Annotated in this window: 84 protein-coding genes and 1 tRNA gene (2 of these 85 cut by a window edge); 47 read left to right on the top strand and 38 right to left on the bottom strand. The window is 46.8% G+C overall.

Features of this window, described 5'->3' with window-relative positions:
• The 5 genes from ACLIIY_RS26960 to ACLIIY_RS26940 form a co-directional block, all read left to right on the top strand.
• Positions 1-419: the final stretch of an ABC transporter permease gene (locus tag ACLIIY_RS26960; protein ID WP_434528901.1), read on the top strand. 811 nt of this gene lie to the left of the window's left edge; the window shows 419 of its 1230 coding nt (coding positions 812-1230); the start codon falls outside the window, past its left edge; the stop codon is at positions 417-419.
• Complete coding sequence (locus ACLIIY_RS26955) at positions 409-1644, top strand: ABC transporter permease (protein ID WP_434528900.1); 1236 nt, start codon at positions 409-411, stop codon at positions 1642-1644. Before ACLIIY_RS26960 ends, ACLIIY_RS26955 begins: the two co-directional genes overlap by 11 nt.
• Entirely contained in the window at positions 1644-2357 is a 714-nt protein-coding gene (locus ACLIIY_RS26950; RefSeq protein ID WP_434528899.1) for an ABC transporter ATP-binding protein, read from the top strand. The genes ACLIIY_RS26955 and ACLIIY_RS26950 overlap by 1 nt, the downstream gene beginning before the upstream one ends.
• On the top strand, positions 2350-3609 hold the full coding sequence (locus ACLIIY_RS26945; protein WP_434528898.1) for a hypothetical protein: 1260 nt from the start codon (positions 2350-2352) through the stop codon (positions 3607-3609). The genes ACLIIY_RS26950 and ACLIIY_RS26945 overlap by 8 nt, the downstream gene beginning before the upstream one ends.
• Positions 3610-3899: 290 nt before the next feature.
• Complete coding sequence (locus ACLIIY_RS26940; RefSeq protein WP_222325153.1) at positions 3900-4790, top strand: sigma-70 family RNA polymerase sigma factor; 891 nt, start codon at positions 3900-3902, stop codon at positions 4788-4790.
• 62 nt (positions 4791-4852) lie between these two features.
• Here the strand turns inward: ACLIIY_RS26940 and ACLIIY_RS26935 are convergent, their stop codons facing one another.
• The 7 genes from ACLIIY_RS26935 to ACLIIY_RS26905 form a co-directional block, all read right to left on the bottom strand.
• Positions 4853-5221 carry a hypothetical protein gene (locus ACLIIY_RS26935; RefSeq protein WP_434528897.1) on the bottom strand — a complete coding sequence of 123 codons (369 nt, stop codon included), beginning with the start codon at positions 5219-5221 and terminating at the stop codon, positions 4853-4855.
• A 108-nt stretch (positions 5222-5329) separates the two neighbouring features.
• Positions 5330-7468: an ATP-binding cassette domain-containing protein gene (locus ACLIIY_RS26930; protein ID WP_005442632.1), complete on the bottom strand. Its 2139-nt coding sequence runs from the start codon at positions 7466-7468 to the stop codon at positions 5330-5332.
• Positions 7465-9051 (bottom strand): ATP-binding cassette domain-containing protein, encoded by a 1587-nt coding sequence (locus ACLIIY_RS26925; RefSeq protein ID WP_434528896.1) that lies wholly within the window; start codon positions 9049-9051, stop codon positions 7465-7467. The genes ACLIIY_RS26930 and ACLIIY_RS26925 overlap by 4 nt, the downstream gene beginning before the upstream one ends.
• On the bottom strand, positions 9041-10465 hold the full coding sequence (locus ACLIIY_RS26920) for a TolC family protein (RefSeq protein ID WP_434528895.1): 1425 nt from the start codon (positions 10463-10465) through the stop codon (positions 9041-9043). Before ACLIIY_RS26920 ends, ACLIIY_RS26925 begins: the two co-directional genes overlap by 11 nt.
• The gene (locus ACLIIY_RS26915; RefSeq protein WP_434528894.1) at positions 10440-12671 is read right to left on the bottom strand and encodes a response regulator; all 2232 of its coding nucleotides are present in this window, start codon (positions 12669-12671) and stop codon (positions 10440-10442) included. Before ACLIIY_RS26915 ends, ACLIIY_RS26920 begins: the two co-directional genes overlap by 26 nt.
• A 3-nt stretch (positions 12672-12674) precedes the next feature.
• The gene (locus ACLIIY_RS26910; RefSeq protein WP_009704725.1) at positions 12675-14024 is read right to left on the bottom strand and encodes an HlyD family type I secretion periplasmic adaptor subunit; all 1350 of its coding nucleotides are present in this window, start codon (positions 14022-14024) and stop codon (positions 12675-12677) included.
• Between the two features lie 12 nt (positions 14025-14036).
• Positions 14037-14390 (bottom strand): hypothetical protein, encoded by a 354-nt coding sequence (locus ACLIIY_RS26905; protein ID WP_029790234.1) that lies wholly within the window; start codon positions 14388-14390, stop codon positions 14037-14039.
• A 200-nt stretch (positions 14391-14590) separates the two neighbouring features.
• Between ACLIIY_RS26905 and ACLIIY_RS26900 the strand changes: the two genes are divergently transcribed.
• The 4 genes from ACLIIY_RS26900 to ACLIIY_RS26885 all read left to right on the top strand — a co-directional run bounded on the left by ACLIIY_RS26900 (position 14591) and on the right by ACLIIY_RS26885 (position 41011).
• Positions 14591-37588 carry a tandem-95 repeat protein gene (locus tag ACLIIY_RS26900; protein ID WP_434528893.1) on the top strand — a complete coding sequence of 7666 codons (22998 nt, stop codon included), beginning with the start codon at positions 14591-14593 and terminating at the stop codon, positions 37586-37588.
• Positions 37589-37755: 167 nt separating this feature from the next.
• Positions 37756-38109 carry a hypothetical protein gene (locus tag ACLIIY_RS26895; RefSeq protein ID WP_434528892.1) on the top strand — a complete coding sequence of 118 codons (354 nt, stop codon included), beginning with the start codon at positions 37756-37758 and terminating at the stop codon, positions 38107-38109.
• Positions 38110-38230: 121 nt separating this feature from the next.
• Complete coding sequence (locus ACLIIY_RS26890) at positions 38231-40231, top strand: HAMP domain-containing methyl-accepting chemotaxis protein (RefSeq protein WP_434528891.1); 2001 nt, start codon at positions 38231-38233, stop codon at positions 40229-40231.
• A 300-nt stretch (positions 40232-40531) separates the two neighbouring features.
• Positions 40532-41011 (top strand): Dps family protein, encoded by a 480-nt coding sequence (locus tag ACLIIY_RS26885; RefSeq protein WP_005388254.1) that lies wholly within the window; start codon positions 40532-40534, stop codon positions 41009-41011.
• A gap of 108 nt (positions 41012-41119) precedes the next feature.
• Here the strand turns inward: ACLIIY_RS26885 and ACLIIY_RS26880 are convergent, their stop codons facing one another.
• The gene (locus ACLIIY_RS26880) at positions 41120-41734 is read right to left on the bottom strand and encodes an HAD family hydrolase (protein ID WP_434528890.1); all 615 of its coding nucleotides are present in this window, start codon (positions 41732-41734) and stop codon (positions 41120-41122) included.
• Between the two features lie 124 nt (positions 41735-41858).
• Between ACLIIY_RS26880 and ACLIIY_RS26875 the strand changes: the two genes are divergently transcribed.
• Positions 41859-42854 (top strand): S66 family peptidase, encoded by a 996-nt coding sequence (locus tag ACLIIY_RS26875; RefSeq protein WP_434528889.1) that lies wholly within the window; start codon positions 41859-41861, stop codon positions 42852-42854.
• A gap of 28 nt (positions 42855-42882) precedes the next feature.
• On the opposite strand, the gene ACLIIY_RS26870 is transcribed toward ACLIIY_RS26875, so the two are convergent.
• From ACLIIY_RS26870 to ACLIIY_RS26855, 4 genes are all read right to left on the bottom strand, one after another.
• Positions 42883-43959 carry a PQQ-dependent sugar dehydrogenase gene (locus tag ACLIIY_RS26870; protein ID WP_434528888.1) on the bottom strand — a complete coding sequence of 359 codons (1077 nt, stop codon included), beginning with the start codon at positions 43957-43959 and terminating at the stop codon, positions 42883-42885.
• A gap of 149 nt (positions 43960-44108) precedes the next feature.
• Positions 44109-45257 carry an L-threonine dehydrogenase gene (yiaY, locus tag ACLIIY_RS26865; protein WP_005442614.1) on the bottom strand — a complete coding sequence of 383 codons (1149 nt, stop codon included), beginning with the start codon at positions 45255-45257 and terminating at the stop codon, positions 44109-44111.
• Positions 45258-45591: 334 nt separating this feature from the next.
• Entirely contained in the window at positions 45592-46242 is a 651-nt protein-coding gene (gene elbB, locus ACLIIY_RS26860; RefSeq protein WP_434528887.1) for an isoprenoid biosynthesis glyoxalase ElbB, read from the bottom strand.
• Positions 46243-46254: 12 nt separating this feature from the next.
• Complete coding sequence (locus tag ACLIIY_RS26855) at positions 46255-46401, bottom strand: hypothetical protein (RefSeq protein ID WP_181136946.1); 147 nt, start codon at positions 46399-46401, stop codon at positions 46255-46257.
• Between the two features lie 129 nt (positions 46402-46530).
• Here ACLIIY_RS26855 and yddG point away from each other — a divergent pair, with 129 nt between their 5' ends.
• Positions 46531-47433, top strand: a complete 903-nt coding sequence (yddG, locus tag ACLIIY_RS26850) for an aromatic amino acid DMT transporter YddG (RefSeq protein WP_038897274.1) — start codon at positions 46531-46533, stop codon at positions 47431-47433.
• A 120-nt stretch (positions 47434-47553) separates the two neighbouring features.
• Here yddG and ACLIIY_RS26845 read toward each other — a convergent pair whose 3' ends face one another.
• Positions 47554-48447, bottom strand: a complete 894-nt coding sequence (locus ACLIIY_RS26845) for a cation diffusion facilitator family transporter (RefSeq protein ID WP_038882288.1) — start codon at positions 48445-48447, stop codon at positions 47554-47556.
• A gap of 175 nt (positions 48448-48622) precedes the next feature.
• Positions 48623-49501, bottom strand: a complete 879-nt coding sequence (locus tag ACLIIY_RS26840) for a LysR family transcriptional regulator (RefSeq protein ID WP_009704717.1) — start codon at positions 49499-49501, stop codon at positions 48623-48625.
• A gap of 49 nt (positions 49502-49550) precedes the next feature.
• Between ACLIIY_RS26840 and ACLIIY_RS26835 the strand changes: the two genes are divergently transcribed.
• Positions 49551-50249: a class I SAM-dependent DNA methyltransferase gene (locus ACLIIY_RS26835; protein WP_434528886.1), complete on the top strand. Its 699-nt coding sequence runs from the start codon at positions 49551-49553 to the stop codon at positions 50247-50249.
• 63 nt (positions 50250-50312) lie between these two features.
• Here ACLIIY_RS26835 and ACLIIY_RS26830 read toward each other — a convergent pair whose 3' ends face one another.
• Positions 50313-52283 carry an acetoacetate--CoA ligase gene (locus tag ACLIIY_RS26830; protein WP_434528885.1) on the bottom strand — a complete coding sequence of 657 codons (1971 nt, stop codon included), beginning with the start codon at positions 52281-52283 and terminating at the stop codon, positions 50313-50315.
• A gap of 221 nt (positions 52284-52504) precedes the next feature.
• Here ACLIIY_RS26830 and phhA point away from each other — a divergent pair, with 221 nt between their 5' ends.
• Together phhA and ACLIIY_RS26820 are read left to right on the top strand one after the other, a co-directional pair.
• Complete coding sequence (gene phhA / locus ACLIIY_RS26825) at positions 52505-53299, top strand: phenylalanine 4-monooxygenase (RefSeq protein WP_132699392.1); 795 nt, start codon at positions 52505-52507, stop codon at positions 53297-53299.
• Entirely contained in the window at positions 53289-53627 is a 339-nt protein-coding gene (locus ACLIIY_RS26820; protein WP_005433587.1) for a 4a-hydroxytetrahydrobiopterin dehydratase, read from the top strand. The genes phhA and ACLIIY_RS26820 overlap by 11 nt, the downstream gene beginning before the upstream one ends.
• 311 nt (positions 53628-53938) lie before the next feature.
• On the opposite strand, the gene ACLIIY_RS26815 is transcribed toward ACLIIY_RS26820, so the two are convergent.
• On the bottom strand, positions 53939-55708 hold the full coding sequence (locus ACLIIY_RS26815; protein WP_434528884.1) for a choice-of-anchor I family protein: 1770 nt from the start codon (positions 55706-55708) through the stop codon (positions 53939-53941).
• Positions 55709-55940: 232 nt separating this feature from the next.
• On the opposite strand from ACLIIY_RS26815, the gene ACLIIY_RS26810 reads away from it, so the two are divergent.
• Positions 55941-56285: a HopJ type III effector protein gene (locus ACLIIY_RS26810; protein WP_053049367.1), complete on the top strand. Its 345-nt coding sequence runs from the start codon at positions 55941-55943 to the stop codon at positions 56283-56285.
• 59 nt (positions 56286-56344) lie between these two features.
• Here the strand turns inward: ACLIIY_RS26810 and ACLIIY_RS26805 are convergent, their stop codons facing one another.
• On the bottom strand, positions 56345-56653 hold the full coding sequence (locus tag ACLIIY_RS26805; RefSeq protein ID WP_434528883.1) for a cysteine-rich CWC family protein: 309 nt from the start codon (positions 56651-56653) through the stop codon (positions 56345-56347).
• Positions 56654-56812: 159 nt separating this feature from the next.
• Here ACLIIY_RS26805 and ACLIIY_RS26800 point away from each other — a divergent pair, with 159 nt between their 5' ends.
• Genes ACLIIY_RS26800 through ACLIIY_RS26790 form a run of 3 tightly spaced genes read left to right on the top strand, consistent with a single transcriptional unit; the run spans position 56813 to position 58011 of the window.
• Complete coding sequence (locus tag ACLIIY_RS26800; protein ID WP_434528882.1) at positions 56813-57493, top strand: DUF3313 domain-containing protein; 681 nt, start codon at positions 56813-56815, stop codon at positions 57491-57493.
• Positions 57494-57511: 18 nt separating this feature from the next.
• On the top strand, positions 57512-57727 hold the full coding sequence (locus tag ACLIIY_RS26795) for a DUF3820 family protein (RefSeq protein ID WP_005433583.1): 216 nt from the start codon (positions 57512-57514) through the stop codon (positions 57725-57727).
• Between the two features lie 41 nt (positions 57728-57768).
• Positions 57769-58011 (top strand): hypothetical protein, encoded by a 243-nt coding sequence (locus tag ACLIIY_RS26790; protein WP_020195304.1) that lies wholly within the window; start codon positions 57769-57771, stop codon positions 58009-58011.
• Between the two features lie 162 nt (positions 58012-58173).
• Here ACLIIY_RS26790 and ACLIIY_RS26785 read toward each other — a convergent pair whose 3' ends face one another.
• Together ACLIIY_RS26785 and ACLIIY_RS26780 are read right to left on the bottom strand one after the other, a co-directional pair.
• Positions 58174-58512, bottom strand: coding sequence for a cytosolic protein (locus ACLIIY_RS26785; RefSeq protein ID WP_264408361.1), 339 nt, complete (start codon positions 58510-58512; stop codon positions 58174-58176).
• A 508-nt stretch (positions 58513-59020) separates the two neighbouring features.
• Positions 59021-59269, bottom strand: coding sequence for a hypothetical protein (locus ACLIIY_RS26780; RefSeq protein ID WP_005442576.1), 249 nt, complete (start codon positions 59267-59269; stop codon positions 59021-59023).
• A gap of 172 nt (positions 59270-59441) precedes the next feature.
• Between ACLIIY_RS26780 and pcp the strand changes: the two genes are divergently transcribed.
• The 5 genes from pcp to ACLIIY_RS26755 all read left to right on the top strand — a co-directional run bounded on the left by pcp (position 59442) and on the right by ACLIIY_RS26755 (position 64813).
• Positions 59442-60080 (top strand): pyroglutamyl-peptidase I, encoded by a 639-nt coding sequence (gene pcp / locus ACLIIY_RS26775; RefSeq protein ID WP_434528881.1) that lies wholly within the window; start codon positions 59442-59444, stop codon positions 60078-60080.
• Between the two features lie 176 nt (positions 60081-60256).
• Positions 60257-60520: a hypothetical protein gene (locus ACLIIY_RS26770; protein WP_434528880.1), complete on the top strand. Its 264-nt coding sequence runs from the start codon at positions 60257-60259 to the stop codon at positions 60518-60520.
• Between the two features lie 64 nt (positions 60521-60584).
• Positions 60585-61571: a CobW family GTP-binding protein gene (locus ACLIIY_RS26765; RefSeq protein WP_009704689.1), complete on the top strand. Its 987-nt coding sequence runs from the start codon at positions 60585-60587 to the stop codon at positions 61569-61571.
• Positions 61572-61736: 165 nt separating this feature from the next.
• A complete protein-coding gene (locus ACLIIY_RS26760; RefSeq protein WP_041053383.1) occupies positions 61737-63356 on the top strand; it encodes a sensor domain-containing diguanylate cyclase in 1620 nt (539 codons plus the stop codon).
• Positions 63357-63520: 164 nt separating this feature from the next.
• Positions 63521-64813 carry a DEAD/DEAH box helicase gene (locus ACLIIY_RS26755; RefSeq protein ID WP_009704686.1) on the top strand — a complete coding sequence of 431 codons (1293 nt, stop codon included), beginning with the start codon at positions 63521-63523 and terminating at the stop codon, positions 64811-64813.
• 59 nt (positions 64814-64872) lie between these two features.
• On the opposite strand, the gene ACLIIY_RS26750 is transcribed toward ACLIIY_RS26755, so the two are convergent.
• From ACLIIY_RS26750 to ACLIIY_RS26740, 3 genes are all read right to left on the bottom strand, one after another.
• On the bottom strand, positions 64873-67845 hold the full coding sequence (locus ACLIIY_RS26750; RefSeq protein ID WP_434528879.1) for a DUF6701 domain-containing protein: 2973 nt from the start codon (positions 67843-67845) through the stop codon (positions 64873-64875).
• A gap of 327 nt (positions 67846-68172) precedes the next feature.
• Entirely contained in the window at positions 68173-69012 is an 840-nt protein-coding gene (locus ACLIIY_RS26745; RefSeq protein ID WP_434528878.1) for an arginase, read from the bottom strand.
• Positions 69013-69018: 6 nt separating this feature from the next.
• Positions 69019-69753, bottom strand: a complete 735-nt coding sequence (locus ACLIIY_RS26740) for an IclR family transcriptional regulator (RefSeq protein ID WP_005442559.1) — start codon at positions 69751-69753, stop codon at positions 69019-69021.
• A 448-nt stretch (positions 69754-70201) separates the two neighbouring features.
• Between ACLIIY_RS26740 and ACLIIY_RS26735 the strand changes: the two genes are divergently transcribed.
• A complete protein-coding gene (locus ACLIIY_RS26735; protein ID WP_334421758.1) occupies positions 70202-71668 on the top strand; it encodes an EAL domain-containing protein in 1467 nt (488 codons plus the stop codon).
• A 4-nt stretch (positions 71669-71672) separates the two neighbouring features.
• On the opposite strand, the gene modF is transcribed toward ACLIIY_RS26735, so the two are convergent.
• Positions 71673-73121, bottom strand: a complete 1449-nt coding sequence (modF, locus tag ACLIIY_RS26730; protein WP_434528877.1) for a molybdate ABC transporter ATP-binding protein ModF — start codon at positions 73119-73121, stop codon at positions 71673-71675.
• Between the two features lie 252 nt (positions 73122-73373).
• Positions 73374-73464 (bottom strand) — tRNA-Ser (locus ACLIIY_RS26725).
• A 330-nt stretch (positions 73465-73794) separates the two neighbouring features.
• Here ACLIIY_RS26725 and ACLIIY_RS26720 point away from each other — a divergent pair.
• Positions 73795-74475, top strand: a complete 681-nt coding sequence (locus ACLIIY_RS26720; protein ID WP_434528876.1) for a MaoC family dehydratase — start codon at positions 73795-73797, stop codon at positions 74473-74475.
• Between the two features lie 63 nt (positions 74476-74538).
• Here the strand turns inward: ACLIIY_RS26720 and ACLIIY_RS26715 are convergent, their stop codons facing one another.
• The gene (locus ACLIIY_RS26715; RefSeq protein ID WP_009704673.1) at positions 74539-75366 is read right to left on the bottom strand and encodes a phosphate ABC transporter substrate-binding protein; all 828 of its coding nucleotides are present in this window, start codon (positions 75364-75366) and stop codon (positions 74539-74541) included.
• Positions 75367-75665: 299 nt separating this feature from the next.
• On the opposite strand from ACLIIY_RS26715, the gene ACLIIY_RS26710 reads away from it, so the two are divergent.
• Positions 75666-76022 carry a DUF3024 domain-containing protein gene (locus tag ACLIIY_RS26710; protein WP_009704672.1) on the top strand — a complete coding sequence of 119 codons (357 nt, stop codon included), beginning with the start codon at positions 75666-75668 and terminating at the stop codon, positions 76020-76022.
• Positions 76023-76060: 38 nt separating this feature from the next.
• On the opposite strand, the gene ACLIIY_RS26705 is transcribed toward ACLIIY_RS26710, so the two are convergent.
• Positions 76061-76855, bottom strand: a complete 795-nt coding sequence (locus tag ACLIIY_RS26705) for an AraC family transcriptional regulator (protein WP_009704671.1) — start codon at positions 76853-76855, stop codon at positions 76061-76063.
• A gap of 72 nt (positions 76856-76927) precedes the next feature.
• Positions 76928-78931, bottom strand: a complete 2004-nt coding sequence (rnb, locus tag ACLIIY_RS26700; protein ID WP_434528875.1) for an exoribonuclease II — start codon at positions 78929-78931, stop codon at positions 76928-76930.
• A gap of 380 nt (positions 78932-79311) precedes the next feature.
• Here rnb and ACLIIY_RS26695 point away from each other — a divergent pair, with 380 nt between their 5' ends.
• Together ACLIIY_RS26695 and ACLIIY_RS26690 are read left to right on the top strand one after the other, a co-directional pair.
• Complete coding sequence (locus ACLIIY_RS26695) at positions 79312-81243, top strand: DEAD/DEAH box helicase (RefSeq protein WP_041053367.1); 1932 nt, start codon at positions 79312-79314, stop codon at positions 81241-81243.
• A 362-nt stretch (positions 81244-81605) separates the two neighbouring features.
• Complete coding sequence (locus ACLIIY_RS26690) at positions 81606-82799, top strand: acetate/propionate family kinase (protein WP_434528874.1); 1194 nt, start codon at positions 81606-81608, stop codon at positions 82797-82799.
• A 95-nt stretch (positions 82800-82894) separates the two neighbouring features.
• On the opposite strand, the gene ACLIIY_RS26685 is transcribed toward ACLIIY_RS26690, so the two are convergent.
• The 5 genes from ACLIIY_RS26685 to ACLIIY_RS26665 form a co-directional block, all read right to left on the bottom strand.
• Positions 82895-85051, bottom strand: a complete 2157-nt coding sequence (locus ACLIIY_RS26685) for a c-type cytochrome (protein ID WP_434528873.1) — start codon at positions 85049-85051, stop codon at positions 82895-82897.
• Entirely contained in the window at positions 85048-85659 is a 612-nt protein-coding gene (locus ACLIIY_RS26680) for a cbb3-type cytochrome c oxidase subunit II (protein ID WP_009704666.1), read from the bottom strand. The genes ACLIIY_RS26685 and ACLIIY_RS26680 overlap by 4 nt, the downstream gene beginning before the upstream one ends.
• A 1-nt stretch (position 85660) precedes the next feature.
• Positions 85661-87070, bottom strand: coding sequence for a cytochrome-c oxidase, cbb3-type subunit I (ccoN, locus tag ACLIIY_RS26675; RefSeq protein ID WP_434528872.1), 1410 nt, complete (start codon positions 87068-87070; stop codon positions 85661-85663).
• A gap of 15 nt (positions 87071-87085) precedes the next feature.
• Positions 87086-87448, bottom strand: a complete 363-nt coding sequence (locus ACLIIY_RS26670) for a c-type cytochrome (RefSeq protein WP_434528871.1) — start codon at positions 87446-87448, stop codon at positions 87086-87088.
• Between the two features lie 386 nt (positions 87449-87834).
• Positions 87835-88005, bottom strand: coding sequence for a hypothetical protein (locus tag ACLIIY_RS26665; RefSeq protein ID WP_171370298.1), 171 nt, complete (start codon positions 88003-88005; stop codon positions 87835-87837).
• A 344-nt stretch (positions 88006-88349) separates the two neighbouring features.
• On the opposite strand from ACLIIY_RS26665, the gene ACLIIY_RS26660 reads away from it, so the two are divergent.
• Together ACLIIY_RS26660 and ACLIIY_RS26655 are read left to right on the top strand one after the other, a co-directional pair.
• Positions 88350-89228: a DMT family transporter gene (locus ACLIIY_RS26660; RefSeq protein WP_039975185.1), complete on the top strand. Its 879-nt coding sequence runs from the start codon at positions 88350-88352 to the stop codon at positions 89226-89228.
• A 74-nt stretch (positions 89229-89302) separates the two neighbouring features.
• Positions 89303-89854, top strand: coding sequence for a DUF2301 domain-containing membrane protein (locus ACLIIY_RS26655; protein WP_039839618.1), 552 nt, complete (start codon positions 89303-89305; stop codon positions 89852-89854).
• Here the strand turns inward: ACLIIY_RS26655 and ACLIIY_RS26650 are convergent.
• The 5 genes from ACLIIY_RS26650 to ACLIIY_RS26630 all read right to left on the bottom strand — a co-directional run bounded on the left by ACLIIY_RS26650 (position 89851) and on the right by ACLIIY_RS26630 (position 94905).
• The gene (locus ACLIIY_RS26650) at positions 89851-90747 is read right to left on the bottom strand and encodes a hydroxymethylglutaryl-CoA lyase (RefSeq protein WP_239912563.1); all 897 of its coding nucleotides are present in this window, start codon (positions 90745-90747) and stop codon (positions 89851-89853) included. The genes ACLIIY_RS26655 and ACLIIY_RS26650 overlap by 4 nt on opposite strands.
• Entirely contained in the window at positions 90744-91589 is an 846-nt protein-coding gene (locus tag ACLIIY_RS26645; protein ID WP_017188970.1) for an enoyl-CoA hydratase-related protein, read from the bottom strand. The genes ACLIIY_RS26650 and ACLIIY_RS26645 overlap by 4 nt, the downstream gene beginning before the upstream one ends.
• Positions 91590-91614: 25 nt before the next feature.
• Complete coding sequence (locus ACLIIY_RS26640; protein WP_434528870.1) at positions 91615-93219, bottom strand: carboxyl transferase domain-containing protein; 1605 nt, start codon at positions 93217-93219, stop codon at positions 91615-91617.
• A 21-nt stretch (positions 93220-93240) separates the two neighbouring features.
• The gene (locus ACLIIY_RS26635) at positions 93241-94410 is read right to left on the bottom strand and encodes an isovaleryl-CoA dehydrogenase (protein ID WP_434528869.1); all 1170 of its coding nucleotides are present in this window, start codon (positions 94408-94410) and stop codon (positions 93241-93243) included.
• Between the two features lie 111 nt (positions 94411-94521).
• Complete coding sequence (locus ACLIIY_RS26630; RefSeq protein ID WP_005440681.1) at positions 94522-94905, bottom strand: MerR family transcriptional regulator; 384 nt, start codon at positions 94903-94905, stop codon at positions 94522-94524.
• 290 nt (positions 94906-95195) lie between these two features.
• Between ACLIIY_RS26630 and ACLIIY_RS26625 the strand changes: the two genes are divergently transcribed.
• The 13 genes from ACLIIY_RS26625 to ACLIIY_RS26565 all read left to right on the top strand — a co-directional run bounded on the left by ACLIIY_RS26625 (position 95196) and on the right by ACLIIY_RS26565 (position 109531).
• Complete coding sequence (locus ACLIIY_RS26625; RefSeq protein ID WP_434528868.1) at positions 95196-96407, top strand: thiolase family protein; 1212 nt, start codon at positions 95196-95198, stop codon at positions 96405-96407.
• Between the two features lie 36 nt (positions 96408-96443).
• On the top strand, positions 96444-97937 hold the full coding sequence (locus ACLIIY_RS26620) for a CoA-acylating methylmalonate-semialdehyde dehydrogenase (protein WP_408739170.1): 1494 nt from the start codon (positions 96444-96446) through the stop codon (positions 97935-97937).
• 17 nt (positions 97938-97954) lie between these two features.
• On the top strand, positions 97955-99109 hold the full coding sequence (locus ACLIIY_RS26615; protein WP_434528867.1) for an acyl-CoA dehydrogenase family protein: 1155 nt from the start codon (positions 97955-97957) through the stop codon (positions 99107-99109).
• Between the two features lie 68 nt (positions 99110-99177).
• Complete coding sequence (locus ACLIIY_RS26610; protein WP_434528866.1) at positions 99178-99966, top strand: enoyl-CoA hydratase; 789 nt, start codon at positions 99178-99180, stop codon at positions 99964-99966.
• Between the two features lie 8 nt (positions 99967-99974).
• The gene (locus ACLIIY_RS26605; RefSeq protein WP_434528865.1) at positions 99975-101099 is read left to right on the top strand and encodes an enoyl-CoA hydratase/isomerase family protein; all 1125 of its coding nucleotides are present in this window, start codon (positions 99975-99977) and stop codon (positions 101097-101099) included.
• A gap of 11 nt (positions 101100-101110) precedes the next feature.
• Complete coding sequence (gene mmsB, locus ACLIIY_RS26600; protein WP_005451602.1) at positions 101111-102016, top strand: 3-hydroxyisobutyrate dehydrogenase; 906 nt, start codon at positions 101111-101113, stop codon at positions 102014-102016.
• A gap of 59 nt (positions 102017-102075) precedes the next feature.
• Positions 102076-102834, top strand: coding sequence for an SDR family oxidoreductase (locus ACLIIY_RS26595; protein WP_005443821.1), 759 nt, complete (start codon positions 102076-102078; stop codon positions 102832-102834).
• A 629-nt stretch (positions 102835-103463) separates the two neighbouring features.
• Positions 103464-104345 (top strand): ubiquinol oxidase subunit II, encoded by an 882-nt coding sequence (cyoA, locus tag ACLIIY_RS26590; protein WP_078609229.1) that lies wholly within the window; start codon positions 103464-103466, stop codon positions 104343-104345.
• A 5-nt stretch (positions 104346-104350) separates the two neighbouring features.
• Complete coding sequence (gene cyoB / locus ACLIIY_RS26585; RefSeq protein WP_434528864.1) at positions 104351-106387, top strand: cytochrome o ubiquinol oxidase subunit I; 2037 nt, start codon at positions 104351-104353, stop codon at positions 106385-106387.
• Complete coding sequence (cyoC, locus tag ACLIIY_RS26580) at positions 106377-106976, top strand: cytochrome o ubiquinol oxidase subunit III (RefSeq protein WP_005451611.1); 600 nt, start codon at positions 106377-106379, stop codon at positions 106974-106976. Before cyoB ends, cyoC begins: the two co-directional genes overlap by 11 nt.
• Positions 106976-107287: a cytochrome o ubiquinol oxidase subunit IV gene (cyoD, locus tag ACLIIY_RS26575; RefSeq protein ID WP_434528863.1), complete on the top strand. Its 312-nt coding sequence runs from the start codon at positions 106976-106978 to the stop codon at positions 107285-107287. Before cyoC ends, cyoD begins: the two co-directional genes overlap by 1 nt.
• Before the next feature lie 8 nt (positions 107288-107295).
• Positions 107296-108168, top strand: a complete 873-nt coding sequence (gene cyoE / locus ACLIIY_RS26570) for a heme o synthase (RefSeq protein WP_434528862.1) — start codon at positions 107296-107298, stop codon at positions 108166-108168.
• Between the two features lie 268 nt (positions 108169-108436).
• Positions 108437-109531 carry an NADH:flavin oxidoreductase gene (locus ACLIIY_RS26565; RefSeq protein WP_208444700.1) on the top strand — a complete coding sequence of 365 codons (1095 nt, stop codon included), beginning with the start codon at positions 108437-108439 and terminating at the stop codon, positions 109529-109531.
• Between the two features lie 75 nt (positions 109532-109606).
• On the opposite strand, the gene ACLIIY_RS26560 is transcribed toward ACLIIY_RS26565, so the two are convergent.
• Positions 109607-110503 carry a LysR family transcriptional regulator gene (locus ACLIIY_RS26560; protein ID WP_009704647.1) on the bottom strand — a complete coding sequence of 299 codons (897 nt, stop codon included), beginning with the start codon at positions 110501-110503 and terminating at the stop codon, positions 109607-109609.
• Between the two features lie 155 nt (positions 110504-110658).
• Here ACLIIY_RS26560 and ACLIIY_RS26555 point away from each other — a divergent pair, with 155 nt between their 5' ends.
• The 4 genes from ACLIIY_RS26555 to ACLIIY_RS26540 all read left to right on the top strand — a co-directional run.
• Positions 110659-111057, top strand: a complete 399-nt coding sequence (locus tag ACLIIY_RS26555; protein WP_009704646.1) for a RidA family protein — start codon at positions 110659-110661, stop codon at positions 111055-111057.
• Positions 111058-111151: 94 nt separating this feature from the next.
• Positions 111152-112612, top strand: coding sequence for an aldehyde dehydrogenase family protein (locus ACLIIY_RS26550; protein WP_434528861.1), 1461 nt, complete (start codon positions 111152-111154; stop codon positions 112610-112612).
• Positions 112613-112679: 67 nt separating this feature from the next.
• Positions 112680-113666, top strand: coding sequence for a membrane dipeptidase (locus ACLIIY_RS26545; protein ID WP_054823830.1), 987 nt, complete (start codon positions 112680-112682; stop codon positions 113664-113666).
• A 150-nt stretch (positions 113667-113816) separates the two neighbouring features.
• A protein-coding gene (locus tag ACLIIY_RS26540; protein WP_434529529.1) for a BCCT family transporter crosses the window boundary here: on the top strand, positions 113817-115343 show its 5' portion. The gene runs 42 nt beyond the window's last position; the window shows 1527 of its 1569 coding nt (coding positions 1-1527); its start codon is at positions 113817-113819; its stop codon lies off the right edge, out of view.

Genomic DNA, 115343 nt, shown 5'->3' with positions numbered 1-115343 from the left:
TTCTCTACGGTATTGTTGGTTTTGGTTTGTTCGCGACAATCTTGATGACGACATTGGAACGCCAGCGCGAGTTCGCCGTCATGCTGGCAACCGGAATGCTGCGTTCCAAGCTCGTCCTTTTGCTCACGATAGAGTCTCTGTTTATGTCCGTCATTGGCATCTTTATTGGGCTTATTGTGAGTGCCCCTGTGTTGGGGTATTTCTACTTTAATCCAATCGAAATTACCGGCGATGCTGCCAAGCTCATGCGCGAAAGTGGTTTTGAACCTATTGTGCCTGTTTCGCTCGACCCACACTTACTGCTCAATCAAATCGCCGTCGTGCTGTTCATTCTTTTATTATGTCTGCTTTACCCAATGGTTCGCATGCTTCGAATGCCCATTGCGGCAGGGTTAAAAGGAGGTGCTCATGCTGGTTAAGTTGGCTTGGCGTAACTTGTGGCGCAACAAGTTGAGAACCTCAATCATGCTCGGAGCTATGGTATTTGGCTTGATGGGCGTGGTTGCCATGATGGGATTCATGAATGGCTTGGTCGATAGCATGATTAAGAACGCCATCTCTTGGCAAACCAGTCATTTGCAGATCCAGCAAAAGTCCTACTTAGTCAATCCAGAGCTAAAAGATGTGATTCCCGATGCGGAAAAGATAAGCAAAGTGTTGGCGAGTAACCGAGAAGTGAAAGCCATTTCTGAGCGATTTCTAGCAGATGGCATGATAGCGTCGGCGCGCAGCACTCGTGGTATTCGCATCAACGGCGTTAATATCGAGCAAGAGCAAAACATCACGCCACTCTCGAAACATATTGTTGACGGAGAATGGCTGAGCGAAGAAGGCAGAAATCCGATTTTAGTATCGAGCAAGATAGCTGAGCGATTAAAGCTACGTGTCGGCTCCAAAGTGGTACTTACTCTGTCTGATGTGAACGGAGAGGTTGCAGGGGCGGCGTTTCGTGTTCGAGGTATATTCAAAACACCATCGACAGGGTTTGATGACGGGAATGTTTACGTCCGAAAAGCGGATCTTGAAAAGGTAGCGGGGCTGAGTGGCACGCACGAAATTGCGATACTCCTTACTTCTAATAACGATGCTGAGCTCAAGCAGTTACTGGCGTTCACTCACTCTATTTTGCCGCCGGAAAGTAAAGGCTTGCTCAGTGTGAGACCTTGGCAGGAGATCCAGCCTTTGCTCTCTACCATGATGAGCACGATGGATGTTTCCAACCAAGTGACGCTCGTGGTGTTTGTGCTGGCGATGACCCTTGGCATCATCAATATCATGCTGATGTCGGTGTTTGAACGCACACGAGAGTTCGGTGTGTTAATGGCTGTCGGCATGCAAAAACACAAGATACGCTTGTTGATTGTTTTTGAAACCTTGTTCCTCGGATTAAGCGGTTGTGCGCTTGGGTTGCTCGGGAGTGCAATTATGCTCAAGGTGCTGAGTATTACCGGATTGTCGCTGGCTGGCATGGCAGAGGGGCTAGGGGCTTATGGCGTGGATACCTTGCTTTATCCACGGGTATCGATAGCGGAATATCAAATGATCATTGTCGCGATTTTTGTTGCCAGCTTTATCGCAGCCCTGTATCCCGCACGACAAATTTTGAAGCATCGACCTGTGGATGCCATGGCGGAGAAAAGCTAATGACCATCAAACTACAAAACCTAACTAAGATTTACAACGCCGATGGTGATTACCCTGTGCACGCAGTGCAGTCGGTAGACTTGGAGATTAAGCAGGGTGAATTTGTTGCGATCATGGGACCATCTGGTTCGGGAAAAACGACGTTGCTGAACATGATTGGCGGTATTGACTCCCCAAGCTCTGGCAAAGTGGAAATCGACGGCTGCATGATTTCATCAATGTCAGAAAAAGAGCTGATTGCCTATCGTCGCGATAATATAGGCTTCATCTTCCAAGACTACAGTTTGTTACCTGTGTTAACCGCGCTTGAGAATGTGGAATTCGTCATGCAGCTGCAAGGTAAAACCGAGCGAGAGTGTCGTGAACGTGCGACGTCCTTACTTGAACAAGTGGGATTGGCGGAACAGATGAATAAGGTGCCAGGTAAGATGTCCGGCGGACAGCAGCAGCGTGTTGCGGTTGCTCGTGCTTTAGCGCCGAAGCCTCGTTTTGTCATGGCCGACGAACCTACTGCCAATCTGGACGCCAAAAGCACCGGGGAGTTGCTCGACATTATGGAGCAACTTAGCGAACAAGAGGGAACGACGTTTATCTTCTCGACCCATGATCCGCGAGTGATAAAACGTGCACACCGAATTATCGTGTTTGAAGACGGTCGTTTAGCGCGTGATTTCAGTAATATTGATAATCGTGCAGAGAGGTCGCATGCATAGAGCTGTTTCCTATTTGTCTGCGACTTGCACTAAAGCTCTCCGATTACATACTTGCTCGCCAAGAACGAACATAAATTCAGTGTTTATTAAGGCGTTAAGTCTTTCATTGCTTAGTCTTCAGGCAGGTTCTGCCTTGTCTGCTATTCCCGGGTTAGAGCCGCAAAAGTCATGGGATTTGGATGGCTATATCAAATACATGGCAACCTACAGTATTCCTGATGGAACTGATAATACGTTCGATAACCTGATACACAATCGACTTAACTTTGAATACCGTTTTTCCTCTAGCTGGCGTGTGAATGTTGGGCTACGAAATCGAGCACTTTGGGGCGATTCTACCGACTTTCCTGGCTATGCCGATTTGGTTGCGTTGGATTCTGGTTACATGGATTTAAGCAAAAACTGGCATGAAGATGATGTGGTCATTAACAGTCAGCTTGATCGTCTATATCTCACTTGGCAGCAAGATGACTGGGGAGCGCAACTAGGGCGCTTTCGTATCAATTGGTCGATGAATACGATATGGAATCCAAACGATATCTACAATGCGTATTCGATTTACGACTTTGACTATGAAGAGCGAGCAGGCACGGATGCGGTCATGCTGAGCAGAAAGCTGGGCTTTGCCGATGGGGTAGATTTGGTGTTTTCACCAGCTCGTCAGTCAGGACAAGACAGTGCCTCACTGCGTTACTTCGCCAATCAATCGGGATGGGATTATCAGTTTATTGCAGGGCGAGCTCGGATGGATTACGTACTCGGCGCTGGTTTTGCAACGGATGTGTTTGATGCGGGTTTTCGTGGAGAGCTCACGTGGTTTGATCCCATTGATCCAGAATTTAAGGGTGAACCGACCAAAAAGACCACGGTTGCCAGTATCGAATCGGATTACAGCTTTGGCGGCAAACGCAGCTGGATGGGGCGTGCAGCGTGGTTATTTATCTCTGAACCTCAAGATGCATCAAGCGCATTGGCGTATTTGAATCTTCCTCTCGATGCAAAAACGTTGAGCTTTACACGAAATACATGGTATGCCGATGTGAGCTTTGACTTAACGCCTTTAAACCGCGTCACGCTCTCAACAAGTTACTACGACGATCATTCCTATTTCCTTGGGATATCGAGTAACTACTCCCTTGCTAATGACTGGCAATTGCTCACGGTAATCCAAAGCTTTAACGGTAGCAGTGGCAGCTTGTTTGGCGAAGTACCTGCGACTTTGTTGTTTGCTAATATTAAATACAGTTTTTAAATATATGTTTTAAAAGTGAATTTATTTAACTGTTAGTAAGTGAAACTCTTCTATCAACTCTGATGTAAATACGATACTGAATGTTGCTCCATAAATACCAACCCGCTCACGCTTTGACAGTTGAGTGCAGGGTTGATATGAAATTAAATGCAATTTCTTGGTAAAGCTAAAAAGCCTTGTCTACACTCAACGTAAAACGAATGTTATTCGTTGGGTGGCATATTGATTGAGCCACGGAGAAAAGTAGCCAAAGAGCTACACCAGTAAAGTTGGCTGATAAGGACGGGGAAATGAACAACGAGTGTTTTGCTAGGTCCCGAGGTGTCACGGATGAGATGCCAATGAAAGAAACGTTTTCTACAGGTAAAGATCCTTATGCACATTACCTAAAAGACATCGTGGGGATTGATTTACTCTCTCGAGAAGATGAACGGCATTATGCCAAACTCAATCGAGCGGGGGATAAAGAAGCGCGCGAGGTGATGATCGAATCTAATTTGCGTTTAGTGGTGAAGATTGCCAAAAGCTACTTAAAGCGTACTGGCAACAACTTCACGCTGCTTGATTTGATTGAAGAGGGCAACATTGGCTTGATCAAAGCCATCGACAAGTATGATCCTGAGCCGGGTTATCGCTTTTCAACTTACGCAGTGTGGTGGATTCGCGAAAACATTGAAGCGGCATTAATGAACAACGGTCGCACGGTGCGTTTGCCTGCTCACGTTTGTAAAGAGATAAATAGCCTTGCGTCGAAAAAGCATGATGCGAGCAAAACCATGAGCAAAGACATTTCGATTTCAGAGTTGTCCCATTGTTCAGGTGTAAAGGTAGAGCGTGTTGATGAGTTAGTCGCGTTGAGTGGCTTTATCGATGTTTCAACAACTGTTGACCTTAATCATGCGCCATTTGTGCTCGAACAGTGCGAAAGCGAATACACAACAGATCCACAGCAAGATTGCGAAGACCATTGCTTTACTCAAGCACTGGAGCACGTCGTTAACACATTGCCTGTGAAGTTACAGCAAGTGCTGATTCATCGCTTCGGCTTGTTTGAACATAATGTGAAAACATTAGCTGAAGTCGGTGACTTACTGAATGTCTCTAACGAACGCGTGAGACAAATGCAGAAAGAGGCGGTAGAACGAATACAAAAACGTCTTCAGTTTGATGGATGGGTTTGAGACCGATAAATAGCTTCTAAAAAGCCAGCGTCATTGCTGGCTTTTTTCTATTTGCGTATTGTTCAGTTGGTCTTTGCTTGCTCTTCGGCAAACAGCAGTAACTCAAGTTGTGCTTTCGCGGAGGGTTCGAGTGTCCAGATGCTCAACATGCGGTTAAGGGCAGCTCGATACACTTTGCTCTTGAGTAAGAAAGCGAGGGTGCTCGTGTAGTTGTTCACCACTTGAGTTTGTGTTGCCACTAGCTCCGCTTTGTTTGCGATGTCGATTTGCTCGAGATTGAAATTAGGCAAAAATGCACACTCGTACCACACTTTGACAATCTCGCGGATTTCGAGTTCTTCTTCAGGCACATCAAAGTCCTGTAATGCGTGGTTTTCCGGTATCGCTGATAAATAAACCACATCCAATTTGTCAGCAACAAATGTATACATCTGAATCCTAAATACCTCTAAATCTCGGTCGAATCATCTCTCTGGTTTATATCTTTGTCAATTGTATCTGTCTGATTAAAGAGTTAATTGTGAATAAGCGCCACAGTATTAACTTAAGCTGTTTAAGTATTTGTCTGTTAAGCCAAAATATTTCAAGTTGCCGTCTGGCTCTAATACCAAACTCATGTTCGAAGTGGCGATCAAGCCCGGATCGTTGGTAGAGAACACCACGGTTTTGTTTAGCAATTTATCGGTGAACAAGCGGTTGAAGTACTGGGCATTTTCTTGCTCAGCGCCATTAAATGGCTCATCGATGATGATCAGTGATTGCTCACAGCTTCCAAGCCCCAGCGCGAGGCGCAATTTCTGTTGAATACCGTTAGGTAAATTCTTGCATTTATCTACGCTTAGCTGAGTGTTCAATCCTTCTGGCAACCACGCATCGAGTTCGAAAAAGCTCACCATCTCTTGCATCTTTTCTGTAGGGATGAGTCCATTATGCAAGATGAAGTTAGTCTCCAGAGAGCCTTCAAAAATATGCAAATTAAACGGGATGTAGTTAATCGAGGTCCGGTAGCGATAACTGTTGAACTGTTTGATGTTGTAGCCGTCTACCGACACTGCGCCTTGGTATCTATCCTCTAAACCCGCAAGAATGGAGATTAGCGTGGTTTTGCCGCAACCAGTCGGTCCACAAATCACCACCTTCGCCCCTGGGGCAATTTTAAACCCGAGATTGGTTAAGCCCGTTGCCGCGCCAGTGTAGCGATGGCTTACACCGCTGCCGACAATGCTGCCTTGGAACAGGCGAATAGGGGGGCTTTTCTCTAACGTTAGCTTGTCGTCATTCATTGCCATAAGGTTGTTGATTTGCGCAGAGGACGCCTTGATGGATTGGAATTTGGATATGGAGTTGTAGATACCCATTATCGGACCTAACGCCTTCCAGACTAAAATTACGGTTGCAAGCATGGCACCAGCGTCAGACGTTCCATCCATTACACCAATAACCGCGGTCACGATACTTGCGGTACCTATCACCTGAATCAAACTGCCACCTGCGGCTTGAACCTTGCTGTTGGTCACCGCAACGTTCTCTGCGTCGTTGGTGCTTTGCATGTGTGAAGCACTGAAGCGAGATTGAATAACGCGCAACAGTGGTAAGCCTTGGATGGTTTTGATGCCGCGAAGAATCTCATTCCATTGGTAAGAAACCATGGCGTTAGCACGTGAGCTCTTAGACGTGGCTTGTGAATAGATGTAACGAGAATAAACACAGAACACCAACATCAGAATCAAACCCGCCATGACGACCAATGCAGCGGTTCCTGACATGATGGCAATCGCGACAATGAACACGATAACAAACGGCATGTCGAAGTAGCTCAAGGTTGACTCTGCCGTTACTAATCGGCGGAATGTGTCGATGTCTTTTAAACGCGCCAACTGAGAAGACACGCCGGCGGTGGATGTCATCGCATACGGGAGCCATAGCAGTTTGGATATAACCGCTTGAGAAATGTGCACCGCCAAATCCTTACCTGACGTGGCAATGATGTTGACCCGCATTTTCTTAAAAAAGTATTCCGAGAACCCCACAATCACCGCAAACAACGTGAGCCAATAGAGCGTGGCTTGGGAGCTAGACGTCAAGGCGAAGTTGTACACACTCATAATAAAGAAGGGTTGGAGCGCGCCCAAGATACTGATCACGAAGCTCAGAATAATCAGGCTTTTGAGTTCATTGTTGTAGCGATAAAACGCGTATTTAATCCAGTTACTGCGGTCTTGAGATTCTGGTGGCGGCTCTCGGAACAAGCGCGAGTATTCGCTGATCGAGACCAACAAACACGGCTTTTTGCAGAGCGGGTATTCAATGGTATTGTTATTGGTGTAATCAAACAGGATCAGTTTGCCGTCTTTAGTGCCCAAGAAAATCGCAGTGAGGTTTTCGATCTCGATAAAACAAGGATGAGGGTGCCCCTCGATGTGTTCCAATGTTTTTAATTTGGTGACGTCACAACGGTAACCAAGGCGTTCAATGGTGGCGATAAAACTGTCGCTGTCTTTTGGTTTAGGGATAAAAGCGTCACTGAGGATAGAAGGCGTGCCTTCCCATTCAAGCGCAATGAGGGTGTAAGCTAAACCACGAATCAAAGGTGACTGATTGTATCGCTCGTCATAACTGCGAGCCTCAAAGTCCAACAAGCGCTGAGGGACATTATTAAAATCAACCAAAATGCTCATTGGTCACCTCCGGTAAGTTTGACGCGTTTGAGGCGATGATTGAGTTTGTCCATCTTATTGCTGACGATGATGAGGATTTTGTCGTTGGCGCGATAGGCGGTACTGGTCAAAACCAATCGAGCAAAGTCGTCATCATAAACACAGTCGATGTCGTCGAAGATCAACACACGTTTGTTCGCAAGTAAGGCACGCACCAGCAACAAGGTATAAGCGACTTGGCGTGAGAATGGGTTGCGTAAATGTCCTTTAAGCTCGGTGTAAAAACCAGCGGGCAGGGCATCGATTTGTGCTTTTATGTTCATGGTTTCGCAAAGCGCAAATGCGGTGTTGTTTAAGCTCGGGCGGAAACAAGTCAAGTTGTCGATGATGGTGCCTTCGACGAACGAACTGGTTTTGTCGACCATGAGCACGCTATTACGCCAGACGTTGTAGTTGACATCATCGAGCGGTGTCTCGTTGATTTGGATATCGAGCTTGCTGTCGGTGTTTTGCCGCGTAATGCAGTTGGCGAGGTGGGTTTTGCCTGCGCCGCTTTTCCCTGTTAGCAAGTAAGCCTGACCGCGTTCAAACTCGATGCGTTGTTTTTCCGAATACTTCACCGAGATGCGCTCGACTTCTGTCGTGTCATTTTGTTGTTCTACAGACGCAGCAAGCTCAAGCAGTTCGGCGATACGTTGAATATGAAGCTTGTTCAACTCCCAGCGGCTCACCGTGCGCATCACTTGTTGGTAAGGGGCGAAGTAGCGGTTGGTAAGCATGATGATGGCTGCCATGATGCCTTGGCTAGATTGCATGTTGATAACTGCCGTTGCCAAAACCACCACCACACAAGCGATGGAGAGCTGTTGTATGAGCGAAAGGATAAGGCTGAAGTTTGATTCGATTTGCTCGTATTTGATGTTCTCGACTTCACGTTCTTCCACCATTTGTGTCATCAAGCTCTCAACGCGATATTCCATATTGCGTGCTTTGATATCGAGTGGGCTAGAGATGATCTCGATGATTTTTGAGGTGGTTAAGCCTTCGATATCGGATTTGTTTTCTAGGCTGTTGATCTTTTGCTTGGAAAGGCTGAGTGCGAACATTGCTAAAACGATGGAGGCGAGCAAGATGGTCACCCCTGCCCAGATGTTGATCAGACCGATAATCAGAATGGTCAGTATGCTGACGGCAAGGTTGATCAATGCCCGTACAGATTCTCCGCCAAAGAAGGATTTAATCTCTGGAATGGTAGCAATTCGCTCTAGGTATTCACCGGGTTCTAGGCGACGAAACTTCGATATCTCAGCCAAACAGATGGATTGAAACACCTTGTTGGTTAAGTTGGTTTCGAACTGCTTCATGATCACCGACGAAATCTTCTCTTCCTGATTCTTTAAGTGATAGTCGAGGAAGATGGTGATCAAGATAATGGCAAACAGAAGAAACAGCGTGTCTTTCGCTTGGTTAGGTAAAACACGGTCAAAGATAATCAGAATCGAAAAGGGCAACACTAAACCAAACAGTGTTGAGATGACCGTTGAGAAAGTCAGGTAACACTTGTCAGCAAAGTTAATCCTTTGGGAAAAATGCTCAGTTTGCATTGCGACCTCCTTTCTTAATCGATGGTTTGGAGAGAAGGTGTTTTGGAACTAAGTCTTGATTGCTTCTGCCTTCGATATCACTCATCAACTGCATGATGCTTTCGATGGATTGCAACGACAGCATGCCTTTGATTTGCTCAAGTTTGATCGATTCAATGATGTAGTCATAGCGCGCGCTCTCGTAATCACGTAGTGCGCTAAACAGTTTACTTTCCGCTGCCAGTAAGTCGGTAATGGTTCGCGTACCAAGTTGATAGGCGCGTTGAATTCCTTTGTAGGAAGCGTAGTTGGCTCGGATAATGTTCTCGTAACTGCTAATAGCTCGGGAGAAGTCATTAATGTTGAGTACCGAGGTGTTAACGCTATTGCGCGTCGTGAACAACGAATCTTGGTACAGCAGCTCGGTTCGCTCGATGGCAGTTGATGATTTTTGATAACCGTAGTAATCCGAACCGCCGGAGAAAATCGGCACATTCAAGTTCAAACCGACGCTGGTGGAATTACTGTCCCCTGTTGCGGTGGGGTCGGTTCGGTCATAGTTGTTCGCGTCGTCGTAACGGTAACTGGCAGAAAGCGATACGGTCGGCACAAAGTTTGAACCGCTTTCTTTCAAGCCTCTTCGGCTGCGTTCTACGGTTTTCTTCGCAACCAATAAATCGTTATTGAGCTTCAAAGCTTGTTCAAGAATCGCGCGTTGTTCGGATTCGCTGATTTCCGCCAAGGGCACGCTTTCGTAGATGTCCTGCGATGGGGTGACTGGATATTGAACTTGAATCTCTAAACCGTTCAATATCACACGTCGATCTTTCTCTAAGGTTCTTAAGCGGTTGGCAATGCCTTCTTTCTGAGCAATTACCTCATACAACTCGCTCGCCGCAGTGTTGCCGAGCTCCACGTTGCGACGCATTTGGCGCTCACGTGTTTCAGACGATTTAAGCTCGACTTTGGTAGCTTTGATTTGCGCGTTATTTTTCAGGTACTCGAAATATTGCGTCGCGATTTCAGAAATGGTGCTCTGGATTTTGTTCTCGTGCTTAATTTCTTCAATGTTGAAATCAAGCTTTGCGGTGCCGTATTTGAAGATGTCGCCAAGGTTAAACACCGATTGCGATAAAGACACGCTGTAGCTGTTTGAGTTGTAGCTAGAACGCGTATCCGGTGTTCCAGCTAATATGGTCTCATTTTCATTCCATGTGGTATCAGCAGCACCGTTTAAAGAGGGCAGAAACTTAGAGCGGCTAATGTCGATGTTGTATTCGTTTTCTTCCACGCCTTTATCACTAGCGCGTAGAGATAAATTGTTTTTCAAGCCGAGTTTGACCGCCTCAAGCAAGGTGGTCGCCATTGCTGAAGGAGCATTGCTCAATGTAAGCGCTGCCAATACGCAGCTAGTTAAGTTTCTGTACCGCCACATACTTGTTGATCACCTTGATGATTTCGTCGTTTTTATAAGGTTTGCTGATCACGTAATCCATTCCAGCTTCGATACAAGCTTGGTGTTCATTACTGCTGGTCAATGCTGTCGCACCTATGATGGTGCAAGGGTTTTGTCCGCTTTCTTGTTCATATTGTCGAATGCGTTTGGTTGCTTCAATACCGCCCATGCCTGGCATGATGCAGTCCATAAAAATGATGTCGGAGCGCTGATTCATGAAGTGCTGAACAGCGTCTGCGCCATCGCCAACGGTGTCGGCTTCGTATTCTTGCTTGCTCAAAATACGTTTGAGTAGAATCTGTTGAACACGGTCATCTTCCACAATTAGGAATGAGCTGTTCTCCATCTGATCTTCAGAGGCTTCCGCTTCCATGATTGCCAATAGGTTAGGGATGAACTCATACGGAATCGCAGGAGAGTTCAGAATCTTGTCGACAAAGGTATGGCTCTCTTGTGCTTGTTGAGTGCTAGTGACAGAAAGCAGCAATTTAGTATTCGGGTGATTGCGCAGTTGCGACTTCACCGTTTTGCTCAGTGAGGGCAGCTTGTTTGGCTCGAATGTGTCGGTCAGCATAATGGCATCGTATTCGCCAAAGGTTTTTGCAGCAGAGAAGAGCTCGTTCGGGGTGCGAACTGGTGTGATCTCTAATCCTAAGTTGACCAACATTTTGTTCATTACATCAATGCGCAACTGAGAATTGGCACACAGCAACAAACGTTTATTGTCGAAGCGAGTTTTCTCGGTGTGGAAGCTCTTGGCTTTCAAATCGAGCTGAATTTGAAAACGTTCCTGATTGCCCGATTGATACCAATGGCTCTCGTAATAGCCGTAATCTTTCAGTACGCTTTTCGCCAAATCGTCTTTGGTTGCGGTGTGCTGTTTATGGTCGCTCCAGTGTAGGGTATTGAGCTTGGCAAACGGCACATCCAGTGTGGTTAAGAAGTTTAGATTGATGGTTAAGCGAGTGTTTTCAATGTCTGACGCCGCACCTGATTCAATGGTGACAAACAGTTTCTTATCGGCTTTGAGTTGAATGGCATTCGATAGCTGTAGGAACAACACCCAGAATAAGCTGGTGGATTGCCCTTCAACACGATTTGGTAAGTTATCCGAGATAAAGCAGTCTAGTTCACCTTCATTTCGCTGCACTTTGGAACTGATGTGAATCATCAATTCAGACAGCACATTAAGCAGTGAAAACTCTTTCGATTTGCTCTCGGTCCCTTGTGAAATGAGTCGGTTGTAGTTCTCTGCCAATTCAGACAGGGTATTGGCAGCCGAGGTTATATCTTGCGCCATCAACACGCCGCTCTCATCGGTCTCTTGTACGAGATATTGCACGCCGCCGTTAATGGTGTTGGTGATGCCTCGAATCTCGTAACCAATCAGAGCATAGAGCTGCTTGTAGAGATCGTTATTGCGTTTTTGCTCTTCGAGTTTGCTGAAAATCAGTTTGAGGTGAGAGTAGATCTGACGCTGCTTCGGATTGATGCTCACTTCATTCAGCAACTCTTCCAACCTTTGTAAATCCAGTTGTTTGAGTTCTTGATAAAGCCCATCGAATTCTTGGTCAATGTCTCGCTCATTCGAACTGGATTTTTTCAGTTTTAGAATTGCCACTAAATTCGATAGGACGGCGATACCAACCAACACAACAACGACCATAAACAACCAAATGAAGAACTCGTTTTTCTCCATCATTAGGTCGCTCGCATGGTTGTTAAACATGGTGCGATAGTTGTCGTCCATTTGTAGGTAGTTATTGGTGAGCGAGAGATACAGTGCCAACACATCGTCACGTGTTTTTGAGCTGTCCGAGAAGCGATTAATCGCCAATTCAAGTTGCGTATATTCGGTCGCGCCCACCAAGCTAAACTCGGTTTTGTTGAGTGACGCGAGAGATTTAAACTGGTCAATTTCGTTCTTCAGAACCTCAAAATCGAGCTCTGTTGTACTGCAATAACGCGCGGCTAAACAGCGTTGAAGCGTTTGGATATCAAGTTCGATGGTTTGGTTGAGTTGTTGAGCTTGAACTAACAGAGGCGCGTTTTGCACTTGCTCCACTGAATCCACTTTTTCCCAAGATACATACAAATAAAAGGCGAGGGCAGCCAGCACCAAGCTGAAAGCAATGCTTAGGCGCATAACAGGAACGGAAATATTGTAGGAAGGTTTGTTACTCATCCATTACCTCTCATCGAACGCGTCTTCGATAGCCGACATAACCGGCTTCGCAGCGTATTCGATAACCCGACGCGACCCTGTTTTCACGTCGGCGGTAAACTCCATGTAAGGGGACAGTTTGTATTGTGTGCCTCCACGCTCTAGATAGTTTTGGCTGATTTGGATTTCAGCGAGGTAGAATTCAGCGTCCTCTTCTTCATAGGACGAACGGCTGATCGACGCGATTCGACCTTCCAAAAATCCGTATTTGGCAAAGTTGTAGGTGTCCATCTTCACTTTGACTGCCTGTCCGATTTCAACAAAGCCCATGTCTTTACGTGGAATCTTCGCTTCGCCATGAAGGGAGTTATTGATCGGCGCAATGTCCGCGATACTTTCCCCCGGCGGTATCACGGCAGAGCGGAAGTTGAAGTGCACTTTATCCACCACACCATCAATAGGGGCGTAGACCACGAGGCGATCCACTTTGTCAGAGTGTTGAGGACGAAGAATGCGTTTTAGCTTGAGATCTTTCTTCGCTTGAATGATTTGCGCTTGGTATTCGGAGTTGCGATTTTCCACCAAGTCTCGGTACTGCTTTTCTAGTTTGTCGAGTTGGAAGCGCTCATTCATGACCGACTCATCGAGATTTTCAATCTCACGCACCATGTTTGATTCTTGAACCTGCATATTCAGAACATCGACATAAGATGCCATCTCTTCTTTATAGAGGGTGTTCTTGATATTGAGCTGCTTGCGAATCAACGAAAGCTGGTTCTCGGAACTTTTGCGGCGCTTAAGCATAGAATCAATCAAAGAATTCTTATGATTGATGTCGTGAGTGATCAACTCTTCATTAGATCGGTTTTTGGAAAACTCTTGCTGCCAGGTATTCATATTTACCTGAACGAGTTCTGGGTATTTTTCGATGTAGGCAGAGAAATCGGGCTCTACCATATCACGCAGGCTTTCATAACGGAGTTTGTCTAACTCGAGCTGAATGATTTCTGTGTTCACCGTATCGAGTTGAGTGTTTCTATCCAAAGAGCGAATGCGCGCAATGGGTTGACCTTCGTAAACCACTTCGCCTTTGCGCACTAACATTTCTTCGAGAATACCGCCTTCGAGGTGTTGCACTTTTTCTACGTCAGATTCCAGCAATAGCTCACCGCGCACCGACACCACAATGTCGATACGAGCTTGAGACGCCACGGCGATCGCCACCATTGAAAGCAAAAAGATAACCAGCAATGTTTTGTGTACGCTGGTCATCGCACTGGCTAGCACGATCGTATCGTCTGCGGTCACCTTCGAAGACTCGTTGTTGGACACGAGTGCTTTTCTGAGGTGGTGCTCGATCTGCTTGTTACTCATGATCCACCTCGGTTATTCATCATCTGCGCTGTCATCGATAGAGTTCTCGATATCTAACAGCTGGCTTATTTGTTTGTTCACGTTGTTGAGCTCAGTTTTGATGTCCTCAATCAATTCATTAGGTGCGGGAAAGTGGTGCTTACTTAAATGTTCTAGCTTTGCCATCTTGGGTGGTAAATCATCATCACAAAGCAGGACCAGAATGGTTTTCAGCTTTTTTGAGTAGCCGCTCAGCTCTTCAAAACGGTTTTGTTTATGCAGCATTTCGATGTTGATAGCCGCGCTGCTGAAATCCTTATAAAAATCTCCCAATAGCAATTGCAGCCCTTTGTGGCTGTTGTCGACTGAGCGCAACAGATTCGTCATGTTTATCATTGTTCCACCGCCCTAATTGCTTTAATGACAATAACTAAGGATCTTTAAATTGCGTTTTCAAATTTTTTTTACCTCTTTCTGGTTAAACAACATGAGTATGAAAAAAGTTGGATAAAAAAGTTGGTTTTCCAGAATGGTGTCCTTTACTGCCTCTAAACACGATCAGTTAGCTAATGGCAACGGAGGCTGTAATGGCAGGTGACAACAACCAAAATAACCAAAACAAAGACCTAAATGACGCGGTAGAACAAACGGAAACCAATGACGCGGGTACGCCCTCCCAGCAGCAGAATCAGCAAAATCAACAGAATACGATTGCTTCGACCGTAGCAACGGGTGCTGAAAATACCGATGCAGCAGACGAAGCCAATCAGGCGATGGAAGACAACCCAAGTAGTGCTGGATCTGAAGAAGAAGCCTCGGCGTCCGGTGGTGCGGTACAAGAAGACACGCCAGAGAGTAGCGGTGGTTCGGATGCCGCTCAATCGAACGTGGTAGACAGCGTGGCATCAGACGGTGGGTCTGGTGAAGAAGCGGCGGGCAGCGGCGGTGCTGCTTCAGGTACGGGTGCACAAGCTGTTGGTGGCGGTGATGCCTCTGGCTCTGAAGGTGGTTCGGACGCAGAAGGCAATGAGGCACAAGGACAAGCTGTACAAACTTCGGCTGCGCCAAGTGCCTCTTCATCCGATTCTGAAGGTTCACAAGGTGGTGATAACCTAGATTCAGAAACCACAGAAGAAACCTTTGCGGTGGACGTTCAAGACTCTAGCGAAGAGACCACAACGCAAGTAGAAGATGATTTCGACTCAGAAACCACGAGCGAAACGTTCCAAATTAAAGTCGAAGGTGAAAACGATGCGCCAGAGGTAGAACAAGATCTGGCTTACATCATGGATGAAGACGGCACCATTACCTTCACGCAAGAACAATTACTCGAATACGCAAGTGATGTTGATGGCGACGACCTTGTTGCGTCTAACGTCCAAGTAGGTGCGAATGCATCGGTTCAAGACAATGGTGACGGCACGTTCACCGTGGTTCCGGACGCTGATTTCAATGGTGAACTCGACTTAACGTTTGATATCAGTGATGGTCAAGAAACCGTTTCAAGCTCTATCGATTTAACTGTTCGTCCAATCAATGATGCACCAGTGCCTGAAGATAAAACCTTTGAGGTGGAAGAAGACGGAACTCTGATCTTCACCGATGCTGACCTGCTTGCTGGCGCAACGGATATTGAAGGCGATAACCTAACCGTTGAAGGTGTGAGTTACGATGGTGGCGACGGCATCCTGACCGACAACGGCAATGGGACTTACACTTTTGCGCCAAATGAAAACTTCAACGGCGATGTGAACTTCAGCTTTGATGTGTCCGACGGCGCAGATACGGTTTCTGCCAACATTGATGTCAGTGTTACGCCTGTCGATGACGCGCCAGTATCTGGCAATCTTGCTTACTCGGTGGATGAAGATGGCTCGATTCGTTTGAGCCAAGAGCAGTTGTTGTCGCAAGCTTCCGATGTGGAAGGCGATGCACTGACGGCATCTAATCTTTCGGTAGATGGCAACGCGACGGTGACTCAAAATGACGATGGTAGCTTCACCATCACACCAGACGCAGACTTCAATGGTGATATCGACATCAGCTTTGATATCTCAGATGGCACGAATACCGTTCAAGCAACCGCTGACCTAACGGTTAATCCAATCAACGATTTGCCTGTCCCTCAAGACCAGCAGTTCAGCGTGGAAGAAGATGGCACGCTGATCTTTACGGACGCAGACCTGCTTACTGGCGCAACGGATATTGAAGGCGATAACCTAACAGTTGAGGGCGTAAGCTACGACGGTGGTGACGGCATCCTGACCGACAACGGTAATGGGACTTACACTTTTGCGCCAAATGAAAACTTCAATGGTGACGTAAACTTCAGCTTTGATGTGTCCGACGGCACAGATACGGTTTCTGCCAACATTGATGTAAGCGTCACACCAGTCGATGATGCGCCAGTGTCTGGCAATCTTGCTTACTCAGTGGATGAAGATGGCTCGATTCGTTTGAGCCAAGAGCAGTTGTTGTCGCAAGCTTCCGATGTGGAAGGCGATGCACTGACGGCGTCTAACCTTTCGGTAGATGGCAACGCGACGGTGACTCAAAATGACGATGGTAGTTTCACTATCACGCCAGACGCAGATTTCAATGGTGATATCGACATCAGCTTCGATATTTCAGATGGCACGAATACCGTTCAAGCAACCGCTGACCTAACCGTTAATCCAATCAACGATCTGCCTGTTCCTCAAGACCAACAATTCAGTGTGGAAGAGGACGGCACGCTGCAATTTACTGATGCAGATCTGCTTGCAGGTGCTACCGACATTGAAGGCGATGACCTTTCTGTAACGGGAATCAGCTATGAAGGCACCGACGGCGTTCTAACTGACAATGGCGATGGCACATATAGCTTTGCGCCAAATGAGAACTTCAACGGCGATGTGAACTTCAGCTTCGACGTATCTGATGGCACAGATACGGTTTCAGCGAATGTAGATGTGAGCGTCACGCCGGTGAATGATCCTCCGGTGGCTGGTTCAACGTCTTACACGGTTCACGAAGACAACTCTATTACCATTTCTGACGCGCAACTGTTGGCAAATTCTTCGGATTTAGAAGGGGATGTCTCGATTGATAGCGTGAGCTACTCTGGCAGCGATGGTGTGTTGCAAATCAATGGTGACGGTACGTACACCTTCTCTCCAAATGAAAACTTTAATGGTGAAGTGACGCTTGATGTCGTCGTCGCTGATGAAGAAGGCGCAACGGATGCCACCACTGCTGGTATTACGGTGCTGGAAGTGAACGATCCACCAGTCGCTGGACCAACTTCTTACACTATTGATGAAGATTCAGTTCTGACGTTTAGTGAGTCGCAAGTGCTGTTGAATGCCTCTGATGTGGAAGGCGATGTAGAGCTTGTTGGCATTAGCTATGATGGTCCGGATGGCATTTTCACCGTTAACGATGATGGCACGTGCAGCTTCGCGCCAAACGAGAACTTTAACGGACAAGTTCAACTTGATGTGACCATTCGAGATGAAGATGGAGCAGAAGTTGATACCGTCATTAATGTGAATGTATTGCCAATCAATGATGCGCCAGTATCGGGTGATTTGGCTTACAGCGTTGATGAAGATGGAGCGATTACACTCAGCCAAGAGCAGCTTCTTTCTCAAGCGTCTGATATTGAGGGCGATGACCTGACTGCTAGCGATTTGACGGTCGATGGAAACGCAACCGTTACAGCGAACGATGATGGCAGCTTCACGATTACACCAGATGCGGACTTTAATGGTGACATTGATATCCAATTCAACATTACAGATGGCACAGACACAATCCAAGCAACGGCGGATCTAACGGTTAATCCAGTTAACGATCTTCCTGTTCCTCAAGACCAGCAGTTCAGTGTTGAAGAAGATGGCACGCTTCAGTTTACCGATGCAGACTTGCTTGCTGGCGCGACCGATATCGATGGCGACAACTTAACGGTTGATGGCATTAGCTACACAGGCAGCGATGGTGTGCTAACTGACCACGGTGATGGTACTTACACCTTTGCACCAAACGAAAACTTCAACGGTGATGTCAGCTTTAGCTTTGGTGTTTCTGACGGTACTGAAACCGTACCTGCAAATGTGGACGTGAGCGTCACTCCAGTGAACGATCCTCCGGTTGCGGGTTCAACGTCTTACACGGTTGATGAAGATAATGCGATTACCATTTCTGACGAGCAGCTTCTGGCTAACTCTTCGGATGTGGAAGGCGCAGTGTCCATCGATAGCGTGACCTATTCAGGCACCGATGGCGTATTCCAAGACAACGGTGACGGTACTTACACCTTCATGCCGAATGAGAACTTCAGTGGTGATATCAGCCTTGATGTGATTGTGGCGGATGAGCAAGGTGCGATTGACGAAACGACCGCAGGCATTACGGTCATTGAAGTGAATGATCCTCCAGTTGCCGGTCCAACGTCTTACACGGTTGACGAAGATTCAGTACTGACATTTAGTGAGTCACAAATTCTTGCCAACGCATCTGATATCGAGGGTGATGTAGAGCTTGTTGGCATCAGTTATGAAGGCTCGGATGGTATCTTTACCGTCAATGGCGATGGTACTTGCAGCTTTGCACCAAACGAGAACTTCAATGGTCAAGTTCAGTTGGATGTGACCATTCAAGATGAAAATGGGGCAACCGTTGATACGCACATCAATGTCGACGTATTGCCAATCAACGATCCACCAGTATCGGGCGATTTGGCTTACACCATCAACGAAGACAGCTCAATCACGCTAAGCCAAGAGCAGCTGCTTGCCAAAGCGGGCGATATTGATAGCGAGAACCTTGAAGCCATCAATCTATCGACAGATGACAACGCGACAATTCAATACAACGATGATGGCAGTTACACCATCACACCGGATGAAAACTACAACGGCGACCTAGATCTGACCTTCGATATCATTGATAACGATGGCGGCTCGGTACAAGTTGGTCTGGATATTACTGTTAATCCTGTGAATGACTTGCCACAAGCGCAAGATCAACAGTTCACGGTAGAAGAAGATGGCACCTTGCTGTTCACGGATGCAGACCTATTGGAAGGCGCATCGGATATTGATGGCGATGATCTGTCTATCGAAAACGTTCTCTACACAGGTGCGGACGGCGTGCTTACCGATAATGGTGATGGCACTTACAGCTTCGCGCCGAATGAGAACTTCAACGGTGATGTTCAGTTCACATTCGATGTGTCTGACGGCACAGGTTCAACACCTGCATTCATTGATGTCAGCGTGACTCCAGTGAACGATCCGCCGGTGGCAGGTTCTACGTCTTACACGGTTCAAGAAGACGGTCAAATCACCATTAGTGACGAGCAATTGTTAGCCAACTCTTCTGATGTGGAAGGCGACGTAGCCTTGGCGAATGTTAGCTACTCTGGTAACGACGGTAGCTTCGTGGACAATGGCGACGGCACATATACCTTTACGCCAAATGAGAACTTTGACGGTAACATTTCGCTCGACGTTATGGTTATCGACCAAGATGGTGCAACAGATACGACAACCGCAGGCATCGATGTTATCGCGGTGAACGACGCACCTGAAACGTCAGGCATTCAAGCTGAAGTGGATGAAGATAACGCCATCACCATCACGCAAGAACAATTGCTTGCGAATGCGACAGACATTGAAGGTGATGACCTTGTTGCCAGCAATCTACAAACCAATGACCCAGATGCGACGATCGTAGCCAATGACGATGGTTCTTTCACCATTACGCACACCGAAAACTTTAACGGTGAGTTGGACTTCACTTACAACATCAGCGATGGCGAAAATGATGTTCTGACCACGTTGGATCTGACCGTTAACCCTGTCAACGATGCGCCAGAAGCGGGCGACGAGATCTTTATTCAAGCGGAAGAAGACCAAACAGTGGGTGTTTCTCTGCGTGAAGAGCCTGCTTTACGTCTCGACCAAGCCCCTGAAAACGGCATCATTGAAGCGAATCTAAATGACGAATGGGTACAGCTAGAAGTCGGGCAGGAGGTTCCTGCAGACACGGAAGTGCGCTTCATTCCAAATGATGATGCATTGGCGAACGGTACGCATACGAGTCAAATTGGTACCTTTGACGACAACGCTAGCCTCGATGATTGGGGTACTGCTGTTGACCCTTACACACGTGAGTTTGTTGATGGTGATTTGAAAGTTACCGTTCAAAGTAATGATGACCCACTCGGTGCGTGGAATGGTAAAACACACATCGGTCACGGTATTGGTGATACTGACCGTCAAGGCTTGAGCGGTGATGAAAAACTAACTGTGACCGTTGAAGGTCAAGATATCAACGAAATCAGATTCCACCTAGATGGTCTAGGCGGCTGGTTTATGGAAGAGTCTCGCCACTTTACCGAAGTCGAAATTCGCGCCTTCAACTCTGATGGTGACTTGATCGACTCGATGACTTACCACAAAGAAGATCGTGGTAGCTATGAGACGGATTACACCCTAACGGTGAACGAGCCTGTATCTTACTTTGAGTTAGGTACGATTCAAGGTAACGGTACATACGTGGTTCAAAACATGACGGTTTCGCAAACTTGTCATGATGAAGCGGTGTTCACATCTATTGGCGTGGACGGCACGGAAATCACGGAAACGGTAGAACTGAATATCCGTGAAGGTGACAGTGAAATCGAACTGACGGCTGATCTGCCAAATGTGACCATTGATACCGAAGGTTCTACGCAGTTTGCATCTGTGGTTATCACAGAAGAGCAGCTTTTAGCACAAGCGAGTGATATCGATAGCGATGTTCTTGATATTCAAAACCTAGAGCTGGTGGGGGATAACGCGGAGCACGCTACGTTAACCGACAACGGCGATGGTACGTGGACAGTCACACCAGATGAGAACTTCTACGGTGAAATTGAGCTTGGTTACCAAGTTACAGATGGTGAACTCACTGACGACAACATCATCAACATCAACTTTGAAGCAGTAAACGATGCGCCAATTGTTTCTGGTCCGATTGTGTTGTCGACTGATGAGGATGTGGGCATTACGTTTAGCGCGGACGATCTGCTTGCCAATGCAAGTGACGTGGAAGGCGATGCGCTGTCTATCTCTGATATCTCTTACAGCGGTGATAACGGTGAGCTTGTCGACAATGGCGACGGCACTTACACCTTTATGCCGAATGAAAACTTCAATGGTGAAGTCGACATTGATTACAAAGTCTTCGATGGCACCGATGAAGTCGACACCCATCTAGATCTGACCGTTATTCCAGTCAATGATGTGCCAGTTCCTGGTGCGCCGCTGCATACTCAAATGCTAGAAAACGGCACCATCATCATCGAAGCAAAAGACCTACTATCAGGTGCGACCGATGTGGATGGCGACATTCTGCATATCGAGAATCTACTGCTTGTTGACCAGTCACAAGGTACGTTGACAGACAACGGCGACAACACCTTTACCTTCGAGCCAACTTCGAACTTCTATGGTGAAGTGAACCTGACCTTCGACATCAGCGACGGTCAAGCAAGTGCACCAAGCACTGCGAAGATCGATGTTGAGATCGTCAACGAAGGTCCAGAGGTCAGCGGTCCGGTTGATGCGGTCGTCGATGAAGATGGCTCAATTACCATCACTCAAGAAGACTTGTTGGCGAACGCGACGGACGTGGATGGTGACAACCTTGAAGCGGTGAACCTGTCGACCAACGATCCTAATGCAACCATCGTTGAGAACGCTGATGGTAGCTTCACGATTACACCGAGCGAAAACTTCTTTGGTGAAATCGAATTTACTTATGACGTAACTGACGCGATCGAAACCGTCGCTGCGGATCTAAACCTCACCGTTAACCCAGTGAACGACCTGCCAGATGTACCTGATTTGTCCTTCACTACAGAAGATGGCGAAGCGATCACGATTACTGAAGCAGAGCTGCTGGCTCAAGCGACGGACATCGAAGGCGATGACTTATCTGTTGTGAACGTGACGAGCTTAAGCGATACGGTTCAAGTAACAGACAATGGCGATGGCACTTACACGTTAACGCCAGAGCAAGGCTTCTTTGGTAATGTTGACCTCACGTTTGATGTGAGCGATGGCACCGATGTGGTGGCGGCAAACATCGACTTGAAAGTTGAGTTCGTCAACGACGCACCAGAAGCAGCACCAATCGTGGCAGACGTGGACGAGGATGGTTCTATTCTCGTGACACAAGAAATGCTGCTTGAAAATGCCAGCGATCAAGATGGTGATGACCTATACGCAACGGCACTAGAAACCAATGATCCTAACGCAACGATTGTAGACAATGGTGACGGTACCTATACCGTGACGCCATCTGAGAACTTTAATGGTGAAATTGCGTTTACCTATGAAGTGAACGACGGCGAGCTAAGCACTTCAACTGATATGACACTGACGGTTAATCCCGTAAATGATATCCCAATTGTCGCACCAGCCATGTATAGCATCGAAGAGGATGGCAGCATCCTGTTCACGCAAGAAGATCTTCTAAGCGGTGCGATTGATATCGATGGTGATGACCTCACTGTTACGAGCATTAACTACTCGGGTGATGAAGGTACTGTAACGGACAACGGTGACGGTACATTTAGCTTCGTACCAGAAGAGCACTTCAGTGGTGACTTGCAGTTCAGCTTTACGGTTTCTGACGGCACTGATGAAGTTGAGCAAGACATTAATGTCCATATCGAAGCCGTGGCTGATGCGCCAGACCTAGTCATCACTGATGGCGATGGTCGAAACGTGGATGACCAAGCGATCTTGGTTGAGCCAGGCGGTATTGTTGAAGTGAACATCGCCGCAGCATTGGTTGACCAAGACTTGTCAGAAACGCTGACTGTGACCGTTGATGGTGTTCCAGAAGGTTCGGTGATCAGCTACGACAACGAAGGGGTACTTAACGATCAAGACAACGGTATCACCAGTTTCAACGATACTGAAATCACGGTTACGTTTGAAGGTGAAACCGCGGGTTACCAAAACACAGCGGGTTACTACAAAGTCGATGAAGATGGCAACATCACGGGCGTTGAAGTGGTATACGAAAACGCCTCTCAAGTTGGCGGCGGCGGTGACCTCGTTCCGGGACAAGATCAGTTCAGCTTCCAAATCTCGGAAGGGGAAAGCTTCAACCTATTCTTGATTCCTAACGGTCATAACTTCAATGACTTTGCATCCATGCAAGATGGTCAGTACGAGTTCCGTGCGGCAGATGGCTCTCCTGCGAACATGGATACAGTTGACCCACAACTCGTGTTTGTTGGCGCTGATGGTTCTGAAACCGTGATTCAAAGCCAATTCGGTGATGCAGTCTTCCATGGTGGTTCAAGCTCAGAGCTCAACCAAGATGGCATTGAACATACCCGAACTACCGTGAACGAAGACGGTGAACTGGTTTACGGCTTTGAAGATCTTTACGGTGGCGGCGATGCCGATTACACCGACTTCAACTTCACCATTGATGTGGGTGAAGTGAACAGCCAAATCTACAGCGGTGAAGTTACAGTCGGTCCAGATGGTTCTGTAACGCTTCCAACCACAGCAATTGAACAAGAGCTACAGATTCAATTGCCAGAAGACTTTAACCAACAGCTAGAAATCAATGTAACGGCAACGGCAACAGAGCTATCAAATAATGATTCTGAAACCGTTTCTCAAACCATCTATGTCAATGCAACAGGTGCCCACATTGAACATGCGCCTGAAGCATTGCCTGTTTCAGCGATGGTTGAAGAAGATGGTTCAATCCTAATTACGCAAGAAGATTTGCTTGCTAATGCCCGTGACTTGGATGGAGACCAACTGACAGCGCTGAATTTGGCAACGGATGATGAAAACATCACCATCACAGACAATGGCGACGGTACTTACACCTTAACGCCAGATGCGGACTTTAATGGTGATATCACCTTTACGTTCGATGTGTCGGACGGCGATGATGTTGTCTCTACCAACCTTGAGTTATTGGTGTCACCAGTTAACGATGCGCCAGAACCACAAGATCAAGCGTTCACTGTTGGTGAAGATGGTGTGCTGACCTTTACTGATGCGGATCTGCTAACAGGCGCTACCGACATTGAAGGGGATGACCTCTCTGTTGAGGGCGTCACTTACACAGGCGCAGACGGTGTTCTTACTGACAATGGCGATGGCACATACAGCTTTGCACCGAACGAAAACTTCAATGGCGACGTAAACTTTACCTTCGATGTTTCTGATGGCACGGATACTGTGACCGCGAATATCGATGTAACAGTGACGCCAGAGAACGATCCACCGGTTGCAGGCAGCACGGCTTACACCGTTCATGAAGACAATTCGATTACCATCAGTGACGAACAGCTATTAGCGAACTCATCGGATATTGAAGGCGATGTGTTGATTGATAGCGTGAGCTACAGCGGTAACGATGGTGTGTTAGAAATCAACGGTGATGGTACTTACACCTTCTCACCAAACGAGAACTTCAGTGGCGAGGTGAGCCTAGATGTTGTCGTTGTCGATGAAGAAGGTGCAACGGACTCTACTACTGCTGGCATTACTGTGATTGAGGTAAATGACCCACCAATCGCAGGTCCTACCGCATACACTATCGATGAAGACCAAGTTCTAACCTTCAGTGAATCGCAAGTGCTACTGAATGCTTCGGATGTTGAAGGGGATGTTGAGCTAGTTGGCATCAGCTACGACGGTCCAGATGGTATCTTCTCAGTAAACGGCGATGGCACTTGTAGCTTTGCTCCGAATGAAAACTTCAACGGCCAAGTACAGTTGGATGTGACCATTCGCGATGAAGATGGTGCAGAGGTCGATACTTACATCACAGTCGATGTCTTACCAATCAATGATGCACCAGTATCGGGTAACTTGGCGTACAGCGTTGACGAAGACAACTCAATCACACTGAGCCAAGAGCAGCTTCTTGCTCAAGCATCGGATGTAGAAGGTGACGCATTAACCGCATCTAATCTAGTGGTTGATGGCGATGCAACGGTTACGGCAAACGACGATGGTAGCTTCACTATCACGCCAGATGCGAACTTCAATGGCGACATTGATATCATGTTCGATATCAACGACGGCAGCGATACTATTGTTGCAACGGCGGACCTTACTGTTAACCCAGTTAATGATTTGCCGCAGCCAGAAGATCAAGCGTTCACCATTGGTGAAGATGGCGTGTTGACCTTCACGGATCAAGACCTGTTGGATGGTGCAACGGACATCGATGGTGATGACCTATCGGTAGAAGGTGTGAGCTACACTGGCGCAGATGGTGTCCTAACCGACAACGGTGACGGTACTTACAGCTTCGCGCCAAACGAGAATTTCAATGGCGACGTGAACTTCACCTTCGATGTTTCTGATGGCACGGATACTGTCACCGCGAATATCGATGTGACAGTCACACCAGAGAACGATCCACCGGTAGCAGGCAGCACGTCTTACACAGTGCATGAAGATAATTCGATCACCATCAGTGACGAGCAGTTATTGGCAAATTCATCAGACGTCGAAGGAGATGTCTCGGTTGATAGCGTCAGCTACAGCGGCACAGATGGTGTGTTCCAAGACAATGGTGATGGTACGTACACCTTCTCGCCAAACGAGAACTTCAATGGCGAAGTGAGCCTAGATGTTGTCGTAGTCGATGAAGACGGTGCAACGGATTCAACTACCGCAGGTATTACAGTACTTGAGGTGAACGATCCACCAATTGCAGGCGCGACCAGCTACTCAGTGAACGAAGACGAAGTCATCACCATTAGCTCTGAGCAGTTATTGGCGAACGCTTCTGACGTTGAAGGTGAAGTTGCGATTGATAGCGTAAGCTACAGCGGCTCTGACGGTATCTTTACTGATAACGGTGACGGCACATTCAGCTTCGCACCAAACGCCAACTTTGATGGCGATGTTAGCCTAGATGTTGTGGTTGTTGATGAAGACGGTGCAACTGCGGCAACTAACGCAAACATCGATGTATTGCCAATCAACGATGCGCCAGTATCGGGCAACTTGGCTTACAGTGTCGATGAAGACAATTCAATTACGCTAAGCCAAGAGCAGCTTCTTGCTCAAGCATCGGATGTAGAAGGCGACGCGCTAACCGCGACTAACCTAGTGGTTGACGGTGATGCAACGGTTACGGCAAATGATGATGGCAGCTTTACCATTACGCCTGATGTGAACTTCAATGGTGACATTGATATCACGTTCGACATCAACGACGGTACCGACACTATTGTTGCAACGGCTGACCTAACGGTTAATCCAGTTAACGACCTACCACAGCCAGAAGATCAAGCGTTCACCATTGGTGAAGATGGCGTCTTGCTGTTCACTGATGAAGATCTGCTTGATGGCGCAACGGATATCGATGGCGATGACCTATCGGTTGAAGGCGTGAGCTACACTGGTGCAGATGGTGTCCTAACCGACAACGGTGACGGTACTTACAGCTTCGCGCCAAACGAAAACTTCAATGGCGATGTGAACTTTACCTTCGATGTCTCTGACGGCACGGATACCGTGACCGCAAATATCGATGTAAGCGTGACGCCAGAGAACGATCCACCAGTGGCAGGCAGCACGTCTTACACGGTGCATGAAGATAATTCGATCACCATCAGTAACGAACAACTATTGGCTAACTCATCTGACGTCGAAGGCGAAGTCGCGATTGATAGTGTCAGCTACAGTGGCGCAGATGGTGTGTTCCAAGACAATGGTGACGGCACTTACACCTTCTCGCCAAACGAGAACTTCAATGGTGAAGTGAGCCTTGACGTTGTGGTTGTCGATGAAGACGGTGCGACGGATTCAACCACCGCAGGTATTACGGTACTTGAGGTGAACGATCCGCCAATTGCCGGCGCGACCAGCTACTCAGTGAACGAAGACGAAGTCATCACCATTAGCTCTGAGCAGCTATTGGCGAATGCTTCTGACGTTGAAGGTGACGTCGCGATTGATAGCGTCAGCTACAGTGGCTCCGACGGTATCTTTACTGACAACGGCGATGGCACATTCAGCTTCGCACCAAATGAAAACTTCAACGGTGACGTCAGTCTTGATGTTGTCGTTGTTGATGAAGACGGTGCAACTGCGTCAACCAATGCAAGCATCGATGTATTGCCAATCAATGATGCTCCGGTATCAGGTGATTTGGCTTACAGCGTGGATGAAGATGGTTCTATCACTCTCAGCCAAGAGCAACTTCTTGCACAAGCAGGCGACGTGGATGGCGATGACCTAACGGCATCTAACCTGACTGTCGATGGCAATGCGACCGTTGTTGCGAATGACGATGGTAGCTTCACTATCACGCCGGATGCAGACTTCAATGGCGGCATTGATCTGAGCTTCGACATTACGGACGGCGATGCGACCATTCAAGCCACTGCCGATCTGACTGTGAACCCAGTGAATGACTTGCCAACGGTTGGTCAGCCACAGTTTGTTACGCAAGAAGACACCAGCTTCACCTTCACCGAAGAGCAACTGCTGCAAAATGCAGGTGATATCGATGGTGATAACCTAACGGTTGAAAACGTTGCTTCTGACAGCGGTACTTTAGTCGACAACGGTGACGGCACGTACACCTTTGCGCCGAATGAAAACTTCGATGGCAACGTGAACGTGACGTTTGATGTCAACGATGGCACCGCAACCGTACCAGCAGAAGCGAACATTGATGTTCAATCTGTGGTTGATATGCCAGAGCTGTCGATTGCTTCGGACTTGGTGATTGCGTCTGATAACTTCGAGTCTGGCTCGAACGGTTGGAACGCAAACACCGAAAGTTCACAAGGCTTCGAAACGGGCGACATGCTGGGTCGTATTGGTGGCACTGGCGGTGATGAAGCGGTCAGCAAAACTTATGATATTCCAAGTGATATCAACGAAGTGAATATCTCGTTTAGCTTCTACGAAATCGACTCTTGGGATGGCGAGTCGTTCCAAATCTTTGTCGGCGGCGAACAGCTAACCACCTTGGAGAACTCCGCGTTCCGCACTCAAGATGGTACGACAACGCTTTACGACTCAGATGGTAATGAAGTGGGTGAAGTGATCCACGGAGCCTCTCAACGTGAAGGCTTCAGTGGTTGGAATGACCAAGCACACCAAATCAATCTGACGGTTCCTGTCGAGGATGGCGAACTACAACTCGGCTTCGGTTCAACCTTGAATCAAGACGTTTGGGATGAGTCGTTTGGTATCGACAACATCGAAATCACGGTAGCGGATGCGGATTACCAAATCATTGGTACCGAAGATACACCAGTGCCGCTTGATATCGATGCAGCGTTAACCGATACCGATGGCTCAGAAAACCTCTCTATCTTGATTGAAGATGTGCCAGAAGGCAGCTCACTATCAGCAGGTGTTGATAATGGCGACGGCACTTGGTCACTACAACCTGGCGAGCTAGAAGGGCTAGAGTTTATTCCTTCTGCGGACTTCAATGGCGATGTGACGCTAACCGTAAATGCAACCTCTACGGATGTGGATACAGGTACAACGGCGACAGCGACGCAAGATGTGACGATTCATATCTCGCCAACCAATGATGCACCAGAAGTGACGGGGGATATCACGGCGGTCACTGCCGAAGACAACAGCATCACGTTGACTCAAGAGCAGTTACTGGAGCACGCTGTTGATATCGATGGCGATGACCTAAGTGCAATCAACCTGAGCACCAATGATGAAAATGCAACGGTTGAAATGAACGAGGATGGCAGTTTCACCATTACTCCGAGCGAGAACTTCTATGGTGACATTGAGTTTAGTTACGATGTCACGGATGGCGAAGAGGTGGTTGCGGCTGGTCTTGACCTAACCGTTACACCAGTCAATGACGCTCCAGAGCCACAAGATCAAGCGTTCACCGTGGGTGAGGACGGTCTTCTTACCTTCACTGATGCGGACTTGTTAACAGGCGCGACGGATGTAGAAGGTGACAACCTAACAGTTGAAGGCGTGACTTACACAGGTGCAGACGGTGTTCTCACCGACAATGGTGACGGCACTTACAGCTTCGCACCGAATGAGAACTTCAATGGCGATGTGAACTTCACTTTCGATGTGTCAGACGGTACGGATACGACCTCTGCCAACATTGATGTGAGTGTGACGCCAGAGAACGATCCTCCGGTGGCGGGCAGCACGTCTTACACAGTACATGAAGACAACTCGATCACCATCAGTGACGAGCAACTACTGGCTAATTCGTCTGATATCGAGGGTGATGTTGCGATCAGCAGCGTGAGTTACAGCGGTAACGACGGTGTGCTCGAAATTAATGGCGATGGTACTTACACCTTCTCACCAAACGAAAACTTTACAGGCGATGTTAGCCTAGATGTTGTCGTGGTTGACGAGGACGGCGCGGTTGATACAACAACAGCGGGTATTACCGTTCTTGAGGTGAACGATCCACCAATCGCAGGCGTAACCAGTTACACCATTGATGAAGATGAAGTCATCACCATCAGTGCAGAACAGTTGTTGGCAAACTCTTCCGATATTGAAGGTGAGGTAGCATTAGATAGCGTGAGCTACAGTGGCAGCGAAGGTATCTTTACCGACAATGGTGATGGTACGTTCAGTTTTGCACCAAACCAAAATTTCAATGGTGAAGTGAATCTTGATGTTGTAGTCGTGGACGAAGATGGTGCGACCGCTTCGACGACGGCAAACATTGATGTTCTGCCAATCAATGATGCTCCAGTATCGGGCGACTTGGCTTACAGCGTCGATGAAGACAACTCGATCACGCTAAGCCAAGAACAATTGTTGGCACAAGCAACGGATGTAGAAGGTGATGCACTAACCGCTTCTAACCTAGTGGTTGACGGTGATGCGACGGTTACGGCTAATGACGATGGTAGCTTTACCATTACGCCTGACGCGAACTTCAATGGCGACATTGATATCACGTTCGATATCAACGATGGCAGCGATACTATCGTTGCAACGGCTGACCTAACGGTTAACCCAGTTAATGACTTGCCGCAGCCTGAGGATCAAGCGTTCACCATTGGTGAAGATGGCGTGTTGACCTTCACTGACCAAGATCTGCTTGATGGCGCAACGGATATCGATGGCGATGACCTATCGGTAGAAGGTGTCACATACACTGGCGCGGACGGTGTCCTAACTGACAATGGCGATGGCACATACAGCTTCGCTCCAAACGAAAACTTCAATGGAGAGGTGAACTTTACCTTCGATGTTTCTGATGGCACGGATACCGTGACGGCGAATATCGATGTGACAGTCACACCTGAGAACGATCCACCGGTTGCGGGCAGCACCTCTTACACAGTGCATGAAGACAACTCGATCACCATTAGTGACGAGCAGTTACTGGCGAATTCATCAGACGTCGAAGGAGATGTCGCGGTTGATAGCGTTAGCTACAGCGGAACAGATGGTGTGTTCCAAGACAATGGTGACGGTACGTACACCTTCTCGCCAAACGAGAACTTCAATGGCGAAGTGAGCCTAGATGTTGTCGTGGTCGATGAAGACGGTGCGACGGATTCGACTACAGCAGGTATTACAGTACTTGAGGTGAACGATCCACCAATTGCAGGCGTGACTAGCTACTCAGTGAACGAAGACGAAGTCATCACCATTAGCTCTGAGCAGTTATTGGCGAACGCTTCTGACGTTGAAGGTGAAGTTGCGATTGATAGCGTAAGCTACAGCGGCTCTGACGGTATCTTTACTGATAACGGTGACGGCACATTCAGCTTCGCACCAAACGCAAACTTCGATGGCGATGTGAGCCTAAATGTTGTGGTTGTTGATGAAGACGGTGCAACTGCGTCAACTAATGCAAACATCGATGTATTGCCAATCAATGATGCGCCAGTATCGGGCAACTTGGCTTACAGTGTTGATGAAGACAATTCAATTACGCTTAGCCAAGAGCAGCTTCTTGCTCAAGCATCGGATGTAGAAGGGGACGCGCTAACCGCCACTAACCTAGTGGTTGACGGTGATGCAACGGTTACGGCAAACGATGATGGCAGCTTTACCATTACACCTGATGCGAACTTCAATGGTGACATTGATATCACGTTCGATATCAACGATGGCAGCGACACTATTGTTGCAACGGCTGACCTAACGGTTAATCCAGTTAACGACCTTCCACAGCCAGAAGATCAAGCGTTTACCATTGGTGAAGATGGCGTCTTGCTCTTCACTGATGAAGATCTGCTTGATGGCGCAACGGATATCGATGGCGATAATCTATCGGTTGAAGGTGTCACTTACACAGGTGCAGACGGTGTCCTAACCGACAATGGTGATGGCACTTACAGCTTCGCGCCAAACGAAAACTTCAATGGCGACGTGAACTTTACCTTCGATGTTTCCGATGGCACGGATACCGTGACGGCGAATATCGACGTAAGCGTGACGCCAGAGAACGATCCTCCGGTTGCAGGCAGCACGTCTTACACGGTGCATGAAGACAATTCGATCACCATCAGTAACGAACAACTATTGGCTAACTCATCTGACGTCGAAGGCGAAGTAGCAATCGACAGCGTCAGCTACAGCGGCGCAGATGGCGTGTTCCAAGACAATGGTGATGGTACTTACACCTTCTCGCCAAACGAGAACTTCAATGGTGAAGTGAGCCTAGATGTTGTTGTGGTAGACGAAGACGGTGCTACGGATTCAACCACCGCAGGTATTACAGTACTTGAGGTAAACGATCCACCAATTGCCGGTGCAACTAGCTACTCAGTCAACGAAGACGAAGTCATCACCATTAGCTCTGAGCAGTTATTGGCGAATGCTTCTGATGTTGAAGGTGACGTCGCGATTGATAGCGTCAGCTACAGCGGCTCCGACGGTATCTTTACTGACAACGGCGACGGTACATTCAGCTTCGCACCAAACGAAAACTTCAACGGTGACGTCAGTCTTGATGTTGTTGTGACTGATGAAGATGGCGCAACGGTAGCAACCAATGCAAACATCGATGTATTGCCAATCAATGATGCTCCGGTATCAGGTGATTTAGCTTACAGCGTGGATGAAGACGGCTCTATCACCCTCAGCCAAGAGCAGCTTCTTGCTCAAGCCGGCGACGTGGATGGTGATGACCTAACCGCATCCAACCTGACTGTTGACGGTAATGCGACCGTTGTTGCGAACGATGATGGTAGCTTCACTATCACACCGGATGCGGACTTCAATGGCGACATTGATCTGAGCTTCGACATTACGGACGGTGATGCAACCATTCAAGCGACTGCCGATCTGACTGTGAACCCAGTAAACGACTTGCCAACGGTTGGTCAGCCACAGTTTGTTACGCAAGAAGACACAAGCTTCACCTTCACCGAAGAGCAACTGCTGCAAAATGCAGGTGATATCGATGGTGATAACCTAACGGTTGAAAACGTTGCTTCTGACAGCGGTACTTTAGTCGACAACGGTGACGGCACGTACACCTTTGCGCCGAATGAAAACTTCGATGGCAACGTTAACGTGACGTTTGATGTCAACGATGGCACCGCAACCGTGCCAGCAGAAGCGAACATTGATGTTCAATCTGTGGTTGATATGCCAGAGCTTTCGATTGCTTCGGACTTGGTGATTGCTTCAGACAACTTCGAGTCTGGCTCGAACGGTTGGAATGCGAACACTGAGAGCTCACAAGGCTTCGAAACGGGCGATATGCTGGGTCGTATTGGTGGCACTGGCGGTGATGAAGCGGTCAGCAAAACCTACGAGATCCCAAGTGATGTTAATGAAGTGAATATATCGTTTAGCTTCTACGAAATCGATTCATGGGATGGCGAGTCGTTCCAAATCTTTGTCGGCGGTGAACAGCTAACCACCTTGGAAAACTCCGCGTTCCGTACTCAAGATGGTACGACAACGCTTTACGACTCAGATGGTAACGAAGTAGGTGAAGTGATCCACGGAGCTTCTCAACGTGAAGGCTTCAGTGGTTGGAATGACCAAGCTCACCAAATCAACCTGACGGTTCCTGTCGAGGATGGCGAACTGCAACTCGGCTTCGGTTCAACCTTGAATCAAGACGTTTGGGATGAATCGTTTGGTATCGACAACATCGAAATCACGGTAGCGGACGCGGATTACCAAATCATTGGTACCGAAGATACGCCAGTGCCGCTTGATATCGATGCAGCGTTAACCGATACCGATGGCTCAGAAAACCTCTCTATCTTGATTGAAGATGTGCCAGAAGGTAGCGCACTATCAGCAGGTGTTGATAATGGCGACGGCACTTGGTCACTACAACCAGGCGAGCTAGAAGGGCTAGAGTTTATTCCTTCTGCAGACTTCAATGGCGATGTGACGCTAACCGTGAACGCAACCTCTACGGATGTAGATACAGGTACAACAGCGACAGCGACGCAAGATGTGACGATTCATATCTCGCCAACCAATGATGCACCAGAAGTGACGGGTGATATCAGCGCAGTCACTGCCGAAGACAACAGCATCACGCTGACTCAAGAACAGTTACTTGAGCATGCCGTTGATATCGATGGTGACGATCTGAGCGCAATCAACTTAAGCACCAATGATGAAAATGCAACGGTTGAAATGAACGAGGATGGCAGCTTCACCATTACTCCAAGCGAAAACTTCTACGGCGACATTGAGTTTAGTTACGATGTCACGGATGGTGAAGAAGTGGTTGCGGCTGGTCTCGACTTATCAGTAACACCAGTTAATGATGCGCCTGAACCACAAGATCAAGCGTTCACCGTGGGTGAGGACGGTCTTCTTACCTTTACAGATGCAGACCTATTAACAGGCGCGACGGATGTAGAAGGTGACAACCTAACAGTTGAAGGAGTGACTTACACAGGTGCAGACGGTGTTCTCACCGACAATGGCGATGGCACGTACAGCTTCGCACCGAATGAGAACTTCAATGGCGATGTGAACTTCACTTTCGATGTGTCAGACGGTACGGATACGACCTCTGCCAACATTGATGTGAGTGTGACGCCAGAGAACGATCCTCCTGTGGCGGGCAGCACGTCTTACACAGTACATGAAGACAACTCGATCACCATCAGTAACGAGCAACTACTGGCTAATTCGTCGGATATTGAAGGCGACGTAGACATCAGTAGTGTGACTTACAGTGGCAACGATGGCGTCTTCCAAGACAATGGCGATGGTACGTACACCTTCTCTCCAAACGAGAACTTCAATGGCGAGGTCAGCCTAGACGTTGTAGTTGTCGATGAAGAGGGTGCGACAGACTCAACCACTGCGGGTATCACAGTACTTGAGGTGAACGATCCACCAATCGCAGGTGCGACAAGTTACTCTGTTAATGAAGACGAAGTCATTATCTTCACGGAAGAGCAACTGCTAGCGCAATCAAGTGACGTGGAAGGCGACGTGAGCCTAGAAAGCGTCTCTTACAGTGGTAGCGACGGCATTCTAACGGCGAATGACGATGGCACTTACAGCTTCGCACCAAATGAAAACTTCAACGGTGGCGTAAGCCTAGACGTAGTCGTCGTTGATGAAGACGGTGCAACTGCGACAACCAACGCGAACATTGATGTATTGCCAGTCAACGATGCTCCGGTATCTGGCGACTTGGCTTACAGCGTCGATGAAGACGGTTCAATCACATTGAGTCAAGAGCAGTTATTGGCTCAAGCGGGTGACGTAGACAGCGATAATCTAGAAGCAGTGAACTTAACCGCGGTAGCCAATGCAACCGTTGTTGAGAACCAAGATGGTAGCTTTACGATTACGCCTGATGCGAACTTCAATGGCGATATCGACCTAAGCTTCGACTTGATTGATAACGATGGTGCGAGCGTGGAAGTGGGCGTCGACCTAACGGTGAACCCAATTAACGATGCGCCGCAATCAACGCCAGTGAATATTGCTGGCACCGAAGATACCACCATTCTTATCACGCAGGACATGTTGCTTGCTAACGCGACAGACATCGACAACACCTACGACGAACTGTCTGCTGTCGACCTAGTGATTGATGAGCAATACGGTGACTTGCTAGACAACGGTGATGGCACTTGGTCATTCACTCCGGCTGAGAACTTCAATGGTGATGTGCCAATGTCGTTCGGTGTCAGCGATGGTGATTTAGTTACGCCAGTTGAAGGCAATCTAAACATCGAAGCGGTTAACGATGCACCAGAAGCGCCAACCATCCAGATGCAAGGCGAAGAAGATGTGGTCATGGTAATTGACCCAGCTTACATCGCTGATCAGGTCACGGATCTTGATGGTGACGAAATCAGCGTAGAAAGCATCACGGTTCGTGCGCCTGCAAACGCGACATTAACCCAGCAACCAGATGGTATGTACCACTTGGTAACCACCCAAGACTTCAATGGTTTGGTGGAACTGGGCTACACCGCGACGGATGGTGAAGAAGTGGTTGAAGGCTCGTTGAATGTGGATGTTATCCCAGTCAACGATGCTCCATTCAATGTGGGTAATGCCTTTATGGCAACCGACGAGGATGGCGCATTCACCTTCGACGCTGGCGACCTGATGAACTTGTTCGGTGATATCGACACTGAAAACCTAGTCGTATCACGCATTATCACCGCAGAAGGTGAAGATGGTGGTGAGGTAACAGACAACGGTGACGGTACTTGGACATTCACACCGACTGGCGATTTTGCAGGGGTTTCTGACTTGCAAGTTGTGGTAAGTGACGGTGAGTTTGAGACGGTACTTGATGTACCAGTGTTTGTTCGCCCTGTTGCGGATGGCGCGGTCATCACAACCGACCATGATGGTCCGTTAGTCTTCGGTGAGGACGAAACGGGTCACCTAGGCTTGAATGTCGGTCTGATCGACGATTCAGAAACGCTAAGTAACCTAGTGATGACTGGTTTCCCTGTTGGCTTCGAAGTTACGGATGGTGTGAACACCATTACCATCACGGAACCGGGTCAATACATTGACTTGAACGAGTGGGATATTTCAGACCTGCAAATGACGCCTCCGGCTGACTTTAATGGCGAGTTCTTCGTAACCGTGACCGCAACAACGGTGGATTATGGTGACGAGCCAGAAGAGTTCGAAGATGGCATCGATTCAGGTGACTTCGAAACCCTAGCGGGTGAGCCAGTTATTCTAACCGCTGATGACCTAATCGGATTGGCAGAAAACGTGGACGCTGACGCGGGTGATGAAGTGAAATTCGTTCACCTAGCTGATCGCAGCCAAGGTGAGATTGTCGATAACGGTGATGGCACATGGACATTCAATCCAGCACCGGGCTTTACTGGTGAAGCGGATATCGCTTACGTGATTGATAAAGACGGTGTGCTTCATGATGAGCAAACAGGCGTGGTCGTGAAAGAAGACGCACCACAAGAGAATGCTTCACCAGAAATCGACAGCATTTCTACCACAGAAATGGCAGCGGATGGCACCTTGTCGTTCACCAATGACGACATGCTATCGACCTTGAGCGATGCAGAAGGCGACAGCTTGAGCATTGAGTCAGTGAGCCTAATGGAAGGTCAAGGTGTGATAGAGACCGATAACCAAGGTAACTACCAATTCACACCAGCAGAAGGCTACACCGGAGATGTTCAAGTTGGCTTCATTGCAACTGACGGTGAAAACCGCATTGAGAGCTTCTTTAATGTCGACATCCAAGGTGAAGGTGAAACCACAACCAGCGAAGGCTACGCACTGGCTGATGATGGTTCACTAACACTAACGGAAGCGCAGTTGATTGATGAGCTTGGCATTAGCCCTTCTGCAGAAGTGTTGGATGTCGCCGATGCAAACGATGCTGGTTTCTTTGCGAAGTCAGGTGATGAAGAGTGGACATACTGGCCGAACGATGACTTCGATGGCAATTTGGCTATGGATGTTCAGGTCAACGACAATGGTGAAGTATCGACTCAGAATCTGAGCATCCAAGTTGCAGACGATTCAGCGCAAAGCGACGAGCCACAGATCCAAACTGCTCAAGCATCATCAGAGCAGCAAGTCGGCGAAGCGCAACAGCCTGAAGAGCAAGCAGCAAACGGTGCAGACAGTGAAGAGGAGAGCGCAGCTGATGTGACTGCAGCACCAGGCGATACCATTTCTATCTCGGTTCCAGATGAGGTCAGTGGTAACGAATCGGTGGATTATGCAGAAATGTCCGGTCTACCTGATGGTGCATCAGTAAGCAACGCACTGGATAACGGCGATGGCAGCTTCACATTAAGTGGCAACCTGAACCAACCAGTATCGGTTGACCTACCAGAAGGTTACGAAGGTACGAGCGAAATCCAATTCCAAGGTTACGACGAATTGGGCAGCGCGGTAGAAGGTGCGAGTGGCACAGTTGAAGTTGAAGTCGATGATCAATACACCATGCAAGGTTCTGCTCAAGATCAGCAACCAGACATGGCGGGTATGGAATCTGGCGGCAGCGACTGGACAAGTGCGGGAGGTCAAGACCAAGGTGTTGACTTCACGGATGACTCTGGCAGCTTCGACTCAGATACTCAAACGGGTACTGATCAAGGCAACGATTTCGATCAAAGCTCAATGTAACCAGTCCTAGACAATGGCAGTGTCATTGCTGCCCGAACCAAAGCCATGCAGAGCCTACTTTGCATGGCTTTTTTGTTGGGCTTCTTTCTATGAGCTGTAGAAAAAAACTTGGAAATTGAAAAAAGTATTCTTATCTAATTAAAGAGTGAATTATAAGGAGGAGCGACATGTACCGTTATGTCAGTTCGCCAAAAGCATCGAAGTACATAGTGCCACCACCACAGCATCGTGAGTTGTCGAGTATCGATGTGCCGGAGTCAGAACTTGAGATGCGTGAAATTCTGAACAATTGGTTTGCCGATGGATTGGCGCCCATCATTCAGAATGAAGACAATTACATCTCTGCTAATGAGCAACAGCGCTTTGAGCAGCTCAGCCGTACGGTGGGCGCGCTACTGCGTAACAAAGATTACTACTTCGCCACCAAGCGGATTCTTTCGTTGTGGGAGCAAGACTGTTTAGAAACCACTTACGTTAATTATCTGATTTTACGTAGTGAGCGCATACCATACTTCGAATAAGTCCCATTTCTTGGCTTGAAATAGTGGTTTACATGGTTTTCTTAGTAACTTTTGATACCTGTATTTAACATTTTTGTAAACGTCGTTATATTTAAGGCTCATCGTTGTCAGGAGTTTATGGATGAACCTTACGATATCAGGGAAGTTGCAGCTCAGTTTTGTGCTGCTAGCCGTACTTTTTATGGCATCAGCGGTATTCACGTATCGCAACGTCACCACCGTAGAGCAATACGCCTCTTCGTTACTTAAATCTGATCTACCGACCGTCGACACCAGTCGCGGTATCCAACAGTCCGTTCAAGCGTCGCTGTCTTCTATTCGAGCCTACATGTTGCTAGGGGGTGATGAAGAGGCGAGTGCACGTCTAAGTGAGGACGTACGCAATATCATGGCATCTACAGACGAGTCGCTTCCAACGTTACAGGCTTTGATCTCTGAACAGGATTTTCAAGCGATTCAAAGTCAGTGGGATGCGGTAAAAGTCTCTCTAAACAAGTTGATTGAGCTCAGTCACAGTGATGAGAACTTACCCGCGCATAACCTCTTTATTAACGAAGCGGCACCCATTGCAGAAGTGGCACTTGATCAGCTTCAAAGCTTAATCAACGAAGAGTCAGGAAACCCATTTGGTGGGGACAGAAAGCGTTTGTTTAAAGTCTACGCCGACAGTTATACCTCGCTCGCCAATGCCCTGTCTGCTCTGCGAGATTTCCTGTTGTACGGGCAGCAAGATCATCTGGACAAATACCACGACTTGATTAAGTACCACAATCAGTCTGTGGCGGAAATCGACAGTAAACTCGACAGACTGACTGATAACGACCAATCATTGTGGTCACTGTTTAAGGAAATGCAGCAACTGTACTTTCCTTTAGCAGAGCAGGTAATTGCATTGCGTCAATCGCCAGAGTGGAACGAATCAAACTTGTTAATGGCGAATGAACTGTTGCCAGCAGCGGATGCACTAGACCTAAGCTTAGAAACGATCGTATTGGCTCAGCAAAGTCGTGCAGATCAAAGTGGACAGGGTATTAATCAGTCGATCAAGAACGTACTCACCACTATGTTGATTGCTGCGGCATTGGTTTTGTTTGCCGCAGTAGCGATTTCAAAATACATGGGCAATACCATTGGTCGCCGAGTGAAAAACTTATCGGAGCGAGCCAAGACGATCGCTTCAGGGGATGTTTCTCAACCGCCGCTCACTGTTACTGGGAAAGATGAATTGGCAGACCTTACCGATTCGATTAACCGCATGAACCAATCGTTAGCGAGCATCGTGGCAGGGGTGAGTGAGAAAGCGCACCAAGTGGATACCAGTATGGGGGCTTTGTTGGAATCGGCGCAAGTCACCTCATCGAATGTGGAACAGCAACAGACCAGCATTGTTGAAATGGGAAGCCAATTGGATGAAATCGCTTTAGCCGCGCGTAACACCCTAGCTCAAGCCAATCAATCGGTGCAGAAGCTTTCTGATTCAAAAGGCGAGATTGAACAAGGTCGTGATGCTTTAGAGCAAAACAAAGTCACCATGGAAAGCTTACATGGCAGCATTGAAACCGCGAGTACGCAAGTCACACAGCTAAGCAAAGAGAGCGAAGCCATTGGTCGAGTGACGGAAGTGATTGAAGGTTTGGCAGAGCAAACTAACTTACTGGCCTTGAATGCCGCGATAGAAGCAGCGCGCGCAGGTGACCAAGGGCGAGGCTTTGCGGTTGTGGCGGACGAAGTACGCATGTTAGCGACGCGCACCACTCAATCGACGACAGAAATCAACGGCATGATTAATGCGATTCAACGCTCGACCCATTCGGTGGTTGAGGAGATTGAACACAGTCAATCACTTGCGGAGCAGGGCGCTGAGCACATTGAAAAAGCGGTAACTCGTTTGCTCGTCACTACTGAACAAATTGGTTCTTTGAATGAACAAATGGCAGAACTTGCAGCAGCGGCAGAGCAGCAATCTCATGCGACCAATTCGATCACTGGATTGATGTCCGGTATTACTCAATCAGTGGATGAGGTTTCTAATAATAGCCAACGTGCATCAGAGACATCATTGCAAGTAAAAGAGCAAGTTACTGAGTTGAATCAACAGATGGCAACTTTCAAAACGGCATAGATAAGGTTTACGTCTGTTCATCTACTTTTGAACGTTAACCAAATAGTAAAAAAGCCCCAATTCTTTTTACACAAAAAGGATTGGGGCTTTTTGTTGGATGATACGCCGATATTCGTCTACTTGCTCATTGGATTTGGCTATTTAAATCATAGCTAAAACCAAATTTTCTTCACCGAGCCGGAGTCGTAATATGACTCCATCGGCAGCAAATACTGCAAAAGAATTTTTAAACTTTATACCAATCCCGGTAAGAGAATCGTTCGTTACTACGATTGGTATCATCCTTCTAGGAGCAAGATTATGAACAAACAAGTAAGCCTAATTGGTCTAGACAGCGAACAATCAGCACAACTAGCTCAACAGCTAAATCAACTGCTAGCGCATTACCAAGTGTTGTACATGAACTCTCGCGGTTACCACTGGAACATTAAAGGTGCGCAATTCTTCGAACTGCACGTAAAATTTGAAGAGATTTACACTGATCTACAAACAAAAATCGATGAGCTTGCAGAGCGTATTCTAACTTTGGGTCATACGCCAGCGCACGCATTCAGCAACTACTTGGAAGCAAGTGAAATTAAAGAACATCAAAACGCGACTTCTGGTGAGGAGTGTGTACAAGGTCTGGTTCAAGGCTTTAGCGTTCTACTTCTAAAACAGCGTGAGATTCTACAAAACGCGGGTGAAGCAGATGACGAAGGTACAGCGGCATTGATGGGTGACTACATCCGTGAGCAAGAAAAATTAATGTGGATGCTTAACGCTTACCTACAAGGCTAAGCAGCGCATCACCCAAGCAATCCTTGGGAACGCATGAAACAATCGGGAATAAGTCATAAGGGGCACGTTGGTGCCCCTTTTTTTGTTTGCGTATTTTATATGTGTGCTTTATTTGCGTGGTAAGGACTCGAAACGGCTCAATAAATCACTGAGTTCATTAAGCGCCAACGAGGCTGAATCATTAAAGGTTTCTTGATTACCGTGATGAACAAGGCAAGAGGGCATCTGCGCGTTATACGCTGCCTGCAAGTCGTAAAGGTAATCGCCGACATAAAGCACTTCATTAGGCATCAAACGCCACTCTTTCGCCAACACCTGCAAAGACAATGGGTCTGGTTTGGGCGGGAAGCATTCACGAGTGATGACTCGTTCCACTGAGATTTGGTTGTGATCTAGTTTACGCTGCGTGGCGATTTGGCAGTTGCGCGTCACGATAGCGGTTTTGATTTCATTTTGATGCAGGTGGGCGAGCAATTCATGGCAGCCAATCATTGGAGCAGACTGCTCAGCATCAGAAATCTCGTAATCAAATATCACGTTATGAGCGTGCTCTCGATGATGAGGATGCTCAAGTGCGTCGACAAAATCCAATAGATCTTCACTCTGCGGACAACCTAGCTGTTGTCGCAATTCGCCGAAGTTCATATCAGAACTCACCAAGGTGTTGTCTAAATCAAACACCACGGCTTTAATTTTATCGAGCTGTAAAGGGAATGGAATCATAATGACCTCGTACAACTTAACCGAACTATCGTTTTAAAAAACAAAAGGTTATTGTTAAGTTTAAATTCTTCTGCTTAGATTGTACGAAAATAAATCAACCATGTATCACAAAACAAGGACGCGCATGATCATTCCTAAACCATTACAAAAAGGCGACACCATCGGCTTTTTCTCGCCATCCTCTCCAGCCACGGTATTTGCGCCAGCGCGTTTTGAACGTGCCAAAGCGTATGTGGAATCCCATGGTTACCAGCTAAAAGCAGGTAGCTTAACGGGCAAAACTGACCAATATCGCTCGGGTTCGATTCAAGAGCGAGTAGAAGAATTGAATGCGCTGATTCGTGATCCTGAAGTGCGCTGTATTATGTCGACCATTGGCGGTTACAACAGTAACTCATTGCTGCCTTACATTGATTACGAGGCATTGAAGAAAGATCCCAAGATCATTGTTGGCTATTCGGATGTGACGGCTCTACTCATGGGCATTTATGCACAAACCGGCATCGTTACTTTCTATGGTCCCGCTTTAGTGGCATCTCTGGGTGAATTCCCGCCACTGGTGGACGAGACCTTCGCTTCGTTTGAGTCGATTGTGAATACGTTAGATGGATTGGCGCATCAATACACAATGCCTCAAGGGTGGACAGATGAATGGATAGAGTGGGGCGAACAAGACCGCGCAAAGCACACGCTAGCGAACCAGTGGCACTTTAAAGGCGAAGGCAAGATCACCGGACGCTTGATTGGCGGCAACCTCAATACCATGACAGGCATCTGGGCAAGCAAGTTTATGCCGAGTATCGAACAAGGCGATATTTTGCTGGTGGAAGATTGCTTGCAGGGTATTGAAACGGTCGAACGCTCTTTTGCGCTGCTCAAGCTTTCTGGCGTGTTTGAAAAAGTCAGTGCAGTTGTTCTTGGCAAGCATGAAAAGTTCAACGATAAAGGCACAGGACGAGCACCTATAGATGTGTTGCTAGAAGTGCTTAACGGTCAACCGCTGCCGATTTTGTATGACTTTGACAGCTGTCATACCCACCCAATGCTCACCGTTCCATTGGGCTCGACCATGACGCTCGATTTTGACAATGAAACGGTGGCAGTGAGTTTAAAGAGCTAGCTTTGTCTGACTAGCTCTTAAGAGGAAACTATTTCTCCTCAAGACGAAAGATTTTGCCGCTGTCGGTAGAAAAGTAGATATAACCATCGGGGCTGATGGTTATATCTCTTACTCGCTCACCAAGATTCTCCATCAATCTTTTTGATTCGGTGAGCTTGCCATTCTCAATAGAAACCACGTTGATGTGCGCCAGTTTCAATGCACCGGCGAGGATTTTTCCGTCCAACTCTGGGTATTTATCGCCACGGTACAAGATCATATTGCTGGGTGCGATAGAAGGGATGTATACCAACTTTGGATCTTCCATTCCCGGTAACGACTTAGCTTCCCCGACGTCCAACGGACCCCAATATTCTTTACCATGAGAGACTTTTGCCCAGCCGTAGTTCGCACCTTTCTTGATTAGATTAATTTCATCGCCGCCGCGCGGCCCATGTTCAATCGACCACAGCTGTTTTGTTGCTTCGTCGTAAAACATACCTTGTGGGTTGCGGTGCCCGTAACTCCATATCTCAGGACGAGCTTCGGAAGGTTTGAATGGGTTGTCTTGTGGAACCGAACCATCAAGGTTGAGACGAAGAATACTGCCAGCATGGGTTTGAGTGTCTTGCCCATTATCACGTTCGCCACGGTCACCGATTGAGAAGTAAACTTTATCGTCAATAAATGAAAGTCGACTGCCGTAGTGGCGACCCGTGTCGGTGATTGCATCAGCAACAAAGAGATCTTTCCAACCTACAAGCTGATTGTTTTGCAATTGCGCCGTCGCTAACGCCACCGTATTGCCTTTGCTCGTGCGCTTGCTGTAGGTAAAGAAGAGTTGCGGGTTTTGCGTATCGGCATTCGGTGCGAGCGCGACATCCAATAAGCCAGCTTGCCCACTAGTGTTCACATCGGGGACGTTAAACAGCTTTTGAGGTTTGCCTGATGTGATATCCAGCAACGAAACCGTACCGTTCTTTTCATTAACGATAACGCGTTGGTTATCTAAGAACTCGATCCCCCAAGGGATCTGAAATCCATTCGCCACTTCGTTAGCGCGGTATTCGGCAGCGTTGGCAGAAAAGGATAAACAAGCGAGTAGGGCAGCAGCAATCGTTCTCATGGTTCCTTCCAATATGAATCGTATTAATGCTTAAAAGCTAACACTAAAAGAGAACGTTTTGCAGAGCATGGATTGTATAAGAATGTAAAAAATCCCCGATACGAGATCGGGGATTGAATTAAGGCTAGAGAATTGTTTATGTAGCGAGATTACATCGCTTCTTCGAAGATCTTAGAGATTTCTTCGTGAGTTGCTTGTTTAGGGTTAGTGAAACCACAAGCATCTTTCAGTGCGTTGTCTGCTAGTGTTGGGATGTCTTCTAGTTTCGCACCAAGCTCTTTAATACCTGCTGGGATACCCACATCTTTCGCTAGAGTAACGATAGCGTCGATTGCTGCCGCTGCACCTGCTTCAGCAGACATGCCTTCTACGTTTACGCCCATTGCTTTCGCTACATCACGTAGACGCTCAGGACATACTTGCGCGTTGTAGCGCTGTACGTGAGGTAGAAGAATCGCGTTACAAACACCGTGTGGAAGGTCGTAGAAACCACCTAGTTGGTGTGCCATTGCGTGTACGTAACCTAGAGACGCGTTGTTGAACGCCATACCCGCCATGAACTGTGCATATGCCATTTGTTCACGAGCTTCTAGATCTTCACCGTTTTTCACGGCTGTGCGTAGGTAAGCTTGGATAAGCTCAATCGCTTTGATTGCTACCGCATCAGTGATTGGTGTTGCCGCGATAGATACGTAAGCTTCAATCGCGTGAGTTAGGGCATCCATACCTGTTGCCGCAGTTAGCGAAGCAGGTTTAGCTAGCATTAGCTCTGGATCGTTTACAGAGATAAGCGGTGTTGTGTGCTTATCAACGATAGCCATCTTGATGTGACGCTCTTCGTCAGTGATGATGCAGAAACGCGTCATTTCAGATGCCGTACCCGCAGTCGTGTTGATTGCGATAAGTGGCATCATTGGTTTTGCAGATTGGTCTACGCCTTCGTAATCTGCGATTTTGCCGCCGTTAGAAGCAACAAGCGCGATACCTTTCGCACAGTCGTGTGGTGAACCGCCACCTAGAGAGATAACGAAGTCACATTCGTTATCTGTAAGAAGTGCCAAGCCGTCGTTAACGTTGCTGATAGTAGGGTTTGGTTGAGTGCCATCGAACACAACAGTTGCTACGTCGCGTTCTGTTAGTAGATCTTGAACCTGCTTTACTACACCGATTTGGTTAAGAATCTTATCCGTAACAATCAAACCTTTTTTAAAGCCTTGAGATTGGATGCTGTCTGCTGCGTCTTTCAGACAACCAGCGCCCATTAGGTTTACGGTAGGGATAAAAAATGCACTTGTCATATTGGATTGCTCCGTCGTTATTTTTAATAATCTTTCTTAATCTGTCATTTACTCTTGCATACCCCGTTCTTGATTTAGATTGATCTAGGACAAGTTTAACCCCTAAGGGGTATCTTGAGGGCTGAAAGTGTGATGACAGTCTTGTTGCACAGTGAGATGGTGCAACACCTACTTAACGTAGCTGAAATATCTCATTTATCACGCAAACGATTGGCAAAAATAACAAGATTCGTACGGTTTATCTCTCAATTCGACTAAAGTATAAAAAATCCCCATTAATATGTAGTCTATCAATGGGGATTCGTATGGTGTGTTTTAAGCAAACGTTTTCGATTTAGGCGATTTTAACTAACTTATCTACTAGTTTTTCAATGCCTGACGCGGCTTGGGAGATATTCTCCGCTAACATATAAGCTGGTGTTGAAAGCACGTTGTGTTTTTCATCGAAATGGATTTCATCCACCTGACAATTGACATGGTCGCCCCCCATATGACCGAATGCTGCAGCAGTGGCTTCATCGTTACCAATGGTGCCTTTTACACCTTGATCGTAAATCATAGGGATAATAGTTGGTGCGATGCATAAATAACCTGCAGGTTTGCCCGCTTGAGCGAACGCACGACACGCTTGGGCGACGTGAGTATTAATCGAACATTCTGCGCCAGAGACGGCGAAGTCGGTTAAGTTTTTCGCGGCACCAAATCCACCTGGAAGCAGTAGGGCATCGTATTCATCCACGTTAAGTTTGGCGACATCGTCAATGTTACCGCGAGCGATACGAGCTGATTCGATCAAGACGTTGCGTGTTTCATCCATTTCGTCACCAGTTAGGTGATTGATGACGTGGAGTTGGTCAATGTTAGGTGCAAAGCAGTGCCAAGTTGCACCTGCTTTCTCGATGGCGTAGAGCGCCAATACGGCTTCGTGGATCTCAGAACCGTCGTAAACGCCTGAACCACTTAAAATGACTGCGACTTTTTTCATGATTGGATTCCTTTACTGTGAACGTTCCTTAGATTGTTCTTCACTATCTAGACCATGCGTTTCCGAATGTGTTTCAACGTTTTCACTTTCGTCGTCTTCCTCATAGTAGCGCACAACAAACGGTGTCAGCATGACACTCGAAGGCAGAAAATGTTTCATATCGACTCCAACCGCTTAATAGAGTGGTTTTTATACCGATTTTGGAAAAAGAGTACGTTGAAGCGGATCATTTTTGAGTTAAGCTGCAGTTTCCTTTGGCATTCATGAGCAGTAGGTCACATAGATAACATGCAATCCTATCAGTTTCGTTTCACCCTTTATGGTTGTATCGCCATTCTCTCTTGGAGCTGTTTGCTAGGCATCGCTAGATTGGTGACAGAAAGTTTAGGGCCCGTGGGCGGATCAGCCATGCTGTATTCTCTGAGCTCCATTTTTCTGTTGATTGTGGTTGGCATCCCAAAACTGTCGTATTTCTCACCCAAGTATTTGATTCTCGGTGGGGCGATGTTTGTCTGCTACGAGATCTTCCTTGCGCTGGCGTTGGGCTACTCCAATTCTCGTTCTCAGGCGATTGAAGTTTCGATCGTCAATTATCTATGGCCTGCACTAACCGTGTTGTTTGCGGTATTGGGCAGTAACAAAAAGCCGAACTGGTTACTGTACCCGGCAGTTATGTTGGCATTCATTGGTGTCGCTTGGACGGTCAGTGGTGATAGCGGCTTATCACCGACGCAGTTAATGGCGAACATCAGCAGCAATCCGATTGTTTACTTCATGGCATTTGCAGGCGCAGTCATCTGGGCGGTGTATTGCAATCTGACTCAAAGACAACAATCGAAGCACAACGCGATTACTTTGTTCTTTATCGCGACAGCCATTTCTTTGTGGATCAAATACGCCTTTACTGATGAGCCGCCAATGGCATTCAGTTGGGAAGCGATGGGGTACTTAGTGGCTTCTGCAGCTTTAATGGCTGGTGGTTACGGGTTGTGGAATATCGCGATTGTTGGCGGCAATATGGTGTTTCTCGCAACCTTGTCTTACTTTACGCCGATTTTCTCTGCTCTGTTTTCTTCTATTATTCTAGGCGTCACTCTAAGTCACAGCTTCTGGCAAGGGGTCGTAATGGTAACGGTTGGCTCGCTGATGTGTTGGCTGGTCACTAAAGAGAAGCGCGAGGCGGCTGGATGAAAGTTGGTATAGAAATATTTAGAGCACGCTTGAGTATCTTTCAGGTTCAAATCAAAGCAAGAAAAAAGCTCCCGAGATTGGGAGCTTTTCTTTTGAGTTCTAATGATTCTTGGTGGCGCTCTAATACGCGACGTTCAATTGTAATTGAAGCTTGAATCTGTGCTTCGATAGTCGCTTAGTAAGTTGCTTACGAGTGTGTTCTAGCGTATCAAGCTCTAGTGTATCGTCATCCACATGTACGTCCACATTCACTCGCAATTCTTGACCAACTTTAGTTACGCCAGCCAGTTTCAATTGGTGCTCAGTTACCTTTTCAATCTCAAGAACGTCTTTACCAACGCTCTGACATAGTTCTTTGCTAGGTGTCATCATTAACAGTTCACGTAGGGCACCAACTAGCATATCAAATGGTACTTTAAGGAAGTAGAAGCCCATCAACACCATCATCATAGGGTCTGCATAGACCGCGTAGTGCGCGTATGGTGTTAGTGATACTAACCATGCAGCGATAAAACCAAGGGTTACTGCAACACTAAGTAGCGTATCCATTTGCCATTGTTTTTTCTCGGCTTCGATTAAACCTGATGAAAAACGACGGCTTTTCTTCGCCATAAACCACCAAGCGTAACCACAACCAATCACGTTAACGACACCGAAGATGGTTGCGATGGAAGCGTCTACCTCGCGACCGCCTGTCATTAACGCCGTTACCGCAGAGAATAATGAGAAAGCAACTACAACTAAAATAACGGCTGCTTTGATAGCGATAACGATAGGTTCAAGTACAGCTTTGCCGAAAGGAAAAATAGATTTTGATGGCTTGCTGATGTAGTAAGAAGCTGCCAGTGACAATAAAGTTAACAGCAGACTGACTAGAGAATATACACCGTCAAATACGATGACGATCGACCCAACAAGCAAGCCAAGTACCATCCCTCCGACCGCAAACCCAGATGCTAAAAGGGCTGAGAAGGTTAAGATACGGTTTTCGTTTTTGCTTGTCCTGTCACACATAAAAGATGCCTTAAATTATTACACCCTTACATTCTTCTCCTTGGGGTAAATTTAAGCAAATGAAAACTGTGTGACATTTAAACGATGAAATGAAGGTTTTGATATATTTTATTATATATCAATAGTTTGCGTGAAAACCTTGCTGTCAATTTAATTGACGCTCACTGCAATATGTTTAGAAGTCGAATAAATACTCGCTTAACTTATCGGCCAACCAACTCATTGCTGGGTGTTCTGTTTGTCCATTTGGAACGAACATACAGTAGTCTTCTTGCGTCAAACCATAAGTGTGTTTGATCACTGCAAGTTTCTGATGTCGCAAGTAATGTCGGATCAGTGGCTCTGGCAATACGCCCCATGCATCTTCTTCCAAAATGGTGTTCAGCATGTAGTCAAAACTGGAGAAGCCAATGTATCGAGTAGAAAAGGGTTGCAGCTCTGGGTTGTCTTTTTCGTTCAAATACACCATCAACGCTTGCATCTGGTTACGCAAATCTTCGTCTGTGACACGGCGCATCTTACTTAAGCGATGTTCGAAGCTGCATACTGACATCATGCGAATTTTGCCTAGAGGATTGTAGACAATATGCGGATCGTCGACACGTTCGTAGTCCACGCCAAATGCAAAGTCGACTTGTTGTGTACTGACTAAATTTGAAAGGTCACCACTGGACGCCAATATTAAGTTGAAGGTTGTCGACGGGAAGCGATTGTTTAGCGTATGAGATAGCTCTTGCCACAGTTCGTCTGGCAGCGAGTCGTCACGTGCCACCCAAACCTCGGCGTTGAAGCCGTCAGAAACTTGAGCGCAGGTCTTTTTGATTCGTTGTGCGGTTACAAGCAGGTTTTCACAGTCTTTAAAGATCGCTTTCCCTGCTTCCGAGAGTGTTAGCTGATTGCCAGTTCGAGTGAACAACTCGACGTCTAGGTCTTTCTCAAGCGCCTTAATTGCCATACTCAGCTTAGTACGATTGCAATCGAGTTGACGCGCAGCCTCCGAGACGGAGCCATACTCGGCAATGGTACAAAAGGCTTCAACTTGCGATAAGTTCATGATTAAAAAAGACCTAAACTGAAATGATGAGAATCGATAGCGCAGACGAATGAACGTACTGACGCTTAGAAAGATTATCGAAAAAAACACGGATTCGCCAGATAAGTCTATGGTGTTTTGGCGTTTTTGCGGTAATCTATGGGGGTTACAAGAAGTGAACATGGAGGCCACGATGGCACAAGATTGGGACGGCTTAGCAAAGAATTGGGAATCTAACCCAGCAACAGATCAATTTGCTCAGTCGGTGTTTGCACAGTTACAACAGCTTACTCAGCTTGATGGCATTAAAGTATTGGATTTTGGATGTGGGACAGGGCAGTTAAGCCAACTATTGTCGCCATCCGCAAAAGAGATTGTGGCGCTGGATGCATCTGAAGCCATGATTGAAGAGCTTGATAAGAAAGAGCTAGAGAATGTAGAACCGGTTGTTGATGCATTGACGCGTGGTCTAGTCGCTCAGCACCCAGCATTCCGTGGTCAGTTTGACCTAGTCGTTGCTTCTTCAGTGCTGGCTTTTATCGAAGACTACGAAACGTCTCTAGAGATTGCTCACTCGTTACTCAACGCTGGTGGTCACTTCGTTCATTTTGATTGGATTGCAGATTCAGCAAAAGAAGGCTTCACGCTAGTGAAATCAGAGAACGCACTTATCAAAGCCGGCTTTACTGAGGTAGAAACGAAAAAGGTCTTCGAAATCACATCAGATGGTCACACAATGTCAGTATTAATGGGCGTAGGTCGCCGTTAATCCCCGACAAAGAACATAAGAAAAGCGAGCTATTTAGCTCGCTTTTTTGTTTCCTTTGATTTGCTAGGCAAAGGTGAGTTGTCGAATTTCTTCTAAAACATCCGGGTTCGCAATCGCACCTAAGTTCTCAACTTCCTTACCATTTATGACTTGTTTGACTGCAAGTTCCACCAACTTTCCTGAGCGTGTTTTAGGAATGTCGCTGATGGCGAAAATTTGGCTTGGCACATGCCTTGGCGAACAGGACGTTTTGAGGCGCGACTTAATCTCTGCTACTAACCTGTCATCTAAAGTGACGCCAGAAACGATCTGAACAAACAGCCAAATTTGTTCGTTTCGCTCGATCTCTTTACCAACGGCAATGGAATCGACGATACCTTCTATGACGTTTACCTGCTGATAAATCTCCGCTGTGCCGATGCGCACACCGCCAGGATTCAACAATGCATCGCTACGACCGTAGAAAACAAATCCACCTTTGGCGCTGCGTTCGACATCATCACCGTGATGCCAGATATCATCGAACTTGTCCCAGTAAGCGTTGTGGTAGCGTTCCCCGGTATCGTTCCAAAAGCCGACAGGGAAGTTAGGCATAGAGTTGGTGCAGACGAGCTCACCACGTTGTTCACTCACGCTTTGACCTTGCGAGTCGAACACTTGAACATCAATACCCAAACCAGCGTACTGACATTCACCACGATAAACAGACGAGATAGGGTTGCCTAATACAAAGCAGCCACAGATGTCTGTTCCGCCTGAAATAGAAGCCAAGTGCAGATCTTGCTTGATGTGTTGAAACACGTAATCAAACTGCTCTGGATAAAGCACTGAGCCCGTAGAGCACAAAGTTCTTAAAGCAGGGAGAGAGTAATCTTGGATTGGCGACAGTCCGGCTTTTTCTATCGCCTCTAGGTACTTGGCAGCAGTACCAAAGAGACTCACCTCGGCGCGCTGAGCTAAATCCCATAATACGTGAGGTGCTGGGTAAACCGGGCTCCCATCGAAAATCACCAAGCACGCACCACTCGCCAGAGCAGATACGTGCCAGTTCCACATCATCCAACCACAAGTAGTGTAATAAAAGACGCGATCTTGAGGCTGAATGTCTGAATGAAGCTGGTGCTCTTTAAGGTGATTGAGAATAGTACCGCCAACAGAATGCACGATGCACTTAGGTTTGCCAGTTGTGCCGGAGGAATAAAGCACAAACAGCGGGCTATTGAATTCCACGCGAGTGTAATGCAACGGAGCAGGGGAATACTGATTAATGATGTTTTGCCAATCGTGAGTACAAACATCGCATTCGAACACATGCGGTTTGAGGTAACCGATCTGACATACTTGTTTCAGTCCATCAAGATGATCCGCGATGTGATGGTTCTTCTCCAACATATCGAAAGTTTTGCCGTTGAAGGTATAACCATCGCAGGTGAAGAGAACCCTTGGCTTCACTTGCCCGAAGCGCTCAATAACGCTTTCTACCCCAAAATCAGGGGAGGTGGACGTCCAAGTTGCGCCTAAGCTGGTGGTGGCTAGCATTGCAATAACGGTTTGTGGCATATGTGGTAAATAACCTGCAACCACATCGCCTTGCTTGATGCCACATTCGACTAACCATTGCTGAATGCTCGAGACTTCGTCACGAAGCTGTTTCCATGTGTAAGTCTGTTTGTCGCCGCGTTCGTTTTCAAACCAAATCGCCAGATCATCCGCTTGTTGCTCTGCCAAACTGAGCAGGTTCTCTGCGTAGTTAACTTGAGCTTGAGGGAACCACACGGTATCTCGATTTTGCATTGGTGATTGCCAACGGCTTTCACCTTGTGCTTTTACTGTATCGCCTTGCGTGCCAATTAGGTCGCAAAATTGCCAAACCTCTTTCCAGAAATGCTCGTTATGCTCCAAAGACCATTGGTGCAAATCAGAGTAGTTTTTGAGCTCGAAACCCTGCCGATTAATGTGCTCGATAAACTGCGTGATGTTGGCTTGCTCGATTCGATCTTCCGTCGGCTGCCAGACTTTGTTGCTCTCGCGCATAGCTCCCTCTATAACAAAGTTTTAACGTTTTCAGTCTGAGGTGAACCAGAAATAAAGTCAAACTCGTTGGAGAAACTAGCTCCTTATGTATATCAATGTCTTAGGTGTTAATGTAAAGAAAATGTTACACCTAGGTTTTGAGTGGAAAATGGCCAGGGGATTGGAAGGACAAAAGAGTGTAGATAGGCTTAATGTAAGGGATTTGTTAACGGAGATGTGCAATGACTCAGTATCATTCAAAACCCGTCGATCAGGATGGAAGGGTAGAATGGAGCCATGAAGAGGATGCCATTTGGCGCGACTTGGTAACAAGACAAATGAGCGTGATTCAAGACCGTGCATGCGACGCCTATCTGCATGGACTCAAGCTACTCGATTTACCTCATGACCGCGTGCCACAACTGCCCGAAATCAATCGTGTTTTGATGGAAACAACGGGCTGGCAAGTGGAGCCAGTACCCGCGTTGATCGACTTTGATCGTTTCTTCAATTTGCTTGGCAATAAACGCTTCCCAGTCGCGACGTTTTTGAGAACGCGAGAAGAGTTTGATTACCTACAAGAGCCAGATTTCTTCCATGAGATCTTCGGTCATTGCGCCATGCTCACCAACTCTGATTTTGCCGCCTTTACCGAGCATTACGGACAGCTTGGCCAAGCCGCGACACCAAAGCAGCGAGGGTACCTTGCGCGTCTATATTGGTTTACAGTCGAGTTCGGCTTGGTTCAAGAGGGTAACAAAACCAAGATCTATGGTGGCGGCATCCTTTCATCTCCGGGAGAAACCATCTATTCATTGGAAAGCGACATCGCGATTAGAGACGAATTCGACCTACAAACTGTGCTAAGGACCCCTTACCGCATCGACATCATGCAGCCGAAATACTACGTGATTGAAGATTTGTCCCAGCTTTTCCAAATTAGCCAACTGAATCTATTGAAACAAGCCGATCTAGCGATTGAAGCCGGATTGCTTCCACCACTTTTTGAACCAAAGGAACCTGCTCATGTTGAATGAACAAAAATGCGAAGCTTGTAGTATCGATGCCATTGCACTTAGTAAAGAGGAACAACAGTCTTTGCTGCTGCAATTATCTGATTGGCAGATCATTGAGAGAGATGAGATTCCTCAACTTGAGAAGGTCTACAAGTTTAAGAACTTCAAACAAGCGTGGGCGTTTAGCAACAAGATTGCCGAGCTTGCAGAAGATGAATTCCATCACCCATCAATCTTGCTGGAGTGGGGCAAAGTGACCATCACGTGGTGGAGCCATTCCATTAAAGGTCTGCATAAGAACGACTTTATCTGTGCTTCGAAATGCGATGCGTTGGCGATTGAAGAATAGAGCTGAGTGATTAAAGAGAGATTCCGGACATCTCGTTCCTCGATTCCGGAATGACGTTGGTAGTGATTGGGTTACTCAGAACTGCAAATGACCTTTGCTAGCATGGTACGACTTGGAAGTGGAAGAGATCTTTTCCACTTTGCAGGTTAGTATCGTTCTGAACTGCTAGGCTAGCTTCCGTCATTCTCGAGAGCGACGAAGGAGCGAGTCGGGAATCTCACTCTCAAACAATGCTCACTGATTATAAACAAAGCGCCCGGACTGAAGTTCGGGCGCTTTACTTTTAATTTTTTTCTCTTGAAGAGCGAGTATTAAAGCTCAATTCGAAACACAGACGTCGTGCCTGAAACTTCATTACCAACCGCGATAAAGTGTTGTCCGTTACGAGCAAAGTAATTGATTGACTCTGGCGCCAAATCACCTGCTTTGGGATTGTAAGTGTCGTTCGCGCATTCGCCATCTTCCACTTCTGTACAAACTGGTTGGCTGTAATCACGACGGTTTACGTAATGTAGGAACTGCGCTTGTTTCGGGTCTGTGATGTCATAAATCATGATGCCGCCTTGACGCTCCAAGCCGATGAACGCGTAATGACGACCATTGATTTGTGCTACTTCAATTGCCTCTGGCTCAATGCCTTTGTCGTCACTGCGGTCATCCCCACTGTCATTGCTATCGTTGGTGCTGTTGAAGTTCTTACCTTCATTCATTAATGCGATGGTTGCGAAATCGTCACCACTATCGAAAACCAACTCACCGTTTTCATCCCAAATAGAGAACGAACGTGCGCCAAAGGCTTGAACATTGTCTTGCGCAGAAAGCGTTTGTTCAGGCTTAATCACTTTTAGACGAGCGAGTTGCTTGTTATCTTTTAGCGCCTCTGCCAGCGGGTGATCTGCTGCGACTTTCAGCTTCTTACCGCGCACCTCATCAACATGGCTTAAACAGGTGCCTTGCTCAGAAGTATATTCATCTGTACCGAGGTAATCGTCTTCATCCCACTTGAAGCCGGCTTGGTCACATAGAGCTTGTGTTGTTTTGAAGCCATACTCACGACCGTCACCTTCGTTGGCAGAGAGGATGTAAGTTTTGCCATCTACCGAGTAGCTGTCGAGGGTATCTGGCATGTACAGACCAACCAGTTGAGGGTAGCTCTTAAAGTTGCCAATGATTTTGTCTTTGTTCGAAGCATCCAGTTTTGAATCAGACCAAGATTTCTCGCCCAGACCCACAATCTTCTCTACCGATTTGTTTTCTGGGTTTACGATTGCCATCGCGTTGTTTTCTTGCAGTGCAACGTAGATTTTTCCATTGTCAGCAAAGGTGAGGTATTCCGGTTCTAGATCTTGCGCCACCGTTGCATTTGGACCTGAGATTCGAACATCAGCAGGTAACTCAGACTTACGTGCACCATCAAACTCATTGAAACCAATCTGCGTGACTTCTGCTTGTTTTACGCCTTGGCTCAAGTTGATTAATGTGATGCTGCCTTCTGGATCGACACTGTAGTCACCATTTGGCTCACCTTCGTTTGCTGTCGCAATGTATCTGCCATCTTTTGAGAAGCCAACCATGTCTGGCAATGCGCCAGTAGGGAAGGTGGTGATAAGCGACAAATCATCCGAGCGGTACAAGCCAACAATGCCATTCGCCTGCTTATTGCTGTTTTCAATCGCTACAGCGACTAAACCATTAAAGACTGCAACGCTGTTTGCCGCACCAATTTCAACGCCTGCCGCTTCGCCCGCGCTGTTGAGGTCGATGAATGCGGTTTGCGTTGGTGCGCCGTTGTCATCCATAGAAAGCACATCGACACGCTTTGCTTGAGCGTTGACCACGTAAAGCTTGTCAGTACATGCATCATATTGAACGATTTCTGCTGCCGACGTATCGAATGGTGCGTCAGCGATAGACGTTCCCATAAAGGTCAAACCTTGGATGGATGTCTCTCCAGCAACAGGTGCTACTGGTGCTTTACATTGGGCTGCAAACGAAGAGAGAGAATCGTCAGGTTGAGATGAACATGCGATGGCAAGTGAAGATAATGCCAATACGCCTATTGCCTTAAATGGGGTGGTCATGATATTTCCTTATTAAGCAGATACAATGTTGCTCAATGCACCTAAATTAGATATCTATTCATTCACTACAACAGTGAGGAATAGTGCATTGATTGATGTGTTATTAAATAAGGCTCTGAATATATTTATGATTTATGACTCTTATATTGGCTTTTGATGAAACAAATGTGTCAGTTTTAATCTGAACGTATGTCGAACACTTAAGATGAAAAGACACTAGGAACTAGAAATAATGGAACTTAAAGAATTTTTGGATGCGCTAGCGGCATCACCTGAGACAGTAGAATTTGAAACGACAATGGCAGCCATTGAGGCAAACTACGCGTTTACGCCAGCGGCTTTTGTGAATGGTGAAACGCAGAACATTGCAGGTGAGAATAACGGCTCGTGCAAGATCTTCGCTTTTGGTCAATTGAACAACCTAAGCAAAGAAGCAACGTTGGCGTGTTTTGGTCGCTTCTACCGTGAAGACGTATTGGCACATCCAGAGAACAATGACCATCAAAACATTCGTAACTTTATGGTGACAGGTTGGGATGGTGTGAAGTTTGAATCCCAAGCGTTAGCGCAGAAATAGTTCGCAGAACTTACCTTCATTTCAATGATAGCCAGTCCGTTATGTCCATGTTCGATAGGTTAGGCGACTGGCTTTTTCTCCAAACATTTACGACACAAACAAAGCTGTCCCGCTTCTGGCTTTGGTAAATCTCTGGTCTCAATATCAAAGCACCAGCACGTCTCTTTCCCCGCAGCAATATCGCAGTGCGCATTCGTGCCACACTCAGGGCAAGAGTGGGTTGAGTCATTTCCACCCAATTGCTCGATGATCGCGTCTCGTTGAGCATCAGACTTATCTTTCCACAGCACGATTTCTTCCATGGTTCGGTGGCAGCCAGAACAGATTCCGCCGTTATTTTTACAGGCTGCGCGGCAAGGTGACTTCATTACTTTTCTCGTTATGCTTTCCAGTAAGCGGCGTACTTTAACATGAAATTGTGCAGCGGGAAGCTCAATACTTGATTCAACAAAATATCCATTAGGTGAATAAATACTGGTCAAATTTATATGGAATGATAAACTGTATATCCAATTTTAGGAGGCGTCATGTTTAAACCGTATTTTAAGTGCATCACCTTGTCTGTTTTTATCGTTCTTTTGGCTGGTTGTGCCAGAGGTCCTCAAGTCGATGAGACGAAATTTACGTCGTATGAGGATTTTCGACCAGGTCCTGAAGGCAGAGTCGATTTAGTGTGGGCAAGAGATGACATTAAAGATGCGCAAACATTAAAAGGCGTTCTTGATAAATACGATAGCGTACTAGTGGATCGTGTTTTTGTGGTGGTGAAAGATGCTGAGTTGGATGATGAGAGCATTAAGGAATTGTCTGACTACATGGTGATGAGGTTCAAAGAGAAGATCTCGACCAATAAACGCATTGTGGATGAGCCAAGTGACTCAACACTTCGTTTGAGTATCGCGATCAGTAATGTGGAAACGCCCAATCCGATCTTAGCGGTAACAAGCTCTGTACTGCCTTTTGGTATTGGTGTTTCTACAATATCCAAGCTAACAACGGGCGAGCACACCAATGTGGGAGAGGCGACCATTGAACTGCTGGTAAGCGACTCCAAAACGGCGGAACCAATCTTTGCGGTGATAGACCGACATGTTGGCGATAAAGATTTGGATAACATTGTTGACGGGTTAAGTGGAGCGAAAGACGCAATCGACTGGTGGGTTAATCGATTATTTGTTACTTTCGACAACCAAGTTACCCAAATCTAAGTCGTTAGACAAAACGCCATGTTAGAAAAAGAAAATTTAATCAAACTCGCTCGAATGCAAATGCCGTTTGGCAAATACGCAGGGCGAGTACTGATTGATCTTCCAGAAGAGTACCTACTCTGGTTTGATAAAAAAGGCTTTCCTGAAGGGGAGCTAGGTGAATTGCTAAAGCTCTGCCTCGCACTTAAAATTGAAGGCTTAGATAGTGTTGTTAAGCCTTTAAAGCGCATGTAATCTGCCACAGAAACTCCCTTTTTTTGATTTAAAGAATTACCATGAATTTTGATATTAATGCACTGAAACACCACCAACTGGTCGAAGATGGTCAACTAGAAGGATGCTACCTTCATCAACCTGCAAAGGGCAGTCAGCAAGATGACAAAGCGGTTTTGGCAGAACGCCAAGCGTTGGAAAAGATGGGGTACAAGGTGATACAGGTTCAAGCTAAAGGCGGGACCACAACGTTTGCCGAAGCGATGCAGGAGTTTGCAAAGAAGACTGGCCACCAGCCTCAGTAATAAGCGGATTCAACCGATTCAACTGCCTTCAACTTTTCTCGCAATACCCTCAGTTTCATACAAAAGAGTCAGGCTATTAGGCTGACTCTTTTTTATCCTATCCATTGCAAGTAATGCTGCTCGCCAGTTAACCGCAGCATTGCCTTACTCGTGGAATAATTTTCAGTTCATTCGGGTAATAAACGTCTGCTCATCATCCACAAAAGCGACAAATCCGCCGTGATAGATAAACACTCGCCCGCGCCCCTCGACTAAACATGCTAGCTGTGGGTTTAAATCTTCTTCGTTATTTTGGCTTTCAAATGTGCCGGTATCCGTGATTACACCGTCGAGTGCAGGCAAATATCCATAAGTACGTTTGGCTTGATCAATCAGGCTCAATTGACTGTCGATAGAGAAGCAAGAGGGGATCGCACCAGCGTCTTCGATGAATATAGGTTTCAGTTCTTCAAAAGCTGTAATCACCAGCCAGTCGATGCCGTTAACATGATGGATAAACATAGAGTTGCTCGATAATTTTGATGCGGGGATTCTATCATTATCAGTTGCAGAGCGTCGGAGAAATTTGGTTGTTAAAGGCGATAATTCTGCGCCATTTACTGACATTTAGCCAGCCAACTGGAAATACGCTTGCGTCCGACAGTAAGTTGCAACAACAAGTAGGTGGATGCTCTAAAAAAGCCCCGTTTAGTCCAAGGCTGTCAAGCGGGCTAAACGGGGCAAACAGAGCAACTAGGATAACTGCTCTGCGATGGTGTCCGGAAACGAAAATTAGTATCGCTTCCGAGATAAATTCTAGGAGTTTCTAGTGTGGTTTTGTCAGCAAAATGTCACGACTCGATACCATGCTGACAAGCTTATTTTTTATTTTTGAACAATAGCTTATAAAGCAGGCGAGCTTTGTAGGAATGCGCTTAATACACTTACAAATGGCATAAAAAAACTCGCTATTTAAGCGAGCTTTATAACTAAAAATGTCAACCCAATCAGGACGGGTCAGAAACGCGAATTAATGTTTGCGTTGTGGGCCGTTACGAACGATGTCTTTACCGTTGTCGTAAACGTGCTGAGAAACCCAGCGACCCATGATGAGTTGGTGTTGGTCACCTAATACAGCGACAAAAGGGCGGCCATCGGTGTTGGTTGTAGCCAATGCGACACCTGTTACGCCTTCAAGACCCAGTGCGCCACTTTCAATTAGGTGTAGGAAAGCTTCTAGCTCTTCCAATGTTTCGATTACGTGATTATCAATGTTCATCGTCTTCAATCTCTTCGAATTGTCGATATTCAATGGTCGCGTACTCTACCTAAGTTGTTTGCAGAAACCAAGGAAGGATTTGCATACAATAATGCTTGGCGTTATCACGCTAAATTGTTGTAAATTCGAATTCCAATCATAAGTCGAACGATAATTACAAAGAGTCACATTGATGAAGAAAGTGTTAATCACCGGTTTTGAACCATTTGGTGGCGAGTCAGTTAACCCTGCATTAGAAGCGGTAAAACGATTAGAAGGCAAGAAGCTCAACGGTGGTGAAGTGGTGATTTGCCAAGTGCCAGTAACCCGTTATGAATCCATTGACACCGTGGTTAAGGCTATCGAGCAATACCAACCAGACATTGTCATCACAGTAGGGCAGGCCGCGGGACGAGCTGCGATTACACCAGAACGTGTGGCAATCAATTTAGACGACTTCCGTATTCCTGATAATGGCGGTCATCAACCAATCGATGAGCCAGTGGTTCAAGATGGTCCAGACGCTTACTTTACAACGCTGCCCATTAAGGCGATGACAAACGCTTTACAGAAAGCGAGTATTCCATGCCACGTATCAAATACGGCAGGGACGTTTGTGTGCAATCACCTGTTTTATGGTATCCAGCATTACTTGCGTGATAAATCAGTACGTCATGGTTTTGTGCATATTCCTCTTTTGCCAGAACAAGATGCTTCAGGCAACCAGCCAACCATGTCGTTAGATGTCATTGTCGAAGGGTTAGCGCTCTTGGCTCAAGTTGCGATTGATAACGAATCTGACATCGCAGTCACCGCAGGCCAAATTTGTTGATACACAAGCCAAATTTAAATCCTTAGATGAACACCGAGCACCATCAAGCTCGGTGTTTTTGTATCTGTTAAGTCGCTCAAATTTTGTGTGTTATGAAAGGAGTAGCATCGAGCTGTAAAGTGAAAAGTTACATGTATTCACTTCGAACTCTCGTTCAATAAAAAAGGCGAACTATCATGAAAAGCAATAGAAGTAAGATCATTGCCCTTTCCTCTGCGGTTGTTTTCGCTTTGGCTATTGCCGCTCTAAAATTCGAAAACACCCTCGGACTACTACCGATCCTCGTTGCGATTGTCGCATTCTTTACTTGCGTGACTCATACCAGCATGCACCTCTCTGGTGTTAAAAATGCGGATGCGTTTGGTTATTACCAACAATCACAACAAACCAAAGCGAAAGCACTGCATAAAGGCTTAGACCCTCGCGATAAAAAGCGTTGAAGCATGTCACATTCTCCGTATACTTTGGCAAAGCATTTAAAGCACAAGCTTGTCGGAGAAAAGCATGTCACATCGAGTACCTACCAACATACTGACGGGGTTTCTGGGCGTCGGTAAAACCACAACTATTCTGAACTTACTGAAAAACAAACCAGAAAACGAAAACTGGGCTGTATTAGTGAATGAGTTTGGTGAGATAGGTATCGATGGCGCGATGATGACCGACCAAGGAGCGATGATTAAAGAAGTTCCGGGTGGTTGCATGTGTTGTACTGCGGGCGTTCCTATGTCTGTCGGTATCACTGCTTTGCTACGTCAAAATCCAGATCGTCTTCTTATCGAGCCAACGGGGTTGGGGCATCCAAAGCAAGTGGTTGCGACATTAACGTCTGAGCAATATCTGCCTTATGTTGATCTTAAAGCAACGATCGCGCTGGTGGATCCACGTAACCTAAGTGACGAAAAATACCTTTCAAACAAGAACTTTGTTGATCAATTAGACAGCGCCGATGTGGTTATCGGTAGCAAGGTTGACCTGTGTACCAGCCATGACATTGATGTGTTCAACGATTGGGTAACCGATCAAACGCCTTCTAAAGTGTTCAGCAAACTGATTCATGACGGTGACCTACCAATTGAAGTGTTGGATATTGAACGCGTGCATGGCAGTGCATCTTCCCACATTGAAGCTCATCATCACGACCATGCGCATCAAGAGCCACAATTCCAATTACCTCCTGGTGAAGCCTTTATCCGTAAAGAGAACAAAGGGCAGGGTTACTTTAGCTGTGGTTGGTTGTTCGGGGCAGAATACACTTTCAACTTCGATCAACTGTTCTCAATGCTGTCTGACCTTACGGCAGAGCGTATCAAAGCCGTAATGAATACTGACCAAGGCTGCTACGCATTCAATGTTGCGAATGGCATCGTATCTGTAAATCAGATGAGTCTAGAAGGGTTTGAATCTCGCATCGAAGTGATTGACTCACAATTGATGCCTTGGGATCAGTTGGAAGCGATCCTACTTAAACTTTGTGGCATTGCTGAATAAACACGAATGAATTTCAAACAAGGCCCGAGCAGATGCTTGGGTCTTTTTCTATAAATTTTCATTGTTGAGACGATAGAAAACTATCATCGTGTCAAATCTATATATATGTGATTTGTATCACTATAATCGCCGGCTTTTCTCATACAACAAGAAACCGGAGACCACTTGAATCCTGCCTTTACTTTCTCTGAATTGAAGTTCTTTTGTTTGCGTTTTGTCGCGATTTTCTTTCTGCTTGTCACCGTATTTGGTGCCATTATCCATTACGACAAGTCCGCGTCAGAAGAAGCAGAGAAGAGCAATATCCGTGTTCAACAAAAAGCGCTTCTAGAGGGCAAGAAACAATACATTGAGTGGGTGATGGGCTCTGTTGTTAGAGAAACCGCTTTGCTCTCCGACATTATGGAAGCAAGGCAAGTGTACAACATGGTTGAGTTGCTTCCTGAAGCTAAAAGGGATGCCGAACTGGCGCGGTTAAGCACAATCTTGGAGGCCGTTAGTCAAAGAAAAGAAGTGTATGACCAACTTCGTTACTTGGACTTGGAAGGCAATGAAGTGGTTCGTATCAACTTTAATGACGGACATTCTCAGGTTGTACCCGAAGAGCAGCTACAAAATAAACGTCATCGCTATTACTTCAATAAAGCATTGCAGCTAGGTTGTCGAAAAATCTACGTATCGCCTTTAGATCTGAACGTCGAGCATGGTCAGATTGAAGTACCGCTGAAGCCTATGATTCGTCTGGCCACACCTGTTTTTGACGAGGAGGGGAAAAAGCGCGGGATCGTTATGGTTAACTATCTTGCGAAGTACCTTATGGAAGGTATGGCACTGTTTAATCTGGATATGGGCACCAACTACATGCTGCTCAATAAAGACGGTTATTTCTTGTTTAACAAAGAACATCGCGATACTGAATTTGCGTTTATGTACGATCATCGAAGTGATGAGACGATCTACAATCGATTTCCAGATTTGGCGGAACAAATTCGTAATACGCTATCAGGGCAGATAGAGACTGATAAAGGTATCATGACAATTGAGTCTGTTGGCGCCGTAGACCGCATAAATCCATACTGCTTTCAGGATTATCACGTCAGCGAGAACAGCTCGACGGCATGGAAGTTGGTTTCTTACGTCGATTTCAGTGAAAGGAAAGAAATCGCCAGTTCGCAATACGAGCGAAAATGGCTAATGCAAGTTGGCGTGGTTATGAGCATTATTCTGGCTTACTTTATTGCGCGTTTTCAGCTTCGTGCATTCGTAGACAACCAACGCATTCATCATTTGGCTCATCATGACAGTCTAACGGGGCTTTTAAACCGAGCAGCGTTTCAAACTGGTGCGACAGAAACCATATCGCAGAGTGTCAAAACCGGGAAGAAGGTTTGTTTGGTCTATCTTGATCTTGATGGGTTCAAGTTCATCAATGATGAATATGGGCATGCCGCAGGGGATAAAACCTTAGAACATGTCGCATCTGTCATGAATCGTATATTTGGAAGCAAAGCGTTACTAGCACGCTTGGGTGGTGATGAGTTCGCTATCTTGTTGAGCTCTCAAGAGCATATGCAAAACCCAGAGCACTATGCGGCGTCTTTGATTCAATTGATTCAAGATCCAATTGAAGTGTTACCTGACATCTTCCATCAAGTGACAACCTCGATTGGCGGCTGTTACACAAAAGGGCAAGACTGCACCTTAGAAGAGTTAATGCATCAAGCAGACATGGCAATGTACGAGGCGAAGAAGGCAGGTAAAAACCGTTATTTCTTCATTCAATAAGAGAAAACAGAGCTAAAAATATAAGGTGTTGAATCGGGAGAGACATAATTCCCCGAGTTTTTACGCGAACACACGAGAAAAGTGAGATAAATCACTTGAATTCGGGTATAGTGCACGGCTAAATTTTCAAAGCTATCTAGTGGTTTGTTTAAGGAATACGCTCAATGTCATTTTCATCTCAAGGTTTTGCGCCAGAAGTGGTTAAAGCACTGGCAGAATGCGGTTATGAGAAGTTAACGCCAATCCAACAGAAGGCGATTCCAATGGCTCGTCGAGGTCATGATATTTTCGCTACTGCACAAACAGGTACGGGTAAAACCGCGGCCTTCTCTTTGCCAATGATTCAACGTTTGTTGGACAGTGGTCGTAATGCTTCTCGCAAGACAGCGCGTGCACTTATCATGGCTCCGACTCGTGAATTAGCAGAGCAAATCGCAGATAACATCAAAGCATACACCAAGTACACGAACCTTTCAGTTGCGGCGATCTTTGGTGGTCGTAAAATGTCTTCTCAGATTTCGGCTCTTGAGAACGGTGTAGATATTCTGGTTGCAACACCAGGGCGTCTAGAAGAGCACATTGAGCAAGGGAACGTTTCAGTAGCAAACATCGAGTTTCTTGTATTTGATGAAGCTGACCGAATCTTGGATATGGGCTTTATTAATGCCGTTCGTAAAATCATGCTAGACGTGGATACCGATCCTCAGATCATGATGTTCTCTGCGACAACCTCTACCCAATTGAATGTACTAGCAAGAGATATTCTACGTAAGCCAAAGCGTATCGAAGTCGAGCGTGCAAACACAACAGCACAAACCGTTGCTCACGTACTGTACCCAGTTGATCAAGAACGTAAAACAGAGCTGCTTTCTGAGCTTATTGGTCGTAAAAACTGGAAACAGGTATTGGTGTTTGTGAACTACAAAGAAACCGCAAACGACGTAGTAAAAGAATTGAAACTCGATGGCATTAAAGCGGTCGTGTGTCACGGTGACCGTGCGCAAAGTGCTCGCCGTCGTGCTCTTGAAGAGTTCAAAACAGGCAAAGTACGCGTGATGGTTGCAACAGACGTCGCAGCGCGTGGCTTGGATATAGAAGACCTACCACACGTAGTGAACTACGACATGCCATTCCTTGCAGAAGACTATGTTCACCGTATTGGTCGTACGGGCCGTGCTGGTAAACAAGGTCATGCCGTTTCTTTTGTTAACCGTGAAGAAGAACTAACGGTAGTGCAGGTTGAAAACCTAATTCAACAACACATCCGTCGTATTGAGCTAGCGGGCTATGAGCCAAAGCAGCGTGAATCTTACATCGAGAAGCTAAACTCTAAACCAGCATTCAAGAACCGCCAAGGCCGCCGTAACAACCCGAACCAATCGGCAACAGACCAAGGTTCTGCAGAGCGCCGCCTAGCCATGGTTAAACGCTTGAAAGCGCGTCGTTCAACTAAGTAACGAACAAAATATAAAAACGCCCCTCACGAGAGGGGCGTTTTTGTTTGTGTTGGTAAGCTTTAGTTCATCCCAATGAAGTTGGGCTCTCCACGATAAATAATGCGGTCATTCCCACGATGAATTCCGAACGTGACTACCGTCGGTGGGTTATCTTCGTCCGCGTCGCTTTTGTCCCAGTTGTACTTGAGCCAAGGTAAGTTATTGCCTGCACTGCTCAAGTCTAAATGGAAGCGAACTTGCTCTCGTGCTGAATCTACTTGGCTGGCTACGATATCGTAGGTTCTGCCAGCCAGCATGGTGCCTTCACCAGATAGCTTAGTGTTGTCTGGAGCAGAGTTAGACCAAATTGGCGTGCGCGTATGATGCTGCCCATTGGCCGTAGTTGCGCTGTCCTCAAAGTGGGTCACGAAGCGACCGTCTTGCCATACTTCTACGTCCAGCGGAACCTTGATTGTCATACCTTGGTTGCCACCAACGTCTTTAAAGTTGAGTCTGCCAAAACGGATATCTGGCTGCTGTTTTAAGATATGTAAATCGTCAAAGAAATCTATCTCATCAACCTCTTCAACAAACGCTAAACCAATTTTGCTTTTGGTTGAGTTCGAGTCTTTGTTGAATGGGCCATCAGGGTATTTTCCGTCAGTTTCATCTTTTTCCCAGCAAGGGCTATTGTCGCAATTCGGATTACCTGCTGCTTTTTCGATAGTGAAACTGCCAACGCTAGCGTCTCCGACCAAGTTCCATTCGACTGAGTTAGCAGCTGGTGGAATAAAGCGATCAACGTAGTTACTCAGTTCACCTAAATGAAAATGTTCACGAAGGCTGGCATTGAAATGCACGTAGTTCTGAATATCTTCTTTTTTGGCATTAAGAGCGACGACATCATAACTTACGCGCTCAAATGGCTGATTCATATAAATGAAGTCTTGCTTTGTTGGGTATGTCCATTTGGCTTCACGCGCCTTGAAGTACTTAGCGTAAAAGCGGCCAACATTTCGATAGCCTGTGTTGACTGTCATATCTAAATATTGACTGTCTAATTTCGCTTTAATCTTCAAGCTACCAACTTCTTCCCAGTACAAGTCGGAGAAGATGTATTGAGAGTTCTCGCTTTCGGTATGACTACGAGTGAGTGATAAAGTACTTTCCAATAACTTCTTCGTCTGACTTGCGGTTTCGGTGGGTGTTTTTTGCTTACTGCTTAAAACGATACTGGCTGCTGGGGCATCTTCCAACATGAAGTTATGGGTGACGTCAGCACTGCAGTAGTTTTCTGTATTTACTTCTTTAGTTAATGAGCCTCCACTTTGCCAGACGATCGGTTTCACTGTGAGAGAGAAATGTTCGCCAGCAGCAATAAAGCCCGGTCCACTTTCGGAAGTGCCGGAGGCCAGTGCTGTTGAACCATCACAGATGGCTAGCGTCCAAGGTCGTGACTTCACATCAAATGTTCCTTCAACCTTTACCGAACCTTCATCTGGACACTCCTGAAACCCCGTACATTCGAACGTATCGGAGAGCCTGACGGAGAACAAACCTGATTCATTGGTAATTAAACCATGGCTAGAGAGGCCGTCTTTGAACTCGGCAGAGTAACTGAAGTTTCCTTCACTGCCGCCTACAGGTTTGATGAGAGGATGGGTGACTTTTGGCGTACCATCGTAATTTGTCGCAATAACCTGTTCACCCGTTGCAGCACAAGCCAATAAACGTGTGTTCACGGTTTTTGATTTACCAGCAATAACATGGATTTCATCAAGTGAACTCAGATCTTCTGCATAAGCTTCGAACATGTATGGCGTAAACATAAACTGCACCGTCTGCGCCTTGCTCATGTCATCGACCATTGTAAAACTGAGGGTGTAATTTGAATCGAGCGAGATAGCGTCGATATCGTTAGGTATGACTTTGACGACTAACGTACCGTCATCTTTTGAGATGAAGTTGGAATCATCAATTTTCTGTTTTCCTTCAACCATCTCAAGCGTGAATAGGTCAGGATCGGAAATGGAAGCTAGCACCTGAGCACTGGTGACTTCGCCATTGTTGGTTGTGGTTACAGTAAACAATGGCAACTCATCACCACACATCAACGCCATGTCTTCTGTTGGTGTGACGACAAGATCGAAATCGTCTTCTGATGGCCTTTCAATTGTACAAATAGGAATAACATCGGGCACGGGGCATGCTCTCGAAGGCGTAACGTAAGAACAATTGGGTTCTGATATGCCGCAATAACGATCAACGTTTCGAATGCTCTCTTCGTGGGCGTTTATCGTGCCGCAGATAGTACCATTTTGAATACTGGTCGCATGGAATGAACTGATGGCTTCTTTTTTCGCAAATATTGAGCTTGAACCTAAATCAAATAGTCCACTTTCACCTTGAGAATGAATTGTTCCGTAAACATCAGCTCCAGATAGTTCAATAGTACTGTGTGAGTTAATGTTGCCAACGATAAAGTTTGAACTCGCATTGATTGAGATTTCATGCCCTATGGATTCGACATCACCACAGACGTTTGTGTTGTTTAGTGTGACAGTACTGCTACCTGATACTTTACCGTTTATCACGTTATAGTCACCAACAGTAGTTACCATGCCCCCAACAGAATCGACCATTCCGTCAATGAGAGTGTTTTCCAGAACAACCGAATATTGCGAGTCGACACTTCCGTAGATCAGTGAATACTCGGCGTTATCCCCAAGGTTATTTTGAGAATTAACACCTACAGATAAAGATCGTAGATTGATTTTTTTTTCTGGGCTGCCAATTGTGTTGTTACCTAATAGAGTAATGCTGCTGAAGGACTTCAATATCGAATGAGAAGCGCCGGGTAATGACGACACGATGCTTGAACCATGAGGTAACAATATACTGGTGGGGCAGTAAAGTGTTCGGCCTGTTTTAGTAAATGAGCTTTGATAGCAAATCTCATTTAAGCTTGTGATGTCAGCCAGGTCGTAAACTTTTGCCTGACCATAAACTGGGAAGAGTAATGTTGTACCTAAAAGGCTAATAAAGCGCATCATCAAGTATCCTAAATCTAGTGGAACTTAATGGCACCAAGCGAGAGTGAGTAAAGTACTCACAGAAAAGGCATAAGCGTTCTTATTTTGATTTTATGTGTCGCTTACTTATTGAACTGCAGTGTTTTTTTTATTCGTATGTCATACCAAGTTCATATGTCAGGTATTAAAGCTTGAATGTGATCTTAGTTCAAGTCTTGAGGCTGAAGTGTGTCGCACTTTTGAGGGAATAAATTGTTAGAAAATAATAAGAAAAGGTGATTTAGAGGTGATAGCTAAAGGTTAGAGATAAAGCCAAATCGGACGATGGCTCTATCTCTATAAAACTGACTAAGCGGCGTGGTCAATCAATGGTGCCATTTGGTACAACTCTTCAAGAATCGCTTTGGTTTGCTTCGAGTAAATAAGACGATCTCGATCACCGACTAACTGAATCGCTTTTATCTTTCCTGAAACCAAACACAGCCGAATGGTACGAAGTACCATCTGAATATCCAACGCAGGCGTGCCGTCCAAATTGTTTTTCGTTAATAGTGACGCCAAATCAATCGACATTACGATTTGATCGCAATGATCAAGATAGTTGCCCACATGCTGCTTAAGATGATTGCGGTAACGGAAAGTAAACTCGCGGTCTGTTACCCAATCACAACCTTGGTCTTCGGCGTATTCCCATGCTTCTTGCTTGGTTTCTTGTTCGCTCACACCAGCGAAAAATAGACGGACGTTTTGGTAACGAGACAAGGCAAAGTGAAAGGCTGAGCCAATTCGCGGCTCCAGTGTCGCATTGAGGTTTATTTTATGGCCAATATTGATGATACCTATCTCATCGTTATCACAAACAATGACCGGTAACATCGACAGAATAGCTTCTGTGCAATTTGATAGAACGACCGGAATAGAATGGCGTGACAAAGATAAGCTCAGGGCTTCTTGAAAGTCACCACTATCGATTTGGTGATGAGAAAAATGGCCAAGGTTAGCGGCAGAGACCTGATCATGTTGTTGGTAAAGCCAATCACTGGCATTTTCTAAACTTTGGTCAGCTAATTCAAACGTTCCATGGCTCATCGGGGCTAAGTGTTCACATACCGTCATAAAAGAAAAAGGGTAGTGATGGATAGGTTTACTAGCTCGATGAAGTTTGTAACGTTTGAAAAAGCTCAACATGGTGAATTACCTTTCTGGCGGCAACGCCCTCGCTGCCTGCAACACATGCAAAATGATACGCTGCTTATCCTTTTCGACTCGGTGGGCCGGAGCCATCACAGAGACTGCACCAATCAACTTACTTCCTTTCATGACTGGTGCGCTGATACCAGATACACCAGGATCAATTTCTGATGTACTAACAGCGTATCCGTTCTTACGGATGGTGCTGAGCTCTTGTTCCCACTCGCTGAGACGATGATCTTGCCCAAAATGACGCAAGATTTTCTCGCAACGGCTTTGAGGCATGAAAGCCAGCATCACCTTAGATGAGGCGCCACGAAGCAATGGTTGACTTTGACCCTGGACGTAGCTGCATCGAAGCGCCTGCATACTCTCTTTTTGTCTGACACAAAGCGCACGATAACCAGATGGCACCATATAAGCCGCCATCTCACCCGTTTGTTGAACCAAACGAGCAAGGATGGTTTCCACCATATCTAAACCGTGCTGAGCGGTTTCATAGCTGTGCATTAACAGCAGGGCGGCAGGACCAACTACAAATGTTTTGTCGTGTACGCTTTCTTCAATCAGGTTCCACTCTTTAAGTAGCTTCAAGTGTCTATAAAGACTGCTTAAAGGCACATTCAGTTGTTCACTGAGCGTTTTCGCAGAGACTGGGAACTGACTAACTGCGACTTGCATTAGCAATTGCAGCGCCTTTTCGTTTACCTGATTAGCGTTGGCTTTGTTTGTCGTCATGAGCGTGTTGTAACGTGATAATGGGTAGGCAACAACTATAATTCTTGTTAGCTGAGAAAAGGAAAATAATTAGAAATGGATATTCTCACACAGTGAGAAAATAGCCTATTAATGTTTTCTTTGCCTGAGTTGGGTGCCAACGGGAATCTGACTGACAAGGTATCCATGTCTCTATGAACGACTTGGGAAGAAGGGAGATAGGCAAATTTTGTGTGAATTTCTCTTCACTCATCTCTATGAAAGCAAGAATGTTGATACACTCTGCCTCTGAAATGAGCTATGTATCAATAACTCATTGTTATGTTTGCACCTTTGTAGCTTGTTAACCATACTCAATCTGTAGCGCTGATTAGTGCCTCTGCTTACTCTGGAGTGTTTTAAGTGGTTGATGAGTAAGTGTTAATGGCTTTCTTCTTCCTTGTTCTTAAAGATAAGAGATAACTTCTAGATGATAAATAAAGAGCTTTTTAAAAAAGCCATCATATACTTGCTCCCGTTGCCTCTTATCGTCGCGGAGGTGTTCTATTTAGCGCATCAAAGCGTCCAGCGAAATCTAGACCATATTCTTGATAAAAACCTCCAAGTTGCGGATGAAATTCTGTTTCAAATAGAGACAGAGAATCGGACCGCTCTGATTAATCCGGAACGTTGTGAAGCGATACAACAAAATTTGATGTTTGAAAGGCACATCGACGAGACTCTGATTGTAAAAGATGGTCAGATTATTTGTTCCTCGAAGTTGGGAGCAATGGAGCGTCCGATGGACAACTATGTTCAGTTATATCGCAAAGGAGAGCTCACTTTAGGCCATATCACAGGCTACCCTGACCAAGTCTTATTTCTGATCACACCAAAAGAGGATGCTCCGGAATACCAAGCCGTTACTATCGTTGATAGAGATTACTTTGGCGCGACTATTGGCTATCGTAGTGATGTACGTTTAAAGCGTTCGGCCATGTTTGTTGGTAAGGATTCTGCACCTAAAGATGCTTCTATGAAGGGCGAAAATGCCGTGTCGCTCGGCTCCTCAAAGCTGTTTGATTATAAGGCATTAGTGGAAGCCAGTGACTTTTACGTTGAGCAAAAACGCTTTTCTTATATCGTTTCTGCCATTCCTATTTTGCTCGCGTTTTACCTTTTGATCTTCATAATTAATCGCTTTATCGATCCTCAGCGAAGTCTTGTCTCCGAACTAAAAAAAGCACTCAAGAAGCGTGAGCTCGTGTTGTATTACCAACCTCAAGTGGATACCAGTACGGGAGAAACGTTTGGTTATGAAGCCTTGATTCGCTGGCCGCATAAACTGCGAGGCTTCATCTCTCCTGATGAATTTGTACCTGCGGCAGAAGAGAGCGGCTTAGTTGAATTGCTTACCGACTTTGTCTTGGATAGAGCTTGTGAGGACTTCTCAAAAGAAAAGTTTGATCACCCGATTCATCTTGGTGTGAATGTCCCTCCGGGCTATTTCACGGGTTCTCATATAATAAGAAAAATTGAAACGATTCATCGCAAGTTGAAAGCGTATAACGTTGACCTCAGCATTGAGATTACCGAAAGGCAATTGATTGATGGCAACGCACGCAACCATATTACAGCGTTAAGGTTACATGGTATTCAGGTGCTCATTGATGACTTTGGTACAGGGCAGACTGCACTGGCGGTGCTTCAACACATGAAGGTCGATTACCTGAAAATAGATAAATGCTTCATAGACACAATTGGCATTGAGAGCGTGAATTCTACGGTATTAAATGCGATTGTGCGTCTAGCAGGGGATTTGCGAGTCGATTTGATTGCCGAAGGTGTAGAAACCCAAGAGCAGGCAGCACATTTAAAAATGCTCGGCGTGAAACTGCATCAAGGGTATTTATACGCCAAACCACTCCCATACGCGGAAGTGGTGGGCAGTAAATAGGGCTTTAATCGATGTAACCCTTATAACACTGAGTCTGATCATCGAACTTAAACTCGAGATAGTTCTGAATGCTATCCAAGCCATCTTCTTGATAGTGGGAAACATAAAGAAGCTGGCTTAGGTTCTCTTTGGCAATCAGCTCTAGCGTGTTTTTCACCAGCACTCGTCCCAAGTAGTCTAAGCCTTGGTATGGCTCATCCAAAATCAACAGCGTCGGTTGTTTTACAATCGCTCGTGCAATCAGTAGTAAACGTTGTTGCCCGTATTCTAGTTGCTTAAAAGAGGTTTTCTCGTATTGAGCCATGTGGAGAATCGTCAGCCATTCTTTCGCGACGTTGATTTCCTTTTTACTTGGTTGGGAATAAAGACCAATTGAGTCATAGAATCCAGATAAGATCACCTCTAAAGCGCTGCAATTGACGCGATATTGGAGGTGTAACGCCGAAGACACCATACCAATATGTTGTTTGATTTCCCAAATGGTCTCGCCAGTGCCGCGTTTTTTACCAAAGATGTGAATGTCGTTACTGTAACACTGTGGATGGTCGCCAAAGATCAGTCCCAATAACGTGCTCTTCCCGCAACCATTTGGCCCTTTCACTTGCCAGTGTTGACCTTTATCAATACGCCAGTTTAAGTCGGTGAAAATGGTCTTCTCGGTGTATTCGACCTTACCATTCTTTAGCTCAAAGATAGGATTATCGAAGTGCGTTGAATGCTGATGCTGACGAATCAACGTCATCATATCTTCGCTTTGTTTTTCAGACTGGGATTTGATCTGTGCGATGATAGGGTGCTTATCCCAACTCTGTTTGTCCATGGTGCTATCGAGTTTGCCACCATTAAACAGCGCAATGCGCTCTATCCAGTCAGGCATGTCAGATTCACGAGAGAAGGTAATAAGCATTTGTACTGATTGAGAGAGTGCTTGAAGGTAAGTCGCCAATGATGCACGGTGAGCGATATCTAAACCAGTAAATGGGTTATCTAGAAGAACGAGGTCGGGCTTGGCTGCAAGCGCTCGGGCAAGCATAACGCGTCGTGTTTCGCCGGTTGAAAGCACTCGAAACCCGCTTTCAGTTAAGTGTGAAAGGTCGAGATCTTTAATCAGAGTCTGTGTGAAGACTTCATCTTGGCAGACTTCAAAAATTAACTGGTAAACGGAACTGCCCTGATCAATACGGTCAAGAAAGTCGGTATCGTCCTTTTCTATCTCCAGTTCCAACAATCGTTGTTGCTCGGAAAGGGATACCTGAGCAATATGGCAACCCTCAATGTTCAGTTGACCGGATTCAGGCTTAATTTCTCCACACAGTAAATCACCAAGCATCGAGCCAATATCGCCCTCAGAGCTAAAAATACCCCAAGATTGTCCGGCATCAATCTGCCAATCGTCGATAGAGAGAGTAGATGTGTTTTCCTTTGCAGTAAGCTGATGAAATTGAATCGGCATTGTGTCTGTCTTCCATGATTTATTGTTATCTTGCTCCTAGTTATAACAAGTCTTGAGTCTGCATAGAACGAATTGATGTGCGGATTTTTTCGTCGATTGCGATAAGTGCGGAGTTGGTCAGTAAATCTAGAAGAAGGTGAAAGGGAAGAGTACGTAGTGGGGGGAGCAAACCACTAGGGAACAAGCTGTTCTGTATTTCACAAGATTCAAAACGACGAAAGCCCGTTGATTTCTCAACAGGCTTTCTAAATGTGGCGGAGAGATAGGGATTTGAACCCTAGATACGCTATTAACGTATGCCGGTTTTCAAGACCGGTGCTTTCAACCACTCAGCCATCTCTCCGTTGCGGGACGTATAATAGGGTGAGGTAGAAACGTTGTAAAGCATTGTTTTAATGAAAAAGAACTGTTTGCTTGTTTTGTGGTCACATCCATAGAGAGGATTAGTGCGAAAGGGCACCAAAAAGGACAGTTGTTACAGTATTTTATAGAGTATTTACTTTATGTTGTGGTTACTTAATAAAATAGTGTTTTATTGCTATCTTTATGAAAAATAAGAAGTAAATGACTTTGAGTATACATGTGTTCGCCCGAAAGTATTTGCAACATAGTGTGAGTTAATTCAAAATTAACTGGTATAGCCAGTTGTGCTTGAATTTATCGAAGGGTTTTTATGAAAGTCACGAATCTATTTAAAGACAAAGTTGGTGCGATTTCCGCTCACCAATCAGAGTTTATGAATTGGATGTCTCCAACGCTACGCGATTATTGGGGTGACTTTTTAGGTCGAGCACAAAGCAGCTTTCTTTTTTCTAAAGTACGTGATCACCAGCAACCTGCTGTGAATGAGGAAGTCATTTCTAAACCAGATCCAATTGTCCTAAAACCTGAAGCGCAAGTTCTATTTGATGAGCTAAGCGAGAAAGTGGGCGAAGTGATCCATGTGGGTGATTGGGTTCATGTATCTCAAGAGCGTATTAACCAGTTTGGTTCGGTAACTGAAGATATGCAATGGATTCATACCGATCCAGAGCGTGCTTCAACAGAGTCTCCATTTAAGACTACGATTGCTCATGGTTTCCTTACGTTGGCGCTTTTGCCTAAGTTGACCGATTCTGTTGATCCAGAAAACCCAATGTTCCCAACAGCGAAATTGGTGGTGAACCTAGGTCTGAACCAAGTACGTTTCCCGTACCCAGTGAAAGCAGGCAACAACGTACGTGCGTCAAGTACACTAACTAAAATCACGCCAATCAAGAAAGGTCTTGAAATTGAGCGTGAAATCAAAGTAGAAATTGAAGGTATTCGTCGACCAGGCGCTGTGGTTGTTTCAGTGATTCAATTGCACTTCTAATTGCATTCTAAGATTCAAACAAAAAAGAGAGCCGAATTTGGCTCTCTTTTTTGTGTCTGCGGTTTATTGATTGAAGCTTTTCACTGGAGTGTAGCCGTAATCTGCAATCGCTTTTTGACCTTGTTCCGATTTCAGGAACTTCACGAAGTCTTTACCTGCTTTATCTAAACCATCGACCTTGTACAGAACCAAGAATGGACGAGCCAATTTGTACTTGTGGTTAGCGATGTTGCTTGCCGTTGGTTCAGTGCCTTCAAACTGAATGGCTTTTATTGATCGATCAACAGAGCCAACCGAGATAAAGCCAATCGCATGTGGGTTATGGTTAACAATGGTTTTCACCATGCTGTTGCTGTTTACCACAAGGTTGTTTGGGTTAATGTCTGAAACCAAGCGGTTGTTGATGATCTTGGTAAGACCTAGCAAGCTTTCAAAGCTGTAGCGAGAGCCAGAAGAAGCTTCACGTGTTACCACGGCGATAGGTTGATCGTTGCCGCCAACTTGTTTCCAGTTGTCGACTTTACCTTTGTAGATATCAAACAGTTGTTGTTCCGAAAGGTTGGCTACAGAGTTAGTGCGGTTAACAACAACAGCAAGGCCGTCATAAGCGATAGGGAATACGTTGAGGTCTTCGCCTTTCTCGCTTTCCGTTAGGTAGCGCGAGCTCATGCCAATCTCAACCACGCCTTTGTTCACCATCGTGATGCCTGCGCTTGAGCCAATACCCTGAACGGCAATGTAATCATCAGGGTGCGTTTTATTATACTCTTCAGCCAATACATCCATTACGCGTGCAACGGAGGTAGAACCCGAAATATTGACTTCTTTTGCCATAGCAGAAGGAAGGGACAGAGCCATGGCCAGTAAGGTCGCCACAGAAAGACGTAACATATTTAACTCCATATACGGTATATAGCAGCGCTCATCATATTTCGTTCAGGTTACACTTTTGTGAATGCAGATTGATATCCATAGCGAATGATCGATTGCGCTCGCTTTATGTTGATAACTATCAATAATATCGGGTGGGTGGGTTTTACTGATTTGAAGCGAAAGAGGTGACGCAGTTAGCTTTTCGGCATCAAATGGGATGCTATTCTAGGTTTGAGCGGGCGCATGCCCCGATGGTGATTTCTGCCTCTCTTAGGCACTTGGGTATATACTAAGAACAACATATCAGGAGTACGCTCATGTCCGTGTCTCAAATGGCGACCAGTCGCTTGCACAAGTTGGTTCAAACGCTCTGCGCTAGGCGCAATGTCAATTTGCCAGTCGAAGCGCTAGGGAAGTGCTTGTACGAGCCTATAGAGAACGGTGTCGAGCTTTATCATGCGCACTTCTTACTTGATTCACAACACAGTGAATACACATCTCCCATCGCTAAAATCCTATTTGATGCTAAAACTCAGCTTTGGTGCTTTTATGTGCCGATCTATCGTGAAGAAGAATTGGTCTGGGTACCTTATGAAAAGCTACCGAGTAGTGAAACGCTTGAGGTGCTTCTCGCCGAATTAGAAAGCGACCCTCAAGCGTGTTTCTGGGATTAACTGATTTCGCTACCTGCTGATGCGTAACGTGCCAAGCATTACTTCGCGATTTGGCTACGAAACTCTTTTGGCGTAATGCTGTAAATCGATTTAAATGCGGTACTGAAGTGGGCCGCACTCTTAAAGCCTGATTCAAATGCAATCTGAGTGATCGATTTCTGCGATACGCGCAGTTGTGTCGCAGCGTGGTTAATTCGTTTCACCTTTAAAATGTGCGAGAACGAGAGGTTTTCCGCTGCTAATCTACGTTTTAACGTCGCGATAGACATGCTCATGTGCGTGGCTAAGGCTTCTAAGGTGATGTCTTTCTCTATGTTCTTTTCGATGTACTTAATTGCCTTCTGAGAGGCGGTTAGGCTGCTTGCATCATCAATGATTGACAGAATGTCCGGCTGCACTTCGACCATTAATGAGAGCAGGGCAAGGGCAATATGACCTTGAGCGTACTGGGGCGCTTTATTGTCCGCTAACTCAATTAACGTGTCTTTAAGCTGTGCAATTGATGATTGGCTTTCAGAAGAAAAAGGGTAGAAGCGGCGTTCTTCGGTCTCTGACTGCACATTAGGATGCACAGATTTAAACTCACTAAACAAACCAATATCAAAGACGAGTGCAAGTGCTTTGAAATTGCCTGGTTTGGCTTCAGCACTGCGCAAATCTGCGGAGTTATAAAGCGTAAAGTCTCCTGCGTTTAGTTCAATTTGTTCACCACTAGGCTGATTAATAACGAGTGAGCCTTCTTCAACAACGTATAGGCCGTTGTGTGTAGCGGTGTAGCGTTCACTTTTGCGAGCAGTGAAGTGATTAAAGCGAATGATCTCAATGTTCGGCATATTCGTTCTTATCTTTCTAGTATGACATACAAAAAAGGCGCTCATTTGAGCGCCTTTAAACTTCAATCGGTATTACTCACTCACAGTTTCTTCTGTTTGTGGTGCTGGTTTATCAGCGAATACCTGGGTCGGCTTTGCAACGATGCTGCGGTTCTCTTGGTTCACGTCTGCTAGAACGATTTCCAATGTGTCACCTAACTTGTATACCACTTCTTTGTCGATAGAAATGGTACCGTTGTCGCCGTTACACTCAATTCTTTCTTTATTATCAAGAATCAAGCTACCAGGAATAAAGGCTGCTGCGCCATTTTCGAGAAGTCGGACACGTGCACCAGCACGATTAATATCGAAAATCTCACCTGTGAAACACGTTTTCTTGTTTGGCTCGTCCGCTAGAGTGCGTGCATATAGCCAATCAGACACGTTTCGCTCGGCAATTTTGTGATGCTTGCGGTGCAGAGCCAGCTCTTCGCCCACTTCATCATCTGGTTTTTGAACAGGTTCTTTGTTCAAAATTACAGCTTTCAGCATGCGATGGTTGATCATGTCGCCGTATTTACGAATTGGTGAAGTCCAAGTCGCGTAGATATCAAGACCCATTGCGTAATGAGGAAGAGGTTGATTACCTACTTCACTGTACGTTTGGAACTTGCGAATACGGTTGTCTAAGTATGACGTCTCTTGCTCACCTAACCAGCGGCGGAGTGCGGCAAAGCCTTCTAGTGTTGCGATAGATTCGGCAGTGAATTCTAGCGTGCCTTCTGGGTTAACCAGTTCAACCACTTCTTCAATCTTCTCTGCTTTGAGGCCTGCATGAGTGTTAAATACGCCAGTGTCGAACTTTTCACGTAGCGTGCGGCCAGCACAGATGTTCGCCGTAATCATAGATTCTTCAACAAGGCGGTTTGCGCTACGACGCATGTCAGCGTGGATTGCTACCACATCGTTGTCTGCGCTTAGTTCGAAACGGTAGTCAGGACGATCTGGGAACACAACTGCGTTCTTCTCACGCCACTCAGCACGAGCGCGAGAGAAGTCGAATAGATCGCGTACAATCGTCGCAATCTCTTCTGATGGTTGCCATTTCTCTGAGCTGCCGTTTTCTAGCCAGTCAGATACGTTGTCGTATGCTAGACGAGCGTGTGATTTGATGTTTGCTGCAAAGAAGTTGATGTCATTACCAATCACGCCATCTTTACTTACTGTTACTGTACAGCAGATAGCAGGGCGAACTTCGCCTTCAATCAGAGAACATAGGTTATCTGCTAGATCGCGAGGCAGCATTGGGATGTTACGACCTGGTAGGTAGATAGTGTAGCCACGTTCGCGAGCCACTTTATCCATATCGTCTTCAGGAGTGATGTACGCTGTTGGGTCTGCGATTGCGATAGTCAGCTCGAAATCGCCAGATTCTGTCTTCTTCGCGTACAGCGCATCGTCCATATCTTTGGTTGATTCACCATCGATAGTCACGAAAGGAACGTGAGTCATGTCTACACGTTCTAGATCCGCGTCGTCTTTCAGTTCCCAGTTCTCGATACCTGCTGGCTCAGAGTTAGGTAGGTCGTTTTGAGCAAGCGTTACCCACCAAGGCGCAATCTTGTCGTTTGAATCGGTAATCTTCTCTGAAATTTCTACAAAGAAAGAGTTATCGCCTTTAAGTGGGTGGCGAATAAGATGCGCGACAACCCAGTCACCTTCTGCGAATTCATCAGGTTTTAGACCTTTCTTTAATTTCGCTTTAAGAGAAAGCTTTTTCAGCTGTGGGTGATCTGGCGCTACGTTTAGCTTGCCTTTGAACATTTTTACTCGGCCAATAAAGCGAGTTACGGCTTGTTCTAGCAGCTCTTGTGGTTCTGCGACTTCGCGTTCGTTTTCTGTGCGGATGATGGCAACCACTTTGTCGCCGTGCATGCACTTTTTCATATACGCTGGTGGGATGAAGAAGCTGGTTTTACTGTCCACTTCCAGGAAGCCAAAGCCTTTATCAGTTGCTTTGATTGAGCCTTCTTTTTTAGGCAGGTTTTCTTGGATTTGCTGCTTAAGCTGAGCTAATAGCGGATTATCTTGAAACATCTTTTTTTTAACTTACCAATGGAATTGGGCACACTATAATCATTGCGCACTATTATTACTACCTAAAGCACACAAATTCGCTGTGAATTATTGATGAATTGAACAGCTTGTTGGTGCTTTTCTCTCCGGAGAATCGGGGGAGAGGTGGAAATTTATGCGAATAATACCATTAGTGAGAATAAATTGTGATGTAATTCAATTTTTTCTAGCTTTTTTTATGCATTTAAGGAATAATCCGCCTCCCTTAGTCGTCCCTAATGGCTTATCGCGGTTGTGTACTGTGCTAATTCCTGTCTGAATGGATTTAGTAACTGGATGGATCAGTATCGAATTGGAAGAGCATATGGGACTGTTTTTTTGTTTAATTAAGTAGGATCCCAATGCAAGATTCTGTTATTCAATTCAGCGATTTATCTCTGAATGATTCTATCCTTTCTGCTCTAGACGGAATGGGTTTCGTGTCACCAACTCCAATTCAGGCTGCGGCAATCCCACACCTATTGGAAGGTGCTGACGCGCTGGGCAAGGCACAAACGGGTACAGGTAAAACGGCAGCATTCTCTCTGCCTCTTCTAAACAAGCTAGATCTTGATCAACGTAAACCACAAGCAATCGTTCTTGCTCCAACTCGTGAGCTAGCGATCCAGGTTGCGGCTGAAATGAAAAACCTTGGTAAAAACATCAAGGGTCTTAAAGTTCTAGAAATCTACGGTGGTGCATCTATCGTCGATCAAATGCGTGCTCTTAAAAACGGTGCACACGTTGTTGTTGGTACTCCTGGCCGTGTTCAAGACCTTATCAACCGTGAACGTCTACATCTTGACGAAGTAAATACTTTCGTACTTGATGAAGCGGACGAAATGCTAAACATGGGTTTCGTAGACGACGTAACTGCGATCATGGAGCACGCTCCAGAATCTGCACAGCGCGTTCTATTCTCTGCAACTATGCCTCCAATGCTGAAAAACATTGTTGAGCGCTTCCTACGTGAACCTGTAACAGTTGACGTTGCTGGTAAGAACCACACTGTAGACAAAGTTCAACAGCAGTTCTGGGTAGTGAAGGGTGTAGAGAAAGATGAAGCGATGTCTCGTCTTCTTGAAACTGAAGAAACTGACGCGTCAATCGTGTTCGTACGTACTCGTCAAGACACTGAGCGTCTAGCTGATTGGCTATCTGCACGTGGCTTCAAAGCGGCTGCACTGCACGGTGATATCCCTCAGTCTCTACGTGAGCGTACTGTTGATCACATCAAACAAGGTGTTATCGACATCCTAGTTGCAACTGACGTTGTTGCACGTGGTCTAGACGTTCCACGTATTACTCACGTATTTAACTACGACATCCCATTCGATGTTGAGTCTTACATCCACCGTATCGGTCGTACTGGCCGTGCTGGACGTAAAGGTAAAGCGATCCTTCTTGTTCGCACTAACCAAATCCGCATGCTTCGCACTATCGAGCGCGTAACTAAGTCATCTATGGAAGAAATCCAACTTCCTCTACGTGACCAAGTTGCTGAAGCTCGTCTAAGCAAGCTAGCAGCTGAACTGGAAGCTGAGAAAGAGCACAAGTCACTAGACAAATTCGCTGAGCTAGTAGAGAAACTACAAACTTCTCTAGAGATCGACCCAGCGATGCTTGCTGCAATGCTTCTTAAGCGTCAGCAAGGTAAACGTCCTCTATTCTACATTGGCGAAGACCCAATGGTTGAAGCGATTGAGCGTGATAAGCAACGTCGTAAAGAGCGCCGTGAAGGTGGTCGTGAAGGCGGCCGTAGCTTCAACACTCAAGATTGGGATACTTACCAGCTTCAAGTTGGTCGTGAGCAAGGTGTTCAAGTTAAAGACATCGTTGGCGCTCTAGCAAACGAACTAGGTCTTGGTAAAGGTTCTATCGGTGCGATCAAGCTAGCGCAAGGTCACACATTCGTTCAGCTACCTAAAGCAATGACTTCAGATGCTGCGAACAAGCTAAGCAAGCTACGTATCCGTCAACAAGATGTTGGTGCTGTAGTATGTGACTTCGATGACTTCCGCGAGTCTCGTGGTGGTCGCCGTGACGGTGGTCGTCGCGATGGCGGTCGTCGTGATGGCGGCGGTTACCGTGGTAACCGTGATGGCAACCGCGAAGGTGGTCGTCGTGAAGGCGGTCGTCGCGAAGGTGGCTTCCGTGGTAACCGTGACGGCAACCGCGATGGTAACCGTGAAGGTGGCGAACGTCGTTTCGACCGCAACCGTGGTGGTGATCACCGTGGTGCACACCGTGGTGAACGTGGTCACGGCCGTGGTCGTCGCACGCAAGACGCATAATATCTGCACTCTATTGCATTAAAAAATAGTTGAATTTGAAAGCCGAGCATTTAGCTCGGCTTTTTTGTCTCCGCTCTTCTATACTCTACTCATTCAAAAAAATTCGTAATATTTTTGCTTTATTCTTCATTTATTGATGTTTTTAAGTGTCTGATTCCACTTTAGTTGAGTGAGGCGATATATTTCACGGTTCAAATAAATTTTAAACTTGCGATAGATCAACAAAAATTACGCAAACGAACAACTAACGCTAAAAGATAGTTGAAAGATTAAAAAATTATTGAATAATAGAATGCACAAACAAGAAGTACGCAGCGCGGAAGCGCAATTACAACCTCTGCTCCACAACAGGAAACTATTTCATGTCTAATTCGTTTGTACTGGTGATCAACTCTGGTAGCTCATCACTAAAATTTGCAGTAATCGACTCTCAATCTGGCGATGCTGTGCTAAGTGGTCTGGGCGAATGCTTTGGTCTATCAGACGCTCGTATGAGCTGGAAACTCAACGGTGAGAAAAAGGAAGTCGCAATCGAAGGCGACGATAGCCATCACAAGATCGCTATTGGTAAGCTGGTAGGTTTAACCGAAGAGTTAGGTCTGGCTCAAGACATCGTGGCTGTAGGTCACCGTATCGTTCACGGTGGTGAGAAGTTCACACAAACTGTTCGCATTACTGAAGAAGTAACCGCTGAAATCGAAAAACTTGCAGACCTTGCTCCACTACATAACCCAGCAGGTGCTATCGGTATTCGCGCTGCTATCGAAGCGTTTCCAAGCCTTCCTCAGTTTGCTGTATTTGACACTGCATTCCACCAAACAATGCCTCAACGCGCATTTACTGGTGCAATCGCGAAAGAACTTTACACTGATTTCGGCGTACGTCGTTACGGTTTCCACGGCACTAGCCACTACTTCGTAAGCCGTGAAGCTGCGAAGATGATCAACAAGCCAGTGGAAGAATCTAGCTTCATTTCTGTTCACTTAGGTAATGGTGCTTCTGTTTGTGCAATTAACAACGGTGAGTCTGTTGATACGTCAATGGGCTTCACGCCTCTGTCTGGCCTAATGATGGGCACACGTTGTGGTGACCTTGACCCAGGCATCATTGAGTACCTTCTTAAGAAAGGTTGGTCTCAAGAGAAAGTGTTCAACTCTTTGAACAAAGCTTCTGGCTTCTTAGGTGTTTCTGGCCTAACAAGCGATGCACGCGGTATTTTGGAAGCGATGGAAGAGGGTCACGAAGGTGCAACTCTAGCATTCCAAGTATTTACATACCGTGTGTCTAAATACATTGCGTCTTACCTTGCTGCTCTTGATTCATTCGACGGCATCATCTTCACGGGCGGCATCGGCGAAAACTCAATGCCAATCCGTAGTGAAATCCTGAAGAACCTTAAACTTCTAGGTTTCGTTGAAGATGTGAAAGGTAACGAAGACGCTCGATTTGGTAACGCAGGTGTTGTTGCTACATCTGAGTTGCTTGGTGCGAAAGCGCTAGTTATTCCTACCAATGAAGAGTGGGTTATCGCTCAACAGTCGGTGGAACTGCTGTAAAACGGCAAAAATTTTGGGAACTAAGTCAAAGCCCTTTCCGGTTGGAAAGGGCTTTTTTTATGTTTAACGAAACAACACTTTCTTTCGGTGGTGTGTTACTTGATATGTATGTTGTTGTCGCGTCTGTCGTACATCTCCGGTGTGGTGTGCAGACCGCCTGCGTAACCCGCTTCCTCCAAGGTTTCCCTCACATCACGAACATCAGCAGCTGTGACTGGTGTTTGCTGGTCACCAAGGTGTTTACGCACAAAGGTAATCAACTCTGCCAATCGAGCGTCAGAGAGGATGTCCTCAAAGCTTGCCATTGGCATGAAGTTACGTTCCGGGTCAATGTAAGTTGGTTGTAGGCCACGTACGGTTACCGCAATGGTGTTGAACGGGTCGCTGTGCATAATAATTCCGTTGTTCAGGAGCGTTGGTGCTATTGGATCTCGCCCTTTACCATCGTTACCATGGCATGCTCCACATGTTTGCTTGTAGGTGGCATAGATTGGCTCTTGGTAAGCCGCTTCATCAAACCCTTTAGGCTCCAAAGGAACGGCATCGGCGGCAATGAAGTTGTTTACGTCCCCATTGAGCAGATAGTAGGACATGGACTCAACGTCTTCGCGAGTCATTAAGCTCAAACTGTTCTTGACCACGTCAGCCATCCCAGCAAAAGCAGTACCTTTGTCTGAATGACCTGTGTGCAAGAAGTCGGTCAGCGTCTTTTCATCCCAACCACCCACGTACAGCTCCGTAGACGTGATGTCAGGTGCGTTCCAGCCGTCTATCAAGTTACCTTGGAAGATGCGCTCAGGAATCAATGCTTGCGCAATATTACGCGGCGTATGGCACTCTGAGCAGTGTCCTAAGCCTGCAACCCAGTATTTGCCTTTCTGCCACTTCTCTACATCATCCACCGTACCCTCAAGCTCTGAAGGTAGGCTGTAGTCGATAGGGTCGGTGTCCATAAAGACAATGTTCCAGCCAAGGAGACCAAGGCGAATGTTTGATGGGAACATCATGTGGTTTTCATCGTTACGACGGGCCACGGCAGGGATAGACTGCATGTACTCCCACAAATCCGTCATATCCTGTTCCGTGAGGTATTGATAAGAGGTGTAAGGCATCGCCGGGTACAAGTAACCGTGTTTGCCTTTACCGTGTACCAGAGCATCACGGAAGTTGTCGTAGTCGTATTCACCAATCCCTTCACTGGCGTGAGGAGTAATATTGGTCGAATAGATGGTGCCAAATGGTGTAACAAACGGTAGACCGCCGGCAAAAGGTTCGCCACCTTCAGCACTGTGACAAGCCACGCAGTCCCCCGCGTGTGCCAGATATTCACCACGTTCGACAGATTGAGCGTTAAGTGCTGCGAGTTTCTGCTCTTCCTCCTCGCCAGCTTTGCGGATGTAGGCACCAATCGCGAGGATTTCGTGTTCTGAGAGTTGGTTTTCAAACGCAGGCATCAAGTTGTTCAAACCGTAATTGATGGTGTGTTGAATTTCTTCAATACTGCCACCATGAAGCCATACGCTGTCTGACAAATCTGGAACACCAGTTTGTTGATTGGCAAGTGAGCCATCGCCGTGACAAGAAGAACAATATTGAACGAATAGGTTTTTACCTAATTCGATCTTCACTTCAGGTACGTTGCTGTGGCGTTGATTGAGCGACGCAAGATAGTAAGAAATCTTGTCCACTTCGTCTTTTCTCATCACCTCAACCCAGCCGGGCATAGCACCGTTACGGCCTTTTGCGATGGAATGAATGATGGCCTCATCATCACCGCCGTACATCCATTCTTTGTCGATAAGGTTAGGGAAGTGTTTTTGCCCTTGTGCGTTATCTCTATGGCAGGCTGCGCAATGGGTTTGAAATAACATACGACCGCTACGGACAATATCGGCATCTTGTGCAAGTGCCGCCAAAGAGGTGTCGGTTACTTGGCTGAATTGCTGATCGAGTGTGGTTGATGGCGAGCTAAGTTTGTCGTCCGCTTGGTCATAATTCGCCAAGCCTTTCCACTCACCAAGCCCTGGATACAGAACCAAATAGCCTGCCGAGAGTAAAAACGCGACAGCGTAACTAATGAAGAGGAGCTTAGGTGGTGGTGCGTCCTTTTCATCTATCCCATCAAAAGAGGCGATAGTGTGGTCTTGGTCCGCTTTGTGGTTATTTCGCCAATACTTGACGATAACGCCCACCATTAAGACGAAGAAGATTATGGTGCAGGCAACGGCCCACCAGTTCCAGAATGTGCTCATGGTGCCACCTCCTGTGCTGTATCTTGACCAAGGCTTTGAAGATAGCGGATCAGCGCTTCGCCTTTGGTTTTACCGCGAACTTGTAAGCGCGCATCGGAAATTTCTTGGTCTGTGTATGGAACCCCTAATATGCGTAGTGTCTCCATCTTGTCGCCGATTGCATCGCCCGAGAGTGTTTGTTCGAACAGCCAAGGGTAGGCCGGCATTATGGACGTTGGAATGACCTGACGAGGATCGATGAGATGCAATACATGCCATTGGTCAGAGTATTTACGGCCAAGGTTAGTTAAGTCCGGACCTGTACGCTTTGAACCCCATAGGTTAGGGAATTCATAAATGTCATCTGACTCTTTGTTTGCACGACCGTTGCGTTTGGTTTCAGGCTCTAGAGGACGAACCATCTGCGTGTGACAGACATGACACCCCTCACTGATGTAGATATCGCGACCCGCAAGCTCAATGGCGGTAAGAGGCTTGGCTAAGCTGCCTTTGGCGATATCGTCGGTGCGAAGAATATTCGGCACAACCCAAACCGCGAGTGAGAAGGAGGCCACAACCACCGTAGTGATGATCAAGATGACCACTGAGTGAGTAAAGTCTTTGCTCATCTTATGCCTCCTTTGCCACTAACACCGATGGAGAACGCACGGTTTTGTACAAGTTGAATGCCATCAGGAATAAGCCAAGTACAAAGAGTGCGCCCCCAAAGAAACGTAGGAACAACCATGGTGCTTTGAAGTTCATGGCTTCAATAAAGCTGTAAACCAGCTCGCCATTCTCGTTCTGAGTTAGCCACATGTAACCTTCGCCAATGCCAGCAACCCATAGCGCGATGGCGTAAATCGCAACACCAGCATGCGCGAGCCAGAAGTGCCACTTGATCAAACGCTTCGACCACAACTCGGTTTTGTTCCATAAACGAGGGATGAAATAGTAGAACACCGCAATGCCTGACATGCCTACCCAACCTAATGCCCCGGAATGAACGTGGCCGATGACCCATTCAGTGTTGTGCGCGAGCATATTGAACCAACGAATCGCCAGTAGAGGCCCTTCAAATGTAGCCAAGCAGTAGTAAAGAATGGCAGAGAAGAAGAACAAGCAAATGTAATCAGACTTGAGCTTCTCTTTGTTTTGAAGCAGCGTCATCGCACTGTTGAAAGCACCAGCCCAAGATGGGAGCCAAAGGATGAGTGACATGATGATGCCGATGTTTTGCACCCAAATAGGTACCGATGAATAAACTAAATGGTGGGTACCTGCCCAAGTGTAAAAACCAACCAAGCCCCAGAAGTGGATGACAGATAAACGGTAAGAGTAAATAGGGCGGTCTGCAGCTTTTGGTATGAAGTAATAGTTCATACCAATCACACCAGCAGTGAGTAAGAAGCCCACCGCGTTGTGGCCCCACCACCATTGAACGATGGCGTCTTGCGCTCCGGCAAACACAGAATAGGACTTCATCAACGAGACGGGCATGGCAAGGTTGTTCACGATGAAGATCATCGCTATCACAATGATAAAGGCAGCGAAGAACCAGTTGGCAACGAAGATATGGTCAACTTTCCTCTTAGCAATCGTGCCAAAGAACAACACGGCGTAGAGCACCCAGACTAAGACGATCAGAAGGTCGATCGGCCACTCTAACTCAGCGTACTCTTTTGATGTGGTGTAGCCTGCGGGCAGACTGATTAACGCCAAAAAGAGTACCAGTTGCCAACCCCAGAAAACTATCCAAGATAAGCTTTGGTTAAAGAGATTACAGCGTCCGGTGCGTTGAGCGATGTAGAGAGAGGTACCCATCAAAATGTTGACTACAAAGCCGTATATCACGCCGGAAGTGTGTAGTGGTCTGAGTCGACCGAATTGGAAGTATTGAGAATCGAAGTTAAGTACTGGCCAATACAACTGTGCCGCGAGGATTACACCAATGATCATCCCGACGATAGCCCAAACTAACGATGCCAACACAAAATACTTCACAACTTTGGTGTTGTATTGAGTTGCTGCTTGTTCCATAAGAACGCTCCTCGTTTAAGGTTGAGCTTCTTTGCCTAGCTGAGAGTAATAGTGGGCAATGTCTTCAATGTCTTGATCAGAAAGGGCGTCGGCCTGCTGCTGCATTAGCACCGCGAGACCACTGGTTCGCTCCCTTGCTTTGTAGTCCTTAAGGGAAGAAATCAGATAGGTTTTGTTCTGGCCGCGTAAGTTTGGGTATGCATCAATGGTCGATATGCCATCGACACCATGACAAGTCATACAAACTTTCGCTTTTTCTTTGCCGACTTCGAATTGCTCATCACCTTCTGCAGCAAAGGTGAGGGGAGAGAAGCACACAGCGACGACGAGAGCCGTCCTCAAAGCTGCGCTCATGTTTTGGGTGTTCTTTAATCTCATCACTGATTCCCTAGTAATTTGAATGCGTGTTTCACTAACTTGGGCGCTGATATTCCAGATTTTCACTGTTATTGGTGGCGTGAATGCACTGGCGTATTTTTTATAGTTGTAGGTTAAAGAGTAAGCAGGTACTGGCAATATCGCTACGTACGAGCCGATTTAGTTGTGAATTTAATTACTAATACGTGTGAGGCTTGTGGATTGGACAAAATCAATCTCAATAAAACTAATGTGAAAAGAATCGCTTAGCGATACACATGTGGAAAGTGGTGAGTTTTATTGAATTAGAAGCGTTAAGCGGCGGTTTTGGAAAGAAGGCGTGAAATTGAAAACCGCTCATGATTCGAGGCAAGAGCGGTTGTGAAAGAGAGAGTTATAAAAACAAACTAACGTCCACGGTACATCATCATGTCGTAGATATGAGTGATGGAAATTGGGTCAGCCTCTATGCTGCTGATGCGTAGTGAAGAGACAAGATTAAACAACGAACCAAGCACCATTGGCGCGATAATAAGTAGGGCGATCAGAATGAAAAAGAGTACGGTTGAGTGTCTCATAAAGCACCTCCTGTCGTCTGTTCTACTGTGTTTCGATTTTAGCATTTTGAACACCAACAGGTGATGAGATTATTCCGTATATTATTTGAGCTAAAACCTGATTGTGAGTGTTTTCGTTAACCACATAAACCACAAAAATAATGAAGGGATTTCACAGCAATTTACTCGATGAGAAGCATGTCACAATGTATACTGTGAGCGTTTCGCAAACGTTAACTTCCTCCAATCTAATTACACATCCTGTCAGCATTTGCGATGCAAATATAACTAGCTATCACGCATTAAAATCAATGATAAATAAACCCCTGACGAATCCCTCGTAGGGTCTTTTTTTGTGAGTAATTATGCTTAACTCAGAACGCAAAGCTGCATTCGTGCTCGTCGCTACTACGATGATCGCGGCATTAGGGTGGATCTTCTCCAAAGAAACCATTCAAGGCCTCCCACCATTCGGATTTATCGGTCTGCGATTCACCATCGCTTCACTGTGTTTGCTGCCTCTGTGTATCAAACCGCTTCGTGCTGCTAATAAGAAAGATATTTTTGCCGCGGCGGGCGTAGGTGTGCTTTTAGGTGGCGCATTGATGTGCTGGATCTACGCGATTTCAATCAGTGACACGCTAGGTGAGGGTGCATTCATCATGAGCCTGTCGATGTTGTTCGTACCCATTGTCGCTTGGATTATGTTTCGTCAAAGACCTCAACGAATTTTTTGGGTGTCACTACCGATCGCGATTCTTGGCCTAGGGTGTTTGTCTCTGGCTGGTGGTTGGCAACAATCTAGCAGTCAGCTGTGGTTCTTGGGCGCGGCTTTGATGCTCGCTCTGCACTTCAACGTAAACAGCAAGTATTCGCAAAAATTACCTGTGTTGTTGCTAACGTGTATTCAGCTTTTTGTCACAGGCTTGATTGGTTTGCTGATTTCATCGTTGGTGGAAACGGTGCCAACAGAGGTAAGCACATCTATCTGGATTTGGTTTGCGTTGAGCACGCTTTTGGCAACCAGTCTACGTTACGTGATGCAAACCATGGGGCAAAAGTTTGTCCAAGCGGGTAACGCTGCACTGATTATGATCCTTGAACCTGTCTGGACTGTGATTCTAAGTGTGATTTGGTATGGCGAAGTGCTGACCTCTAATAAACTCGTCGGCTGCGCTCTTATCTTATTCTCTTTGGTGATCTACCGAACTGGCGGTAAACTCCGTTTTCCCAAACGGGCGTAATTCAGTTTATAGAGCCAGCGATTTCACCCTCGTTGGCTTTTTATTCCTTTTCATTTTTAGGCCGGATGCTTTCCATGGCAAACATAGAACATCAAGAGACGCTGGATTCACTCGATAAAATCAGCGTGTGCTTGTATCGCTTTGGTATTACTTTGTTTGCAATGGCGCTGCTTGTTTTTTCGGTTCTTATCTCTGGTGCAATTTCTAGTTCACCGTTGGTTTACCAAACCTCAGTCATTGCGCTTTGTGTGGCTGGTGCATTATCTGCCGCGAACGTTCACGTTTACAGCAAACACGTTCGGGCTGTGATCAGTTGGGCATCTTGGATTGGCTTGGTATTGATGGTGAGTGACTTGGAGTTTCAGCGCACTTGGTTAGGGCTTGGCTTTATCTTTGTTACCTTTTCGGGCATTGCGCTTAAAGAGTCTTTTTGCTTTAAAGTGCCAGGCTTGAAGATGGTGCCCGCGTTTCTCGTTGTCGCAACGTTTGCATTATGGTTTAACCTTCCAATCCTTGCAGCCATCACTATGTTGTTGGCTGGATTAGTAATGGGCTTCCTGTCTTTTGCTAAATGGCGTATGCCGCTGCATTTCGATATCGGTATCAAAGCGAATTACGAGATCTAACGCTGCTTTAACGCCAGCGAGACTTTTGAGGTCGGCTGGCGGTTTAACTCTTCACTGATCATCCATCCGGCTTTGGCAAGCAACTCCAAATCTACTCCGGTCTCGATTCCTAAGCCTTGGCAAAGGTAAAGCACATCTTCGGTGGCAACATTACCTGACGCGCCATGAGCATAAGGGCAGCCACCAAGCCCAGCCACACTACTATCGATGGTATTGATGCCCATCGTTAAGGCTTGGTAGATATTCGCCAATGCTTGTCCCCATGTGTCGTGAAAATGCACCGCAAGCTTGTCGGTTGGGACTTTTACTTGCACAGCTTCTAACATTTTAGCGATGCGTATAGGCGTGCCTGTACCAATGGTGTCTCCAAGTGAAACCTCGTAGCAGCCTAATTCCATTAGTAGGTTGGCAACTCTTGCGACTTGCTCGGGCTTGGTTGGTCCGTCATAAGGGCAATCTGCCACGCAAGATAAGTAACCCCGAACGGGAATGTTATGCTTTGCTGCTAATTCCATTACCGGTTCAAAGCGGGTAAGACTATCTGCAATCGAGCAATTGATGTTGTGTTGGCAAAAGCCCTCCGATGAGGAGGTGAAGATGGCGACTTGGTTAGCACCAGCTTCTAGCGCTTTTTCAAAACCTTGCACGTTGGGCGTTAGTGCTGAATAGATGACGTTGTGGCGGCGGGTGATTTTCTTCATCACATCGAGTGAATCCGCCATTTGAGGCACCCATTTAGGCGAGACAAAAGATCCTGCTTCAATATGGGTGAGTCCTGTATCCGAGAGCAAGTCGACTAAGCGGATCTTGGCTTGCGTGGACACCGGTGATTCGTTTTGCAGACCGTCTCTCGCACCCACTTCGACAATATTTACCTTGTTTGGCAAATTCATTTCTTGCCCTTAGCTGGCTTGTTTATCCAACCCGGTTCTCGTTTCTCCAGAAAGGCTTGCAAGCCATCTTGTCCTTGCGGCGATACGCGAATGTCGGCGATGAGCTGGCTCGTGTATTGGATAAGCTGACCATCAATCGGATTTTGGTGGCATTGATGACATAACGCTTTGGCTTTTCGCATCGCATCTGGGCTATTGAGCAGCAAAGAATCAATCAAGCTTTCTACCACGGCTTCGATTTTATCCAGCTTATGAACCTCATGCACAATGCCAAACTTTTCAGCCTTAGCGGCGTTAATCACTTCGGCGCTGAGTATGTAACGACGAGCTTGTCGGTTGCCCATTGCTCGCATGACATAAGGAGAGATGGTTGCTGGAACCAGCCCCAGTTTGACTTCACTCAAGCAGAAGTTCGCATTCTCCGCTGCGATGGCGATATCACAGCAACAGATCAAGCCCAATGCACCACCAAAAGCGGAACCTTGCACAACCGCAATAGTAGGCTGAGGGAAAGCGTCCAGTGTATGCATCAGACGTGCAAGGTTTTGCGCGTCTTCTAGGTTTTGTTTTCTGGTGCTACTTGCCATGGATTTCATCCAATTCAAATCAGCCCCAGAGGAGAAATGTTTGCCGTTTCCTCGAAGCACTAAGCATCGAACATCGGTGCGCAGAGCAAGATAATCCAGCCTGTGGATCAGCAAGTCAATCATGCAGGCATCAAACGCATTGTGCTTCTCTGTGCGATTGAGCGTAAGCGTTGCGACGCCGAATTCATCGACGTTCCAAAGTACTTCATCTTGTCGTTGGGTGTTGGGGATGATACTCGGTTGATGATCCTGCATGTGACGTCCTTTCTTCTCTACATTTCTACATTCTGAATATGCCAAAGTTGCTGTCAGGAATTGGCGCATTGAGCGCGGCTTTTAAGGCTTGAGCCAATACTTGACGCGTCTGTTTCGGGTCGATGATTCCGTCATCCCATAAACGCGCACTGGCGTAGTAGGGATGCCCCTGAGACTCATACAAGTCTACGATAGATTCTCGGAATGCACTTTCTTCGGGCTCTGGCCATTCTTCACCTTGGCGTTTTTTCACTTCTCGACGAACTTGAGTGAGCACGCCAGCGGCTTGTTCTCCGCCCATGACCGAGATTCGTGCGTTTGGCCACATCCACATCATGGTCGGGTCATAAGCTCGACCGCACATGCCGTAGTTGCCTGCACCGTAAGAGCCGCCAATAATCACGGTGAACTTAGGCACATCCGCACATGCGACCGCCATCACCAGTTTCGCGCCGTGTTTGGCAATGCCTTCTGCTTCAAGCTTTTTGCCCACCATAAACCCAGTGATATTTTGCAAAAACAGTAGGGGAATTTTGCGTTTGGCACACAACTCAATAAAGTGCGCGCCTTTCTGTGAGGACTCAGAAAACAAGATGCCGTTGTTCGCCACAATGCCAATCAGATGGCCGTGAATTCGAGCGAAGCCACATACTAAGGTCTTGCCATAAAGAGCTTTGAATTCATCGAAGTCTGAGTCATCGACCACACGAGCGATGATCTCTCTAACATCAAAAGACAAGCGCAGATTCGCATTGACGATGCCGTACATCTCTTCTGCGTCATAACGTGGTGGCAACACGGGTTTGTCGCTTTGAATGGGGAGTGATTGATTGGTATTGGAGATGGCTTCGCGTGCAAGTTGCAACGCGTGTTGGTCGTTTTCTGCGTAGTAATCGGCAACGCCGGACTTACGACAATGCACATCGGCACCGCCTAATTCTTCATCGGTGACGATTTCTCCCGTAGCGGCTTTTACCAGCGGGGGACCTGCTAAGAAGATGGTGCCTTGCTCTTTGACCATGATGGAAACGTCCGCCATCGCAGGTACATAAGCGCCGCCTGCGGTACAAAGCCCCATTACAACCGCGACTTGAGGAATGCCTTGCGCCGACATTCTGGCTTGGTTGAAGAAGATCCGCCCAAAGTGCTCTTTATCAGGAAAGACTTCCGCTTGATGAGGAAGGTTCGCGCCACCAGAGTCCACCAAATAGACGCAGGGTAATTGGCAACGTTGGGCGATCTCTTGCGCGCGTAGATGTTTTTTCACGGTGAGTGGATAGTAGGTGCCGCCTTTGACGGAAGGATCGTTTGCGATCACCATGCATTGAATGCCTTCAATGGTGCCGATGCCCGCGACGACACCTGCGCATGGAATTGATTCTTCGTAAACGTTCCACGCGGCGAATTGTCCGACTTCAAGAAACTCGCTACCTTCATCTAAAAGGAGCATGACACGCTCACGAACGGGCAGTTTCCCTTTCAGGCGCTGGCGGTCAATGGCTTTTTGCCCGCCACCTTGCTTGATAGCTTTGATATTAGCATTGAGGTTGTTTACCAACTCGATCATGACCGCTTTATTCGACAAAAACAGTTCGTCGGTTGGCTTGGTTTTACTTTTAATGATTGCCATAGTGACTTCCTTGTCGGTGGGTTAGCGAGACTCTTCGAACAGCTCTCGTCCAATTAACATGCGGCGAATTTCAGAAGTGCCAGCACCAATCTCATACAGCTTGGCGTCGCGGAGTAAACGCCCGGTCGCGTATTCGTTGATGTAGCCATTGCCGCCTAAAAGTTGAATAGCATCGAGCGACATTTGTGTGGCAAGTTCGGCGCTGTAAAGGATCACGCCAGCGGCATCTTTACGTGTACATTCACCTCGGTCACAGGCGGCTGCAACAGCATAAACATAAGCTTTGGCAGCGTTCATTCGTGAATACATGTCAGCGAGCTTTCCTTGCACTAGTTGGAATTCACCGATGGATTTGCCGAACTGTTTGCGGTCATGAACATACGGAACCACTTCGTCCATACAGGCTTGCATGATGCCAAGTGGACCGGCTGCTAATACCACGCGTTCGTAATCCAAACCGCTCATCAACACTTCGACACCACGGTTTAACTCGCCTAACACATTCTCTTTTGGCACGACACAATCTTGGAACACTAATTCACAGGTGTTGGAGCCGCGCATACCAAGTTTGTCGAGCTTCTGCGCATGGCTAAAGCCTTCAAACTCTCGCTCAATAATGAAAGCGGTGATACCACGAGAGCCGCCATTGGGATCGGTTTTCGCGTAAACCACTAAGGTATCGGCATCAGGACCATTGGTAATCCACATTTTGTTGCCGTTCATCAGAAAATGGTCGCCTCTGTCTTCAGCACGGAGCTGCATGCTAACCACATCAGAACCTGAGTTCGGCTCGCTCATGGCCAGTGCACCAACGTGAGAGCCATCGATGAGTTTAGGTAGGTACTTTTCTCGTTGAGCAGGAGAGCCATTGCGAAAGATTTGGTTAACACAAAGGTTGGAATGCGCGCCGTAACTGAGCGCGACAGACGCCGAAGCTCGGCTGATCTCTTCCATCGCAACAACATGAGCAAGATAGCCCATGCCTGCACCGCCAAACTCTTCGTCGACGGTTACGCCGAGCAAGCCCATTTCACCGAATTTGGACCACAAATGATTGGGGAATTGGTTGTCGCGGTCGATGTCTGCGGCGATAGGGGCGATATGCTCGGTGGCGAACGCGTTGACGTGGTCTCGGAGCATATCGATGGTTTCACCAAGCCCAAAGTTGAGTGGGGTGTAGCTGCTTTTCATAACATTTCCCTGTTGAAAGTACTGCGTTTATTAGTACGGATAAGGTTCGAGTTACACTGCTTGGGCTTGGAAATTATGGTTATTCTTGTTTTAGTCGTTATAAGTTTGTAGTTATTGGCTGTTAGCTTTATTGTCGCTTAGCGCTTGTTTACAGCGCTCTTTGGCGGTTTCTAGCTCGTTCATTACAACGCTAATATCATCCAGTTGCTGCTGTAAGTGCGCTTGTTTTTCATCAATGATGGTTAGCATTTTAAGCAGCTGACCATCGCTTTGTTGGGTATCGTACAGCTCGAACAATTCCCGAATTTCTGCAAGCGAAAAGCCCAATCGCTTACCGCGTAAAATCAGCTTGAGACGGATCTTATCTCTGCGTTGATACACGCGAATGTTGCCTTTTCGTTCCGGCTCTATCAGCCCGACATCCTCATAAAAACGAATGCTTCGGGTCGTGATGTCGAACTCTTTGGCGAGGTCACTTATCTTGAATTTATCCACTCGGTTTTTCCCTCTAATGAATAGTTTTGGCTTCTTAAAATCCCTTCAAGCCTTGAACTAAACGGGCTAGCTAAAAGCATGAGAGTAAATTTGTGTTGTTATTAATGTGTTTCTTTACGTTAACGTAAATGTTAGTGCTATGCTTACGTAAACGTCAAGAAATCACAGTGCGAAAATTCATCGTTTTATGAGAGGCTGGAGTGACACCACATTCTGTGTGAAAGCTCCGTGGTAGCAGGTGTGAGGGATGAGTTTGTGAACTGTGAATTATCGTCAGAAGGGACGAGATCATGGGAAACGACATCTGGATTGTCAGTGCAAAGCGAACGCCAATTGGGCGCTTTCAAGGTCAGTTACAAGGTTATTCAGCGCCTCAATTAGGGGCATTTGCTATCAAAGCGGCAATGGATGCGAGTGGTGTTAGCGAAGTCGACGAAGTCTACATGGGCTGCGTATTACCTGCGGGGTGCGGACAAGCACCAGCCAGACAAGCAGCACTAGGTGCAGATCTTCCACTGACGACAGGCTGTACCACTATCAATAAAGTGTGTGGCTCTGGCATGAAAAGCGTCATGTTAGCTCACGATCTTATTAAAGCGGGCAGCATTCGCAGCGCCATCGCTGGTGGTATGGAAAGCATGACCAATGCGCCGTATCTGCTTAAAGAAGCACGTAATGGTATGCGAATGGGTCACCAATCTACTCACGACCATATGTTTCTCGACGGTCTTCAAGATGCGTATGAAGGGCACTTGATGGGCGTTTATGCGCAGCAAACGGCTGACCGTTCTGAGTTTACTCGTGAACAAATGGATGAATGGGCGATGCTATCCGTGACAAGAGCATTGGAAGCGCAAGAGCAGCGCCTGTTTGACGATGAAATCTCGCCGATAGAAATCACGACACGTCATAGCACTTCAATTTTGGATTACGACGAGCATCCTCGCTCGATTAAGCTCGACAAGATCCCTCAACTCAAACCTGCGTTCGATAAGAACGGCTCGGTGACGGCTGCCAACTCAAGTGCGATATCCGATGGTGCTGCAGCCTTGGTGTTAATGGACTCGCAGGTGGCACAGCATCAAGGTTTAACGCCATTAGCAATCATCAAAGGGCACTCGACCCACGCCAGAAAGCCCGCGGAATTTACCCTCGCGCCCGTCTTTGCGATTGAGCAGTTGTTATCTCAACTCGATTGGTCAGTAGACGAGGTCGATCTTTGGGAGATCAACGAAGCTTTCGCCGTTGTTACGCAAATCGCGGTACGCCAATTGGGTATCGATAAAGACAAAGTAAACATCAAAGGCGGTGCGTGTGCGCTTGGGCATCCAATTGGCGCAAGCGGAGCTCGTATTTTGGTGACCCTCATTCATAGCCTGCGCCAACTGCAATCGCTTGGTTTAGATGGTGACAACAACAATAAAAAAGTGATGCGAGGTGTTGCATCACTTTGTATCGGTGGCGGTGAAGCCACTGCTATTGGTATCGAGATACCGCTTTAATTCCAATTACGACAAACGTTAACAAAGGACTAGATTATGACTCGCACGGTTCCCTTATTCATCGATGGTGAGTTTCGTGAATCTCAAGCAACGGATTGGGTAGAAGTGACAAACCCTGCCACCAATGACGTGATTGCGCGCTTGCCATGCGCAACGGATGAAGAGATGCACGCGGCAATTGAAAGTGCAAAAGCCACCTTTACCTGTTGGAAAGATGTCGCCGTGTCTGAGCGTGCGCGTTTAATGCTGCGCTACCAACATCTACTAAAAGAACATCATGATGAATTGGCGACGTTACTTTCTCACGAGACGGGCAAGATCTTTGCGGATGCAAAAGGGGATGTGTGGCGTGGTATCGAAGTCGTCGAACAAGCTGCCAATATCGCCAGTAACATGATGGGAGAAACCGTCGAGAACGTTGCCACAGATATCGACAGCTACTCGCTGATTCAACCGCTTGGGGTGTGTTGCGGTATTACGCCGTTTAACTTCCCAGCCATGATCCCTCTCTGGATGTTCCCAATTGCGATTGCGAGCGGGAATACCTTTGTCCTTAAACCTTCTGAACAAGTGCCTCTCACGTCAATTCGTTTGGCTGAGCTGTTCGAAGAAGCGGGTGCGCCAAAAGGTGTGCTGCAAATCGTGCATGGTCGTAAGGAGCAGGTCGACTTATTGCTGAAGCATCCCGACATCCAAGCCGTTTCTTTCGTTGGTTCTGTTCCTGTAGCGCAATACATTTACACCACAGGCACACAGAACTTCAAGCGTGTTCAAGCCTTTGCTGGCGCGAAAAATCACATGGTAGTGATGCCGGATGCGAACAAAAACCAAGTGGTGAACAACTTAGTTGGCTCTTCGGTTGGTGCGGCAGGGCAACGTTGTATGGCGATATCTGTCGCTGTGTTTGTAGGCAGTTCGAAAGAGTGGATTGCCGATTTAAAACAAGAAATGGCGAAAGTGCATCCTGGTGCCTGGGATGACGAGAATGCCGCGTATGGCCCTTTGATCAGCGCACAAGCAAAACAGCGTGTGCTCGGTTTGATTGAAGAAGGCAAACAACAAGGGGCGGTGTGTGAACTTGATGGTAGCCAATGTGACGTGGAAGGCTTCCCAGAAGGTAACTGGGTCGGTCCAACCTTATTCAGCGGTGTCACCACCGAGATGTCGATTTACACCCAAGAAATCTTCGGACCTGTTTTGGTATGTATTGAGGTCGACACGTTACAAGAAGCGATAGAGCTCGTGAATCGCAACCCATACGGCAACGGCACTTCCATCTTCACTGCGAATGGTGCGGCGGCGAGAAAGTATCAGCATGAGATTCAAGTCGGTCAGGTAGGTGTGAACGTACCGATTCCAGTACCTTTGCCATTCTTCTCGTTTACTGGGTGGCGCGGCAGCTTCTACGGAGATTTGCACGCCTACGGCAAACAAGCGGTGCGCTTCTACACCGAGACCAAAACTGTGACGGCTCGTTGGTTTGATGACGATATCCCAACCGGTCCAAACCTCACCATTAACTTGCGCTAACGAAGTAAGGAGCTCATATGGATTTTGAACTCAACGAAGATCAACGTATGTTTGCCGACACGGCTCAGCAGTTTGCGGCAGAGCGTTTAGCGCCAATGGCAGCAGAGTGGGATGAAAAACAAATCTTCCCCAAAGACATCCTACGAGAGGCAGGAGAACTCGGTTTCTTGAGCCTCTACACTCCAGAAGAACAAGGCGGTTTGGGCTTAAGCCGCTTGGATGCGTCTATCATTTTCGAGCAGCTCTCTATGGGGTGCACATCGACCACCGCATTTATGACCATTCACAACATGGTGACTTGGATGGTCGCGAGCTTTGCGACCGAAGAAGTAAAAGACACGTTCTGCCCGAAACTTATTACGGGTGAATTTCTCGGATCTTATTGTTTAACCGAGCCAAACGCGGGCTCGGATGCGGCATCTCTAACGACGTCTGCGACTAAACAAGGTGATAACTACATACTCAATGGCGGCAAAACCTTTATCTCTGGCGCAGGTGATACTGACGTTTTAGTCGTGATGGCGAGAACCGGCGATGCGGGCGCGAAAGGTGTATCCGCGTTTGTTGTCCCCGCCGATGCAGACGGCATTAGCTACGGACGTAAAGAGCCGAAAATGGGATGGAACAGTCAACCGACACGCGCGGTAACTTTCGATAATGTTTCTATTCCTGTGTCACATTTGTTGGGTGAAGAAGGGCAAGGGTTTGTGTTCGCTATGAAAGGTTTGGATGGCGGTCGCATCAACATTGCGACCTGTTCTGTCGGTACGGCTCAGCAAGCGTTGAATCAAGCGGCGCAGTACATGCAAGAACGCAAACAGTTCGGCAAATCATTAGCTCAATTCCAAGCATTGCAATTCAAACTGGCAGATATGGCAACCGAGCTTGTCGCTGCCCGCCAACTGCTGCGGTACGCCGCCAGCAAGTTAGACCGAGGTGACCCAGACGCCACGACTTATTGTGCCATGGCAAAACGCTTTGCAACCGATGTCGGCTTTCAAGTCTGTGACCAAGCACTGCAACTTTACGGTGGCTATGGCTACATCAAAGAATACCCAATGGAGCGCTATTTCCGTGATGTTCGAGTACACCAAATTTTGGAAGGTACTAACGAGATCATGCGGTTGATCATCGCGCGTCGATTGCTCGCAGAGGAGTCGGCATTGCTATAAATGCGCCGACAAGCTCTGCTTTTATTCATAAAGCTCAGGTCATTTTCATCAAGAAAGGATTCAGAGATATGTCACTAACAGAACAACAAGCGATTCAACATACCATCAGCAATCACGTTGCGGTGGTGACCATGAACAACCCGCCCGCGAATACTTGGACGTCACACAGCCTAACCGCGTTGAAAGAGCTAGTGCTGGCGCTAAACGACAATAAAGACGTTTACGCTCTAGTGCTCACTGGGAATGGAGAGAAGTTTTTCTCGGCGGGAGCAGACCTCAAGTTGTTTGCCGATGGCGATAAAGCGGTTGCGTTAGAAATGGCGCGTATCTTTGGTGAAGCCTTTGAAACGCTGTCTGCATTTCGAGGGGTTTCCATCGCAGCCATAAACGGCTATGCCATGGGAGGCGGATTAGAAGTCGCATTGGCGTGTGATATTCGTGTGGTGGAAGAGCAAGCCGTGCTGGCACTGCCAGAGGCGAAAGTGGGCTTACTGCCTTGTGCTGGTGGTACGCAAAACCTAACCGCATTGGTCGGTGAAGGTTGGGCGAAACGCATCATATTGTGCGGTGAACAAGTCGGTGCAGCACAAGCGCGAGAACTCGGGTTAGCAGAAGAAGTGGTGGCAAAAGGTGGAGCGCTTAATAAAGCCATTGAGCTTGCAGAGTCGGTTGCCAATCAATCGCCGTCTTCGGTAACCGCATGTAAAGCGCTTATCCAAAACATGCGCTCAGCGCCACTCAAACATGGTCTGATTAAAGAGCGAGAACTGTTTCTAAACTTATTCGATACCGAAGATCAAACCGAGGGGGTTCGTGCCTTCTTAGAAAAACGTAAACCCAACTGGAAGAATCAATAGGAGGTCGCATGACAGGGAAAGTAACCATTAGCGAAATAGATTGCTTAGACGGCGTGCACCGAATTGGTATCGCGACGTTAGACAACACGGCTTCTTTGAATGCGTTGACTTACGACATGCTGGCAGAGCTCAACGACCAACTTATCGAATGGCAAGATGACCCTGATTTGGTGTGTGTCATCCTCAATGGAGCGGGTGAAAAAGCGTTTTGCGCAGGGGGCGATGTACGAACCATGTACCACGTCATGCACGAAAAAAGCAAAGAAGAGACCGCAGAGTTCTGTTCTAATTACTTCTCGCTTGAGTACGAATGCGACTACCTGATTCATACCTACCAAAAGCCAATCATTGGCTGGGGAGAGGGCATTGTGATGGGCGGCGGCATGGGCTTGTTTATGGGCACTAGCCACAGAGTCGTCACCCCTAAATCTCGCCTTGCGATGCCGGAGATCAATATCGGGCTTTACCCGGACGTGGGTGGCACTTGGTTCTTAAGCCAAATCGACCCAGAGGTAGGTTTGTTCCTTGGTTTGACTGGCGCAATGGTGAATTCAAGTGACGCTGTCACTATAGGGCTGGCAGAATGGTTGCTGTTGGAAGAGCAATATCCGGCACTGTTAGAAGAGCTGAAGCAAGTGGATTGGGGCTCTGCCGATGCCAAATCGCTTGTCAGTGCGTTACTTCAATTAATGGAAGATCAAGTCATCGACAGTAAGCCGACAACTCAGATTTGCCCTTATCTCGACCAAATTAAAGAAGCCTGCAAAGGCTATGACTTAAATCAGATTGCCCAACGTATTCAAGCAATGGAGGGCGAGACTCAATGGCTTGAGAACGCACAAAAATCATTTGTTGCGGGCAGTCCGATCACTGCACATATCTGTTTTAGACAAGTCAAAGAGTACCACCGTTTGTCGTTGGCGGATTGTTTCCGTCTAGAGCTAACCTTGTCAGTTCGTAGCGCATTACTCGGTGAGTTTGAAGAGGGTGTGCGCTCTCGATTAGTTGATAAAGATGGCAATCCAAAATGGATGTTTAACAGCGTCAGTGAAGTCGATGAAAGCGTCATCGACACCTTGTTCACTTCTCTTTGGTCGGAAAAGGAACATCCACTTGCACAGCTAGGAAAATAAGGAGAAACAACATGAGTACCATTGCATTTATTGGCTTGGGCAACATGGGCAGTCCAATGGCACAAAACCTATTGGCGTCAGGGTTTCATGTGCAAGTGTTCGATGTGGATGTGAACGCGGCGAAGCAACTTGAACCGTTTGGCGCGGTGGTTGCCAGTACGTTAGAAGAAGCCGTAGATGGCGCTGGAACGGTCATCACCATGCTACCAGCAGGTGCACACGTGCGCGCGGTGTACTTGGGGGATTTACACGGTGGTGTCGGTCTGCTTAACATTGTGCAGGACAACGCATTGCTGATTGACTGTTCGACCATCGATCCAGATTCTGCTCGCTTGGTGGCGAACGAAGCTCAGAACAAACGATTGTTGTTTGTCGATTCTCCCGTCTCTGGTGGTGTAGCAGGCGCAAAAGCAGCAACGCTGACCTTTATTGTTGGAGGCTCGGATGAAGCATTTTCCAAAGCCAATGCGATCTTGCAATACATGGGCAAGAACGTGTTCCACGCTGGTAAAGCGGGCGATGGTCAGATGGCAAAAATCTGTAATAACCTGATGTTGGGTATCTTGATGTCGGGAACCTGTGAGGCACTCAATCTCGGCATTGACCATGGTCTCGACCCGAAAGTCTTATCCAATATCATGCTGCAAAGCTCTGGTCGAAACTGGGCGTTGGAGCTCTATAACCCATGCCCAGGCGTGATGGACTCTGCGCCAGCGAGTAATCAATACAATCCCGGCTTTATGAGCAAGTTGATGCTCAAAGATCTCGGCTTAGGCTTGGATGCGGCGCTGCAAACCAACTCTTCTGTTCCGATGGGCTCTTTGGCTCGTAATCTTTATGCATTCCATAACGCAGCAGGTCATGCAGAACTCGATTTCTCTAGCTTGTTTGAATTCTATAAGAACCAGAAGGGCTAACGGAGATATTTCCTATCAGGCGTTTGAGCATGGAAGTTATCCAGTAATGGAGTACAGATATGGATTTAAAAAACAGTGTCATTGCAATCACAGGTGCGGGGCAAGGACTAGGACAGATGATGGCGGTCAGCCTTGCTCAAGCGGGCGCGGATTTAGCATTGCTAGATGTTAACGAAACGGGACTGCTGAATACCCAAGAACAATGCCGGATGCTCAGTGCCAAAGCATTGATCTATCGACTTGATGTCACCAATGAATCTGAAGTGGAGGATACCTTTAATGAGATTCTTCAAGACTTTGGGCAGCTAAACGGCTTAGTTAATAACGCTGGCGTTTTGCGAGATGGGTTGTTAGTCAAAGCCAAAGATGGCGAGATCACCAAGATGTCGCTTGAGCAGTTCAACCTAGTGATGAACGTCAACGTCACAGGCACCTTCTTATGTGGTCGAGAAGCGGCAGTCAAAATGATCGAGAGTGGCTCGAAGGGTGCCATCATTAACATCTCTAGCGTGGCGAGAGCGGGCAATATTGGGCAAACCAATTACTCTGCATCGAAAGCTGCCGTCGCAACCATGGCAACAACATGGGCAAGAGAGCTCGCCAGATATGGCATTCGCTCTGCGGCTATTGCGCCCGGTGTCGTCAAAACTGCGATGGCAGATCAAATGAAACCAGAAGCCATAGACCGACTGCAAAAGATGATACCCGTCGGTAGGATGGGGGAGACGAGTGAGATTGCTCATGCCGTGAAATACATTCTTGAAAACGACTACTTCACAGGGCGAGTGCTCGAAGTGGATGGCGGAATGAGAATGTAGCATTGAGCCATTGGTTTCTGGCTGCGAGCGCTAGTTAAGAAGCGCTCGTTCCGTTTTAGTTACTTCATTCGATTAACAATTGAACCAAATATCACTCCTAAAAAGCACTTGGTATTAATCTGGTAAATTGGATTGCCTAAATAATCATTTACTGCAGAAATGCCATGTAAATAGTATGTGAATTCATAACTATGATACTGGTCACGCTTTCCTTAATTCGCACTTTCTAATGTAGCTCACACTCTCGTGCCGAATACGCAACTGATTACTCTTCTCGTTTGTATTGCTTAAGTTACTGTATAGAAAAGAATATATGCTGTAGTACGTCAATTTTGTGCACCTACTTTGCTATTCCTTTATCAATATTAGCTTTCATAAATGGAACGTTAGTTTCCATCTGTGGCTAATGAGCTTTCCTTTTTTCCTCCGCATAATGCGCTCGAATGTAACAATGTATTTCAAAGTGTAACAATAAACTCACGTTGTGAGTGTGGTTTTAACCATCAAGCAACTTGATACCTCCCACCAAGAAGTCCATTGCTGCACAAGCTCAACACAAAAATATTCTAATGACCAAGACAACCAATCGCAGGGCTTGCTCTGTTGTTGGCTAACCATCGAGAAAGTTAATGGAAGCTTCAAGATACAAACGCATCTTAGCGAGGATAAGTTTGGCAGGAACCATTCTTATGCTTTCGGGGTGTAACTCTGCTCTACTTGACCCGAAAGGTAGTATTGGCGTTCAGGAAAAAGAACTGATCATTACAGCGCTTTTACTGATGCTGATTGTCGTGATCCCCGTGATTTTAATGACAATCTATTTTGCTTACCGCTACCGAGAGTCGAACACTGGCGAGGAATACGCTCCAGAGTGGGCGCACTCGACCAAGATCGAAGTGGTGGTGTGGACGATTCCAATCATCATCATCGCGATTTTGGCAACCATCACTTGGCGTTCTACTCACGAGTTAGAGCCATCCAAGCCCATCGCAAGTGACGTCAAACCCATCACCATTGAGGTGGTGTCACTCGACTGGAAATGGCTGTTCATCTACCCAGAAGAGAACATTGCGACAGTGAACTATGTGGCGTTTCCGAAAGATGTTCCGGTTCAGTTCAAACTGACCTCAGACAACATCATGAACGCGTTCTTTATCCCGCGTCTCGGTACTCAGATTTACGCGATGCCAGGCATGGTGACCAAGTTAAATCTGATTGCGAACCACACAGGGGATTACAAAGGCTTTGCTTCTAACTACAGCGGTAAGGGCTTCTCGCAGATGAAATTTACCGCAGCAGCAATGGAAGATCGCACTGCATTCCTGAATTGGGTACAGCAAGTGAAAGCCAGCCCTGATCGAATCGAAGACTGGGAGCAATTCCGTGCGCTTGCATCACCAACGGTGGCGGAGCCTGTGAAGATGTTCTCTAGTATTCCACCATTTTTGTTCACCGACGTCGTGACCCAGCATCCGGGTTCAATGAACTGTTTGCCGGAAAATCTAGGATAATCGCAATGTTTGGAAGATTAACACTTGAATCAATCCCTTATCACGAGCCGATTATTGTCGTCACTCTAGCGGTGATCGCGATCGTTGGTTTGGCTGTCGTTGCGGCGATAACCAAAGCGGGTAAGTGGCAATACTTATGGAATGAATGGTTTACTTCGGTAGACCACAAAAAACTAGGCTTTATGTACATCGCCGTGGCAATGGTGATGTTGATTCGTGGCTTTGCTGATGCGGTCATGATGCGTAGCCAACAACTGCTTTCTGCAGCAGGCGAGAGCGGTTATTTACCACCACATCACTACGATCAAATCTTTACTGCCCATGGCGTAATCATGATTTTCTTCGTGGCGATGCCGTTGGTGATTGGTTTGATGAACATCATCGTACCGCTGCAAATTGGTGCGCGCGATGTGGCATTCCCTTACCTAAACAACCTGAGTTTCTGGCTTTTTGTTGTGGGTGTGATCCTCACTAACATGTCACTTGGCTTAGGTGAGTTTGGTCGTACTGGTTGGTTGGCGTATCCGCCGCTGTCTGGTATTGAGGCAAGCCCCGGAGTTGGGGTGGATTATTGGATATGGGCGCTGCAAATATCTGGTGTCGGTACCACGCTGACGGGCGTGAACTTCTTTGCAACTATTTTGCGCATGCGTACGCCGTCTATGCCAATGATGAAGATGCCAGTGTTCACGTGGGCTTCCCTGTGTGCCAATATCCTAATCATCATTTCATTCCCAATCCTAACCGTAACCATCGCGCTACTAACGTTGGATCGCTACATCGGTACGCACTTCTTCACCAATGACCTTGGCGGCAACGTAATGATGTACGTCAACCTGATTTGGGCATGGGGTCACCCAGAAGTGTACATCCTGATCTTGCCGATCTTTGGTGTCTTCTCTGAAGTAACAGCAACCTTCTCACGCAAGAAGCTGTTCGGTTACACCTCGCTAGTATGGGCGACCATCGTTATTACGATTTTGGCGTTCGTCGTTTGGCTGCATCACTTCTTCACCATGGGCTCAGGTGCGAATGTGAATGCGTTCTTCGGCATCGCCACCATGATTATCTCCATCCCGACCGGAGTGAAGATCTTCAACTGGCTATTCACCATGTACAAAGGCCGAATCCGCTTTACCACGCCGATGATGTGGACGGTTGGCTTCCTGATTACCTTCTCTGTAGGTGGTATGACGGGCGTACTAATGGCAGTACCGGGCGCGGACTTTGTTCTGCACAACTCCGTGTTCCTGATTGCGCACTTCCATAACGTAATCATTGGTGGTGTGGTATTTGGTTGTTTCGCGGCAATCACTTACTGGTTCCCGAAAGCGACGGGTTTCACCATGAACGAAACATGGGGCAAACGTGCATTCATTTGCTGGATTGTTGGCTTCTTAATGGCGTTCCTACCGCTTTATGCACTGGGCTTTATGGGCATGACGCGTCGTCTAAGCCAAGACCTTAACCCAGAGTACTTCCCACTGTTGGCAGTTGCCGCAGCAGGTACGGCAGTGATTGCGCTTGGCGTGGCTTGTCAGTTCATCCAAATCTACGTGAGTGTTCGTGACCGCGAACAAAACCGTGACCTAACGGGTGACCCATGGGGCGGTCGTACCTTTGAGTGGGCGACGTCTTCACCACCGCCGTTCTACAACTTTGCGCACCTACCAAAAGGTGATGTGCTAGACGCGTTCTGGTACCAAAAGCAGAGTGGCGAATTCGACCCAACCAAAGAAGTGGAATACGAACGTATTCACATGCCGAAGAACACACCAACAGGTATTTATGTTTCTGCATGGGCGTTGGTATTTGGCTTCGCGATGATTTGGTACATCTGGTGGCTAGCAGCAGCAAGCTTTGTTGGCATTATCGTGACGTGTATCCAGCACAACTATAACGATGACGTGGATTACTACGTTGAAGTAGAAGAAATCAAAGCGATTGAAGCGGAGCGTCGAGCTCAACTTGAAGAAGCGAAGAAAAACGAAGTGAAAGACAACGATAAGAAAGACGATCTGGAGGTGACCTATGCAAGCTAATGTTGCGGTTCACGACCACGATCATCACCATGATTCTGCTGGCATTAAGCTGTTTGGTTTCTGGATTTACCTAATGAGTGACTGTGTATTGTTTGCGACCTTGTTCGCGACTTACGCAGTACTAGAAAGCGGATCTATTGCGGGTCCAACTGGTAAAGACATTTTCGAACTGCCGTTCGTGTTTGTAGAAACCATGTTGCTGCTGTTCAGTAGTATCACGTTTGGCTTCGGCATGATTGCGATGAAGCGCAAAGACGTTGCAGGGTTAAAGCGTTGGTTAAAAGTGACCTTCTTACTTGGTGCCGGCTTTATCGGGATGGAAGTGTACGAGTTCCATCACCTGATTGTTGAAGGCTACGGTCCACAAGAAAGTGCATTCTTGTCGGCGTTTTTCACTTTGGTTGGAACACACGGTCTGCACGTAACCTTTGGTTTGATCTGGCTAGCCGTATGCTACCACCAACTGTCCACCAAAGGCTTGAACGATAACATGTCGATGCGATTCCAGTGCTTGAGCTTGTTCTGGCACTTCCTAGACATCGTTTGGATTTGTGTATTCACCATCGTTTACTTATTGGGGGTTATGTAATGGAACAACATCTAGATACAGGTGCCTCTGATTACATAAAAGGCTTTATTGCGTCTCTGATCCTGACCGTGATTCCTTTCTACTGTGTGTGGGCGCAAGTGCTGCCAGATACCGCGACTTATGCCGTGTTATTTGGTTGTGCGATTGTGCAGATCTTCGTGCACTTTAAGTACTTCTTGCACATGGAAGTGAAAACGTCAGAAGGTCAGTGGAACGTGGTGTCACTGATGTTTACCGCCATTGTTGTGTTGATTCTGATCGCTGGCTCGATCTGGATCATCTACAACATGAACGTCAACATGAAGTTGTAGGCTAGGGTATGCTGAAAAGTTATTTGTCTATTACTAAACCGGGCATCATTTTCGGCAACCTGATTTCTGTTGCGGCGGGGTTCTTCCTCGCCGCAAAATCAGAACCCGCTAACTTTCTGTTGTTGCTGACAACGTTAGTTGGCGTGGGGCTTGTGATTGCATCAGGATGCGTGGTGAACAACATTTTCGACCGCGATATCGACCAAAAAATGAAGCGCACGCAAAACCGTGAATTGGTGATGGGAAACATCAACATCGACGCGGCGTTTGTTTACGGTTTGGTATTGCTGCTTAACGGCACAGCGTTATTGTTCCAATTGGTGAATCCGCTCTCCGCTGTGGTTGTACTCTTGGGTTACGTGTTTTACGTCTTCTTCTACACCATGTGGTACAAGCGAAATTCGGTCTATGGAACCTTAGTCGGCAGCATTTCTGGCGCGGTTCCTCCGCTGGTGGGTTACCTTGCGGTGACGAACTACATCAGCTTAGAAGCGATTTTACTCTTCATCATGTTTTGCCTCTGGCAGATGCCGCACTCTTACGCGATTGCCATGTTCCGCATGCAAGATTACCGCGATGCAGGCATTCCTGTTCTTCCCGTTAAAGAGGGCATTACCAAAGCACATCAACATATGAAGGCGTACGTGGTGGCTTTTGGGGTGGTTGCTATTGGGTTGTTTATGTTGGGTAAAGCTGGGTACGAGTATTTAGCGGTCTCGGCGGCAGTGTGCTTTATGTGGACACGGGTGACATTCCAAAAAGTGAATTACAACAACTACATCCAATGGTCCAAAGCGGTGTTTAAGGTGTCGTTATTGGTCGTAATGAGCATCAGCGGCGTGCTTGGTTTAGAGTTGATTCCACTGCCGTTTATTCATTAAAGGAAAGTAAATCTGAGTTAACGATTGATGACATCAGTAGTAGTGATGAGAACAAAACCAATGAATGCGGAATCGGTGATCTATCTCACCAAATCTTAATCCAGATTAAAGTTTTGCCGCAGTTTCGGCGGTAAGGTTCGCGTCGCTCATCGCACTGAACAGAAATTCAGAGAAGGAACAGCCATGCTTTGTGTATCGCTGTTCCTTTTTCGTTCCTGTTCGGTAGTGATGTATAGAACTAAAAAGACAGATTATAAGAGGACTGGACTTGAGCATTTTGTTTTCAGAAGCCCGCATTGGCAACATGACACTAAAGAACCGCTTTGTACGTAGTGCAACGTGGGAAAATATGGCGACAGAAGACGGTCACATGACCGAGAAGCTGTACGACATTTATGAAGAACTTGCCAAAGGTGAAGTGGGCCTGATCGTTACTGGTTATGCGAACATCGTAGAAGAAGAGAAACCGAACGCAGGCATGATGGGGATCTACAACGACTCTTTCATCGATGAATACAAAAAGCTGACTGACCTTGTTCATGAGCATGACTCTAAGATCGTTATGCAGATCGCTTATGGCGGTACAAAAACGACATTCAACGTTGGTGAGCGTGTGATTTTTGCTCCAAGTGAAGTGCCAGAACGCGGCACCAAAACGGAAGGCAAAGCGATGACTCAAGATGAGATCGACTACATCGTTAAAGCATTTGCGCTAGCGAGCAAGCGTGCGCAAGATTCTGGCTTTGATGGTGTAGAAATTCACGCGGCGCACACGTACTTGATCAACCAGTTCCTAAGCCCATACTACAACCGTCGCGAAGATCAATACGGTGGTAGCCTTGAGAACCGCATGCGTTTCCTTATGGAGATCTATGCCGAAACACGCAAGCTAGTTGGTGATGACTTCCCAATTCTGGTGAAACTGACAGCAACGGAGTTCTTCGATGGTGGTTTGACGTTCGATGAAACGCGCATTGTTTGTAAGAAGCTAGAAGAAGTGGGCGTGGATGCGATCATCGTATCGGGTAACATTCATGGCAACGCAAGCACCATGGTAGGTGAATCGTTCGATGGTTACACGCTACAAGAAGAAGGCTACTTCCATGAATACGGTCAAGTGATCAGCCAAGATGTGAACGTACCTGTGATTACCGTAGGTGGCTTAAATGACTTCTGTGCGATCGAAGACTTGGCTGAAAACACCAAGATTCAATTCTTCGCGCTTTCTCGTCCGTTATTGGCAGAGCCACAATTGATCAAGCGCTGGAAAGACGGTAACCGTGCTGAAGTGGACTGCGAACGCTGCTCTAAGTGTCGTACCAAGCGTGGCAACTTCTGTGTGGTTTACAAGCGCAGAAAGTAACGTGTTCTGATGCATGAAATTTCAGAAAGCCCCTGATGCTTAACGTGTCAGGGGCTTTTTAGTTGTGAGTTATGCCTACGCAGTTTCGACTTCTTCTTGGTAGTTCAAGTAGTGAATGCATAAATCATGAAACGCTTTTGCCTGAGGAGAAATGGTTCTATCCGTCAGAGTAAAGATACCTACTTGTCTCTCCAAAGGTGGATCGATCAGCGGAATCCAAACCAGTCGAGTTTCGTTGGTCGGGAACGCTAATTTTGGCAAGGTGGTGACACCAATACCGAGCTCAAGAACGGAGAACAAAGACGTAATGTTCTCCACGGAATACAAAGCTTGTTCACTTAGCGCGCGTGCAGGCGTGGGATCAAGTAGGGTGCAAGTTCCGTTTCGAATAAAAGGTTGTTCTAACAGCGTTTGCCACTCAATCCCTTCTGGATGCTGAGCGATAGGGTTGTCCTTCAAACACACCACGCCAATGGGGTCAGAGATTAACGGGGTAAACTCGATACCGCCTTCATCTAAATGTGATGGGTTACCTAACGCCAAATCTACTTCACCTGATAACAAGCGCGCTTCAACCCCAGCGGCGTTATCATCAATCAAGCTGACTTCTACGTTTGGGTGCTGTTCGCAGAATGCGCCGAGCACGCTAGGAATCAACTTGGCAGCTACAGAAGGGACGCTTGCGATGCGTACTCGACCTTGTTGTCCTGCGGCGGCGGCTTTTAGATCGTTATCAAGGGCGTTATAGATGTTGAGAAACTGAATGATCTTAGGCAAGCAGATCTCACCGAATGGAGTGAGTTTGGATTTGTTGCCCGGCTCAAATAGAGTTTGACCGAGTATTTTTTCCAGTTCTTTGATTGACGTTGACAGCGCAGCCTGAGAACGGTTCGCTCGATGTGACGCTGCTCTAAAACCACCTTCCTCGACCACCATCACAAAATGCTTTAATTGTTGAAGCTTGATACTCATGGCGAAACCTCTGCAATCCCTTTATTTACCTTAGTTTTAATAAGGTGATAGATTTTTCTTATCAAATGTAAAAAATTTACCGTTCGATTTATCGCCTGTCAATGTGCAGTATTTAACCATCTTGAAACAAGGTTGTTACAAAGGTTGAAAGGCACGTGAATACTTCTACGAAAAAATACCCAGTCAAAACCGCATTGTTTGCCTCTAAAGCGCCGCTGGAATGGGCAATTGTTAACAATGGCACGTTATACACCGCGCAAATCCCGATTGATGATACAGGTGCTGTCGTGGAAGGCGGTATCGAAGCCCAGACTCGTCAAACCTTTAATAATCTCGTTCACACGTTGGAGTGTGCAGGGGAGTCTTTAGATTCTGTTCTGCAGGTGCTGATTTATGTTACGGATCGTGAGTACTTAAAAACGGTTAACCAAGTCTACGCTGAGTATTTTGAAGCGCCTTACCCTAATCGCGCCGCTATGGTTGTGGCAGGGCTAGCTCGTGAAGAGATGCTGGTAGAGTTTGTGGTTTATGCATCAGCGAGTCAGCCAGAGTAAAGAATAATAATCAAAGCCTCATTATCGGGCTTTGTCAGTGAGATCAGTGAGCTGGTGGCGATCACCAGACGTCAGGAAGAATAAGGACAGAGCAATGACTTTTATCAATAATGTTCAAGCAGAGAAATCTCTCTACATTGCAGGCGAATGGCTATCTGGTATTAATACGGTTGCGAACATTAACCCTTCAGACATCAGTGAGAACTTAGGCGATTTTGCTCAGGCGAGTGAAGGTCAAGTAGAGCAAGCCATTCAAGCTGCCAAAGTCGCACAGCCAGAGTGGGAAAAAACGCCAATTGAGCGTAAACAAGCGGTATTGCAGGCGATTGGCGATGAGCTGATTGCTCGTTGTGATGAGCTTGGCACGCTGCTTTCACGTGAAGAAGGTAAGCCTTTTGCCGAAGGTCGCGGTGAAATCTACCGTGCTGGTCAATTCTTCCAATACTTCGCGGCGGAAGTGCTGCGTCAAATTGGCGATAACGCAGCTTCTGTCCGTCCAGGCGTTTCCGTTGAGGTCACTCGTGAAGCCGTCGGCGTTATCGCCATCATCTCTCCTTGGAACTTCCCAACCGCTACGGCTGCATGGAAAATCGCGCCAGCACTTGCGTTCGGCAACAGCGTAGTATGGAAGCCCGCTAACCTAACACCTGCTAGTGCGGTTGCACTGACTGAGATTATTCATCGTCAAGGATTACCAGCAGGCACGTTCAACCTTGTGTTGGGCAGTGGCTCGCAAGTGGGTAACACGCTTATCAACTCGAAAGATGTAAATGGTGTGAGCTTTACTGGCTCTGTTGATACCGGACGTAAAGTAGCGGCAGCAACGGCACCGAATTTTGTGCGCTGCCAGCTAGAAATGGGCAGTAAGAACGCACTTGTGGTTGCTGATGATGCAGACATTCAAATTGCAGTTGAAGCGACCATTGCAGGCTCTTTCTCTGGCGCAGGTCAGAAGTGTACCGCGTCTTCTCGCTTAGTCGTCATGGATGGAATTCATGATGCTTACGTGGAAGCACTGATCAAACGAATGAGCGAGCTTAAAGTCGGCCACGCATTAGAAGAAGGCGTTTTCATGGGACCCGTTGTGGATGGAAACCAATTGAATGCCAACTTCGAATGGATCGAGAAAGCACGTCAAAGTGGTGCGGAGTTAGCGTTCGGTGGCGAGCGTTTGAACTTAGAACATGAAGGCTTCTACATGTCGCCAACCCTTTTCCTTAATACGCAAAACAGTTGGGAAGTGAACCAAGAAGAAGTGTTTGCGCCGATGGCAAGCGTGATTCGAGTTTCTGACTTGGACGAAGCCATTGCAGTAGTAAACGATACTCGCTTTGGTTTGACGGGCGGCATCATCACGCAAAGCCTACGTAATAGCGCCATCTTCAAACAACAAGCTCAAACTGGCTGTGTCATGGTCAACCTACCAACCGCAGGAACGGATTACCACGTGCCGTTTGGTGGTCGTAAAGAGTCGAGCTTTGGTCCACGCGAGCAAGGTCAATACGCAAAAGAATTCTACACCGTGGTGAAAACCGCTTATCAACGTCCTTACTAAGTGAAATAGGGCAGCCGAGGATTCCGCTGCCCACCCTTAAAGGCTCATTAACGTTTAAGGAGTGGTTATGTACCAACAACGGATTGTGATTGATGGATTGCAGTACTGCAATTGGGATCGAGAATACTTCCAAACGCTGAAGGCGAGCGGTATTACGGCTGTACATGCAACGATCGTTTATCACGAAAATGCACGAGAAACCTTAACTCGCTTTGCCGAATGGAACCTGAGATTCGAACAAAATGCAGATCTGATTATGCCTATTTACTCGATGGCTGACGTCGAGAAAGCAAAGGCTGAGGGTAAGGTCGGCGTCTTTTTTGGTGCGCAGAATTGCTCTCCAATTGACGATGAAATCGGCTTAATAGAAGTCATGCGCCGTCAAGGTTTGCTGATTATGCAGCTGACCTATAACAACCAAAGCTTGCTGGCGACAGGGTGCTATGAGCAGAACGACTCTGGTGTCACGCGTTTTGGTAAACAAGCCATCGAAGAGATGAACCGTGTCGGGATGATCATCGATATGTCCCACAGCGCTGAGCGCTCAACGTTGGAAGCAATAGACCTTTCTTCACGTCCCATTTGTATTAGTCACGCGAACCCAACGTTTGCTCATGATGCTCTGCGCAACAAATCGAACAACGTCATTAAAGCGCTTACCGAACGTGGTGGCTTGATTGGCTTTAGTCTTTACCCATTCCATCTTCCAAACGGGAGCCAATGCACGCTAGAGGATTTCTGCCAAATGGTCGCGAAGACGGCTGACCTGTTCGGTGTGGATCATTTAGGCATCGGCAGTGATCTTTGTTTAAACCAACCACAGCAAGTGCTTGAGTGGATGCGCAACGGTCGTTGGTCCAAAGCAATGGATTATGGCGAAGGCTCAGCGAACAACTCTGGTTGGCCTGATGCGTTGCCTTGGTTTAGTGGCAGTAAAGGGATGGAGAACATTTACAACGGCTTAATGCGTCATGGATTCAGTGAATCCGAGGCAGGAAAAATCCTGGGTGAGAACTGGTTTAACTTCCTTAAAGAAGGGCTGGAGGCGAGCTAGGTCGTAACCCAAATAAACATGGAATAGCTCGCTCAAAAAATAATAACAAGGCGAGTGTTAAAGTCACTTTTTGTAGCCGTTATGGCAGCTGCAATAAACCTCTGGAGTCAGAGTATGTCTGATCTAACCAATAGCATGAAAGCTTCAACGATGAGCGTGTCATCAAAGAAGCACCAAGCAAAACACAACGACACTTCAGCAACGGAAAATTCACCGGATAAGTTAGGGTTAAGTAACCCGGCACTTTGGTATAGCGGCGGCTTTATTGCCTTATTCGTCGCTATCGCGCTTTACGATGGAGAGTTGCTATCAACGTTAGTTAATACGGGATTTGCGTGGTCAGTCAAAGTCTTCGGTCCGTACTGGCAGATACTGCTTCTTCTCACTTTTCTTATTGGTCTTGGCTTGGCTGCAGGGCGAACAGGCAAGGTGATTTTAGGCGGAACAACGAAGCCTGAAATGGATGGTTTTCGTTGGATGGCAATCATCTTCTGTACGCTTTTAGCTGGCGGTGGCGTATTTTGGGCGGCGGCAGAGCCTATCGCGCACTACGTGAGTCCTCCACCTTTGTATGGTCCGCAAGACAATCCTCAGCAAGGCGCAGTGAACGCGCTATCGCAATCTTTCATGCACTGGGGTTTTCTAGCGTGGGCAATCGTTGGCAGCTTAACGTCTATCGTAGTCATGCATTTACACTATGATAAAGGGCTACCGTTAAAACCTCGCATCTTGCTATATCCAGTATTGGGTGAGCGCGCGCTAAAAGGTCAAACAGGCGCATTGATTGACGCATGTTGCATCATCGCCGTAGCGGCAGGAACCATTGGACCGATTGGCTTCTTAGGTTTACAGGTTAGCTACGCGTTAAATGCGCTGTTTGATATCCCAGATGGCTTTACCACACAGTTGATGATCATCTTATTTGCGATTGTGTTGTACACCGTATCTGCTTTAAGTGGCTTAAACCGCGGCATGCAAATGCTGAGTCGCTACAACGTGATTCTTGCGCTGGTATTGATGGCTTACATCCTTCTCTTTGGCCCGACAGATTTTATCTTCAATGGTTACATTCAAGGCGTGGGCAGCATGTTGGATAACTTCATCCCAATGGCAACCTATCGTGGTGATGAAGGTTGGCTGAGCTGGTGGACAGTATTCTTCTGGGGCTGGTTCTTGGGCTACGGACCGATGATGGCAATCTTCATTGCACGTATCTCTCGCGGTCGCAGCATTCGTCAAATCATCTCGACGATCAGCATTGTTGCTCCGCTTACCACGTGTTTTTGGTTCACCATTGTTGGTGGCTCTGGCCTAGCGTTTGAAATTGCCAATCCGGGCAGTGTGAGCGCAGCATTTGAAGGCTTCAACTTACCGGGCGCGTTACTCGCAGTGACTCAACAACTGCCGATGCCAATGTTGGTTTCCATCTTGTTCTTGATTTTGACCACCATCTTCATCGTTACCACCGGTGACTCAATGACGTACACCATCAGTGTTGTGATCAGTGGTGAGACAGAACCAAACGCGATTATTCGTACCTTCTGGGGCGTGGCTATGGGTATCACGGCGTTGATTCTCATCTCACTTGGCTCTGGCGGTATATCAGCCCTGCAATCTTTCATCGTTATTACGGCCGTTCCAGTGTCATTAATACTGTTACCGTCACTTTGGAATGCG

The organism is Vibrio sp. K4 (assembly GCF_051122595.1).
In the GTDB taxonomy this organism is placed as follows: Bacteria; Pseudomonadota; Gammaproteobacteria; order Enterobacterales; family Vibrionaceae; genus Vibrio; species Vibrio owensii.
Note: the sequence above shows the minus strand (reverse complement) of the source record. Positions and strands in the feature narration are given on the sequence as shown.

Excerpts from the sequence above, each read along its gene's own strand:
- ACLIIY_RS26955 (WP_434528900.1), top strand. The coding sequence starts at position 409 with ATGCTGGTTAAGTTGGCTTGGCGTAACTTGTGGCGCAACAAGTTGAGA.
- ACLIIY_RS26950 (WP_434528899.1), top strand. The coding sequence starts at position 1,644 with ATGACCATCAAACTACAAAACCTAACTAAGATTTACAACGCCGATGGT.
- ACLIIY_RS26945 (WP_434528898.1), top strand. The coding sequence starts at position 2,350 with ATGCATAGAGCTGTTTCCTATTTGTCTGCGACTTGCACTAAAGCTCTC.
- ACLIIY_RS26940 (WP_222325153.1), top strand. The coding sequence starts at position 3,900 with ATGAACAACGAGTGTTTTGCTAGGTCCCGAGGTGTCACGGATGAGATG.
- ACLIIY_RS26935 (WP_434528897.1), bottom strand. The coding sequence starts at position 5,221 with ATGTATACATTTGTTGCTGACAAATTGGATGTGGTTTATTTATCAGCG.
- ACLIIY_RS26930 (WP_005442632.1), bottom strand. The coding sequence starts at position 7,468 with ATGAGCATTTTGGTTGATTTTAATAATGTCCCTCAGCGCTTGTTGGAC.
- ACLIIY_RS26925 (WP_434528896.1), bottom strand. The coding sequence starts at position 9,051 with ATGCAAACTGAGCATTTTTCCCAAAGGATTAACTTTGCTGACAAGTGT.
- ACLIIY_RS26920 (WP_434528895.1), bottom strand. The coding sequence starts at position 10,465 with ATGTGGCGGTACAGAAACTTAACTAGCTGCGTATTGGCAGCGCTTACA.
- ACLIIY_RS26915 (WP_434528894.1), bottom strand. The coding sequence starts at position 12,671 with ATGAGTAACAAACCTTCCTACAATATTTCCGTTCCTGTTATGCGCCTA.
- ACLIIY_RS26910 (WP_009704725.1), bottom strand. The coding sequence starts at position 14,024 with ATGAGTAACAAGCAGATCGAGCACCACCTCAGAAAAGCACTCGTGTCC.
- ACLIIY_RS26905 (WP_029790234.1), bottom strand. The coding sequence starts at position 14,390 with ATGACGAATCTGTTGCGCTCAGTCGACAACAGCCACAAAGGGCTGCAA.
- ACLIIY_RS26900 (WP_434528893.1), top strand. The coding sequence starts at position 14,591 with ATGGCAGGTGACAACAACCAAAATAACCAAAACAAAGACCTAAATGAC.
- ACLIIY_RS26895 (WP_434528892.1), top strand. The coding sequence starts at position 37,756 with ATGTACCGTTATGTCAGTTCGCCAAAAGCATCGAAGTACATAGTGCCA.
- ACLIIY_RS26890 (WP_434528891.1), top strand. The coding sequence starts at position 38,231 with ATGAACCTTACGATATCAGGGAAGTTGCAGCTCAGTTTTGTGCTGCTA.
- ACLIIY_RS26885 (WP_005388254.1), top strand. The coding sequence starts at position 40,532 with ATGAACAAACAAGTAAGCCTAATTGGTCTAGACAGCGAACAATCAGCA.
- ACLIIY_RS26880 (WP_434528890.1), bottom strand. The coding sequence starts at position 41,734 with ATGATTCCATTCCCTTTACAGCTCGATAAAATTAAAGCCGTGGTGTTT.
- ACLIIY_RS26875 (WP_434528889.1), top strand. The coding sequence starts at position 41,859 with ATGATCATTCCTAAACCATTACAAAAAGGCGACACCATCGGCTTTTTC.
- ACLIIY_RS26870 (WP_434528888.1), bottom strand. The coding sequence starts at position 43,959 with ATGAGAACGATTGCTGCTGCCCTACTCGCTTGTTTATCCTTTTCTGCC.
- yiaY (WP_005442614.1), bottom strand. The coding sequence starts at position 45,257 with ATGACAAGTGCATTTTTTATCCCTACCGTAAACCTAATGGGCGCTGGT.
- elbB (WP_434528887.1), bottom strand. The coding sequence starts at position 46,242 with ATGAAAAAAGTCGCAGTCATTTTAAGTGGTTCAGGCGTTTACGACGGT.
- ACLIIY_RS26855 (WP_181136946.1), bottom strand. The coding sequence starts at position 46,401 with ATGAAACATTTTCTGCCTTCGAGTGTCATGCTGACACCGTTTGTTGTG.
- yddG (WP_038897274.1), top strand. The coding sequence starts at position 46,531 with ATGCAATCCTATCAGTTTCGTTTCACCCTTTATGGTTGTATCGCCATT.
- ACLIIY_RS26845 (WP_038882288.1), bottom strand. The coding sequence starts at position 48,447 with ATGTGTGACAGGACAAGCAAAAACGAAAACCGTATCTTAACCTTCTCA.
- ACLIIY_RS26840 (WP_009704717.1), bottom strand. The coding sequence starts at position 49,501 with ATGAACTTATCGCAAGTTGAAGCCTTTTGTACCATTGCCGAGTATGGC.
- ACLIIY_RS26835 (WP_434528886.1), top strand. The coding sequence starts at position 49,551 with ATGAACGTACTGACGCTTAGAAAGATTATCGAAAAAAACACGGATTCG.
- ACLIIY_RS26830 (WP_434528885.1), bottom strand. The coding sequence starts at position 52,283 with ATGCGCGAGAGCAACAAAGTCTGGCAGCCGACGGAAGATCGAATCGAG.
- phhA (WP_132699392.1), top strand. The coding sequence starts at position 52,505 with ATGACTCAGTATCATTCAAAACCCGTCGATCAGGATGGAAGGGTAGAA.
- ACLIIY_RS26820 (WP_005433587.1), top strand. The coding sequence starts at position 53,289 with ATGTTGAATGAACAAAAATGCGAAGCTTGTAGTATCGATGCCATTGCA.
- ACLIIY_RS26815 (WP_434528884.1), bottom strand. The coding sequence starts at position 55,708 with ATGACCACCCCATTTAAGGCAATAGGCGTATTGGCATTATCTTCACTT.
- ACLIIY_RS26810 (WP_053049367.1), top strand. The coding sequence starts at position 55,941 with ATGGAACTTAAAGAATTTTTGGATGCGCTAGCGGCATCACCTGAGACA.
- ACLIIY_RS26805 (WP_434528883.1), bottom strand. The coding sequence starts at position 56,653 with ATGAAGTCACCTTGCCGCGCAGCCTGTAAAAATAACGGCGGAATCTGT.
- ACLIIY_RS26800 (WP_434528882.1), top strand. The coding sequence starts at position 56,813 with ATGTTTAAACCGTATTTTAAGTGCATCACCTTGTCTGTTTTTATCGTT.
- ACLIIY_RS26795 (WP_005433583.1), top strand. The coding sequence starts at position 57,512 with ATGTTAGAAAAAGAAAATTTAATCAAACTCGCTCGAATGCAAATGCCG.
- ACLIIY_RS26790 (WP_020195304.1), top strand. The coding sequence starts at position 57,769 with ATGAATTTTGATATTAATGCACTGAAACACCACCAACTGGTCGAAGAT.
- ACLIIY_RS26785 (WP_264408361.1), bottom strand. The coding sequence starts at position 58,512 with ATGTTTATCCATCATGTTAACGGCATCGACTGGCTGGTGATTACAGCT.
- ACLIIY_RS26780 (WP_005442576.1), bottom strand. The coding sequence starts at position 59,269 with ATGAACATTGATAATCACGTAATCGAAACATTGGAAGAGCTAGAAGCT.
- pcp (WP_434528881.1), top strand. The coding sequence starts at position 59,442 with ATGAAGAAAGTGTTAATCACCGGTTTTGAACCATTTGGTGGCGAGTCA.
- ACLIIY_RS26770 (WP_434528880.1), top strand. The coding sequence starts at position 60,257 with ATGAAAAGCAATAGAAGTAAGATCATTGCCCTTTCCTCTGCGGTTGTT.
- ACLIIY_RS26765 (WP_009704689.1), top strand. The coding sequence starts at position 60,585 with ATGTCACATCGAGTACCTACCAACATACTGACGGGGTTTCTGGGCGTC.
- ACLIIY_RS26755 (WP_009704686.1), top strand. The coding sequence starts at position 63,521 with ATGTCATTTTCATCTCAAGGTTTTGCGCCAGAAGTGGTTAAAGCACTG.
- ACLIIY_RS26750 (WP_434528879.1), bottom strand. The coding sequence starts at position 67,845 with ATGATGCGCTTTATTAGCCTTTTAGGTACAACATTACTCTTCCCAGTT.
- ACLIIY_RS26745 (WP_434528878.1), bottom strand. The coding sequence starts at position 69,012 with ATGTTGAGCTTTTTCAAACGTTACAAACTTCATCGAGCTAGTAAACCT.
- ACLIIY_RS26740 (WP_005442559.1), bottom strand. The coding sequence starts at position 69,753 with ATGACGACAAACAAAGCCAACGCTAATCAGGTAAACGAAAAGGCGCTG.
- ACLIIY_RS26735 (WP_334421758.1), top strand. The coding sequence starts at position 70,202 with ATGATAAATAAAGAGCTTTTTAAAAAAGCCATCATATACTTGCTCCCG.
- modF (WP_434528877.1), bottom strand. The coding sequence starts at position 73,121 with ATGCCGATTCAATTTCATCAGCTTACTGCAAAGGAAAACACATCTACT.
- ACLIIY_RS26720 (WP_434528876.1), top strand. The coding sequence starts at position 73,795 with ATGAAAGTCACGAATCTATTTAAAGACAAAGTTGGTGCGATTTCCGCT.
- ACLIIY_RS26715 (WP_009704673.1), bottom strand. The coding sequence starts at position 75,366 with ATGTTACGTCTTTCTGTGGCGACCTTACTGGCCATGGCTCTGTCCCTT.
- ACLIIY_RS26710 (WP_009704672.1), top strand. The coding sequence starts at position 75,666 with ATGTCCGTGTCTCAAATGGCGACCAGTCGCTTGCACAAGTTGGTTCAA.
- ACLIIY_RS26705 (WP_009704671.1), bottom strand. The coding sequence starts at position 76,855 with ATGCCGAACATTGAGATCATTCGCTTTAATCACTTCACTGCTCGCAAA.
- rnb (WP_434528875.1), bottom strand. The coding sequence starts at position 78,931 with ATGTTTCAAGATAATCCGCTATTAGCTCAGCTTAAGCAGCAAATCCAA.
- ACLIIY_RS26695 (WP_041053367.1), top strand. The coding sequence starts at position 79,312 with ATGCAAGATTCTGTTATTCAATTCAGCGATTTATCTCTGAATGATTCT.
- ACLIIY_RS26690 (WP_434528874.1), top strand. The coding sequence starts at position 81,606 with ATGTCTAATTCGTTTGTACTGGTGATCAACTCTGGTAGCTCATCACTA.
- ACLIIY_RS26685 (WP_434528873.1), bottom strand. The coding sequence starts at position 85,051 with ATGAGCACATTCTGGAACTGGTGGGCCGTTGCCTGCACCATAATCTTC.
- ACLIIY_RS26680 (WP_009704666.1), bottom strand. The coding sequence starts at position 85,659 with ATGAGCAAAGACTTTACTCACTCAGTGGTCATCTTGATCATCACTACG.
- ccoN (WP_434528872.1), bottom strand. The coding sequence starts at position 87,070 with ATGGAACAAGCAGCAACTCAATACAACACCAAAGTTGTGAAGTATTTT.
- ACLIIY_RS26670 (WP_434528871.1), bottom strand. The coding sequence starts at position 87,448 with ATGAGATTAAAGAACACCCAAAACATGAGCGCAGCTTTGAGGACGGCT.
- ACLIIY_RS26665 (WP_171370298.1), bottom strand. The coding sequence starts at position 88,005 with ATGAGACACTCAACCGTACTCTTTTTCATTCTGATCGCCCTACTTATT.
- ACLIIY_RS26660 (WP_039975185.1), top strand. The coding sequence starts at position 88,350 with ATGCTTAACTCAGAACGCAAAGCTGCATTCGTGCTCGTCGCTACTACG.
- ACLIIY_RS26655 (WP_039839618.1), top strand. The coding sequence starts at position 89,303 with ATGGCAAACATAGAACATCAAGAGACGCTGGATTCACTCGATAAAATC.
- ACLIIY_RS26650 (WP_239912563.1), bottom strand. The coding sequence starts at position 90,747 with ATGAATTTGCCAAACAAGGTAAATATTGTCGAAGTGGGTGCGAGAGAC.
- ACLIIY_RS26645 (WP_017188970.1), bottom strand. The coding sequence starts at position 91,589 with ATGCAGGATCATCAACCGAGTATCATCCCCAACACCCAACGACAAGAT.
- ACLIIY_RS26640 (WP_434528870.1), bottom strand. The coding sequence starts at position 93,219 with ATGGCAATCATTAAAAGTAAAACCAAGCCAACCGACGAACTGTTTTTG.
- ACLIIY_RS26635 (WP_434528869.1), bottom strand. The coding sequence starts at position 94,410 with ATGAAAAGCAGCTACACCCCACTCAACTTTGGGCTTGGTGAAACCATC.
- ACLIIY_RS26625 (WP_434528868.1), top strand. The coding sequence starts at position 95,196 with ATGGGAAACGACATCTGGATTGTCAGTGCAAAGCGAACGCCAATTGGG.
- ACLIIY_RS26620 (WP_408739170.1), top strand. The coding sequence starts at position 96,444 with ATGACTCGCACGGTTCCCTTATTCATCGATGGTGAGTTTCGTGAATCT.
- ACLIIY_RS26615 (WP_434528867.1), top strand. The coding sequence starts at position 97,955 with ATGGATTTTGAACTCAACGAAGATCAACGTATGTTTGCCGACACGGCT.
- ACLIIY_RS26610 (WP_434528866.1), top strand. The coding sequence starts at position 99,178 with ATGTCACTAACAGAACAACAAGCGATTCAACATACCATCAGCAATCAC.
- ACLIIY_RS26605 (WP_434528865.1), top strand. The coding sequence starts at position 99,975 with ATGACAGGGAAAGTAACCATTAGCGAAATAGATTGCTTAGACGGCGTG.
- mmsB (WP_005451602.1), top strand. The coding sequence starts at position 101,111 with ATGAGTACCATTGCATTTATTGGCTTGGGCAACATGGGCAGTCCAATG.
- ACLIIY_RS26595 (WP_005443821.1), top strand. The coding sequence starts at position 102,076 with ATGGATTTAAAAAACAGTGTCATTGCAATCACAGGTGCGGGGCAAGGA.
- cyoA (WP_078609229.1), top strand. The coding sequence starts at position 103,464 with ATGGAAGCTTCAAGATACAAACGCATCTTAGCGAGGATAAGTTTGGCA.
- cyoB (WP_434528864.1), top strand. The coding sequence starts at position 104,351 with ATGTTTGGAAGATTAACACTTGAATCAATCCCTTATCACGAGCCGATT.
- cyoC (WP_005451611.1), top strand. The coding sequence starts at position 106,377 with ATGCAAGCTAATGTTGCGGTTCACGACCACGATCATCACCATGATTCT.
- cyoD (WP_434528863.1), top strand. The coding sequence starts at position 106,976 with ATGGAACAACATCTAGATACAGGTGCCTCTGATTACATAAAAGGCTTT.
- cyoE (WP_434528862.1), top strand. The coding sequence starts at position 107,296 with ATGCTGAAAAGTTATTTGTCTATTACTAAACCGGGCATCATTTTCGGC.
- ACLIIY_RS26560 (WP_009704647.1), bottom strand. The coding sequence starts at position 110,503 with ATGAGTATCAAGCTTCAACAATTAAAGCATTTTGTGATGGTGGTCGAG.
- ACLIIY_RS26550 (WP_434528861.1), top strand. The coding sequence starts at position 111,152 with ATGACTTTTATCAATAATGTTCAAGCAGAGAAATCTCTCTACATTGCA.
- ACLIIY_RS26545 (WP_054823830.1), top strand. The coding sequence starts at position 112,680 with ATGTACCAACAACGGATTGTGATTGATGGATTGCAGTACTGCAATTGG.